Origin of the sequence: Arthrobacter sp. LjRoot78, assembly GCF_964254335.1 — a bacterium.
Taxonomy (GTDB): domain Bacteria; phylum Actinomycetota; class Actinomycetes; order Actinomycetales; family Micrococcaceae; genus Arthrobacter.
Window position 1 is genome coordinate 3,121,191 of the sequence record NZ_CAXUTG020000001.1, and the last position, 112,657, is coordinate 3,233,847.

Sequence of the window (112,657 nt, forward strand, 5' to 3'; positions counted from 1 at the left end):
CCAGCCCGATTTCACGGAACGCCAGTCCGGACTCCAATGGAACCTCAACCCAGCCGAGGTTGCCGGTGTGCGGGCTGACCGTCCGGCCCGGAGCCAGCCCGCCGGGCGGAAGGATGCTGACGCCCAGCCCCGCGGACACCAGCCCGCGGACGGTATGGGAATCCTGGCTTTCGAAGGCCATGCGCGGGCGGAACCCGGCTTCGCGGAACAGCGTGTCCGTCAGCGAGCGCATGCCGTAGCCGTGCCCCATCGCCACGAACGGGTCCTGTCTGATATCCGCGAGCCGGGCGCTCTTCCGGCCGGCCAGAGGGTGTTCATGGTGCACCACCAGCCGCAGCGGCTCCCGGTACAGGGCGGCTGAGCCGACGCCCCGGCCCGCCGCGGCGACGGGTGCCGTCAGGGCAAGATCAGCGGTCCCGGCCGCGAGTTCGGCCAGGCAGCCGTCACGTGCCCCCTGGCTGAAGTCGAAGGCGGTCTGCGGGTGGCGTTGGCGGAAGGCATTGATCAGCAACGGCAACGTCGCCTCGCCGAAGGTGTGCTGGAACGCGACGGCGATCCGGCCTCGCACCACCTCGGATTCGTGCCGCACCAGGTCCAGCCCGGTGCGGAACTCGTTGAGGGCCGCGTCGATGTAGGGCAGCAATGCCTTGGCCGCCGGCGTCAGCCGGACTCCCCTGCCGTCGCGGATCAGCAGTTCAGTGCCCACGACTGCGCTGGCGCGGGCGAGGGCCCGGCTGACGGTGGACTGCGGTATGCCGAGCAGTTCCGCTGTTTCAGTGACGTGCTGCGTCCGCCCCAGTTCGGACAGGACCGGAAGCAACGGCAGCAGCTGCGACAGCTGTTTGTGCTCGATGTCCATCGGGGCCTCCCAAAGATTGATCCGTTTTCAGCATCTATTCTATGTAAATCATGCATTGGAAGCATGCCATCAGCCGATTTAGGCTGGCACTATGCACATGCTGTCAACGCAGGACACGTCACAATCCGGGCCGTGGGCGGGCCACCCGAAAGGCTCGGCAGCCTACCGACGGCTGCTGGCGGCCCTGGCGTTCGCCGGGGTGGCAACTTTCGCACAGCTTTATTCCACCCAGGCTGTGCTGCCGATCATGGCCACGGACCTGCGGATCACGGCGGCCGAAGCGGCGCTCACTATCTCGCTGGCCACGGTGGGGCTCGCCATCACGGTCATCCCGTGGTCATTCCTGGCAGATCGGATCGGCCGCGTCCGGGCTATGACCCTGGGCATTTCGGCCGCGACCGTCCTTGGCCTGCTGGCTCCGCTGGCCGCCACCTTTCCCGTCCTCCTGGGCCTCAGATTGCTCGAGGGCATGGCACTGGGCGGGATACCGGCCATCGCGATTGCCTACCTGAACGAGGAGGTCCACAAGGCGCACGCCGCCCTCGCCGCCGGGACCTACGTCGCAGGAACCACGCTGGGCGGGCTGGCGGGACGGCTCGTTGCAGGTCCCGTGGGAGAGCTCTGGGGTTGGCGGGCGGCAGCATTGGCCGTGTCCGGCCTTGCCGCGGCCGCTGCCGTCCTGTTCCTGGTCCTGGTGCCCAAGGCCCGAGGCTTCACGCCCGCACGTGCCAGCGGGTTCCGCGGGGCGGCGAGGACGCTGGGCGGCCATCTGCGCAATCCCCGCCTGCTGGCCCTGTATGTGCAGGCGTTCCTGCTCATGGGCGGGTTCGTAGCGGTCTATAACTACCTCGGGTTCAGGTTGTCCGGCGACCCGTTCGGGCTGCCGGCCACCGTGATCAGCCTGATTTTCGTGGCGTACCTTTCCGGGACGGTGACGTCGCGGCTGGCCGGCGGGCTCACGCTGAAGTTCGGCCGCCGGACCATCCTGCTGGGCGGCATCCTGCTGATGGCCGCTGGTCTGGCGCTGACACTGACGCAGGTGCTGGTGCTGATCCTCGCCGGCCTGCTGGTGTTTACCGGAGGCTTCTTTGCGGCTCACAGCATCGGGGCAGGCTGGACCGGAGGAATCGCCACAACGGGCCGTGCGCAAGCTTCCTCCCTGTACAACCTGGCCTACTACCTTGGCTCCAGTGCCATCGGGTGGGCCGGCGGCCTGGTTTTCCAGTCGTTTGGCTGGACGGCGCTGGCCCTGACCGTCATCGGGCTGGCGTGCACGACGGCGGTGATCACCGCCGTCGTGCACCCAGCGTCCGGCCCCGGAGAGCAGGGCGCCGTACAGAGGGGCCCCGGGCAGCAGGGCCCCGGGGACGGGAAGCAGGCCGGCTAGCGCGTGCCCTCGATCGCCTGCACGAGGTCTTCGACTATGTCCGCGCCGTCCTCCAGCCCCACAGACAACCGGAGCAGGCTGGCATGGGGCTTCGCGTCGGAGGCAACGGGCCGGTGCGTCAGGCCGGCCGGATGCTGGATGAGGGTGTCGATGCCACCTAGCGACACGGCGTGGGTGATCATCCGGACCCCCGCCGGGATCCTCTCTGCGTGTTCGGCACTGCCCAGTTCAAACGCCAGCAGCGAACCTGGGCCCGACATCTGCGTCCCCACCAGGCCCATCGGGTCGCACTCCGGGAGCCCAGGGTAATAGACCGCCTTCACCAGTCCGTGCCCGGCAAGGGCTGCAGCAACCTTGTGTGCGGTTGCCTGCTGCGCCCGGACGCGTACCGGAAGTGTGGCCAGGCCGCGGTGCAGCAGGTAGGCCGGCCAGGGAGTCAGGATGCCGCCGGTCACCGCACGGACCTGGCGCAGCCTGGTGGTCCACTCCGGCGAAGCCGCCACCACCCCGCCCATGGCATCCCCGTGTCCGCCCAGGAACTTGGTGGCGCTGTGGAGCACCAGGGCGGCGCCGTGAGCCAGCGGCTGCTGGAGGACCGGGCTGGCGAAAGTGTTGTCCACCAGAACCGGGACGCCGTCAGCGTCACGGGCTAGCTGCGCAATGTCCACGAGCTCCAGGCTGGGGTTGGCGGGTGTCTCCACAATCACCAGTCCCGTATCCGGACGCAGTGCCGCGCGCACCCCGTCCGCCGTCGTGAACGTCACTTCGGTGCCGAGGAGGCCCGAAGCGAGGATGTGGTCGCTCCCGCCGTACAGGGGCCGGACCGCCACCACGTGCTTGTTTCCGGCAGCCACCGTTGCGAGGAGGACGGCCGACAGGGCCGCCATTCCGGTGGCGAAGGCCACCGCTTCCGGGGCGCCCTCGAGGAGGGCCACACCCTGCTCAAAGCGGGCTACGGTGGGGTTCCACAGGCGCTGGTAGACGGTGCTCTGGCCTTCCCGGTGCATCCCGCCGGTGGCCATTTGTTCGTACGCCTGCCCTCCGTCGTGGACTGAAGGAAGCGGTGCAGTTGTTGACAGGTCGATCGGCACGGCATGCACGCCTTGTTCGGTCAGGCCGCTCCGGCCTGCATGGACAGCCAGTGAATCGGGAGAAAGCACGGGACTCCTTTTGAATTATTCGCCATTGAATCCGGCAAGTATCTGGCAATAATTCGGAGTTTCACAGGCCAAACGAATGGAACTGTCGGAAACCGGAGTTTATGATGAACTCATAACACTTTGAGGAGGCGCTGTGAGTACCGGTGCGAAGAATATTCGGCTCGGGGCCGGAACCGAGCCGCTGGACGCCATCGACGAGCGGCTGCTGGCGGCCCTCGTGGACGACGCCCGGATCTCAAACAAGCAGCTGGCCGAGCTCGTGGGCATTGCCCCGTCCACGGCGCTCATGCGCACCCGAGCGCTGTCCGAACGCGGCATCATCCAGGGATTCGAAGCGAAACTGAGCCTGTCCGCCATCGGCAGGTCCGTCCAGGCCCTCATCGCTGTGCGGCTCCGCGCCCACGACCGCGAACAAATCGACCGGTTCACGTCAAGGGTGCCCCGGCTTCCGGCCGTGCTGTCCACCTTCCACACCTCGGGTTCGGTGGACTACCTGCTGCACATTGCTGTGGCGACCACTGAAGACCTGCGCGACTGGGTCCTGGACAACCTCGCAACCGATCCCGTGGTGGGCCACACCGAGACCACGCTGGTGTTCGAGCACATCCCGGGCAACCACGGGCCGCTGCCCGACTGAGCCGGCCCAGGTCCCCGGCGCCTGTCTCCGAGCGCCTGTTTTGGGGCCCCAGGTTCCCGGCGCCCGTCTCCGAGCGCCTGTTTTGCCGGCGCCGGCCCTGGCCTCAGTGCCAGATGTAGAGCCCGGAATGCGCGGCGCCCATGATGTCACTTCGCAGGACATCCAGCTGCTCCCGGCGGAGCGCTGCCTCGCGCTCATGGACTGCCCAGTCAGAGAGAATAACCCGCCGGCGTTCGGCCCAGCGGACCAGTGCGGCGCCCAACGCGGCCGCAGCCGACTCGACGACGGTGGGCCGGCGGTATGGGCCGCAGGCAGTTGTACCGGTGGCGGACAATGCGCTCATGGCACGTTCCTTTCAGGACTTGCTGGTTGTTGATTCCGTGAACTACGGCCGCGGCTGCCGGCCGATGCGGGAACGCCGAGGATGGGGAAGGCATTGAGATGAATTTGGACCGGGCGGGCGCCTTCCTGCTCGCCCTCGTTCCTGATGTCCTCCAGCAGGCGGTGGCCGAAGGCTTCCAGGGCGCCGGTGTACCTCGCCAGCTGGTCCGCCGTGAGCCTCGCATTTGCCGTGCTGATCAGGGCGGCGTGAAGCCATTCGGCGTGAAGGCTTTCGCTGCCGTGTGCCATGAAGTCCGCGAGGACGGCCTGCCTGCTGTGTTCAAACTCGCGGGTGACCAGCCGGGAGGCTTCCTCGGTCGCCGGTGACGTCGCCAACTCCGGCGACGTGATCTGGATGGCTCCGCGGGGGCGCTCCCACCAGCGCTCCCGTGCCGTGCCTTTGCCTTCCACTTCACGGACGAAGTCGTGCTTCGCCAGCTGGCGCAGGTGGTAGCTCGTGGACCCGCTGGACTCGTTGAGCAGTTCACCCAGGCTGCAGGCCGTCTGGGCACCGTAGCGGGAGAGCATCTCGAGTATCTGCACGCGCAATGGGTGCGCGAGTGCTTTCAGCGATGCGGTGTCGACGCGGCGAACCGGGAACGGCAGCTCCTGCCCGGCCGGCAGGTCCGGATCCGTTGCGCCTTCAGCGGTGGTGGCTGCAGCTGATGCCGCATCGGGTGAACTCTTCATACCTCAAAACTACGCTTGCAAAGAAAGCTTTGCAAGGGTTTCTTTGCAACGAATCCTTTGCAAGCGTTCCTTTGCAACTATGCCATGCAGCGTCTGCCTGGCCGCGGACGCGTGGCACGGGGCCATTCAGGCCGGCGGGCGGACTGCTGCTGCTCAGGCCGGCTGGCGGACTGCAGCAGCCAGTGTCACGGCAGAGAGGGCGAAGGCCAGGACCGCGCAGAGCACCACGAAGCCGGCCACTGCCGCCTGCAGCCCGTAGGCCGCCGTCGCAAGTCCCAGCCCGATCACCGGGAGGGCGCTGCCGAGGTAGGTGATCACGTAAACGGTGCTGATGATCTGCGCATGGCGGGAGGCCTCCACTTTTCCGGCCACATCATTGAACACGGTCCGGAAGGCCACCCCCTGGCCAACACCCGCGGCGAGGCTCGCAGCAATGAGCAGCCACGGGCTGCTCCACGCGGCGGCAGCGGCAATCAGGAGCACCGACACCGCAAGGACCGCAAGGCCGGCAGGCACCACGTACTTCCCGCGCACGGCCAGGAGCTGGCTCACGGCCGAGGCACCAAGCGTCAACCCGGCAAGCACTCCAATGAGGGGACGCGAATCGGCGCCCACAATCTGGGCAAAGTAGCCCGGAGCCAGCGAAAGGCAAAAGCCGAAAACACTAAAGCTGAGGAAGCCGACGGCGGAGGCCAGCCAGAAGGCCCCCCGGGCTTCGCGCGAAACGGAAGGCCGCCGGGGTGCCAGGACCCTGAGTGGCTGCGGACCAGCAACGGACTTGATCGCCGGACGCGCCTTGAGGAGATAGAGGGGCACCAACATGGCGATGAGGACGAAGGAGTGAAGGTAGTACGGCGTGGACGTCGGTCCCGGCAGCAGCGACAGAATTCCGCCAATGGCCGGTCCGGCGGCAACTCCCCCGGCGGAGGCCAGCAGGGTGAACCGGGAGGCCCAGTCGGGGCGGGATGGCAGCAGTTCGCGCAGCGCCGCGGAACTCGCACCCGTGGCAAGGGCCACGGCGACGCCTTGGAGGGCACGTCCGGCGGACAGCGCGACAAGGCTGTCCGCGTTGGCAAACACCACTCCGCCGGCCAGCCCGATGATCACCGCGAGGAGCAGCGCTGCCCGGCGGCCGATGTGATCGGACCAGTGCCCGGCCAGCATAAGGGTGGACACCAGCGCCAGGACATACGCCGCAAAAGCCACGGTAATTCCAAAGGACCCAAGACCCAGGTTCGCCTGGATCAGCGGGTACAGCGGGGTCGCAAGGTTCGCGCCAACGAGGAGCGTAAAAATCACGACGCCGGCCATCACCAGCCTCGCTGTGGTGGAAGCGTCCCATGCCCGGCTTCCGGCTGTGGCCGGACGCATGCGGAGTTCGCTGAAGACAGTCATGTGCGTGCCCTTGCCTGCAGTGCCGGCGCCGGTCTGCTCCTTGTGGGAACGGCCGCGCGCCGGGCCAAAGAATTGATATCTACAGAATGGGGCACGCATGACCCAGGCAACCAACATTCGTGCCAAGATTGATCAAAATAGTCAATGATGCCTTGTAAACGTGAACCGGAGTGACCATTTGAACAGCCTGGACAACACGGACCTGAAAATCCTGCTGGAACTGATCCGTGATCCCCGGGTCCAGATCGGCGAACTCAGCGAATCCCTGGGCATCGCCCGCAACACGGCGCAGTCGCGGGTCCGCCGGATGCTCCGTTCCGGCCTTCTACACGACGGCGGACGGGAAATTGACCTCGAGGCGGTGGGGTACGACGTCGTCGCCTTCGTGACGATCGAAGTCAGCCACCGGGAACTCGACGGTGTCGTGGGCGCTTTGCGCCTCCTGCCGCAAGTCCTGGAAGTCCACGAGATCTCGGGGCGCGGCGACGTCTGGTGCCGCGTGGTGGCGACAGATACCCACAACCTGCAAACGGCCCTGCGCTCCATCCTCAGGATCAAGGGCGTCATCCGTACGGAAACCGTCCTCGCCCTGCACACCCACATCCCCTACCGGACGGAGCCGCTCATCAGCCGGCTCGCCCAGGGCGGGGCGGAGGCCTCCACACGCAAGTGACTGGGATAATGGCTCGTGACCATCATCGACAACGCTGTGTACGTCAACGGCCGCCGCACCGCAGAGCCGCATAACCTTGAGCAGACCTTTGAGACCCTTGCGGATCACGGCGGCATGGCCTGGATCGGACTCTACCGGCCCACCGAGGCCGAGATGTCCTCCGTGGCACGGGAATTTGGACTCCACCTGCTCGCGGTGGAGGATGCCATCTCGGCCCACCAGCGGCCCAAGCTGGAGCGCTACGACGACGTCCTCTTCACCGTGCTCCGCCCGGCGCGGTACCTCGACGACACCGAAACGGTGGAATTCGGCGAACTCCACGTCTTCACGGGCAAGAACTTCGTGGTCACGGTCCGGCACGCCGAAACGGCCGGAGTGGCTCAGGTACGGCGGCGGCTGGAAGACCGGCCGGATTTGCTGCGGCACGGTCCGGAAGCCGTGCTCTACGCCCTGATGGACCAGGTGGTGGACGACTACGTCCCCGTCGTAGCAGGACTCGAAAACGACATCGACGAAATCGAGGACCAGCTCTTCAGCGGGGACTCCGCCGTCTCCCGCCGCATCTATGAACTCGCCCGGGAAGTCATCCAGTTCCAGCGGGCCATCCATCCGCTCCCGGAAATGATGCAGCTGCTGAAGCGCGGGTTCGACAAATACGACGTGGACACGGACCTGCAGCACCATCTCCGCGACGTTGAAGACCACGTGGAACGGCTCATTTCCCGCGCAGATTCCTTCCGTGACATCCTCCAGAACGCCCTGACCCTGGATGGAACCCTGACCGCCAACAGGCAGAACGAGGCGAGCGCCGAGCAGAACGAACAGGTCAAGAAAATTTCCTCCTGGGCCGCCATCTTCTTCGCCCCGTCCTTCGTGGCAGGGGTTTACGGAATGAATTTCGACCACATGCCAGAACTGCACTGGGCCTTCGGCTACCCCCTGGCGATCGTCATGATGGCGGCAACCGCAGGGCTCATGTACACCATTTTCAAACGGAAGGGCTGGCTCTAGGAGCCGCGGGTATGTCCGATCCAGCAGTTGGAAGCGAGCCGCGGGTGCGCCCCGGCCGCGTCCTCGTTCCGGGCACCGCCAAGCAGTTGGGCGCCGTCGGGCTGTTTGTCCCCGCCCCTGGCCAGCAGCGGACCCTGGAGGTTTCCGGGCACCCGCTGGCCGTAAAAAGCGCTGAGGGTGGCCTGCTGTGGATCGGCTTCCGGCACCTTACCGGCACGCCGGTTGCCGCCGGGGATTTCGCCGCCCTGGCCGCCCGCTACCCGGAATGGGTAATTGACGGCGTCCCGGCGCCGCCCGCCCCCGCCGGGTCGCCGGAGTGGCAGCAGTTCCTGGACGTGGTGGAATTGCTGTTCGACGCGGACGTCACGCTGTTCCTCATCGGTGCGGCGCTGCCGCCGTTCAGCGCCGGGAGCCCCTTGTCCCGGCTCCTCCGCGCCGAGTCGGACGAACAGATGGCGGAAGAATTTACGTCCGGCAGCTAAGGCTAATCCCGCACGGGCTGAACGATGGTCACGGTGCCGGCGCCGCCGTCGACCTCTATCTGCTGTCCGCTGGCGATCCGGCGGGTCGCCACCCCGGTGCCCAGCACTGCCGGGATGCCATACTCCCTGGCCACAATGGAGCCGTGGCTCAGCGGCCCGCCAACGTCCGTGACCACGGCGGAAGCCATGGCAAACAGCGGGGTCCAGGCGGGAGTGGTGATGCGGGCCACCAGAACCTCCCCCGGCTGCATCCGGGAGAAGTCTTCGGGACCGGCCAGCACGCGGGCTGGAGCGCTGACCCGCCCTTGGCTGGCACCCACGCCTCTGATGGTGTTCCCTTCCTGGTCCTGGGACCCTTCCGGCATCATCCCGGCGAGGGACTTCTGGAGCCACCGGATCTCGGGCAGCATCTGCGGCGCTGACGCATTGCGTTGACCCCGCCACCGCATTTTGCGGTCCGCGACTGCCTCCGCGAGGACCGGCCGGTCGGCACCGGTGATTGCCGCCGGGCTGCTGGCAGCGGCAAGGCCGAATTCGACGGCGCTGCTGAGTTCCCCGTGCCGAAGCCAGAACACATCGCCTGGGTCGGCGATGAGTCCGGCGGCTGCCAGCCGCTGCCCCAGTTCCCGCAGCATGCGCCGCATCAGGGGCCAACCGAGTCCGACGTCGGCGAGCGCGTCCTCGCGGATCGGCGCCGCCCCCTGCGCCCACCGGAGCAAACGCACAAAGACGGACCTGCGGGCCGGGTGCAGCCGGGAAAGTATTGTTTCGGTGCTGTCCTCCCGCCGGCCGGCAGCGAGCGCCTGCCGGCGGTGGGGGTCGTTGCCCTGCCCGCGCAGGTAGAACTTCAGTGTGTCCAGCAGGGGGGACGGGTCGTCCGCCGGCACGGGATTGAGGAAGTCGAGGTTGTAAACCGTGTGTCCGAAGTGGTCCAGGTGGAGCTGGAACCGGTGTTCCCACTGCCCCCACAGCCCCGGATCCATCTCCACCGGAGGCGTGCCCGAAACCTGCGCCCGGGCGAGGGATTTGGTCGGCGTCCCCAGGATGGCCGCTGCGAGCCCCGGGACTGTGCGCGCCCAGGCGGCCAGGTCGAAGAGTGCTTTTTCCGCCCGGATGGGTTCGCTGTCGTAGCCGAGCAGGAACGCCGGCGCCGGCGGATCGCCGTCCTGCCGGACAAACTTGTCGTAGAACTTCTGGAAGGCCAGTTCGCTCGACGTCGCGATCGGAATGATGGACTGGACTGCTGTGTAGTACACGGTTCCGGCATCCAGGAGGGCCGACACCCCCTCGAGGAGCTCCTGCCCGGTGAGGTCGGCGACGGGCTTTGCCGACCAGGACTCCACCACACGCACGTAGCGCGGGTGCGAATAGTCACGCCAGCCTTGGATGCCCATGTGGGCTTCGCCCCGGATGAGGGCGCGGACAAGGGCCGGCGTCTTTCCCATCAGCCGCCATAAAGCCGCCGTGCGGTAGTAGTAATAGGCGTAGCCGTTGATGGCGGGAAGGCCCAGATCGCCTGTGCGGAGGCTGCTTTTGCCGAACGCTTCATCCATCAGGGCGTTCAGGGACCGCGAGACCGAGCCGTCGATCAGGTCCGCAAACAGGGGCGAGAGCGGATCGGGCAGCTGCTCCACGATGCTGGCCCGGAAGTACAGCCCCTTGGGGTAGGGCACGCTCCAGTCCCGCGGCGTTTCCCCGGCGGGCTCGGGCAGCGCAGTGATGGGCCGGGACTGCAGGATGAAGAATTCGCCGCGCACCCGGGCCCACTCGATGTCCTGCGGGGAAGCGAAGTGCCGGGCGATGCGGGCCCCGTAGCCCGCCAGGGTGGCCGCCGCGGCATCGTCCAGCACCGGTTGATGCCTGCGGGAAGCCGGTACGGGCTCCTCCCGCGTGCCCCGGCCGGCGTAGACCGTCATGACCTCCTTGTCGGCTGTCCGCCGGGAAACCACCGTCCCTGTCGCGGCGTCGACGACGATGTCATCGGTGGAAACGGCTCCGCTCACCACGGATTCGCCCAGCCCCCAGGCGGCACCGATCACGATCTGGTCGCGGCGTCCGGTGGCGGGGTTGGCGGTGAACATGACGCCCGCGGCGTCCGCGTCCACCATTTGCTGGACCACGACTGCCAACCGGACCTGGTCCGGCCGGATGCCCTCCCGGGAACGGTAGGCCATCGCGCGGGAGGTCCAGAGGGAAGACCAGCAGTGGATGACCGCCTCCATGAGGGCGTCGGCGCCCCGCACGTTGAGATACGTGTCCTGCTGGCCCGCGAAACTGGCCGAGGCGAGGTCTTCGGCCGTGGCGGAAGACCGAACCGCTACCGCAGGTTCCGCACCTTCGCCAAGGGCTGGGCGGGAGTCCGTGCCGGGGCTCAGCTCCGTGCCGGGCCTCAGCTGGTGATAAGCGTCGCGGAGGGCGGCTGCTATCGCGTCCGGCATCCTTCCACCGGCGAACAGCCCTCGGATCTGCGCCGAAGCGTCCTCGTAGTCCTTTGCGCTCGCGGAGGGCGGCAAGGCGGCGTGCTCCTGGATGCGTTCGGCCAGCTCGTTGCTCCGGACGAACAGCTCGTAGGCGGCCGTGTTGAGCAGGAATCCCGGCGGTACGGGAAGGCCCGCCCGAACCAGCTCGCCGAGTCCGGCGCCCTTGCCGCCCGCCGTCGCGACGTCGTTCCTGCCGACCTCCCTGAAATCATCGACGTAGCCCATGACCGCGGCGCCTCCTGTCCGGCGGGGGCCATGCAGCCCCTGGTTCACAACATACTGGCACGTGGAGTGGCGTCAGGCCATGGTTTAACGCCTCCGGGTGGGGAGCTGACCCGAGGCCCTTCCGCTGCCTGGCCCTGGTCCCTACTGTGGGTCCATGGCTGATGCATTTTCCTCCCTCGTGGAGGCATTCAGGAACGTAGGTGTGGCGAGGGCTTACGGCGCTCCGGTGCTGGTCGGCGGTGAGGAACTCGTTCCCGTGGCGCTGGTGTCCTTCGGGTTCGGTGGGGGCAGTGACTCCGGCACCGCTGGCGCAGGCAGTTCCACAGGCGCTGGCGGTGCGGAAGGCGGCGGAGGCGGCGGCTTCGTCCTCCCGCTGGGCGCCTACACGAAGAACGCGCAGGGCACGGTGGTGTTCCGCGCCAACACGCTCGCCGTTCTGCTGGGGCTGGTTCCGGTGGTGTGTGCTGTGGGAATGTCGGTTCGCGGCGTCCTCAAGACGGTCAGCGCAGGCCGGCGGTAGCCTTGATCCAGTCCAGCTCGTACGGAACCGAGGCTGACAGGTTCAGGTAGGCCGGGGACGGCGGCAGTTCGATGGCGTTCGTTACACCCACCAACTTCTGTTCACCGTGGTCGGACCAGATGACGGGACCACCGCTGTCGCCACGGTTGGCTGTGGTGTGCGGCGAAAACGTGCAGAACTGCCAGGGTCCCGCAATGTCCGGGCAAGACTCTGCAGGGACTGCCGTGAGCTGGGTTTCCATAAGCCGGCGCGCCGGGTCGCACGGTTCTGCAGCATTGAACGGGTCCCCGGTGCAGCCGTAGCCGGCCACGGTCACTTCCGCCCCGACGGGAGCCGGCGTGGAGGCGAGTTCAATGGTGGGCTCGGAGACGGCAGACTGCAGGAAGAGCAGGGCAATGTCGTCCTTGATCAGCGCGGGGTTGTAGTGCGGCGAGGCAACGGCACTTGCCACCCCGACGGTGTATGCGGAGCGTTTCTGGCCGAAGTGGAATGTCACGTCGATGGCGGACGGGCTGCGTCCGTTGTTGCTGATGCAGTGCGCCGCCGTGACCACAGTGTCCTTCTTGATCAGGGACCCGGTACAGGAAGCAATTCCTTCCGGGTAGGCCAGCTGGACCTTGACGGCCCACGCATAGGTGTCCGAGTCCGCCCTGCTCCCGTTGTAAACGGCTTGGGCCGGCGTGCCCGTTGCGGCGGTGAGGGCTGCCGCAACAAGAGCCGACAGCAGCCGCGCCACGACGCGCCGGTGCCGCCGTTCGGAAACTGGGTGAGATATTCCGCCGTCGCGGGGCGTGGTCTGCGGTGGGATTCTGTTGCGCATGAGGTTGCTCCTCATCATTGCCTGAAGCTATTCGCGGATGTGGTGAAGGAACCGTGACTAACCCAGGTCCCCGGAGATCACACATCTGCCCCCAGTCGCAGCACCATAACTCTGCTCCTCCCCGCAAGCGGCCGTCAAGCGCGATTGGATGCGGGCGGTCAGGTACCGGGCGGTGACGGCTACGCTGCCCGCACCTCGACTTCCCCGGGCAGTGCCGCGTCGGCACCGAAGACCAGGTAGCGGTTGGCGATCTTTTCACTGAAGAACCGATCATGGCTGACCACCACCACGGCACCGGGAAAATGCATCAGCGCCCGTTCCATGACCTGGGTGCTGGACAGGTCCAGGTGGTTGGTGGGTTCATCCAGCAACAGGACCGACGCGCCGGACAGCAGGCACTGTGCCATCGCGACGCGGGCTTTCTGGCCGCCGGAGAGATTCCCGATTTTCTGCTTGAGATCCGCTTCGGAAAACTGGAACATCGCCAGGAACCGGTTGACAGACTTCCTGGTGGCGCTGAAAGCCAGGCTGTCCGGCAGGGCGTTGACTGCGTGCGAAACGGTGTCGGCGTCGTCGAGCTCTTCAAGCATCCGGTTGTAGGACACGAAACCGGGGCCTTTTGCCCAGGAGACAACGCCGGCGTCTGCTTCTTCCTCGCCCGTCAGCACTTTCAGGAGGGTGGATTTGCCGCTGCCGTTCGCGCCGAGCACGACGATCCGGTTCCCGCGCCTGATTTCGAAGCCAAGGTCGTTGAAGAGTGCTTTGTCTCCGTAGGACTTGGCCAGCCCCTCCACCCGGCAGAGGACGTCCTTGACGTGCAGGCCGCCGTAGATCTCGGTGACGATCTGGTCCACCGGGCGGGGTGTACGTGATTTCTTGATCTTGGCCAGTTGGTTTCCCAACCCGCGGCTGGCGGCCTTGGTGGCCTCGCGGCGGTCGGCGATCCCTTCAGCCTCGAAGGCCAGCAGTTCGGATTCGTGCACAAACTGCTGTTCCAGGGATTTGAGGCGGAATTGCTTCTGCACGATGTATTCGCCGAAGTTGCCCGGGTACTCGTGCAGGTGGAAGTTTTCCACTTCGATGATCCGGGTGACGACGGCGTCGAGGAACTTCCGGTCGTGCGAGACGATGACTGCTGCACCCTTGAAGTCCCGGAACCAGCTTTCAAGCCATTCGACGCCGGCCACATCCAGGAAGTTGGTGGGCTCATCCAGCAGCAGCACATCCGGATCCTCAAGGAGGATCTTTGCCAGCGCGGCCCGGTTGCGCCAGCCGCCGGACAGTTCGTCAATGGCGCACACCCTGTGGGCGTCGCTGAAGCCCAGCGTCGTCAGGACCTTGTCGATCCGCCGGGGGTAGTCCCAGCCGTCGAGGCGGTCCATGTCTTCGAAAAGTTCGGCCTGCCGGGCGATCAGCCGGTCAAGTTCTGCGCCGGCCGGGTCCCCGCCGATGGCCGAATCGATAGACGCCAGTTCAGCTTCCACTGCCTTGATGTCAGAGAACAGCCCATCCAGGACGTCTGTGATGGTTGATTCCCCGTTCAGTTCGGAGAACTGCGAAAAGTAGCCGATCCTTGTTCCCGGATCCACAGTGACGGTTCCGGACTCCGGGGAAATCCGGTCAAGGATCAGTTGGAGCATGGTGGTCTTACCGGAACCGTTCTTGCCGATGAGCCCCACCCTGTCACCCGGTTCGAGGCGGAAGTATGCCTCGCGCAAAATCTGGGTGTTATCGAATCGCACGCTGACGTCATGCAGCCGGACAAGGCTCATTGCTGCTGTCCTCTCGAGGGGTGGTTCGTGGGCGCGTGTTGCCGGACCGGCAATAAGAAAGCTCCCTGATCCGGCGCTGGCGCCGGATCAGGGAGCTTATTCTGTGGAGCTAAGGGGATTCGAACCCCTGACCTCTTCGATGCGAACGAAGCGCTCTACCAACTGAGCTATAGCCCCGGGCCGCTGCCATACCCTCGGAAACTCCGGGAACAGGCAAACCGGTGTCCCTAGGCTACAAACTATCGGCGCGCTTCGCCAGCCAGCTCCCGAATGTCTCACTTCCATAGCGGTGCTCGGGAACCAGGTCCCGGCCACGATGCGCGTGGCCTGGGCATAAGAAAGCCCCGGGCAGCAACCGGCTGCCCGGGGCGAAGAGGCTGGTTAGGCGCGGCGGCGCTGCAGGACGTCGTCCAGGTTGCTCAGGGCGCTCTGAGCCTTGGTCAGGGTCTTGGGAGCGCTTCCGCTGGCCGCCGGGGCGGCGGCCGGGCCCTGCTTGAGGGACGGTTTGCCCACGGCTTTCGGAGCTTCGGGCAGGTCCAGCGGCTCCGGGGCAGCCCGTTCTGCCTTGGCAGCTTCCACGTAGGTGGGCTTGGGAACGTCCACAGGCTCCCATTTGGCGTCCGTGTTGACGGCCGACCCTGGTGCGGCGGCAGTCCTCAGGGCGGTGTCGCCCGAGGCCCTGGCTTCGGCGAGGGCAGCTTCACGCAGTTCCTGGGCCGTCAGCGGCTTAACCTTTGGTTTGTTTCCCGCTTCGGCGTCGAAAAGTGGGCTTTCCGGGGCGTCCACGGCCGGTTCCCGGCTGGGACGCGGTACGGCTACCCGCATCTGCCGCTCCGGGGCAGTCATGGCTGCCGCGTTCATTCTGGCGCGCCGGTCCCGCACCGCCAGCCGCCGGAGCCAGACGACGGACGCTACAGCAGCCAAGAAGGCCCCGACAGGCAACCAGGACGAGCCCATCCCGAACATGAGGAAGATGCCTGCCACGAACCCGGTGAGCAGGGACACGAGCCCCACCAGCGCGAGCGCACATCGTCCGTACCGGATCCTCAGTGCGCCCGGGCGCGCCGTCACCGCACCCGGGCCGGCGGCGGGTGTCCGGGATCCCTGCGCGGATCCGGTGGCCTGCTTGGTTTCCATTGAGTTCTCCTGCTGGGCGGCCATTTTCATGACGTTTCCGGCTTGGGGGTCTGCGGGTTCGGCGAAGTTGATTTCGGACATCAGCTCGGCTGCGGGCTGGAGCTGATGCTGGCGGTTTCTCAGAACATACGGGGCCACCCACACAATCCAGAGCGCGACAGCGACAACAAGGATCACTGAGCTGCTAAGGGGGAAGTCCACATTCAAAACCGTATGAGTAATTGGCCGACAGCTCTGGCATTAGCTCCGGTGTGTCGCAGGGCAGCTGGCAATTCAATGGATTTATGACGGAAAACACAGGAGAACAACCTCGGGGGTGACTCCGGCAGCGGGCCAGCGTGTTGGTCAGGCCGGGCGGCTTCTCAACCACCTGGCCAGCAGCCCTTCGGGAACTTCCTCGGACGTCAGGGCGAACGAGCGGTGGTCCGCCCATTGGCCGTTGATGTGCAGGAACCGAGGCCGGTAGCCTTCGTCCCGGAAACCCAGCTTCTCCACAACCCGGAGGCTGGGCCCGTTTTCAGGCCGGATATTGATTTCCATCCGGTGCAGGCCGAGGCTGCCAAAGCAGTAGTCAGTGGCCATCGCAACAGCCGTGGGAGCAATTCCCCGGCCGGCACAGGACTTGTCCACCCAGTATCCAAGTGTGGCCATCATCGCCGATCCCCAGATGATGGACGACACCGTCAGTTGTCCAACGATGACTGGATCCCGACGGCCCGGAACACGCTCCGTGATCACGAAAGGCAGCGCCGTGGCCTGCGCAGCCTGGGCATTGAGGGACCTGACCATCTGCCGGTAGTCCGGCAGAGCCCCTCCGGGGGCCGGGTTCGAGGCCTCCCAGGGAGCCAGCCATTCAGAATTGCGGGAACGGACCGCCATCCATTCCTTGCGGTCCCGGTACCGGATGGGGCGCAGCACAATGTCGCCGCATTCCAGCGTCGCCGGCCAGATGCTGCCCCGCATGGGACGTTACTTGGCGAGGGAAGAGGTGAATTCCGGCAGCCACTCGCGCAGCCCGGGGCCGAGGTCGTCGCTGTCGCAGGCCAGCTGGACGCAGGCCTTGAGGTAGCTGAGCTTGTCGCCTGTGTCGTAGCGGCGGCCGCGGAACACCACACCGTAGACGCCGTATCCTTCGCCGTCCCCTGCAGCAAGTTCCTGGAGGGCGTCCGTCAGTTGGATTTCCCCGCCCCTGCCCGGTTCGGTGCGTTCGAGGACATCGAAGACCGCGGGGTGGAGGACGTAACGGCCGATGACGGCCAGGTTGGACGGTGCTTCGGCGGCGTCGGGCTTTTCCACGAGCTTCCGGATCCGTACGAAACCGTTCATGTCGGTTTCGTCGATGTCGGCACAACCGTACGCACTGATCTGGGATGGTTCCACTTCAATCAGCGCGACCACCGAGCCGCCGGTCTTGGCCTGGACTTCGATCATCTTGCTGAGCAGTTCGTCCCGCGCATCGATCAGGTCATCGCCCAGAAGCACCGCGAAGGGTTCGTATCCGACATGCTGCTTGGCGCGCAACACTGCGTGGCCGAGGCCCATGGGGTCGCCCTGGCGGACGTAGTGGATATCGCCGAGGTTGCTGGCGGCCTGGATGGCTTCGAGCTTGGTGGTGTCGCCCTTTGCTTCGAGGGTCGCCTCCAGCGACGGGACCCGGTCGAAGTGGTCTTCGAGGGCGCGTTTGTTCCGGCCGGTGATCATCAGGATGTCGGTGAGGCCAACGCTGACGGCCTCTTCGACGACGTACTGGATCGCGGGCTTGTCCACGACCGGCAGCATTTCCTTGGGCATGGCCTTGGTGGCCGGTAGGAACCTGGTGCCGAGTCCCGCAGCAGGAATGACAGCCTTGCGGACGGAAGTATTGGTGGTAGTCACTGGACTAATCTAGCGTCAGGGACCAAACATTGGGTAATTGCACTAACCGCCCGGGATGGCCTTTACCAGGGTCTCCGCAGGCGGGCCTCCTGACATGGAAGGACGGGCGTTGATGCCATCCAAGGACGAGATCCGCTCAGCCCACCGAATCCGGCGCGCAACAGTCCCTCCCGTCGGCCTTGAAGCCGCCGGGGCCGGTATCGCCCGTCACGGACTTCAGTGGGCCACCATGGTTGCCGCCGGTGAACGAAGCACTTTTGCCGTGTATCTGGGCGTGGGATTCGAGCCCCCCACGTTGCCGCTCATTGCCGCGCTTCACGGAACAGGGCACCGCGTTCTGCTGCCGGTCTGCCGCCCGGACCGCTCCCTCTCCTGGGTCTACTGGACCCCGGCGACCGACTTCGTCCGCAGCAGTTACGCCCCCATCGACGAGCCCGTCGGAGAACAGCACGGCATCGAGGCCATGCGCGACGCGGCCGGGATCTTCGTCCCCGCCACAGCAGTGGACCTGTCGGGTAACCGGATCGGACAGGGTGGGGGCTACTACGACAAGTTCCTCGCCGGTCTCGAACATGAGGGCCTGCCGGTGCCCGCGGCTGCGGTGGTCTTTGACGACGAAGTCCTTCCGGCCGGCAGCATCCCCGCCGAATCCTTCGACCGCAAAATCCCGGTGGCAGTCACACCGTCACGCCTCGCGCAGCTGATGTGAAGCCGGCTCGCAGCGGATGATAGAATTGGCACTCAGGCCCTGCGACTGCTAAGGGAAGGAACCTGCCGAGGAACAATCGGCGGTGATTCCTGCCAGGCAGCACGGGACCTGCTCGTTTGTCCCAGAGGAGGATTACCAGTGCCCACGTATGCATACGCCTGCAAGGACTGCAGCCACGCCTTCGAGATTGTGCAGTCGTTTACCGACAGCTCGCTCACCTCCTGCCCCGAATGTGAGGGGACCCTGCGCAAGAAGTTCAACAGCGTCGGCGTCGTCTTCAAGGGTTCCGGCTTCTACCGGACCGACTCACGCGACAGCAAGGGCAGCAGCGTCTCTCCCGCTCCGGCGGCCGTTCCCGCAGCCGCAGCCGCAAGCTGACTTAAACTCGGCGTCCGCTGCCGAATCTCGCGCAAAGCGCGAAGGGTGCCGGTCCGCTACTCATGGTGCGCTGCCGATGTCGGTTTTCCACATACGGCGTCCCCGGGCTGTCGCCGCGACGCGGCGCCTCCGTAGCCTCAAGGCATGCCATCCACCTTCCGCACCAACGGACGTTCATCGCCGCGGCAGAGCTTTCGGTCCGGACAGCCCGGCCGCCAGCGGCCGTCCGGCCTGCGACGCTTTCCGTCATGGTTCAACCGCCATCGCAGGCTGGTCGTCGCGCTTCTGCTGTGCGCCGCTGCCGGCATTTCCGTCCAGCAACTGACACCGGCACCCGCCCACACCGTCACTGCGCTGGCCTCCGCCCGTGACCTTCCCGCTGGAACCGCCCTCTCAAGCAATGAAGTGGTGCTGGTCGAGGTGCCACCAGGGATGATGCCCGCGGGGAGCTACGCTGACACCGCCGCCATTGTGGGCAAGCAGCTGGCTGCACCGCTGCGCAAAGGCCAGCTGATCTCCGATACGCAGTTGCTCGGGCCGGGCCTGCTGGCCGGCACTCCCCCGGGATCGGCCGCCGTGCCCCTGAGAATGGCGGACCCTTCGTCCATCCAGCTCGTGGCACCCGGCCAGCTCGTCAACATCGTCATGACGAACGGCACCGACTACGGCAAAGCAGCCGAATCGCAGGTGCTGGCGGCCTCGGTGCCCGTGCTCTGGACGTCCGGGCAGGGCGGGCAAACCGGACAATGGCTGGGCACCGGCGAAACCGAGGGGCTCATCGTGGTTGCAGCGGATCCGGACCAGGCGCGCCGGCTCGCCGGCTCCTCAACGCAGGGCAAACTCTTCTTCGTCATGGTGGGAGCACCGGGCTAGCTGCGCTCGGACCGGCACGCTCCCCTGCCTACGGGAAGTCACCCCCAGTGCGGCGGTTTCTGTTCCTGCAGCCAGGCATCATGGTCGTAGTCGGAGCCCTGATCGCCCCAGCGCTTCGGGTCATCCTCGGAGGCCTTGTTGGGCAGCACTCCTGAAGGAACGCCGGCGCCGGCCGTCTGCGGGGTCCTGTCGGGCGCTACCCTCTCGGGCGCTATCCTGCCAGGCACCGAATTGTCCGCCTCACGGTGCGTAGCCCCGTGGCTATCCGCTGCGCTGTTGTTCATGTCCATGCCGTTGTCCTTGATACTTTCCACTGCCTTGGTGCGGGTCCTGAAGGACTCCTCCGGCTCGGTGCCGCCCTGTTCCAAGGATACCGAGTGCCGGTCCGGAGCGGCGGATTCGCCGGAAGCGCCCGGCTCTCCGCTGCCACCGTTGCCGGAGTCGCCGCTGCCGGAATCGGCTTCCTCTGCGGCCCCGCTGCGCCGGTCGGCGCTGTTCAGGGTCAGGTTGTCCACGTCGTCCTCGAAGAACGCCTGCGAGGAGGACGTGAAGCCGGTGACAGCCGGCTTCTCCAGCCCCAGGTAACCGCCGATCCGGTCGGCGCAAGCGGACGGGTCCGTAAACACCTCGATGGTCCACAAGGGCATGTAGCGCCAGCCCAGTCGTTCCAGCAGCTGAGGGCGGAGCCTGCTCCGTTCACGGACGCTCATCCGCCGGTACTGCTCGGTTCCGTCGGACTCGATGGCCACCGGCCGGGGGATGTCGGCTTCGTCATGGCCGATGGAATGCACCGGGTCCGCGGCCGCGGCCACGTCAAGCACACCGTCGTATTGGTGCCAGACCCGTGCTCCCCGGGCACGCAGCCTGTCACCCAGGTCTGCCACCAGGGGGTCGGCCCCGAGTGCCTGCTCGCTCGCTGCGGCGCGGGACGCCGGCGTCCCCAGATCAGTGTTGCCGGCTATCTCGCGGTTGAGCAGTTCATAGAAGTCGAGGGCGCCGTGGCTGAGGCGGGTGACGTCCAGGTCCTCCGGCTTGAAGCACGTCAGCACATGCAGGGAGCGCCGGGCACGGGTCATGGCGAGTGCGAATTTCGCCCGGCCGCCCTCGGCGGACAACGGACCGAAATTGTGCAGCGCGCGGCCGTGCGGCGTCCGGCCATAACCCGGCGAGAAGATCACGTGGTCCCGGACCAGGCCCTGGGCCCGTTCCAGGTCCACCACACGGAAGGATTCGGGTCCCGCGCTGAAGAAGCTCGCCAGCAGCGGGTAGTTGGGCAGTTGAAGGCGGATGGCCTCGCCGATCCGGGCGGCATGGCGGAGGCTGGCCGTGACCACTGCGAGGGAGGTCCGCGGGCGCAGGCGTGCATGCTCAAATACGAGGCCCACCACCCGGTTCACCTCGGCCACGGCGGATTCAACGCCTTCCTGGTCGGCGCTCGGAAGTCCGGTGCCATCCGGCAGGTATTCCACGAGCAACGCACGGTCAAGCCCGGTGGCCGTCTGTCCCTCAGGGAGCCGGTGAAGGCGGCCGTCGTAGAAACTCTTGCTCAGCTGCAGCACGAGCTCCTCGTCAACTGCCCTGTAGGCGGAGGTCAGACGCCGGGTCGGCAGCACCGCGGACAAGGCCGTGTAGGCACTCTCGACCGCCTGATGGGCCGTCTCGCCGGCAGCCAGCCGCTCGACGCCCACCGTGAAGGTTCGTGGGCTTGCGATTTTGTCGTCGCCAAAGGCAATGACCTGCCTGGCCCGGGCGATGGCCGGAAGGACAGCCTGGAGGGAGGTCGCTTCGGCATCGAGGATGACCACGGCGTCGAACTTCTGCTGCGCCGGCAGCAGTCCGGTCATGAGGTAGGGGCTCACGGACCACACGGGAACCAGCATGGGAACCAGTGCCGGGGCCTGCGCCGTGAGGGCGGCCAACGTGACCCGGCCGTCCTTCAGGAGGCTCCGGAGCAGGTCCGCCTGCCGCGGGTTCTCGGCAATACCGGCGCGCCACCGCTCTGACAGCGTCCACCGCAGCCGGGCAGCCCCGCTGGCGATATGGGCATTGTCCGCCAAACGGTATTCGGCTTCGAGCTGGCGAAGGGCGTCGCCGTCGGACATCGCCAGGTAGTCGTCGCCGCTGATCATTGCTTCAAGGGCCGACTGCCACCAGGCAAGTTCCAGCTCCGATGCAACGGATTCCGCGGGCACTTCGCGATCTGCCAGGTCTGCGAGCAGTTCCCCGAGCCCGTGCTCGCGCATGTTCTCGATGAGCAGCGTGCGCTCCGGGAGGGTCTTGAGCGTCCGGGTGTCAGCTACAAGCCGCTCCAGGCGTTCCATCAATTCCTCGTACGGAGTGTTCTGGAGGTCCCCGCCTGCTGCCGTATGCTTCACGGCAGCCCCCAGCTGGGCCAGCTCGCGCTCCAGGCTGCGGTACATCACGTTCACTTCGCCAAGGCCGGAAGGCACTGCCGGATGACGCTGGGTGGTGGCGTAGTCCGCCCAAAGCGCCCGCTGCTCCTGGACAAGCACCAAGGAGCTGTGGAGGTCGGCAATGTGCACGCCGGGACGGACATATTCCTTGGCTACGCGGCGGAGGCGCGAACGCTGCATGGACGGCATCTCGATGTTGCGTTCGCGGCGCCACGGGGAGGTGGCGGTCGCGGAGATGAGGTCATGGACCGGCCGGTCGAAGATGTCCGGGGTGAATTTGTCCAGGCTCTCCCTGACCGCCATCAGCAACTCGAGCTGGGCGCCCCATTCGGAGAAGGTCGCACCGAGGCGGATCTGTGCGTGCTCGGCTACTTCGTTCATCCGGTGACGCAGCACGGGGAGGTTCTTCTCAACCGAACGCGCAACTTCCTGCGCTTCCTCGGTTTCCTTGCGGGTCAGGAGCCGCGCGCCGTGCCAGGGGCTGGCAGTTGCGGCCCGGCTGAAACTGCCCAGTTCGGCCGCGCGGTGAAGGCGGCCGGCCAGTTCCTCACGGTCACGAATGTTGTCGAGGACACTTCGCTTGAGGCGCACTGTGGTGGCGGGAGCGGGCTGGATGGACGTCAGCTCAGCAAGCGACTGCATGGCCTGATAGGGCGAGCAGCCCCAGCGCTGCCGGACGTTGTGCAGCGAGTCCACATGGTCCATGAGGGCGTGGCGGTGCTCCGCAAGGGTGGTATGCAGGTTTTCCAGCTGGGGCTGAAGGGACTTTTCGTTCCGCATAATGGACCGCACCAGCTGTCCCTTGAGCTGCAGCGGCGTGACCGTTCCGGACAGCGCAAACAGGATGGACTCCAGGCCCAGCGTCTCAAGCTGGGCCCCGATCTCGCTGAGGCTGGCGCGCCGGTCACCCACCACAAGGACAGTCTTGCCTTCGTCCACCAGGGCACCGATGGTGTTGATGGCGGTCTGGGTCTGGCCCGTTCCCGGCGGGCTGCTGACAAGGAGGGAGTCCCCGGCACGCACGGCGTCCACCACGTACTGCTGGTCCGAGTCGGCGTCGAGAAGCAGCAGTTCCTGGGCCGGGTCCCGCTGGTCGATGTCCTGGAAGCGGTCCTCCGCCAATTCGGGCACGTCCACGGCCTCGCCGGCGGCGGCGCGGGCCAGGGCAGCGACGAGGGCGTTGTTCTGGTTGATCCACGGGTCCTCGAGGTTCCCGGACAGGTCCGCGAACGTTGACACGAGCAGGTTGTGCTCCACCTCGGCCCCGTGGATGGGTTTGATGAGCGTGCCCAGTCGGTCCAGGACCGGCAGGGGGTCGAACCGGGCCGTGCTGTAGGCCATCCGGGTCACAGCGTTTACGTCGAAAACAATGCCGTGGATGGTCTTCAGGTGCCGGATGAGCGCCGGGTTGATCTGCGCCTGCTCGGTCAACTGGAGTTCGTAGTCGTCCTCGCCCGGACGGACGGTCAGCGAAATGGCGGTGAGCATCACCGGGGCGGACACCCGCTGCGGCTTTCCGCCCACAGCCGACGTCCAGGACACCGTGCCGGCCGAAAAATATCCGGCGTCGATGCCACGGTCGTTGCTGAGCTCGAAAATCTTGGAGCGGAGGTTGCGCGATGCCCGGGCAGCCACCACGTACTGGTCATGGTCGCGGATCAGCGTGGACAGGCGCGTACGCCGCCCCGCCATGAGCTGCGCAAGTCCGGACGGATGCGCATGCGTGAGGTCGATGGAGCCTTCCGGGGTCTTGGTGAAACGAAGCATTGTGTCTGCTCCGGTGACCGGCTTAAGCCCGGACAGCCACTTCCTGAGCTCCTCGGAGCCCTCTGGGAGGCCTTGACCAACTGACACTACTGCCTTCTTTTCTGCGCTTGCACGTGACGCCCTGGACCATACCGGCATACTTTCGAGCGTAGCCCGAATCAGGGCCCAGTGAGAGTCCGCAACACTGGAGCGGGCCAAAATTGAGCCGGATTTAGCGAGAATAAAGCAACGTGGCCGGCCTCATCGCTGAGACCGGCCACTCACACTGCTATTCCCACTCGATGGTTCCCGGCGGCTTGCTGGTCACGTCGAGCACTACACGGTTGACGCCTTCCACCTCATTGGTGATGCGGTTTGAGATTTTCGCCAGCAGGTCGTACGGAAGCCGTGACCAGTCGGCAGTCATGGCGTCTTCGGACGACACGGGACGGAGGACGATCGGGTGGCCGTAGGTACGGCCGTCACCCATGACGCCGACGCTGCGGACGTCCGCCAGCAGCACTACCGGCATCTGCCATACCTCGTTGTCCAGGCCGGCTGCGGTCAGCTCGGCGCGGGCGATGGCATCAGCCTTGCGCAGCAGGTCAAGGCGTTCCTTGGTCACTTCGCCGACGATGCGGATGCCGAGTCCCGGGCCGGGGAAAGGCTGGCGGCCGACGATTTCCTGCGGCAGTCCGAGCTGGGCGCCCACGGCGCGGACCTCGTCCTTGAACAGTGCACGCAGCGGCTCAACAAGTTCGAACTGCAGGTCTTCCGGCAGGCCGCCCACGTTGTGGTGGCTCTTGATGTTCGCAGCACCCTCTCCGCCGCCGGATTCGACGACGTCGGGGTACAGGGTGCCCTGGACGAGGAACTTGATCTTTTCGCCGTGCGCAGCGGCTTCGGCGATGATGGCCAGTTCGGCTTCTTCGAAGGCGCGAATGAACTCGCGGCCGATGATCTTGCGCTTGGTCTCCGGATCGCTGACCCCGGCCAGTGCCGCCTGGAACCGCTCCTGCTCGTTCGCAACGTAGAGCTTGACGCCCGTGGCTGCCACGAAGTCGCGCTCAACCTGCTCGGCCTCGCCCTCGCGCAGCAGACCGTGGTCCACGAACACGCAGGTCAGCTGGTCGCCCACGGCACGCTGGACCAGGGCAGCCGCGACAGCCGAATCCACGCCGCCGGAAAGGCCGCAAATGACCCTGGCGTCGCCGATCTGCTTGCGGATGCGGTCCACCTGTTCCTCGAGGATGTTCCCCGTGGTCCAGTTCGGTTCCAGCTTGGCGCCCTTGAACAGGAAGTTCTCGAGCACCTGCTGGCCATATGCCGAGTGCTTCACCTCGGGGTGCCACTGCACGCCGTAGAGGCATTTCTCTTCGTTGGCGAAGGCGGCAACTTCGGCGCCCGCCGTCGTCGCGAGCACTTCGAAGCCCTCAGGCGCCTCGTGCACGGAGTCACCGTGGCTCATCCACGTGTTCTGGTGCTGCGGCATTCCTTCGAGGACCGAGCGGCCCTCACCCAGGATGGTGGTTAGCGTGGAACCGTACTCACGCAGTCCGGTCTTGTCGACCTTTCCGCCCAGGGCGTTGGCCATGGCCTGGAAGCCGTAGCAAATGCCAAAGACGGGGATCCCGGCTTCAAAGAGGTCGGCACCCACACTTGGAGCACCTTCCGCGTAGACGCTGGAAGGGCCGCCCGAAAGGATGATGGCAGCGGGGTTCTTAGCCAGGAGCTGCTCGGTGCCGTACGTGTGCGGAACCACTTCCGAGTACACGTTCGCTTCCCGGACGCGGCGGGCAATCAGCTGCGCGTACTGGGCACCGTAGTCAACAACCAGCACCGGCTTCTGGGAAGTCTGGGATGCAGTGGGAGTAGTCACCGTCCTAGACTACTTGGGCGCTTGCCCGGTCGCACGTTGAGACGGCTGTCCGCGGCGTAAAACCACCCCGGCGTTAGGGATCTCACACCGGCGCGGGTCAGTAGCGCTTGGATGCCTGGGGATTCGCTGCGAGTTCCGCTTCCACCTCTGCGTGGAACTTCTTCTCCACAAAGAAGGACAGGAACGGAACCACACCGCCCAGTGCGAGGATGATCAGTTTCGCGAACGGCCACCGCATCAGCGACCACAGGCGGAAGTTGGACATCAAGTACACGACGTACATCCAGCCGTGCACAATGAGCACCGCCACGGAGAGGTTCACTCCCCCGAGGACGCCCTGCGGCTCGGCATCGGCGAACCCGAAGCCAAACGGCTGGCCCGTCACCGCGTTGGTTCCGCCGGCGAACAGGTACTGGCCGAAGGCGTACCGCGCAACCAGTTCGGCGCAGAGCAGCAGCAGCATCCCGCCCGTCATGTAGGCCAGGACCTTGTAGAACTTGAGCGCGGACCGGATCTGGGCTTCTGTCCCGCCGAACCTGCGCTTCTTCACGGTGCCCGTTTTTGCGGTGCCTGCTCCGCTGGTCTCGGTAGGCTGTGGCTGGATGGCCGGCTTGGGATCGATCATGGCTGTACCTTTTGTTCAGACGGGCTGGAATTTTCTGGTGTGCCGGCGCGGGGCTCCGCCGGCGGGGGCTCGACGTCGGCGTCCGCGTCGTGTTCGTCGTCGAGCTCGTCTTCAAGGTCGCGGCGGTAGTCGTCCTTCACCATGCGCCACCAGATGAACAACGCGAAGCCCGCGAAAACGATCCACTCCACGGAGTAGAACAGGTTGAGCCAGTTCACTTGCTGGGCCGGGGGCTGCGGACCGATACGCAATGGTTTCAGCTCACTGCTGACAGCCGCGGGGCTGACGTCGGAGCCTCCGGTTATCTCGGAAGTAGCTGCCACAAACCCCGGATAGCTGCTGATTTCCCAGGCATTGATCAGTTCCGCTACGGATACTGCCGTGGCGCGTCCGGGTTCGGGGGCGGTGTTCGGCAGCGGAGCTTCGGACGGCAGGAGCCGTCCGGTCAGTTCAATAGTTCCCGACGGCGGCGCGCCGGCTTCATCGGGGTCGGCCACCCATCCGCGGGCCACAGGGATCCACGTTTGGGGCGATGCCCCGGCGCCGTTGAGGACGGGGGCGTCCTGGACCGAAAACGCCGACACCACCCAGTAACCCGTGGCGCCGTCGTAAAGTCGTCCCGGGACCAGCACCTGCTTGTCGGGATCGTAGGCTCCTTTGGCGGTGACCATTTGGTCCGCCACGGAGCCATGGAAAAAGTCACCCGGCTGCAGCACCGCGGTGAGCGGCTTGCTCTCTTCGGTCCCGGTCGAAACGGGAGCTTCCGGCTGGGTTGACCGGCCGAATTGCCACTGGCTTAGCAGCACAAAAACCCCTGAAATGACGATCGCAAACACCAGGCCTGCGATCCAGCGGGGTTTGAGGGCAGTTTTCAACACACATTAACCGTACTTCGTCCTTGTGTAGAACAACGAACCGCAGGTTGCGCGAGCGGACACTTGAGGCCCCTCGGAGCGGGGCCTCAAGTGTACGTTCGCGCAGTTTTGGGCAGCCTGCCCCACTTGCTAGTGGTCGAAGAACACCAGGCTGGAGTTGATGAGTTCGGCGATCACTTCGGGGTCGTAGGCCCGGCGAAGGGATTCCCGGAACGACTCCTTGGACAGCGAGCGGGCCAGCGTGGCAAGTACTTCAAGGTGGTCCGAGAAGGAACTTGCCGGCGTCGCAATCAACAGGATCACCGTTGCCGGCCCGTCGGCGGCCCCGAAGTCCAGGGCCCGTCCGTACTTGGTGATGCCAACGGCAATCGAGGTCCGGGACACGAACTCGCTGCGGGCATGCGGCAGTCCGACTCCGCCGGGCAGGCCCGTTGCCAGCTGGTGCTCCCGGGCATTGACGTGCTTCAGGAAGCCGTCGAGGTCCGAGACGCGCCCGGCCGCGTAGAGCCGTTCGGCAAGCTGGGTCGCTGCATCCGTCTTGTCCTTGGCATCAAGCTCAAGAATCACCATTTCCGGTGTGGTGAGTTCGGCATCGTACCGGTCCAGTGGTTCCGCCAAGAGTTGTCCCTTCAGTGAGGCAGGAGGCGCGGGTCAGGCATCCGCCTTGTGTCAGCGCAGCGGGACGATGTCCTCCACACCCAGGCGCGCGGCGTCGGCAGATTCATCGTCGGGCTGCTCCTGGCTCAGCCGTTCAGCTTCCACCCGGGCAAGGTAATGCTTGATTTCGCTTTCGCGCTGCGCATCGCTCCAGCCAAGAATTTCTCCCATCAGCTTAGCGACTACCGGGACAGCGGACACACCCCGGTCCCAGGACTCGATGGAAATACGCGTCCTGCGTGTCAAAACGTCGTGTACATGACGCGCGCCTTCGTGTGTGGCCGCATAGACTGCCTCGGCCTGCAGGTAGTCGTCGGCGCCCGGCAGCGGTTCAGCCAGGGCCGGGTTCTCCTTGATGAGCGCCAGGACCTCCGTGGCCATCGATCCATAGCGGTTGAGCAGGTGCTCAATCCGGGCAACGTGCACGCCGTACTCTTCGGCCGTCCGGTTCCGGCGGTTCCACGCCGCCTTGAACCCGCTGGCACCCAGCAGCGGAATCGTATCGGTGCAGCTGGGGGCTACACGTTCGTCCATGCTCCTCGTTGCTTCATCGACGGCGTCCTTGGCCATGACGCGGTACGTGGTCCATTTTCCGCCCGCCACCACGACAAGGCCCGGCACCGGGTGGGCCACCACATGCTCGCGGGACAGCTTGGCGGTTGAGTCGTTCTCCCCGGCAAGCAGCGGACGCAGCCCGGCGTAGACGCCTTCCACGTCCTCCCTGGTCAACGGCCGCTTCAGCACCTTGTTGACGTGTTCAAGGATGTAATCGATGTCCTTGCTGGATGCTGCCGGGTGCGCCTTGTCCAGGTGCCAGTCGGTGTCCGTGGTGCCGATGATCCAGTGCCGGCCCCACGGAATGACGAACAACACCGATTTCTCGGTCCGCAGGATCAGCCCGACGGTGGACTGGAACCGGTCGCGCGGGACCACGAGGTGGATGCCCTTGGACGCACGCACCTTCAACTGCCCGCGGTCCGTCACCATGGCCTGGGTTTCATCGGTCCACACGCCGGTGGCGTTGATGACCTGTTTGGCCCGGATACTGAAAGTGGAGCCGTCCTCGCGGTTGACCACCTTGGCGCCCACCACCCGCTCGCCTTCTCGCAGGAAGTCAACCACAGCTGTCTGGTTGACCGCATGGGCGCCGTAGTACGCCGCTGTACGGATGAGGTTGGCCACGTATTTGGCGTCGTCGACCTGGCCGTCGTAGTAGCGGATGGACCCGACGAAGGCGTCGTCCTTCAAGCTGGGCGCAGCACGCAGCGTCCCGCGGCGGCTCAGGTGCTTGTGGAAGGGCACGCCCCGCTGGTGGCCGCTGGAGATGGACATGACGTCGTAGAGGGCAATTCCGGCGCCGACATAGGGCCGCTCCAGGAAAGGCCTGGTCAGGGGGTAGAGGAAAGGAACCGGCCGGGCCAAGTGGGGGGCGATCTCCGACAGCAGCAGGCCGCGTTCATGAAGCGCTTCCTTGACCAGCCCGAAGTCCAGCATCTCGAGGTAGCGCAGGCCACCGTGAATGAGCTTGGAGGAGCGCGAGGACGTGCCCGCCGCCCAGTCGCTGGCCTCCACGATTCCCACGCTCAGGCCGCGGGTCACGGCATCCAGGGCTGCGCCGGTGCCCACGATGCCACCGCCGACGATGAGGATGTCGAGTTCCTTGCCCGGCTCCATTGTTGCCTTGAGCGCCGCCAGCGACGCCTCCCGGGCTGCGGGGCCGAGCGCCCCTTGGGCAAAGGACGAACCTCCGGAAGAACTGTTCATTTCACGCCTCCATCCGCATCAAACCTCGTAGTTCACCAGACTACTTCCTAGGCATGCGGATGGGCAGGCCCCGCTGGGGGCGCTATGGGTACCGGCCCCGGGGCCCCGGGACCGGCACCATAGTGCCGTCAGCAGGATGGTGCGTCAGTTTCCCGAGTAGGGGGATACGACGACGTCGACCCGCTGGAATTCCTTCAGGTCCGAATAGCCGGTGGTGGCCATCGAGCGGCGAAGCGCGCCGATCAGGTTGGACGTGCCGTTGGTGTGGTGGCCGGGACCGAAGAGGACCTCCTCGAGGGGACCGACGGTTCCGACGTTGACCCTGTCGCCGCGCGGGAGCTCCAGGTGGTGGGCCTCCTGGCCCCAGTGCCAGCCCTTGCCCGGCGCCTCTTCGGCGCGGGCAAGCGCACTGCCGAGCATAACGGCGTCAGCACCCATGGCGATGGCCTTGACGATATCGCCGGAGGATCCCATGCCGCCGTCGGCAATGACGTGGACATAACGGCCGCCGGACTCGTCCATGTAGTCACGGCGGGCGGCAGCGACGTCGGAGATGGCGGAGGCCATCGGCGAATGGATGCCCAGCGCCCGGCGGGTGGTGGTGGTGGCACCGCCGCCGAAGCCCACCAGCACACCGGCAGCGCCGGTGCGCATCAGGTGCAGCGCGGGCGTGTAGCCGGCAGCGCCGCCCACGATCACGGGGACGTCGAGCTCGTAAATGAACTGCTTGAGGTTCAGCGGCTCGTGGTCCTTGGAGACGTGCTCGGCGGAAACGGTGGTGCCCCGGATGACGAAAATGTCCACGCCGGCGGCGACGACGGTTTTGTAGTGTTCCTGGGTGCGCTGTGGCGTGAGCGAACCTGCAACGGTCACGCCGGCTGCGCGGATTTCGGCCAGGCGGGAGGTGATCAGCTCCGGCTGGATGGGCGCCTGGTACAGCTCCTGCATCCGTCGGGTGACGGCGGGGCTGTTGGTCTCGTCCTCCAGTGCCCCGATCTGGTCGAGGACGGACTGGGGGTCCTCATACCGGGTCCACAGCCCTTCCAGGTCCAGCACGCCCAGTCCGCCGAGGCGGCCCAGCGCAATGGCGGTCTCGGGCGACATCGCTGAATCCATGGGAGCCGCAATGACGGGCATGTCGAACTTGTAGGCATCTATCTGCCACGCGACCGAGACGTCCTTGGGATCACGCGTCCGACGGTTGGGGACGATCGCGATGTCATCCAGGGAGTAGGCACGACGCCCACGCTTGCCACGGCCAATCTCAATCTCATAAGTCACGTGACCACTTTACTTGACCACGCGGGATACGGCGGGGCGACTCCCGCGACGCCCCCTTGAAACTGATAGTCCACACTTTATTGACCACTTTTGTCAACTGTTTACAAGCTTAGAAAATACGCTTACGTTTACTCTCGGTTACCACCTGATCCATTACGTGACCATCCATCACTCCATCATCCGGGCCACCCTGTGCCCGATCCGAGAAAGAAGATCCCTTGGGAAGATCAGCTAGCGCATCCATCAGGCGCCACCGCATCCTGGCCCTGTCGCTCGCCGCAGCAGTCGGCACCCTGGCCTTCGCCAGTTCACCGGTCTTCGCCACGACCGAAGCCGGGGACGGGTCGGCACCCGCGCCAGCCGCGGTCCAGAGTTCTCCGGTGCAGGACGTGGTTGCCGGCGAGGCCTATACGAAGTTCATCGTGGACTACAAGGAGAGTGCGGCGAATGCCACACCGAACGGCCGCGCCAACGCCTGGGGCAAGGCCGCCAAGTCACAGGGCGTGACAGTGAAGGAAGTCCGCACCCTGGCCACCGGCGGAACGCTGATCGAGGCGGACAAGGCCCTGTCCGGGCAGACCGCCGAGGACTTCATGGCCGAAATTGCCGCGTCGGGCTCAGTCGAATCCGTCGAGCCTGACGCCCGGATGGCCGTGGCGCTCACGCCCAACGATCCGCGGTACGGCGAACAGTGGGACCTCACCGCCACGAACGGTATGCGTATTCCCGGCGCGTGGGACGTTGCAACCGGAACCGGTGTGACGGTGGCCGTAATCGACACCGGCATCACCGCCCACCCCGACCTGGATGCGAATGTGCTCCCCGGTTATGACTTTGTCTCGGACGCCACCGCGGCACGGGACGGGAACGGACGGGACGCCTCCGCCCAGGACCAGGGCGACTGGTACACCGCCGGCGAGTGCGGCCAGACGACGGCCGGCAACAGTTCCTGGCACGGAACGCACGTCGCCGGCACTGTGGCCGCGGTGACGGGCAACGCCACCGGAGTGGCCGGCGTCGCTCCTAACGCCAAAGTGGTGCCGGTCCGCGTGCTGGCAAAGTGCGGCGGTTCCCTCTCTGACATTGCCGATGCAATCATCTGGTCTGCAGGCGGCACCGTCTCGGGCATCCCGGCCAACGCCAACCCTGCCAAGGTCATCAACATGAGCCTGGGCGGTTCCGGCGCTTGCGGCAGCACCTACCAGGCGGCCATCGACTCGGCCGTCTCGCGCGGGGCAACGGTGGTGGTGGCGGCCGGAAACAGCAACCAGGATGCTTCCGGTTTCCGTCCCGCCAACTGCACCAGCGTTGTGAGCGTGGCCGCAAGCAATCCGAGTGGCACCCTCTCCTACTACTCAAACTACGGCGCCTCGGTTGACCTGACAGCGCCGGGCGGCGACGTCAGGGTTACCGGCGGAGGAATCCTGTCCACCATCAACACCGGCACCACCACACCGTCCTCCGCGGGCTACGCCAACTACCAGGGCACGTCCATGGCCGCTCCGCACGTGGCCGGGCTCGCCGCGCTGATGAAATCCAAGACGTCCTCACTCACCCCGGCCCAGGTTGAATCCACCCTCAAGCAGGGAACCCGGGCCATGCCTGGCGGCTGCACCACTGGCTGCGGCGCGGGACTCTCGGACGCGACCAAGACCATGGGCCTGCTGGGCGGGACCACTCCCCCGCCGTCGGGCAACCTCCTGCTGAACCCGGGTTTCGAAGAGGGCGCAGTTTCCTGGACCTCCGACCACGCCGACACGTTTGAGACCGGCACGAATGCCCGGACGGGTTCCCGTTTCGCGGGACTCAACGGCTGGGGCCAGGCAACCTCCTACAAGCTCGACCAGGCATTCGCAGTCCCTTCCACCGTGTCTGCCGCGTCGCTGTCCTTTTACCTGAAAGTACAGTCGGACGAAACCACAGCCAGTTCGGCCTATGACACCCTGAAAGTCCAAGTGATCAGCGGCGGCACCACCACCACACTGGCCACGTACTCCAACCTCAACGAGTCCACCGGCTATGTCCAGAAGCAGCTTGATCTTTCCGCCTACAAGGGGACGAGCGTGACCCTGCGCTTCCTGGGCGTCGAGGATTCATCGCTGTCGACGTATTTCTTCCTTGATGACACGTCGGTGACCACCTCCTAGCCCCCACCCGGGAACCAGTAGTGAGGGAACCGCCGGCCGCGGAATCTTGCGCCGCCGGCGGTTCCTGCGTGAAATACCCCGGACTGGCCGTCTGGTACTGCCGTCAGACGCCGATAACGAACTCCGGGGACAAGTCCCCATCGCGTGGCGTCGGATCGTGGAATAGTTTGAACTGACACATCGCAGGCGGGTATCACCGGCAGGAACAATTGGGGGGAAACTATGGCGCCAGGCCTTTATGGTGCTGACATCGAACAGCTTCGGGCACGGTCAACTCGCCTTCGAGCCGGGACCCGGCACGCGATTCACCCGCCGGGCGCTGGGGCTGGCGGACCTTCCCGACGACCACGACCTGGTCCGGGCCGGTGTCGGCACGGACCACGACCTGGTCCGGGCCGGTGTCGGCACCCTGAACGTCAGGGATACCGCCTCGGTTGATGGTGAGAAGATCAGCCTTCACGGCCCCGCCCGCCACCTCGCCCGGGTCTTCAGCTCCGCAACGCTGTGGTTCGACATCACCAGGGTTGGGCCGGACGCGGTGGCGCCGGCTTACATAGCAGACTCCCCGGTTGGCCGGGTGGCACTCTTCCTGCGTCCCCTGAGTGAGTACGTGTGCCTGCCAATGAATGACGGCGCGGCGGAGCCTGCCATCGCAAACATTAAGGTTCTCGAAAACGGTGTCCTCCAGCTGGCCGCACCGCCGCTCGACGACAGCGGCCAGCTGACGGTGCGGGATCTTGCGGCCGGGGAACAGCCCGGGGCGGCAGTCCGCGCGCTCCTGTCGGTGCCGGCATGACGGGCATGGCCACGGATCCCCGTGCGACGGCCTTCGGCTTAGCCCAGAGCCGGTCCTGGGTTTTCTCCGCCTGGTGGTATCCCGCAGTGCTTGCGATCTCGGGAGCAGTGCACGCGGGACTCGCACTGGTCCTTGGGCAAAGCGCGGAACCGGGACTCTTTATGGCAATCCTCGGTGCAGTCTTCGCGTCCTTGGGTTGGGTCTTCACAGTGTGGCCGCGGTTTACGCGCAAGCCTCCAAAGCCTGCTTCGGACATCCCCCGGGTGGAGCAGGGAATCCGGATCACGCCCGGCATGATACGGACCTTCCTGATCGCCAGCGCATTGGGCATTGCTGCCCTTGTGCTGTTCACTCCCAAGGGCGGCTGGCCGGAGACGATACCCATCCTGGGCATGCTCATGATGCTGCCGCTGGGCGTGGCCGCGGGGCTGGCATATACCGGCCGGCTCATGACGAACAGTGCCGAACTGTACGCCCGGTGGCTGGAACGCCGCTGAGGCCGCCCGGCGCACCGGTCAGATGCCCTCGGCTTCGTCCACGGTGAGCTGGGATTCGAACATCCGGAAATACCGGCCCCGGAGGGCCACGAGCTCGCGGTGCGTACCCTGTTCCACGATCCGGCCGTCCTCCAGCATGTACACGATGTCAGCCTTTTCGATCGTCGCGAGCCGATGGCTGATGGCGATGATGGTGCTGCTCCGGTCGGCGAAGAGCCGGGTGAAGATCCGGTGCTCGGCGAGGGCGTCAATCGCCGACGTCGGCTCGTCCATCACCATGAAGGAAGCGTTCCGGTAAAAGTTCCGGGCCATCGCCAGCCGCTGCCACTGGCCGCCGCTCAAACCGCTTCCCTTGCGGCCCCGCGGGTCCTCCATCCAGTTGCTGACGTGGTTGTCCAGGCCGTTCGGCAGTTTGTTGATGAATTCAAGCGCCTCGGCGTCGGACGCCGCCCGCCGGATCCGGTCTTCGTCCCGCGGCGAATCTATGTCGCCAAAGAGAATGTTCTCTGCTGCCGTGGCGAACTCATACTTGAGGAATTCCTGGCTGAGGACCGCGAGATGGCGGTGCCAGGACTTGACGTCGACGGCGGCGAGGTCGACGCCGTCGAGCAATACCTGGCCGGAATCGGGGTGGTACAGTCCCGCCAGAATCCGGATCAGTGTTGACTTCCCGGCACCGTTCTCCCCCACGATGGCGATGTGCTGGCCCTCGCGGATGGTCATGCTGATGCCGCGTATCACTTCGATGTCGCTGCCTGTGTAGGTGAACCGGATATCCCGTAGCTCCACGGTTTTCGGAGCCTGCAGCAGCGGCGGGGCGTGGTCCGTGTGCACAGGCATTGCCATGAAGAGTTCGTAGTCTTTGAGGTTCGCCAGGTCCTCGTCGATGGAGCTCAACGAGGATACGAGGTTGTTGGCCGTGGACAGCGCCCTGCTGACAATCTGCTGGACGTAAAGGAACTGCCCCACCGGCTGGGCGCGGGCGATGATCTGGCCCACCACCCAGATCAGCGAAACAACCTCGGCGCCGTACTGCAGGGCGTCCGCCGCCAACTGCTTGGGGATATAGCGCTTCTGGAAGTCTAGCCGCCGTTTCTCATCGGCGTCCCGGAGCAGGGAGCGAAGCCCCATGAGGTACCCGACGATTCCGTACAGGCGCATCTCGGCAATGTGCTGCGGACGCAGGAGGTTTGTTTCAATCATCCGGCGTTGCCGCCGGGAGTCCACCTGCGTGTTCCAGTGGGCAATCTGTTCACGGGAGAGTTTGAACTGCAGGTAGACGCTCGGGACGATGGCCACCAGGACAATCACGGCGATCCACCAGCTGACCAGCAGGAGTGCCCCGACGGCCAGGATCACGGAGACCAGCTGCGTGAAGATCGCGGCGATCCGGTCAAGGACCCGGGCATAGGAATCGGAAAACCGCTTGGCGCGGTCGTACAGGTCCACCGTTTCCTTGTCGTCGTACCGCCAGAACTCGAGTGCCAGGAACCGCTCGTACATAAGGTCCCCCACGATGGCACCCACCCTGAAGCTCATGAGCTGCTGGATGTACCGGTCCACGCTGCTGAAGGCACCCCAGAACAGGCCCAGTGCGGCGGTGATGATGACATAGACAATCGCCTGCTGGCCGGCGGCGGCATCGCCGGCGTACGCGGCTGCCAGGGCGGTGGTGGTCAGCGCCGCAAAGTAGGTGGTGACCAGGGGCAGGAGTGCCGAGATGAGCGAGCCCACCACCTTCATCACGACGGCGGCAGGAGAGGCCCGGAAGCTGACCCGCAGCACTTGAGCCACGGCCCGCGCATAGGGCCTGAGGGCCAGCCGCCGCTGGGGTTCCCTTTTCGGGTTTAGTTCGGCGGGGTGGCGTGGTTCGGACATGGCTCCAGCCTAGTGCGGTGGGCTGATTGAGCTGTCCCGCCCGGTGATTGAGCTTGTCGAAATCCGGTTTCTACGAGCTCAACCACCGGTGCGCCCGGGATTAGCGCGAACCGTAGTTGGGCGCTTCCACCGTCATCTGGATGTCGTGCGGGTGCGATTCCTTGAGGCCGGCCGGGGTGATGCGGACGAACTTGCCGCGTGCCTTCAGCTCGGCAACCGTAGGAGCGCCGGTGTAGAACATGGTCTGGCGGAGGCCGCCCACCAGTTGGTAGGCAACGGATGCCAGCGGGCCCCGGTAAGCCACGCGGCCTTCGATGCCTTCCGGGATCAGCTTGTCGTCGCCGGAGACGTCGGCCTGGAAGTAACGGTCCTTGGAGTAGGACGTGTTCTTGCCACGAGTCTGCATGGCCCCGAGGGACCCCATGCCGCGGTAGCTCTTGAACTGCTTGCCGTTCACGAAAATGAGCTCACCCGGCGATTCGTCGCAACCGGCCAGCAGGGAGCCGAGCATCACGGTGTCGGCGCCGGCAACCAGCGCCTTGCCGATGTCGCCCGAGTACTGGAGGCCGCCGTCGGCAATCAGCGGAACGCCGGCCGGGATAGCGGCCTTCGCGGACTCGTAAATGGCGGTGATCTGGGGAACGCCCACGCCGGCCACAACACGCGTGGTGCAGATGGATCCCGGACCCACGCCTACCTTAATGCCGTCTGCACCGGCGTCGATCAGCGCCTGGGCGCCTTCACGGGTGGCGGCCTGGCCGCCGATGATGTCCACGTGGGCGGCAACGGGATCGGACTTCAGGCGGCGGATCATGTCCAGCACACCCTGGGAGTGTCCGTTGGCAGTGTCCACGAACAGTGCGTCCACGCCGGCGTCGATGAGGCTCATGGCGCGTTCCCAGCCGTCGCCGAAGAAGCCGATGGCGGCGCCCACGCGGAGCCGGCCTTCATCGTCCTTGGTGGCCAGCGGGTACTGCTCGGCCTTGGTGAAGTCCTTGGTGGTGATCAGGCCCTTAAGCCGGCCCTGATCGTCAACCAGCGGAAGCTTTTCGATCTTGTTGGTGGCGAGCTTGTGCGAGGCTTCCTCGCGGCTGATGCCGACGTGCCCGGTGACCAGGGGCATCTTGGTCATGACGTCGCTGACGAGGCGGATGGGGAAATCGGCTTCCGGCACAAAGCGGGTGTCGCGGTTGGTCACGATGCCCAGGAGCCGCATGCCCTCGTCCACCACCGGCAGGCCGGAGACGCGGTACTGCGAGCAGATCTCGTCCAGTTCGGCGAGTGTCGCTTCCGGTCCGATGGTCAGCGGGTTGGTGATCATCCCGGATTCGCTGCGCTTCACACGGTCAACCTGGTCGGCCTGGTCCTGGATGGACAGGTTGCGGTGAACCACGCCCAAGCCACCCTGGCGGGCCATGGCGATCGCCATTCGCGACTCGGTGACGGTGTCCATGGCCGCGGAAAGCAGCGGGGTCTGGACGGAGATGCGCTTGGAGATGCGGGACGAGGTGTCCGCTTCCGACGGGATGACGTCGGTGTGCCCGGGAAGGAGCAGGACGTCGTCGTAGGTCAGTCCGATAAAGCCGAACGGGTTGTGTTCGGGCTGGGTCATGAGTGCGCCTCGTACCTTATTTCTGGGGTTCACGGGTAGGGGTTGCAGCTGATGACCAGCCCGTCATTACGGGACTGGCCTGTGCAGATGGTGGTGCGTTCGTGCGGAAGTATTGAATAAATTCTAGAACCTCGGCGGCGATCCCCATATTCCGCGGCGGTAATGTGAGGAACCGCACGCCCGGCTCTCAGCGCGCCCCGGACCTCTGGCGTCAGGTCCAGCCGGTGGCGGCCAGCAACCGCTGCTCGAACATGGGAATCATGCTCTGCACGTATGTCTTGGTGAGGTGGTTGTCATCCTTGTAGACGTATACATTGCCCACCACCGCCGGACAGATTCCGTCCGCGCAGATGAAGTCGCTCAGGTCCATCAGATGGAGCCCGGCCACCTTGCCGCGGTAGGCGTCCAGGGGCGACGAGTCCGCGAGCGATTCACTGAGGGGCGGATTGCACTCCTCCGCGGCGGCGCCCCTCTTCTGCACGCACTCCGGCATGTTGGACCCAAACCGCGGGTTGTCCCGGACCCCCACCACGTCCATTCCGGCGTCAGTGAAAGGTTTGATGCCCTCGAGGTAGCCGGGAACTTCAGTTTCGAACGGCGCCTCTACGTGCGTCAGTGACGCAACGGTGAACACCGCGTCCGGCTTGTGCTCGAGCACATATTCCGCGCTGGCCTTGTTGAACGCATTGCACTCGGCGTCGCGCTCTGGGGATTCAGCACCGAATCGGCAGTTGCCCTTGAGCAGCGTGACCACTTCCCAGCCGTGTTCCTTGGCGATCGGGCCCAGCGCCGCCATGTATTGCTGCGCGTGCGAATCGCCAAGCACCACGATCCGCTTGGTGACAACCTCGGGCTTGCTGTTCTGCAGGCAGCCGGAGAGCAGCGGATCGCTAGGCACATTCCCGTCCGTGCAGAGGCCGTCAATATCCGCCCACTCGTTCTTCATGGCTGCCGGCGCCGGGATGATCTTCGCTTCGGGCGTCGGTTTGCCCATATTTTCGGGGGCCAGGGCGGCCGCACCGGGAGTCAGTTCCCTTGGCTGCGCGGCGGCCGCGGCTTCCTCTGCTGTCAGCTTGGTCTGCCAGAGGGAGACCGGCCCGGCGAGCAGCGCTCCGCACGCCACGATCACGACGGCGTTCCGCCAGATCCGCCGCTGGGGCCAGTGCCATTCGCGCAGGGGCTTTTCCGCAAATCGCGTGGTGAGGACGGCCATCACCACGGAAGCCGCCACAATGGCCAGGCCTTGGACGAGGTTGGGCGAGACAACCCCGGTGCCGGCGAGGGCGAGGACCAGCAGCGGCCAGTGCCAGAGGTACAGCGCGTAGGAGTTGTCGCCCAGCTTCACGAGGGGTTTCCAGGTCAGGAGTCGGTCCGCACCGAAGCGGCTGCCGCTCTGGCCGGCCACGATGATTGCCGCGGCCGCCAGCGTGGGCCACAGCGCCACAAACCCCGGGAAGGACCGGTCCACGGTCAGCAGGAGGCCGCAGGACACCATGGCCGCCACTCCGGCCCACCCCAGGACGACGCGAAGCAGCTTTCCCGGCTTCAGGTAAGGCAGGGCCAGGGCGAGGAGGGAGCCCAGCGCGAACTCCCACAGCCGGGTCCGGGTGTCGAAGTAGGCATAGGCCTGGTTCGTGGCGGTCTGGTCAATGGAATAGGCCAGCGACGCAGCGAAGATTACGCCGAAGGCAAGGGCCAGCAGCAGGCGGTAGCTGACCGCCGGCCGGCGCAGGACGCGGTGCAGTGCGGCTGCTCCGGCAAACACCAGGGGCCACAGGATAAAGACCTGCCCCTGAATGGAGAGTGACCAGAAATGCTGGAGCGGGCTCGCGCCCGAGTGGTCCTGGGCATAGTAGTCAACCGCCGAGTCCGCGAGCAGCCAGTTCTGCCTGTAGAGCAGGGAGGCCCACGCCTGCTCCAGGACGTCCGGCCAGCGGCTTTGGGGAAGGATGGCCCAAGTGCCCGCCAGGACACCGAGGATAACGACGACGGCGGCCGGCAGCAGCCGTTTGAACAGGTGCAGCCAGTGGCTGACCAGTTTGAGAGGGCTGCCGCTTTCCACTTTACGCACGAACGAGAGGGTGAGCAGGAATGCGGAGATCAGCAGGAAGATGTCCACACCGCCGGACACCCGGCCCAGCCAGACGTGGTACGTGACCACCATCAGGACGGCGAGTGCCCGGAGCCCCTGGACTTCTGGGCGGTACCCCTTCCCGGCTGCCTTGTTCGTGCTGTTCGTTTTGCTCGTGGTTTCCGTCCCCATTAGTCCTTCCAGCCCGTTGCCGCCATCAGCCTTTCTCCAAAAGTGGATGACATGCTGGCGACGTACGTACGGGTGAGGTGATTGTTGTCCAAATAGACGAATGTATTTCCGACAACGCCTGGGCAGTAGGTTCCGTCACAGATCAGATCCGTCATGTCAACAAAGGCTAGGCCGCGAATCCTCCCTTCCAAAGCAGCAAAGGGGCTCTCCGCTGCCAACAGGTCGGCCTGCCCGCGCCTGCAATCTGGACTGTCCTTACCCTTGCTCACAATGCAGTCGGCGATATTGAAGTCGAAACGGGGATTGTCGCGGATAGCAACAACATCGATTCCCCGATCCGTCCATGATCTGGCGCTTTCTTCAAGTCCAGGGGTGAGGATTTCGGCCGGGGACGACGGCGCCGCTGCGGTGCCGACGACCATGATGGCGTCTGGCGGGTTCTTGGCAATCTGTTCCCGAACCGCGTCGTTGTACCTCCCGCACTCGGGGTTCGTCTGTTCCAGTTCCGGTGTTGACGGCTGAACCTGGCACCCGCCCTTGAGCATCGCATAGACGGTCCAACCCTTTTGTTGGCCGATCTCTCCTATAGCTGCAAGCCATTGCTGGGCGTGGGAATCACCTAGGACCAACACCGACTTTGCCGATTTTCCGGGTTCCCCACTCTGGCTGCATGTGTCCCTGACCGTATCGTCCTCCGGTTCCAGGTCACCGGTGCAGGGGCCGGACAGCGTGGCCCAGTCCAAAGGCAACTGCTCCGGTGTTGGGAGTATCTCCGCATCCCTGTCGCTCTGGTCAACAAACCCGGGGACCAAGGCCTGCGCGCCGGGATTGTTTCTCTGCGCAGCGGCCTGTGCCGCCTGGGCAGCAAAGTGCTGCTGCATTTGGATTGCCGTCAACGGAAGCGCGACAGTGACGAGACAAGCGCAGACGGCGAGAAGTGCACGACGCCTGTTGACTTCCGGCCACTGCCATTCACGCCAGGGCTTCTCGATGAATTTGGTGGTCAGGAACGCCAGTCCCATCGACAGGACAATAATGATGCTTCCTGAGACAGGACCGGCATGGTCGCGGCCTGTTGCCGCCAGCGCAATGACCAGGATTGGCCAGTGCCACAGGTATAGGGCGTAAGAGTTGTCACCTAGGCGGACTAAAAGGCCGGCACTCAAAATTCGGTCAACACCAAATCGGCTTGCCGTTTGTCCCGCTACGATGACGCACGCCGCAGCGAGCGTGGGCCAGAGGGCTGCCACGCCGGGAAATGCAGCTTGGACATTCAGCAAAATTCCACAAGTCAGCATGGCCACGATGCCCACCCAACCGAGGACTATGCGCACGGCCCTGGGAATGCGTAGACCGGGGAGAATCAAAGCGACCAGTGTGCCAAGGGCAAATTCCCACAACCGCGCGCCAGTGTCGAAATAGGCTTGTGCCTGGTTTGTCAAGGTGAAGAAAATCGAGTACGCCAGCGACACCAGGAAGATGCACGCAAAAATGTAGCAGAGCAATATGCGGTACCTCAGACGGTAGCGCTTGGCCACGACTGCTGCGCCGGCAAAGATCAGTGGCCAGAGAATGAAGATTTGGCCTTGGATGGATAGGGACCAGAAGTGCTGGAATGGGCTGGCCAGGCTATGGTCCATCGCGTAGTAGTCCACTGCACGAGACTGGAGCAAAGCATTTTCATAGTAGAACAGGGACGCCCAGGCTTGGTCCACAATGTCCAGCCAGCGCGTGCGCGGCAGTACCAGGTAGCTCACTGCCAAAGTTGCCGCGATGACAGTGACCGCCGCCGGCAAGAGGCGCCGGAACAGGTGCAGCCAGTGCTTGATAAGTGCCATTGGCCTGCCCTGCTCATATTTGCCCACAAACTGCAGGGTCATCAGAAAAGCAGAGATCAGCAGGAACACGTCAACCCCGCCGGAGACCCGGCCAAACCAGACGTGATAGCTAACCACCATCAGCACAGCCAGCGACCGCAGGCCCTGGATTTCGGGCCTGAACTTTGACTTTCGGCTCGGTCCAGCTCCGGCGCCACTGCGGCGCGGCGAGGCTAGGGCTCTCGCTACAGACATAGAAAAACCCCTCAAGCGGACAACCAAAGCATCCATGTTACCGATTCGTAACTTTCATCGCCAATCGGCGGCGCGGGAGAAGAGAACCCCCCACCTTTCATTAAGGCACTCCAAACTGGGAGTTTCCAGAGGAATGCGCCTTCGGGGGCGGGCCGGGAAACTAGGCTGGTGACGAAGCGGGATGGTGGAACCCGGAAATGCTGAGGAGTGGCCATAGTGATCGTTCAGGTGCGTATCTGCACTCCCCCTGAGCTCTCCGACCTGGTGGTGGAAAGCTGCACCCAGCAGACTGGCGCGGCGGAAGTAGCCGTGCACAAGGGCGCGTCCATCCATCCGCCGGGCGACGTCGTAGTGGTCCATGTGGCCAGGGAAGCAGTAGAAGAGCTGCTGGAAAAGCTGCATGTCCTGAAGATCCAGGAACTTGGCTCTATTGCCATTTCCATGCCGGAGCTCATGCTTTCCCGGCGCGCCGACCGGGCTGAAGCGGCTGCGCCGGGAGACGGGGCGGACGCCATGATCTGGGACGAGGTGACGCGCCAGACGGGCGAGGATTCGCGGCTCACATGGAGCTATTTGGCGTTCCTGGTCCTTGCGACGCAGCTGGCCGCGATCGGGATTGTCACGAATTCCACCATCGCCATCGTTGGGGCCATGGCCGTTGGACCCGAATTCGGACCGCTTGCAGCCCTTGCCGTCGCCATAGCCCAGCGCAAATGGAAACTGGGACGCAGTGCCGCGCTGGCGTTGGGGGTCGGCTTTCCCGTGGCAATGCTCCTGGCGGCGCTGACGGCCTGGCTGTCCGTGCCTCTGGGGCTCTTCCCCGCCGACACCCTCGACACCGGATCCGCCGTCGAGTTCATCTACCACCCCGGGCCTTATTCGCTGATCGTTGCCGTGCTGGCCGGTGCCGCCGGGATGCTCTCCGTCATCAGCCGGCGGTCCGCCGCCCTGATCGGTGTCTTCATTTCCGTGACCACCGTTCCCGCCGCAGGGTTCGTGGCCGTGGCGCTCGTCCTCGGCGAGTACCAAAAAGCGGCGGGGTCCGCCCTGCAGCTGCTGCTCAACCTTGTGGGCATTGTGGTATCGGCGCTTGCCGTGCTCATTTTCTACCGCCTCATCACCAAACGCCTGCCGGACGGAATGGCCCGGAGGCTGAGGCGCCAGGCGCTGCGCGCCCGGAGCTAGCCCCGAGCCAAGGCCAGCGACGGCGCGAAGGCAGGCCCCTAGGCCAACGACGGCGAGGTCAACGAGGTTGCAGCCGGGATCTTTCCCGCCAGATACCGGGCGTCCCGGCATGCACCGATGAGGGTAGCCGATGTCGCGGCATACATGAATTCCTCGCCGAGGAAGAACAGTCCCGGCAGGTCCGTGGCCACGCCGCGGTGCTGCCGGGGCCGGCCGCCGTCGTCGAACACCTGCGGTTCAATCCAGTCGAAGGACTCGCGGTAGCCGGTGCACCAGATCACGTTGGACACCCCATCGAGGGGGCTGCCCGCCACAACAGGCCGCCCATCCTGCACTCCAGTCACCCGGGGCACAATGTCGACGCCCGCGGCAGCAAGGTCCTTGCGTTTCGTCCTGATCAGGGGGTCGGCATGCGCCAGTTTGTGCTGTGCAGCCTTACGACCCAGCGGATTGTCGACGGTGAGCACGTGGACCCCCAGGAACCGCACCACTGGCAGGGCGAAGCGCGCGGCGTTCCTGCCGTGGCGCACGGGCAGCTCTCCGCTCGGCTTTCCTGCGACCACCGTGGGGTGCGTCCTGCTCACTTCCAGGGCAATTTCGGCTCCCGAGTTGCCTAGCCCCACGACGAGGACGCGTCCTTGCCGGAGCTGGCCAGGATTCCGGTATTCGCTGGAGTGCAGCTGGACGATGGACGGATCCAGCCCGGACGCAAAGTCCGGCAGCCTGGGCGCCTGCGTGCTGCCGGTCGCCACAACGACGTTGCCGGCTTCCCAGCGGCGGCCGCCGGAGACCGCGACGAACCGCCCCTGTTCCCGCCATAGCCTCTCGACCCGGATCCCGGTACGCACCGGAAGGTCAAAGGTGGCGGCGTAGCCTTCAAGGTAGTCAGCGAGGTCGTCTTTGCCGGGAAAGGACAACCTGTCTCCCGGAAACGGCATGCCGGGAAGGCCGTCGTACTTGGCCGGCGTGAACAGCCGCAGGGTGTCCCAGCGCTGCCGCCAGGCGTCACCGATTCTCGGATTCGCATCCAGGATGAGGAATGTCCGGTCCTGGCGCTTGAGGTAGTGGCCGATGGCCAGGCCGGACTGGCCCCCTCCGATGACCAGGGTGTCGAGCACTTCGACTGCAGACCCGTCGTCGTTATTGTTGCTCATTGCAGTGCCTCCTGTTCAACCGCTATGGGTTTATTCAATGAACCGTCCCGGTCACTTCGCGGACGCCGTGGCTCCGGACCGCACCGTTCAGCCTGGTAGCGCAGCCACCACACCAGCATCAGCGCGGAGGCCAGCACGTAGAGCGCGTGAAGCAGCCAGATCGGGCCGGCCGGGAGGTGGAAGACGTACACGGAATGGACAGCGTTGGCCACATTGCTCAGGACCAGGCTGCTGAGGCTATAGGACGCCAAATCACGGGTCCGCACTGCCTTGAGAAGCATCGGCAGCAGGCCAAGGGCGAACAGCACGGTCGAGAGTGTGCCGGCCAGGACGGGAAGGTTCATAGTTCGACACTAGGTCCGCGACCTTGCGCTCCGCGTCGGCAGAAATATGTAAGTTTCAGCGAGCAGGCTGGGCAGTTATATGCAGCTCCGGCTTACGCTGTGAGCCCGTGGTCGTAGGCGTACTTTGTGGCGGCCACCCTGGACTGCAGCCCAAGTTTGAGCAATATGTTGCTGACATGCCGGGCCACGGTCTTTTCACTCAGGTAGAGCTCCCCGGCGATCGCCCGGTTGGCCATCCCGGAGGCCACGAGCCGGAGCACTTCGAGTTCACGCGGCGTGAGGGGTCCGGGCTGCGCGTCATGCGCCGGAGTGTCCTGGAGCGACGCTGCCCAGGCAGCGGCGGGGGCGGCGCCGAGGGCAAGGAATTCCGCGTGTGCGGCTTCGAAGTCCATCACCGCCGAATCGTCGTCGCCGGATGCGCGGCAGGCCTGGCCCACAAGGGTGCGGCAGCGCGCAGCTTCGAACGGAACGCCCAGTTCCCGCCAGAGCGTCCACCCCCGTCGCAGGACCGGCTGCGCCAGGGCGGGTTCTCCTTCGGCGAGCAGGACGGCCCCGCCGGCCTGGCAGGAGGCAGCCTGCAGCATCGGCATCCCGCAGTCCTGCGCCACGGAGGCCAGTTCGTCGGCGGCCCGACTCGCAGCGGCTGTGTCCCCCGCGGCCAGTTCTATTTCCACGAGCGCCGGCAGCAAGTGGCGGCGCGTGGCCAGGTCGGCAGCGTCTGCTGCCCTGCGGATGAGGGTCTGCGCGGCGGGGACCTCTCCACGGGCCAGCTTGAGCAGCGCGAGTCCCGGCTGGGGCTCATAGCCGCTGCGCGCCGCCTGCCGGTAGCATTCCTCTGCCGCCGCGAACTCACCCCTCAGCCGTTCCACTTCGCCCTGCTGGTAGTAGCCGCCGTAGAGGGCCTGGTAATCCCCCGCCGCAGACAGCCGCTGCGCGTCCTTGGCGGCGCTGACGGCGTCATCCCAGTCCCCGTGTAGCCGGTACAGGTCGGCGCGGTGGCTCTGGCACTGGCCGCTGAACAGGACCATGTCCGGCCGTCCGCCGCACCACCGGTCCAGTGCGGCCGTCCACTCCAGGGCGCGGCGCAGATCGAAGGCCAGGTGGCAGGTGCCGATGACGGCGCAGTAGATGATCCCGGAGGGGACTGGCGAGAGCTCCCCGGCGGTTACCGCGACCATCACCTCATCAAGGAGCCCGACGCCGGTGCTGATGTCACCGAGCGCCACGCAGGCCTGGCCCGTTCCCAGCAACGAAAGCGAGATGAGGTCCCGGTCCTGGAACTTCTCCCCGATGGCCAGGGCGTCCGTGAACACCCGGCGGGCACCTTCGGGGTTGCTTCCGAACAGCATGCCCAGTGCCGTGGGCATCAGCAGCAGCCCCTCCACTGCGCAGGGTTCGTTCAGCTCAGCCACCAGCCGTCCGGCGCGGGCGAACCATCCCGTACTGCGGGCCGGCTGGCCCGCGTTCATCAGGTGTATGCCGATCCACCCGGCGCAACGGGCCGCGCCCGCCACGTCGCCGACGACGAGGTACTCCTCGTGCGCGCGGGTGAGGGTGTCGATTCCGGCGTCGGTTTTGCCGGTCAGGATTTCCACGGTGGCCAGGCGCTCGAGGTCCGGCGCGGGGAGCCCCCCGCTCTGGTCGGCATCGAGGAAGTGCTCGACGGCGTCGGTCCAGCGATGTTCCTCGAAGGCGGCTCGGCCCCTGTCCAGGCCGGCTTCGGACGTTGCCATGATGCCTCCCCGCACCCTTCCGAGCTCCATCTAAGCGCCACGGTACGCCGGGGGTGCCGGGTGCACAAGCTCCGGCAGCAAGCCCCGGACCGGGGTGAAAAGAGGTGTAAGACAGAATGCAAAGGGGTTCAAACGGGCGCGAAAAAGCCGGCCCGGCGTGAGCGGTTCCTGGGAACCGCCCGGCCGGACCGGCCTTTTTGCTGCGCTAGTAAAGCACAGCACTGCCTGCAAGCTAGTGCTTGTGGCCTGCGTGCTCGTCCTCGTCGGCCGGCTTTTCGACAACGAGGGTCTCGGTGGTGAGAACCAGCGCTGCGATGGAAGCCGCGTTGCGGAGGGCTGCGCGCGTCACCTTGACGGGGTCGATGACGCCGGCAGCGATGAGGTCTTCGTACTCGCCGGTCTTGGCGTTGAAGCCGTGGTGGATGGCGGATTCCGCGACCTTGGCAGCGACGACATAGCCGTCGAAGCCGGCGTTCTGGGCGATCCAGCGCACAGGCTGGACCAGGGCGCGGCGCACGATGCCCACAGCGGCTGCTGCGTCACCTTCGAGCGCGGTGACCGACGGATCCTCGTCCAGTGCCTTCAGGGCGTGGATGAGGGCGGAACCGCCACCGGCTACGATGCCTTCTTCGAGGGCAGCGCGGGTGGAGGACACGGCGTCCTCGATGCGGTGCTTCTTTTCCTTCAGCTCAACCTCGGTGGCTGCGCCAACCTTGATCACGCCGATGCCGCCGGCCAGCTTGGCCAGGCGCTCCTGGAGCTTTTCCTTGTCCCAGTCCGAGTCGGTGCGGGTCAGCTCGGCCCGCAGCTGGGCAACGCGTGCCGCAACGTCCTCGGCCGATCCGGCGCCGTCAACGATGGTGGTGTTGTCCTTGGTGACCGTGATGCGGCGGGCAGTGCCGAGCACCTCGAGGCCAACGGAGTCCAGGCTCAGGCCGAGTTCCGGGGAAACAACCTGTGCGCCGGTGAGCGTCGCGATGTCCTGCAGCATGGCCTTGCGGCGGTCGCCGAAGCCGGGAGCCTTGACGGCAACAACGTTCAGGGTGCCGCGGATGCGGTTGACGATCAGGGTGGAGAGGGCTTCGCCTTCAACGTCCTCGGCAATGATGAACAGCGGCTTGGAGCTCTGCAGCGCCTTTTCCAGCAGCGGCAGGAAGTCCTGCACCGAGGAGATCTTGCCCTGGTTGATCAGGATGAGGGCGTCTTCGAGTACTGCTTCCTGGCGTTCCGCGTCGGTGACGAAGTACGGGGACAGGTAGCCCTTGTCGAACTGCATGCCCTCGGTGAGGACCAGTTCGGTCTGCGTGGTGGAGGACTCCTCGATGGTGATCACACCATCCTTGCCGACCTTGCCGAAAGCCTCGGCCAGGAGCTCGCCGATCTCATCGCTCTGGGCGGAGATGGCTGCGACGTTCGCAACCTGGGTGCCTTCAACGGGACGGGCGTTCTCGAGCAGGCGTGCTGCGACGGCCTCAACCGAGACCTCGATGCCGCGCTTGATCTGGCCCGGAGCGGCGCCGGCTGCAACGTTGCGCAGGCCTTCCTTGACCAGTGCCTGCGCCAGGACGGTGGCGGTGGTGGTGCCGTCGCCGGCGACGTCGTTGGTCTTGGTGGCGACTTCCTTGGCCAGCTGAGCGCCAAGGTTTTCGAACGGGTCATCCAGTTCGACTTCGCGGGCGATGGTCACACCGTCGTTCGTAATGGTGGGAGCGCCCCACTTCTTGTCCAGCACGACGTTGCGGCCGCGCGGGCCAAGCGTCACCTTGACAGTGTTGGCGAGCTTATCGATGCCGGCTTCAAGCGACCGGCGGGCAGCGTCGTTAAACGCAAGCTGCTTTGCCATGGTTGTGTCCTTTCGAGACAGAAACCCCGCGCCGCTGACCAGTCAGAAATGAATCAGACGGATCGGCGGCGCGGGGTCAAAGAGTTACTTTACGACGATCGCCAGAACGTCGCGGGCGGACAGCACGAGGTACTCGGTGCCGCCGGTCTTGACTTCGGTTCCGCCGTACTTGGAGTAAATAACAACATCGCCGACGGCGACGTCGACCGGAACGCGGTTGCCGTTGTCGTCGAAGCGGCCGGGGCCTACTGCAACAACTTCGCCTTCCTGCGGCTTCTCCTGTGCGGAGTCCGGGATAACCAGGCCGGAAGCCGTGGTCTGCTCGGCTTCGAGCGGGCGGACAACAATACGATCCTCAAGAGGCTTAATAGAGACCGACACTCGGACCTCTCCTTTTCGTCAGCAAATTCATGGACTGGAAAACTGTTGCGCCTATGCATGCAAACCGTCGTCGCGGTGCCGGCAGCAGCGTGGCTGGCAGTTCTTCATGTATTAGCACCCTCCTAGGGAGAGTGCTAATGACGACTCTATGTAAGTCGTTAGCACTCGGTCAAGGCGAGTGCCAGAATTTCGTCCGCGGTGAACGCCTAGCGACCCGCCAGGTCCTCAAAGTCGACGTCGTCGCCGTCGTCCGTGTCGTCGTCGTTCGTAACGTTGCGGTTCCGGTACAGCACGACGGCGGCGGCGAGCGCCGTGGCGACCGAGGCGACCAGGAACACGAGGCCTCCTGCGCGGACAGCGGCGTACGACTCGCGGATTTGCCGCGCCTCGTCGGTGTCGTCCTGGATGTTCTTGCCGCCCACGGAGTACACGGTTGCGTTGAAGGAGTCCAGGAAGAAGATGATCACCAGGAGCGCCAGGCAGACGACGGCGATGGCGGCACCGGCGATCAGCGCGGGGCGGGCGTACCTGGCAAGGCCCGTGTGCTGGTGGTGGTCATTGCGTTGATCTTCTACGGGTGGCTGCGGCCCTGCGCTGTCTTCCATGCCTCCAACCCTAGCCGTACAGGGGTGCCGGGCTGCCCGATGAGTCTTCTCGATTAGGCTTGATGACATGGCTGACGCACCGCAGGACCTGATCGCCCCGCTCCTGACCAGCGAAGGCTGGGAGCTGCTGGCGTCGCTGGGGCCGTACCGGGAGGACGATGCGTTCCGGCTCAATGAGTCGCTCCGGAAAGCCGGCCACTCCCCCGCGCTCGTCTCGGCAGTCCTCACCCAGTCCAGGCTGCGGACCAAGGCTGAGGCCAAATTCGGCGAATTCGCCCGGCAGATGATCTTCACCCAGGCGGGCCTTGAACAGGCCACGCGCCTCAATGTCGCCGCCCGGCATGCTGAACGGTTCGCCTCCGCGGGAATCGAGCACGTGGCGGATCTCGGCTGCGGGCTGGGTGCCGATGCCATGGCGCTGGCCTCCATGGACATCCGGGTCACGGCAGTGGAAATGGACGAAACCACTGCCGCCTGCGCCACCATGAACCTGATTCCCTTCCCCCACGCCAGTGTGGTTCACTCCGATGCCACCTCCGTCCCGCTCGACGGCGTGGGCGGCGTCTGGCTGGACCCGGCCCGCCGCACCACCTCCACCTCGGGCACGCGCCGGATCTGGGATCCGGAGGAATTCTCGCCGCCGCTGTCCTTCGTGGAATCCCTCGCCGAATCCGGGCACGCGGTAGGCGTGAAGATGGGGCCCGGCATGCCGCACGAATCCGTCCCTGCCGGTTGCGAGGCACAGTGGGTCTCGGTAGGCGGCGACGTCACCGAAGTGACACTGTGGTTCAATGCGGTCAGCCGCCCCGGCATCCGGCGGGCCGCCCTGCTTCTGGGCCCGCAGGGCGCTGCCGAAATCACCAGCGCGGAAGGGTTCGACGGCGGGCCGGTGGCCCCCGTGGGTCCGGTGGAGGGGTACCTGTACGAGCCCGACGGGGCCGTCATCCGGGCCGGGCTCGTGGCGGATGTCGCGGCGCGGCTGAACGGCCACCTCGTGGACGAACACATTGCCTACATCTGCGCACCGGAGCTCGTGGACACCCCGTTTGCCAGGGCCTACAAGGTCCTGGAGGTGATGCCGTTCAACGTCAAGGCCCTCAAGGCGTGGGTGAAGCAGCACAACATCGGCGTGCTGGACATCAAGAAACGGGGCACGTCGGTCACGCCGGAGGAACTCCGCAAGCAGCTCCTCGCCGGAGGCAAGGGGTCAAAGGGCAAAAAGACAGCCACCCTGGTCCTCACCAGGATCGGCGAGGACCGGGTGGCCATTTCGGTGGAGCCGGTGCAGCCCAGGTAGCCTGCTGCCCGGTTACCGGGCATGCCTGGGCATGGCCTGCTACTGGGCGCGCATGAAGTCTTCGGCCGCGCGGACCTGCTCGTCCGTGGGCCGGACGCCGGTGTACAGCACAAACTGCTCCAGGGCCTGGATGGTGGCCACTTCGGCGCCGGTGATGACCGTCTTCCCGGCAGCCCGGGCAGCCTTGACGAGGGGCGTCTCGGCCGGCAGCGCGACGACGTCGAACACCACCTTCGCGGCATCAACCGCCTCCGGCGGGAAGGACAGCGAGTCGGCGTCGGGACCGCCGGCCATTCCAACGGGTGTCACATTGATGATCATGTCCGCAGTGCTGCCGGCGTCCGCCGCGGGCAGTTCGGCGCTCCACTTGAAGCCGTAGAGGTCCGCGAGCGGCTTTCCTGACGCCGCGTTGCGGGCAACGATGGTGACGTCGCGGAAGCCTGCATCGCGGAGGGCGGCGGCCGTGGCTTTGGCCATGCCGCCGGAGCCCTTGAGCAGCACCGAGTAGTTCGTCGGGACGGCGTTGCGCTGCAGCAGCTGCTCGATCGCCGTGTAGTCCGTGTTGTAGGCCGTGAGCTTGCCGCCGTCGTTCACGATGGTGTTGACCGAATCGATGGCCTTGGCCGAGGGGTCCATCACGTCCACCAGCGCAATGACGTCTTCCTTGTACGGCATGGACACCGCGCAGCCCCGGATGCCAAGTCCACGGACCCCGGCAATCGCCTGGGCAAGGTCCGTGGGCGCGAAGGCCTTGTAGATCCAGTTCAGGCCCAGCTGCTCATACAGATGGTTGTGGAAGCGGGTCCCGTTGTTGCTCGGGCGGGCCGAGAGCGAGATGCACAGGGTCATGTCTTTATTCAGAATTGGCACGGGTCCATTAAACGCCCCCGGAGCCCGGACAGCGCTGTTACGCCACGGAGCGGTGCGTTAGCAGCCGCTTCCGGGCGCAAAAGGTCCAACGGCGGCGGGCAGCTTTCCGGGGGCAGGCGCCCTGCCCGCGAGGACGGCCACCAGGGCGTTGAAGGCTTCCTGGCTGCGGCCGTAGAGGGCCACCTTGGCGGGCGCCGCCGATCCGGCCAGCGGCCACGGCGCATCGAGCGCCACCACGACGTCGCCTTGGGCCGGGGGCCCTTCATAGCCGATCAGCGTCACGAGCGGTCCGGCGCCGAGCGAAATGCCGGCCGCGCGGGCGGCCTCGGCGAAACGCGCGCGGTCCTGTTCATTGCCGCCGGCCACCCGGACGCTGCCGGGCACCATCGGCCCATGGCACGGCCCGGCCAGGACGGTGACTGCTGCTGCGGACACCCGCTGGGAAAGGGCGGAGCCGCTTCCGGGCGCGGCAGCCGGGGACGTAGGGGTGCGGGCGCGCCACATCATCATGGTCACCACCCGCTGGGCTGCCTCGTCGAGGCGGGACGCCGGCAGCGCGCCGGTCTCGACGGCACCCACCACGGCTGCGTGGGCGGCTGCGACGTCTCCGGGCATCAGCAGCAGGTCCGCCCCGGCGGCCAGTGCCAGCGGTGCGGCGGACTCTCCGGGGAACTGCTTGTGCACCGCGCCCATGTTGAGCGCATCCGTCACGGCCACACCCTTGAAACCCATGCCGCGGAGGGCGCCGTAGCTCGCTTTGGACAAGGACGCGGGCACGCCCGGCTCCAGGGCGGGCACGGAGATGTGGCCGGTCATGATCATGGGCAGGCCTGCGTCGATGGCAGCCTGGAACGGTTTCCAGTCCTTCGCCCGGAGTTCCGCCACTGTTGCCTTCTGCACCGGCAGGTTCTCGTGCGAATCGACGGCCACGGAGCCGTGCCCGGGGAAGTGCTTGGCGGAGGGCAGGAGCCCGGCCGCCAGCATTCCCCGGGCAAAACCGACGCCGAGGCTGGCCGCAGCATCAGGGTTGCCGGACATGGCCCTGGCCCCGATGGTCGGGTCCAGCGGGCCGGCCGTGACATCCGTGGCCGGCGCGAAGTCCGCGGTGAAGCCGAGCCCGGCAAGCTCCGCGGCGAGCGCCCTGCCGGCGTCCGTAGCGAGCCCGACGTTTCCGGCGGCGCCGAAGCTCATGGGGGCTGGCCACTCGGTCAAGGGTGCGCGCAGCCGGGCGACCACGCCGCCTTCCTGGTCCACGCCGATCACGGCCGGCCAGGTGCGTCCGTCCGCCTTGGCCGCCTTGTGCAGGAGGCTTATCCCCGAGGCCATCGCGGCGGTGTCCACGGTTCCGTCGGCAGACCGCGGCACGTTGTCACCCATGACGATTGATCCACCCAGGTGCAGCTTTTCCATGGTGGCGGCGTGGGCAGCAAAGTCGGTTCCGGTGAAGAAGGGCATCAGCACCTGCCCGGCTTTCTGTTCGATGCTCATTTTTGCGACGGCGGCGCGGGCAGCGTCGTCGTCCTTCTGCTGCGGTCCCCAACCCAGCTGGCGTTCTCCGGGGGCGGGGGTTGTAGGCCTGGGCGCTGCCGGGCTCCCGGACGCGGGCGCGGAACGCAGGGCACTGCCGGACGCCGGTGCCGGTGCCGTTGGCGATGGCGTTCCGGACTGCGGTCCGGAGGAGGGGGAAGGTGCGCCTGTACAGGCGGCGGTGGCAAGCATTGCCGCCGTCACCGCCAGCGTCGTCGCTGTTTTGTGGAAAGTCCTTGTGTGAAAACTGTCACTGCGTCCTTGAAACCAAGCCATCATCTCGATGCTACCCCTGCACTAGACTTGAACCACCCGTTGCCCGCCCTCTGGCTGCTTCTGCAACGGACGGCGGAACAGTGAAGGGACCACATGAAGATTGATTTCGCTTCATCCAGGCAATCAACTCTTGGTGTGGAATGGGAGCTCGCGCTGGTCAATGCCCAGACCGGCGAACTGGCCTCGGTAGCCAATGAGGTGCTCCGCGGTGTGGCCGCCAACCATCCCGAGCTCAACGAGGACGACGAACACCCGCACATCAAACAGGAACTCCTGCTGAACACGGTGGAGCTCGTCACCGGTATCTGCGAGACGGTGGCGCAGGCCAAGGCGGACCTCAGCAGTTCGCTCGCCGCCGTGCGGGAAGTCACCGATCCCATGGGTGTCGAACTCTTCTGCGCCGGAAGCCATCCTTTCAGCCCTCCGCAGCTGCAGCCGGTCACGGACAAAGCACGGTATGCCAAGCTCATCGACCGCACCCAGTGGTGGGGGCGCCAGATGGTGATCTACGGCGTGCACGTCCACGTGGGCCTGGACAGCCGCGACAAGGTCCTGCCGGTGCTGGACGGACTGCTGAACTACTTCCCCCATTTCCAGGCGCTCTCCGCCTCGAGTCCCTTCTGGGGCGGCGAGGACACCGGCTACGCATCCCACCGCGCGCTCATGTTCCAGCAGCTGCCTACCGCGGGCCTGCCGTTCCAGTTCTCCACGTGGGCAGACTACGAATCCTATGTCCAGGACATGTTCACCACCGGAGTGATCGACACCATCTCGGAGATCCGCTGGGACATCCGCCCGGTCCCCAACCTGGGCACCATCGAGATGCGCATCTGCGACGGCCTGGCCACGCTGGAGGAAGTCGGCGCAATCGCAGCCCTGACCCAGTGCCTGGTGGACGAATTCTCCACCATCCTGGACAACGGCGGCACCATTCCCACCATGCCGCCCTGGCACCTCCAGGAAAACAAGTGGCGTGCGGCCCGGTACGGCCTCGATGCGATCATCATCCTCGACGCCCAGGGCAACGAGCAGCTGGTCACCGAGCACCTGCTCGAAACGCTGAACCGGCTCGCGCCCGTGGCCGCGAAACTCGGCTGCTCGGACGAGCTTGCCGACGTCGAAAAGATCATCAGCCGCGGTGCCGGGTACCAGCGGCAGCGCCGTGTCGCGGCGGAAAACGGCGGCAACCTTCAGGCCGTGGTGCTGGACCTCGTCAAACAGATGCGGAACGGCCCCACCGCCTGAATCCCCCTGAGTTTCCCCTTGAGGGGTTTTAGGCGGGAAGGGATACCGCCGTGACCGGCATGGACGAATCCGGGGCGAAACTGATGCCGCTGGGCTCGATGCCGGCCATGACCAGCTGGGCCCCGAGGGCGGCCACCATGGCCCCGTTATCCGTGCACAGATCCAGCGGCGGGACGGTCAGCCGGATCCCGGCCGCACTGCACCGCTGCTCGGTGAGCTGGCGCAGCCGTGAGTTCGCGGCAACTCCGCCGCCCAGCAGCAGCTCGGTGATGCCGTATTCCCGGCAGGCAAGCACCGCCTTGGACGTGATCACGTCCACCACAGCCTCCTGGAACGCGGCCGCGACGTCCGCGACCGGCACCTCCTCGCCGCGGGCTTCGAACTGCTCCACGCAGCGGGCGACGGCGGTCTTCAGTCCGCTGAACGACCAGTCGTAGCGGTGCGGGCCGGGTTCGTCCGCGGTGCCCATGTATTTGGGCTGCGTCAGCCCGCGCGGGAACCGGATCGCCTTGGCGTTGCCGGTCCGGGCAAGTTTGTCGATGGCCGGTCCGCCCGGGTAGCCGAGGCCCAGAAGCCGGGCCACCTTGTCGTAGGCTTCCCCGGCGGCGTCGTCGATGGTGGAACCCAGCAGCTCGACGTCGTCGGTGATGCTCCTGATCCGGAGGATTTCGGTGTGGCCGCCGGACACCAGGAGGGCGCCCAAATTCTCAGGCAAGATGTTGTCGGGCAGGCTGTTCCCCGCCTGCAAGAGGCCGACGCCGACATGGGCCACCAGGTGGTTGATGGCATACAGCGGCTTGCCGGTGGCCACCGCGAGCGCCTTCGCGGCGCACACGCCCACCATCAGCGCCCCGGCCAGGCCCGGACCGGACGTGACGGCGATAGCGTCGACATCGTCGAGTCTTACTCCGGCCTCCGCGAGGGACGCCTGCAGCGTGGGCACGAAGGCGTCCAGGTGTGCGCGCGACGCGATCTCGGGGATAACCCCGCCGAAGCGGACGTGTTCCTCCATAGAAGAGGACACTGTGTTGCTGAGCAGGGCTGTTCCGCGCACGATTCCCACGCCTGTCTCATCGCAGGAGGATTCGATGCCCAGGACAAGGGGTTGCGTTCGGTTCATGGTGTGTCTGCCTCCGTGGCCGTCAAGTGGTCGGGGGTCGCATTAGTGGCCGCCGGTCCTGCCAGAAGGCCGGAGTCCGGGAGTTGGAGGCGCATGATCAGGGCGTCCACCCCGTCCCGGTAATACCGTGGGCGGACGTGGATCTGTTCGAAGCCGAAGCGGCGGTAAAGCTGCTGGGCCCGGGGGTTGTCCGCCCTGACTTCCAGCAGCACGTCCGCCGCCCGGCGCCGCCGGCTTTCGGCGATGAGCTCGGTCAGCAGGGCCGAGCCGATCCCCCTGCCTTCACACTCCGGCACGACGGCGATGGTCTGCACGTCCGCGATCGGTTCGATGCACATCAGACCGGCGTAGCCCACGATTTCGCCGGCAGCCTCGGCCACTAGGTAGTGGCGGGTTTCGGCCTGTGCCAGTTCGTCATGGAACATCTGGAGCGGCCAGGCGTCCACCGGGAACAGCCTGCATTCGAGGGTGTGCACCGCAGGGATATCCGCACCGCTCATGGCCCGCAATGTCACGCCGTTCGGGACCACTCCGGTGATTCCTGCCGTCCCGTTCACAGCGCACGCTTCCGGGGGCCCGGGACCTGGGCGTCGGACTCGCGGAGGTACAACGGGGTGGAGTCCGGCAGCTGCTCCCCCGCGGCCAGCCGGGCCAGTGCGAACTGGCCCAGGTAAAGGGCATCGGGCTGCTCCGAGCTGAAGTCCGGATCAGCACGGAGGACATCCTCGTAGATGCCTGCGCCGGCTCCATAGGCCGGCAGGTCGGGCAGCCCGGCCGCGAACCCCACGTGCGGGCCGTCAACCAGCAGGGGCAGCTGGCCATCGGCGAGTGAATAGCGGGCCCAGTACACCTCTTTGCGCCGGGCATCCGTTGCCACCAGGAATTCCGGCACCGCGGACGTCGATTCAGCCACTTCCAGCGCCATGGCGTCCAGGCTCATCAGGCCGTACAGGGGTTTGCCCCACACGTAGGACAGGGTCCGTGCGGTGGCAATCCCGGACCGCAGCCCCGTGAACGGCCCCGGGCCGACACCGGCCACAATCGCGTCGATGTCCGCACCCGTCACCCCTGCGTCGGCGAGCATATCGCCGATGCCCGGAGCCAGCACTTCGGCATGGCTGCGGGTGTCCTCGGTGGAGAAGCTCGCCAGCACCCCTTCGGGCGCATCGTCCGAAACCAGGGCGGCACTGGCCACGGCTGACGTGTCGATGGCAAGGATCAGCATCAGTCATTCCCTTTCAAGGCGGCAGGCAGCAGGGGCTGCTCAGCCCAGCGCGGGCCGAAGCCGCGGATCACGATGGTGCGGGGTTCGTCGTCGTCGTCCGTATCGAAGTCCAGCACACCGTCCTCGGAGTCTGGTGAGCTCACCAGCGGCCGGTGCAGTTCGACGTCGAGCAGGCTGTCGCTAAGGTGCTCCACGCGTCCGCGGCCCCACTCCACCACCGTTACGGTGCTGTCCAGCGTGTTTTCGAGGTCGATGTCATCGATTTCGGCGGCGCTTTCGAGCCGGTACGCATCAACGTGCACCAGGTCTGGTCCGCCGGGACGCGGCCCGTCCGCAAGGTTGGGATGGATGCGGACCAGGACGAACGTGGGCGAAATGATGCCGGCCCGGACACCCAGGCCCTCGCCGAGCCCCTGGGTGAAGGTGGTCTTCCCCGCGCCGAGCTCGCCCGTCAGGACCACCAGGTCGCCGGCCTCGAGAACGGCACCTAGGGCGGCAGCCAGGGCATGGGTTTCCTCGGCGGTCTGCACCGAGAGGGACAGCTCCCACTGCGGATCGCTCATCGTGATTCACCCGGCCGGTCTGCCGGATTTTCGTTGACGTACCGCCTCGGGACGCGCGGGCTGATCCGCGTCACGATCTCGTAGTTGATGGTACCGGCGGCGCGGGCCCAGTCGTCCGCCGTCGGGCCGCCGTCGGCGCCGTCGCCGAAGAGGACCGCCTCGGCACCCAGCAGGCTGGGTCCGCCGGATGCCACGCCGCGGGGTCCCAGGTCGATCACCATCTGGTCCATGGCGATCCTGCCCACCACCGGGTAGTTCCGGCCCTCCACCCGGACGGGGCCGCCGGTGGCAACGCGCGGCACGCCGTCGGCGTATCCAAGCGGGATCAGTCCCAGGGTGCTGGTGCCGGAGGTGCGGTAGTTGAGTCCGTAGGAAACACCCTGGCCTGCCGGGACGTCCTTGCAGTGCGACACCTTGGTGCGGACGGTCATGGCCGGGCGCAGCCCCAGTTCGGCCGGCGACTGCCCGTCAAACGGTGAGAGCCCGTAGATACCCAGGCCCACCCGGACCAGGTCGAAGTGTGTGTCGGGGCGGGAAAGCGTGGCCGGCGTGTTGGCCAGGTGGCGGACTTCGGGGTCCACTCCGGCGTCCTCGGCGATGGCCAGGACTTCGCGGAAGGCCTGCAGCTGCTGGTCCGTTTCCGGGCGGTCCGGTTCGTCCGCCACGGCAAGGTGGGAGAAGATACCCACCACACGGAGAAGGCCTTCGTCCTGGTATTCCATCGCTTCGCCCACCAGGCTGTCCCAGGCTTCCAGCGTTGCGCCGTTGCGGCCCAGGCCGGTGTCCACCTTCAGGTGGACCCGTGCCGGCCGTTCCTGCTCGCGGGCCGCCAGGACAATCTTCTCCAGCTCCCAGCCGGAGCAGCCGATGTCGATTCCGGCGGCGACGGCGGCACCGAAGTTGCTGTCCGGCGTATGCAGCCACGCGAGAAGCGGCGCCTCGATGCCGGCGGCGCGCAGGGCAAGCGCCTCAGAGATGTGCGCAACACCGAGCCACTGCGCCCCGGCGTCGAGCGCTGCCCGGGCCACCGGAACGGCACCGTGCCCGTAGGCATCAGCTTTCACCACGGCCATGACCTGCGCCGGTGAGGCAACGGCTGCCAGGTGGCGGACATTGTGCCGGATGGCGTCCAGGTCGATCACTGCTGAACGTTCGCTGGCGGGGCTTTCACTGGCGGAGCCTGGCGCTGAGTCCGGGACGGGCCGGAAGTCGCCGGTTGCTGCTGGGTAGGTCACCCTAGTGATTCTAGTGGCGCCGCGGCGGGTGGCTTAATTTGGCCAGGCGTGCCTCCACTATCGGCTCCATCACCCGGGTATAGGGTCGTGCGGTATGGCACTGCGACTTGTTCAAGTGAATTTCAAGGCCCGGGACGACTCAGCCCTCGGCCGGTTTTGGGCGGAGGCTCTCGGCTGGGGCGTTTCCAGCGAGGGGCCCGGTGTGACCAATGTTGAACCCGTGGGCTTCACCTGGCCGGACGCCGCCGCCGTCTGCGTCGATGTGGTCAGCGTCCCGGACCCCGAGACAGTGAAATACCGCGCGCACCTTGATCTCGCCACCACCTCTGCGGCCCATCACGAGGAGCTGGTCGCGCACTTGTTGGAGCTGGGTGCCACGGCCGCCGACGTGGGCCAGGGCGATGTGCCGTGGACGGTTCTGGCCGACCCGGAGGGCAATGTGTTCTGTGTGCTGGAGCCGCGACCGATCTACCGGGACACCGGGCCCATCGCCACAGTGGTGGTCAACTGCGCGGATCCGCGGGCCTTGGCCCGGTTCTGGAGCGAGGCTACGGACTGGACCCTGCATGAGCTGACCGACGATCATGCGCGGCTGCGTTCGGCCAAGGGTGTCGGGCCGTACCTGGAATTACTTCGCACGTCCGGCGTGGAGACCGTATGGAACCGTGTCCATCTCGACCTGATGCCGTATCCCGGTGACGATCACGCGGCAGAGGTGGCCCGGCTGCGGGCCCTGGGTGCCACTGACGCCGACGTCGGCCAGGGCGATGTGCCCTGGGTGTGCCTCGCCGACCCGGAGGGCAACGAGTTCTGCGTCCTCACCCCGGGCTGAGCCCCGGCTCGCCGCGCGTCCAGGAGACGCGCCCTACGCGTCGGAGAGGTGGGCGATCGTGGCAGTGGCCCGGCGCAATGCCTGCGGGGGAACGTCGCGCACGATTTCCTCCAGGAAGCTGAAGCGCCGCAGCCACTGGCTGCTCTGCCGTTCAGGCCTGGCGTTGGCCCGCTTCCACCAGTCGGCGATGTCGCCCCAGCCGGGCGCTGCCAGGGAACCGCCCACTTCCTGGACCGCCAGGGACGCGCACAGGTTGGCGAACCGGAGCCGGTCAGCGAGCGGCCAGCACGCCAGGCTGCCCACAATGAACGCCGCGCCGAAGCAGTCGCCGGCACCGGTGGGGTCATAGGCGGAGACCGGCAGGGACGGCACCCATTCCTCCTCGCCCGTCTCGGAGTCCACGGCCATGGCACCCTGCGGCCCCAGGGTCACGACGGCCACCGGAACCCGGTCAGCGAGCGCATACAGTGCCGCCCATGGTGTGTCCCGGCCGGTGAAGGCCATGGCCTCGCGCTGGTTGGGCATGAATGCATGGAAATACTTCAGGTTGTCCAGCCGGGCGGACGACCATTTGCCGGTGGCGTCCCAGCCGACGTCGCCGAAAAGTTTGACCCCCGCGCTGTTGGCGGCAATGGCCCACGGGGCCAGTTCCTCGTCCAGGTCAGCGACGGCGGCGAGCGCGGCGGGCGGTGTGCCGATCAGTTCTGATGAGGTGACCGGTGCAGGGTGGCCGTGGGTCACCATGGAGCGGTCGTGCTGAACGCTGAGCGAGACCGTCACGGGTGAGTGCCAGCCGGGGATGCGCTTGGAGAGGGACAGGTCCACGTGCTCCTGGGCGGCCAGGATCTTCCAGTTGTAGTCCCCATAGCCGTCGTCACCGAAGGCGGCCGCCAGTCCGGTGCGCAGGCCCAGGCGCGCGGCGGCGATGGCTTGGTTGGCCACACCGCCGGGGCAGCTGCCCATGCCCTCGCTCCAGATCTCGGTCCCCGGCTCAGGCGCGTGGGGCAGGCCGGTGAAGATGATGTCCTGGAAAACCGTCCCGGTCAGGAGCAGATCGAAGCTCCCGTCCGCGGGCGTGCGGACGGCGGAGAGCGGGTCGAACCGGCGCTCTGGTATCGCGTCCATGTTCGGCAGACTACGCCCTCGCGCCACCCCTGCAAAGTGCCCCGCCGCGGCGCACCGAGAGGCGTGCGCCCGGTGGCCGAATAGACTGCGTGGTATGCGGCTCATGATTGCCGGTGGCGGCGGGTTCCGTGTCCCGCTGGTGTACCGGGCGCTCACCTCCGGCCCCTTCGCAGGGCTGGTGCGCGAGCTTGTGCTCTTCGACGTCGATCCCCTGCGGCTGGCCGCCATCAAGGCGGTCCTGTCATCGATGGGTCCTTCCGGCGGGTCTCCTTCATCCGGCCACCCCGGCCCTGCGGTCAGCACCACCACCTCGCTGGCCGAAGGCCTTGACGGCACCGACATGGTATTCGCTGCCATCCGCCCGGGCGGAACGGCGGGCCGGATAGCCGACGAACGTGTGCCCCTCGGCCTCGGCCTCCTGGGCCAGGAAACCACGGGCGCCGGCGGAATCTCCTACGCGCTGCGATCCATCCCCGGGATGCTGGAACTGGCCCGCGAAATGAAGCGGCGCTGCCCGGAAGCCTGGCTGGTCAACTTCACCAACCCCGCCGGAATGGTCACCCAGGCGCTGGTCCCTGTGCTGGGCAGCAGGGTGATCGGCATCTGCGATTCGGCCGGCGCCCTGGTTCACCGGGCGGCCCGGGCGGCCGGTGCCCCGCTGCCTGAGGGAAAGCTCGACGGAGTGGGCTACTACGGGCTCAACCATCTGGGCTGGCTTTACCGGCTGGAGTCCGGCGGTCAGGATCTGCTGCCCGGACTGCTGGCGGACGCGCAGGCGCTGTCCGGATTCGAGGAGGGCAGGCTCTTTCCACAGCCGTTCCTCCAGTCCCTGGGCTGCCTGCCCAACGAGTACCTGTACTACTACTACGACACGCAGCGGGCCGTCGGTGCCATCCGCACCATGCGGCAGACCCGCGGCGAATCGATCCACGAACAGCAGTCCGGGCTGTACCCCGCGCTGGCCGCCGCCGGGTCCCGGGCCTACGAACTGTGGGACGCGGCCCGGCGCTCGCGCGAGGAAGGCTACCTGGCCGAGGCGCGCGAGGGCGGAGAACAGCGTGACGAGGACGACCTCGCCGGCGGCGGATACGAGCGCGTTGCCCTCGGTGTGATGCGTGCCCTGTCCGGCGGGAAGGGCGGCGGGGCCGCCGAGCTCATCCTGAACACCCCGAACGCCGGTGCGCTTCCCGGGCTGCCGGCGGACGCCGTCGTCGAGGTTCCCTGCGTGGTGACGTCCGACGGCGCGGTGCCGGTGCCGCAGGACCGTCCGGCGGACGCCCAACTGGCTCTCATGCAGCGGGTCAAGGAGGTGGAGCGGCTGACGGTGTCCGCGGCGGTGCGCGGCCGCCGTGACGACGCCGTCCGGGCGTTCGCGCTCCACCCGCTCATCGATTCCGGGGAGCTCGCCGTCGAACTGTTGGACGGGTACGAGGCGGCCTTCCCCGCGCTCCGGCGCCTGTGGCGCGACGGATCCTGACACCGGGAAGCCCTGAAACCGGCGGGTCCTACAGCTTGCGGTACATCACCTTGAGGCCCACGTAGCCCAGCGTCGGGTGGTTGAAAGCCTCCGGGATGGTGGCCAGGACTTCGAACCCCATGCCCTGCCAGGCCGACACCGCGCGGACGTTGCTCTCCACCACGGCGTTGAACTGCATGGCGCGGAAACCGGCCGCGCGGGCCGCGTCCAGGGAGTAAGCGCAGAGCGCCTTGGCCAGCCCCTTGCCGGCGTGGTCCGGGTGGACCATGTAGCCGGCGTTGGCCACGTGGCTGCCTCCCCCGCCCTGGTTGGCGTGCAGCTCACCGGTGCCCAGCACTGCACCGTCCCGGACAGCCACGAACGCCTGGCCCGGAGCGTCCTTGAACCAGCGGGCCCGGGCTTCGTCCTCCGTGGTGCCGCGGTCCCAGGTGAAGGTGTCGCCGGCCCGGATGACGGGTTCCAGGATCGTCCACATGCCGGGCCAGTCGGCCGCGATGGCCGGGCGGATTTCGATACCGGCTGCGGTGCCGGCTGAGTCTGCGGTTGCGTCTGTGGTTGGGCTCACAGCCGCCACGTTAGCAGGAGGGCTGCGGCTGGTGTACAGGAGGGCCGCACGGCATGCGGTCCGCTGTGAAGGCCGGGGCACTTCAGGAGTACTGTTTTATCGGATGCAGTTCCGCCAGCCGAAGGGAGAGCCGTGACTCTGATCCGCCGTGTCGCATTCCTCTCCCTGCACACCTCGCCCATGGAACAGCCCGGTTCCGGTGACGCCGGTGGCATGAACGTGTACGTGCGGGCGCTCGCGTCGGCGCTGGCCGCCAGCGGTGTGGAAGTGGAAATCTTCACGCGGTCCACGTCGTCGGGACAGCCCGCCGTCGAACACCCGGACCCCGGCGTGTGCGTTCACAACGTGATCTCCGGCCCGCCGCGGAAGCTGCTCAAGGAGGAACTTCCGGAGCTGCTTCACAGCATGGTGGAGGAAGTCGAGCGGATCCGGCAGCGCCAGCCGCACGGCCGGTACGACCTCATCCATTCGCACTACTGGGTCTCCGGCGTCGCCGGGCTGGAGCTTTCGCGGCTGTGGGGGGTGCCGCTGGTGCACACCATGCACACGATGGCCAAGGTCAAGAACCTGCTCCTGCACTCCGGCGAGAAACCCGAACCGCGGCGGCGCGAGGACGGCGAACACCGGATTGTCGACGGCGCCACCCGGCTGATCGCCAACACCCCGGCCGAAGCCGCCGAGCTTGTCTCCCATTACAACGCAGACTTCGACCACATCGACGTCGCTCCCCCGGGCGTGGACCTGACAGTGTTCACCCCGGCCTTCCGGACCCGTTCCCGCGCACAGCTCGGTGTGCCCGCCGGCAAATTCCATCTGCTCTTCGCCGGCCGGATCCAGCGGCTCAAAGGCCCGCAGATTCTCGTCAAGGCAGCTGCCTTGCTCCGCTCCCGCCGCCCGGACATCGACCTGCAGGTCACCATTTTGGGCGCCCTCAGCGGGGCCAAGGACTTCGACCTGAAATCGCTGATCAGCGACGCCGGAATGGACGACGTCGTCACGCACCATCCGCCGGTGAACGCACCTGCGCTTGCCAACTGGTTCCGCTCGGCCGACGTCGTGGTGATGCCCTCGTACAGCGAGTCCTTCGGGCTGGTGGCGCTGGAAGCCCAGGCCTGCGGGACACCCGTGGTGGCCACCCGCGTGGGCGGGCTGTCCCGGGCCATCTTCGAGGGACGGACCGGGCTGCTGGTGGACGGCCACAAAGCCGCCGACTGGGCCGATGTGCTGGAGGCGCTCTACGACGACCCCGCCACGCGGGAGGACATGGGCCGCGCGGCAGCCGTGCAGGCCCAGGGCTTCGGCTGGCAGCGAACCGCCGCGATCACGCTGGAAAGCTACCATGCCGCCGTAGACCAGTACATTGATAGTCACAGAATTCCGGCGGGCCACACGCCTTAGCCGGGAGTGCCGGGAGGGACGCCCGAACGGCTTTGCCTGCAGCCACGAACTGAAGGACAACGATGTCTGACAACAACGTCATGAGTGACCTGGAAATCGCCCAGCGCGCCACCATGCGGCCCATCGAGGAAATCGCCGCCGCGGCCGGCATCAGCACCGATGCCCTGGAACTCCACGGCCGGTACAAGGCAAAGATCGATCCGGCGAAGCTACTGATGCCGGGAGGGGCGCCCGACCGGCTGCCGGGCAAGGTGGTGCTGGTTTCGGCGATGTCCCCCACACCTGCGGGCGAGGGAAAGTCCACCACCACCGTGGGCCTGGCGGATTCCCTGGCGCGGGCCGGGAAGAAGGTGATGATCGCGCTGCGTGAGCCGTCCCTGGGGCCCGTACTTGGCATGAAGGGCGGAGCAACCGGCGGCGGCTACTCGCAGGTGCTCCCGATGGAGGAAATCAACCTGCACTTCACCGGGGACTTCCACGCCATCACCTCGGCGAACAACGCGCTCATGGCCCTGGTGGACAACCATATTTTCCAGGGCAACGAGCTCAACATCGATCCCCGCCGGATGACTTTCAAGCGGGTCCTGGACATGAACGACCGCTCGCTCCGCGAGGTAGTGATCGGTTTGGGCGGCCCGTCCCAGGGGACACCACGGCAGGACAGCTTCGACATCACCGCGGCGTCCGAGATCATGGCCGTCTTCTGCCTGGCCACGGACATTGCCGATCTCCGTGCCAGGCTGGGCCGCATCACCTTCGGCTACACCTACGAGCGTGAGCCCGTGACGGTGGCGGACCTCGGCGTCCAGGGTGCCCTGACCTTGCTGCTCAGGGATGCGATCAAACCCAACCTCGTGCAGACCATCGCCGGAACTCCCGCCCTGGTGCACGGCGGCCCGTTTGCCAACATCGCACACGGCTGCAACTCGCTGATCGCCACCCAGACCGCGCGCCGGCTCGCGGACATCGTGGTCACCGAAGCCGGCTTCGGCGCCGACCTGGGGGCTGAAAAGTTCATGGACATCAAGGCGAGGGTGGCAGACGTGGCTCCGTCCGCCGTCGTGCTCGTGGCAACCGTCCGCGCACTGAAGATGCACGGCGGGGTGGCCAAGGACCGGCTGAAGGAGCCCAACGCGGAGGCTCTGGCGGCCGGCACGGCCAACCTCCGGCGGCACATCCGCAACGTCGAGAAGTTCGGAATCACCCCCGTGGTTGCCGTCAACAAGTTCACCACGGATACCCAGGAGGAGCTCGACTGGCTGCTGGAATGGTGCGCCGGCGAAGGTGTGCAGGCTGCAGTGGCGGACGTCTGGGGCCGCGGCGGGGGCGGGGACGGCGGCGACGACCTCGCGGCCAAGGTGCTTGCCGCGCTGGATGCTCCGCACAGTTTCCGGCACCTGTATCCGCTGGAGCTGTCTGTGGAGGACAAGATCCGCACCATCGTGCAGGAAATGTACGGGGCCGACGGCGTGGACTTCTCCGTCCCCGCGCTCAAGCGCCTGGCCGAAATCGAGAAGAACGGCTGGGCGGGCATGCCAGTTTGCATGGCCAAGACACAGTACTCGTTCAGCGACGACGCCACCCGGCTGGGTGCGCCGAAAGGGTTCACAGTCCATGTGCGGGACCTCATTCCCAAGACCGGGGCCGGTTTCATCGTGGCGCTGACGGGCGCGGTGATGACCATGCCCGGCCTGCCGAAGGTCCCGGCAGCCCTGCGGATGGACGTGGACGATACGGGTAAGCCCGTCGGCCTTTTCTAAACCCTCTCTCACTTCCCGGCGCCTTTCCCCAAACCCTCTCTCACTTCCCGGCGCCTTTCCCCAAACCCTCTCTCACTTCCCGGCGCCTTTCCCCAAACCCTCTCTCACTTCCCGCCGCCTTTCCCCAAACCCTCTCTCACTTCCCGGCGCCTTTCCCCAAACCCTCTCTCACTTCCCGGCGCCTTTCCCCAAACCCTCTCTCACTTCCCGGCGCCCGGGGTCCACTTGTGGATATCTTCTGCGGCATTATCGACTTTCGGGACACAATGCCAGCATGAGTAAGCGCAACAATTTGCCTGGGCTGTTGGCAATCGCTCCGTTCACGGTGGACTCGGCGCGGGCCGCTGGAGTATCAGCGGACAGGCTGCGTCGAAAAGACGTGGTCCATGTTGGGCGCGGACTCTACCGCCCCTCGAACTGGAGTTTTGAACTGGAAGCGGCGGCGCGGGCGCTGTCTGCCGCATCACCGGGCGCATGGATCTCCCATGTCACCGCAGCACGGTTGCGGTGCCAGCTGCTGCCGCCTTGGCTGGCCGACTCAACGGAGCTGCATTTGAGCAAGCCTCGGTCCCTGCCCTCCGTGCGCCGCAAGGGCGTAGTCGGCCATACGGTCTTGGCCCGGGACGATGAGATCGAGTCGATCGACGGCATCAGCATCAGCACCCGGTCGCGGACCTGGCTCGATCTGGCGCGGCAACTGTCAGTAAATGAACTGGTGTGCATGGGCGACCAGCTGGTCCGCATCCCGCGGGAGCCCTTCGAGAGTCGGACCCAGCCCTATGACACCCTGGACGGACTCCGTGCTCTGGTAGGCCGCCACCCAAACCTGCAGGGTGTCGTGCGTGCCCGCGAAGCGTTGGATCTCATGCGGGTCGGCGCCGACTCTGCCCCCGAATCCCTGCTCCGGCTGGCCATGGCCGATGCCGGTCTTCCCGAACCGGATCTGCAGTTGTCATTGCGTGATGCTGACGCCGTGTCCCCAAGCGCCGATCTCGGCTATCGGTGCCGGCGGGTCGCCATCCAGTACGACGGCGAACATCACCTTCTTGACGCCCAGTCCTTTAGTGACCGGCGGCGAAACAAGGCCTTCGAATCGGCCGGTTGGACTGTCCTGATATTCGACAAGGATGATCTTGCAGACGGCTTCCAGGGCGCCATCGGGAAGATTAAGCGGACGCTGCGCACCGCGTGGCTGGATCACCCCCAGGCAGCCGGTTTCGCCGACGTCGGGTGAGAGAGCGTCGCGCCCAAACCCACCGAAAGTGAGAGAGGGTCGGTTCTAAACACGCAGGGAGTGAGAGAGCGTTCCATCCTTCGACGGGGCCGCCTTACCCGCACGGCCGCCGCGCTTGAGCGAAACGATCATGACCACCACACTCAGGACCACCAAAGCAGCAACATATGCCGCGGTGCCCGGGTCCTCGGCGAGGAGCCGCGGAATGGACCTTCCCGGCACGGCAACGGCAAAGACGAACGCCACTGCAATGCCGATGTAGCTCCCGATCATGTTGCCCAAGTGCGATGGGATGTTGCGGCGGATGGCGCTGACGAGGCCAAGGGACACCGTCACGATGGTGAACGCCGACAGCCCGTGCAGCCAGGTGAAATGTCCGGCAGTCACAATCCAGAAACTACTGACGCAGACGTAGTACATGGCGGCCACCCACAGGTAGCCCATGGTGCGGTGGATGCGGTCACGGCGGCTTCGGAAGATTTGAAAGGGGCCGATGACGAGGACGAACAGCGCGGCAATGACATGGCTGACAAGCAGTACATTCCAGTGCTCCATGGCTTTAGGATAGAGCCACTATCCAATACGTGTACATCAGGATAGTTGGTGCCGGGTCTGCTATCCAATGGCTTCCGGCCCTCGCAGGAAGGATGTCCGGAATGCAGCTGAAGGAATTGAGCGAGCAGTCGGGAGTCTCGGCCGCAAGCATCAAGTACTACTTGCGCGAGGGCCTCCTGCCGCCCGGAGCGGCCGTCCACGCAACGCGCGCTCAATATTCAGCGAGGCACGTCGAGCGCCTCGATTTGATCCAGGCGCTCCGCCGGATAGTCGGACTGAACATCGAACAGATTCGCGGCATCCTCAGAATGGCCGACGACGGCGCCTCGCGCCTTGAGCTCTTGGCGGCGGTTCAGCGCGTGGTGCTTGAGTTGGACTCCTACGCCACGGTTAGTGGCGAGGCCGGCTGACGCCGTCGTGCGTCTCAGGGGCTGGCCCGATTCCCCAAGTGACGCCCGGAACGCACTAAATGCCCATCTGGAGCTGATGGAGAGCCTCAACATCCGGGTGCCCGGCGAGCTCCTGGACACTTACAGCAAGGCTATGGACGACGTCGCCGGGGTCGACATTGCGGCCACGGCGGCCCCGGACAGCATCGATGAGCTTATTCTCACGGCCGCCGTCGGCATGCACATGCACAGCCAGCTATTGCTAAGGCTCCTGGCCCTTGCCCAGGCCAGCCACGCGATCCGACGGTACGAACAGGACGCTTAAAGCACGGCGCTCCCCCACCAAAAGTGAGAGAGCGCCGCGCCAAAACCCACCATAAGTGAGAGAGCGTCGCAGGCGGGAGGAACGTGGTTAGCGCTCGAGGTCTCCGCGGATGAAGGCCTCGACCTTTTCACGGGCGATGTCGTCGTTGAACTGCTCCGGCGGGGACTTCATGAAGTAGCTGGACGCGGAGAGCAGCGGGCCGCCGATGCCGCGGTCCAGGCCGATCTTGGCCGCACGGATGGCGTCGATGATCACGCCGGCGGAGTTGGGTGAGTCCCAGACCTCCAGCTTGTATTCCAGCGACACCGGGGCGTCGCCGAAGTTGCGGCCTTCGAGGCGGACGAAAGCCCACTTGCGGTCATCGAGCCACTGGACGTAGTCGGACGGGCCGATGTGCACGTCCTTGGCAGCCAGTTCGGCTTCGACGTTGGAGGTGACGGCCTGGGTCTTGGAAATCTTCTTGGACTCGAGGCGGTCGCGCTCCAGCATGTTCTTGAAGTCCATGTTGCCGCCGACGTTGAGCTGGTAGGTGCGGTCCAGCGTGACGCCGCGGTCTTCGAACAGCTTGGCCATGACGCGGTGCGTGATAGTGGCACCGATCTGGCTCTTGATGTCGTCACCCACGATCGGAACACCGGCGGCGGTGAACTTGTCGGCCCACTCCTTGGTGCCGGCCAGGAACACCGGCAGGGCGTTGACGAAAGCCACGCCCGCATCGATTGCGGCCTGGGCGTAGAACTCGGCGGCTTCCTGCGAACCAACGGGCAGGTAGCAGACCATCACGTCGACCTTGGCGTCCTTGAGGGCCTGGACAACGTCGACCGGCTCTGCTGGGGACTGCTCGATGGTCTCGAGGTAGTACTTGCCGAGGCCGTCCAGGGTGTGGCCGCGCTGGACCGTTACACCGGTGGGGGGAACGTCGGCGATCTTGATGGTGTTGTTTTCGCTGGCCAGGATGGCGTCGGCGAGGTCGACGCCCACCTTCTTGCCGTCCACATCGAAGGCTGCAACGAATTCAACGTCATTGACGTGGTACTTGCCGAACTCCACGTGCATCAGACCGGGGATCGTGGCCTGGGGGTCGGCATCCCGGTAGTAATGGACACCCTGGACCAGGGAAGCAGCGCAGTTACCTACGCCAACAATGGCGACACGAATCGGATTTGAAGACACGGAACTCCTTTGAGAACAAACTTCAGTGCCCGGCGCGGCTGCACTCTGATGTGCGACGGCGGCTGATGGGCACGGCGCCATTGGGCGCCCTTGCATTGTAGCCAACGCCGCCGGGGCCGGAGTTGTTCCCGGCCGGCCCCGGCGGCTCTGTTACGCGAGCCTTTGTTATTCGCGGCTGTGTTAGGCGCGGCTCAGTTAGGCGGGCGCTACTTCTGGGCCCAGAGGTTGATGTCGGACTCGACGGCGAACTCGTCGATCGCTTTCAGCTCCTCCTGGGAGAACGCCAGGTTGTTGATGGCGGACAGCGTGTCTTCCAGCTGCTTGACGCTGGATGCGCCCACCAGCGCGGACGTTACAGGCGACCCCTTGGGCTGGTCGCGGAGGATCCAGGCGATGGCCATCTGAGCCAGCGACTGCCCGCGGCCGGCGGCAATCTTGTTAAGCCCGCGGACCCTGTCCAGCTTGTCCTCGGTGAGGGCCGACTCAGACAGGAACCGTTCCTTGGCGGCACGCGAATCGGCCGGGATGCCGTTCAGGTAGCGGTCCGTCAGCATGCCCTGGGCGAGGGGGGAGAACGCAATGGAACCTGCGCCCACCTGGTCCAGCGCCTCGTACAGGTTGGGGGCGCCGTTCTCGGTCCAGCGGTTCAGCATGGAGTAGCTGGGCTGGTGGATGAGCAGCGGGGTGCCGAGCTCCTTCAGGATCCGGGCGGCCTCGAGGGTCTGCTCGGGGGTGTACGAGGAGATGCCCGCGTACAGGGCCTTGCCGGAGCGTACGGCGTAGTCCAGCGCCCCCATGGTTTCCTCCATGGGGGTTTCCGGATCGGGGCGGTGGCTGTAGAAGATGTCCACGTAGTCCAGGCCCATGCGCTGCAGCGACTGGTCCAGGCTGGAGATCAGGTATTTGCGGGATCCCCACTCGCCGTACGGGCCCGGCCACATGTAGTAGCCGGCCTTGGTGGAGATGACCAGCTCGTCGCGGTACGGCTTGAAGTCGTCCTGCAGGTGGCGACCGAAATTGGTTTCCGCCGAGCCGTCCGGCGGGCCGTAGTTGTTGGCCAGGTCAAAGTGGTTGACGCCGAGGTCGAAGGCGCGGCGGAGGATAGCGCGCTGCTCATCGAAGCGTTTGTCGTCGCCGAAGTTGTGCCAAAGGCCAAGGGAAATGGCCGGAAGTTTGAGGCCGCTGCGTCCCACGCGGCGGTAGGGCATGGATTCATAGCGGTTGTCCGCTGCAGAATAAGTCATACCTGCAATCCTGCCAGCTGTGATGCACGCTACAGCCAACAAGTCCGTTGTTACGCCGCGGGCTGACAGAAACAGCCCGCGGCGCAGCAACCAGCAACCGAAGCCTGTTAGCCCTTAAGGATGGCCGCACTCCACGGCGCCAGCACCAGCGAGCCGCCATCCAAAGCCGGAGCCTCATCGGTGGCGAGCAGCACTGAGCCCGCAGCGTCCCCGAGCTTGACTCCCTGCTCCGAGAAATTCAGTGCAACCTGGACGTCTCCGCGCCGGAACCGCAGCCAGCGCTCGTCCTCGCTGTAGTCCACCTCGGTGTCCGTGAACCCCAGCCCGGCGAGCTCGGGCGTCGAACGGCGCAGCGCGGTCAGCGCACGGTAGAGCTCCAGCAGGCGGGCATGGTCGCCCTCGGCGGCCTCGGCCCAGTTCAGTTTCGACCGGTTGAAGGTCTCCGGATCCTGGGGATCAGGCACGACGGCGGGATCCCACCCCATGCGCTCGAACTCCTTGATGCGTCCTTCCGCCGTCGCCTTACCCAGCTCCGGCTCCGGGTGGGAGGTGAAGAACTGCCAGGGCGTGGTGGCACCGTATTCCTCCCCCATGAAGAGCATGGGAGTGAACGGTGACGTCAGCGTGAGGACAGCCGCCAGTGCCAGCTGGCCGTAGGACAGCGACTGGGAGAGCCTGTCGCCGGTGGCGCGGTTGCCGATCTGGTCGTGGTTCTGGCTGCACACCACCAGGGCCGCCGGGTGCACCAGCCCGGTGTTGATGGGCCGCCCGTGGTGCCGGCCGCGGAAGCTGGAGTAGCTGCCGTCGTGGAAGAAGCCGTCGCGCAGGACCTTGGCCAGGGCGCCCAGTGAGTCGAAGTCGCTGTAATACCCTTCGGTCTCGCCGCTGATGTTCACGTGGACGGCATGGTGGAAGTCGTCGCTCCACTGCCCCTCCAGCCCGTAGCCGTTGACATCGCGGGGGTACAGCAGGCGGGGGTTGTTGAGGTCCGACTCCGCGATCATGGTGATCGGCCGGCCCGTTTCCGCGGCCACCGCGTCGCCCAGGGCGCCGAATTCCTCGAGGAGGTGGACCGCGCGCTCATCCTTGAAGGCGTGCACGGCGTCGATCCGCAGCCCGTCAACGTGGTAGTCCCGGAGCCACATTGCCGCGTTGTCCAGAATGTACCGGCGGACCTCGTCGGATCCGTTCCCGTCCAGGTTGACCGAGTCACCCCAGGTGTTGCCTTCCCCCGACTTCAGGTAGGGCCCGAACTTGGGCAGATAGTTTCCGCTGGGACCAAGGTGGTTGTACACCACGTCCTGGATGACGCCCAGGCCCGCGCCGTGGGCGGCGTCCACGAAGCGCTGGTACGAAGCCGGGCCGCCGTAGCCCTCATGGACGGTGTACCAGAGGACTCCGTCGTAGCCCCAGTTGTGGGTGCCGTTGAAGCCGTTGACCGGCAGGAGCTCCACGAAGTCGACGCCGAGGTCCGTGAGGTAGCCGAGTTTTCCGGCTGCAGCCTCCAGCGTTCCTTCGGGCGTGAAGGTGCCGATGTGCAGTTCGTAGATGACGGCACCCTGGAGCTCCCGCCCTGCCCAGTCCCCGTCCGCCCACTCATGGGCGGACGGGTCGAAGGTACGGGACAGGGAGTGGACGCCTTCAGGCTGGCGGCGGGACCGGGGGTCCGGCACCGGGGTGGTGTCCGTCCCCGGCAGGTAACCGTAGAACACGTCAGTGTCAGCCGGGGCGTCCGGGGCCGTCCACCAGCCCCCGTCGCGCTGGCTCATGGGGTACTCCGTGCCGTCAGCCAGCAAGGTGATGGCGGTGACATCGGGGGCCCAGATGTCGAAGCGTCCGCTTCCGCTCGCGGGCAGCGTCATCAGTGGTTCTCCGATCCGTGGGTGGCAGGAGCAGCTGCAGGAACGAGCAGTGCAACGGGGTAGCCGGCCAGGATGTCCGCAACGCGGACCGGCCCGGGTCCGAAGCTGCTGCCCGTCAGTTCGTCTGTCACGGCTGCCGGGAGCTCCACCGACGTGTCTTGCCAGCCGCCGGACTGTTCCAGCCTGCGCGCCAGCCTGGTGACCAGCGTCAGGGCGCCGGCAGACTCACCGGCGCCGCGGCTGAATGCCACCACGTGCTCCGCGGCCGGCCCGGAAGCGGTGATTGCCGTATAGCCCGTGAAGAGCTCAGGCCGGTCCCGCCGCAGCCTGAGCGCCCGTGAGGTCACCATCAGCTTGGCGGAGTCGTCCCGGTACGACGCCGGACGCTCGCCGGCGTCGAGCGCGTTCAGCGCCCGCTGCCGCGCGGCAAAGTCGACGGTACGGCGGTTGTCCGGATCAGTGAGCGAGCGGTCCCAGAACTCGGTGCCCTGGTACACGTCGGGGACGCCGGGCATGGTCAGCTGCACCAGTTTCGCGGACAGCGCGTTCGCGGCGCCGTACGGTTCCAGGAGAGCCACGAAGGCCTTCAGTTCCGCACGCACTTCCGGGTTGTCGAACGCGGCGTCGACGGCGGCAGCCAGCTTCTGCTCAAACGCCTCGTTCGGGTCCAGCCAGTCGGTGGAATTGCCGGCCTCGCGGGCGGCCTTGGTGGCGTATTGCTGCAGGCGTTCCCGGGAGGCGGGCCACGCCCCGGCGATGGCCTGCCAAAGCAGGCTGGCCAACGGCCCGTCAGGCAACGGGGCCAGTTCCTGCAGCTTGGCCAGAATCTGCTCCCATTCGGTCGCGAACTCGGAGATCACGGAAATTCGTGCCCGGGTGTCCTCGCTGCGCTTGGTGTCGTGGGTGCTGAGCGTGGTCATGGACAGCGGTAGTTCGGCTTCGCGCCGCGCCATCCGGTGGTGGAATTCCGCCGGGTCAATGGCGAACTCGGTGGGATCGGCACCCACCTCGGTCAGGGTGCCCAGCCGGGTGTAGCGGAAGAACGCGGTGTCCTCCACGCCCTTGGCCATCACCATGCCGGAGGTCTGCTGGAAGCGCTGCGCCAGCGCCGAACCGGCATCCAGCAGCAGCGGCTGCAGCAGGTCCACCGCAGGTGCGAGGTCGGGCCGGTTACGCGTAGCCAGGCTGCAGGCTTCCTTGAGGACTTCCTCGCCGTACGGGAGGTACGTCCGGTACACGGGGAAGGCGGCGATGATCTCGGAGATCGCATCAGAGGCCTGCTCACCATCCAACACCGTTCCGGCCGGAAGAAGCCGCGCCAGCCGAAGGACCTCCGAGTGCAGGATGCCGTCGGTGATCCGGCGCTTGGTACCGCGGATCATCTCCTCGTAGTCCGCCGGTTCTCCGCCGCGGAGCCTGCCGTCGAGCCGGTCAAGGGGCGCCTGCGCCGAAGGGTCCACGAAGAGCCGGTCCACGTCCGCCAAGGCGTCGTAGCCAGTGGTGCCTTCGCACTCAAAGGAAGCCGGCAGCTCCTCCCCTGGTTCCAGGATCTTCTCGATCAGCAGGTACCTGCCGCCGGTCGCTTCGCGGAGCCGCCGCAGGTAGCCCTCCGGGTCGGCCAGCCCGTCCGGGTGGTCGATCCGGACCCCGTCCGCCAGCCCTTCGCGGAACCAACGGACCACTTCGGCATGGGCTTCGTCGAACACCCGGGGGACTTCCACCCGGATGCCGGCCAGCGTGTTGACGGCGAAGAAGCGGCGGTAGTTGAGCTCGTTGTCCGCGCGGCGCCAGCCCACCAGTTCGTAGTTCTGGCGGGCGTGGACGTCGCGGGGGTCGTCCCCTTCGGTGTAGCTGCCGTCCGCCAGCGGGAACCGGTGGTCGTAGTAGCGGAGCTCGCCGTCGCGGACTTCCAGCTTGTCCAGTTCGTCGTCGCTCCCCAGCACAGGGAGCCGGATGCGTCCGCCGGCAAAGTCCCAGTCGACGTCGAACGCTTCCGCATAACGGGACTTCCGTCCTTCCTTGAGGAGGGACCACCACCAGGGGTTCTGGTAAGGCGACGCCACCCCCACGTGGTTGGGCACAATGTCCACGAGTACGCCCATGCCGGCGGCCCGGGCAGCCCGGGACACCGCGTCGAGACCTTCGGGCCCGCCACGGTCTGGGTCCACCGTGGACGGGTCCGTGACGTCGTACCCGTGGTCCGACCCCTTCTCAGCCGTCAGGATCGGCGACAGGTAGATCCAGTCCACGCCCAGCGACTTCAGGTAGGGGACCTGGGCCGCAGCGTCCTGGAGGGTAAAGGAGGGTCGGATCTGGAGCCGGTAGGTGGAGACCGGTGTCTTCATGAATCCTTGCCTTTCGCCTTTATCCTCCTGGTCTGCGAGGGTTCGGGGAGGGCCGGTGTGGTCAGCGCCGCAGTGTCGCTGGTGGTGGTCTGGGACAGAGCCGCGAGCGATGCCGCCACCGAGTGGTCCGGCTCTGTTTCCGGAACGCTGTGGGCGCGGAGTACCACGAGTGACTTGGCGGCAACGGGCAGTGCGTCTCCGGCTTCAACCGGTTCGGTGTCGGCGTTGTGTCCCGCGGTGTCGATGATGATGTCCCAGGCGGGAGCGTATTCGTCGGACGGCAGCGTGAACTTCACTTCGTCGTCGTGCGCGTTGAAGTAGAGCACGAAGTTGACGTCGGTGATGCGGCGGCCGCGTTCGTCCCGGCCGCGGATTCCGTCGCCGTTGAGGAACATGCCCACCGAGCGGCCGAAGCCGCTGTCCCAGTCCTCGGGCTTCATGGTGGAGCCGTCAACGTCCAGCCATTCAATGTCCGGAAGCCGTTCGCCCTCGCCGCGGAGGACCGGCCTGCCGTCGAAGAAGCGGCTGCGCCGGAAGGTGGGGTGCTTGTGCCGGAGGGCGTTCACGGCAGCCGTGAACTCCACCAGCGGCTGGTCCACGTTATCCCAGTTGATCCAGGTCAGTTCGGAGTCCTGGCAGTAGCCGTTGTTGTTGCCTTGCTGGGTGCGGCCCAGTTCGTCGCCGTGCAGGATCATCGGCACACCCTGCGAGAGCAGCAGCGACGCGATGAAGTTGCGCTGCTGCCGGGCGCGGAGGCCCAGGACCTTGGGATCGTCGGTGGGGCCCTCGGCCCCGCAGTTCCACGAGCGGTTGTGCGATTCGCCGTCGTTGTTGTCTTCCCCGTTGGCATCATTGTGCTTCTCGTTGTAGGACACCAGGTCCTGCAGGGTGAAACCGTCATGGGCGGTGACGAAGTTGATCGAGGCGACCGGACGGCGGCCGGAGTGCTCGTAGAGATCGGCGGAGCCGGTGATCCTGGAGGCGAATTCGCCGAGCGTTGCCGGCTCTCCGCGCCAGAAGTCGCGGACGGTGTCGCGGTACTTGCCGTTCCATTCCGTCCACTGCGGCGGGAAGTTGCCCACCTGGTAGCCGCCGGGGCCAACGTCCCACGGCTCGGCGATCAGCTTGACCTGGGACACTACCGGGTCCTGCTGGATGAGTTCGAAGAAGGTGGACAGCTTGTCCACGTCATAGAATTCGCGCGCCAGGGTGGAGGCGAGGTCGAATCGGAAGCCGTCCACGTGCATTTCCGTGACCCAGTAACGCAGGGAATCCATCAGGAGCTGCAAGGAGTGCGGGTGGCGGACGTTGAGCGAGTTGCCGGTGCCCGTGTAGTCCATGTAGTGCTTCTCGTCGCCGTCCATGAGCCGGTAGTAGGCGGCGTTGTCGATGCCCTTGAAGGACAGGGTGGGGCCCAGGTGGTTGCCTTCGGCGGTGTGGTTGTACACGACGTCGAGGATCACTTCGATGCCGGCCTGGTGCAGCGAGCGGACCATGGCCTTGAAGTCCTGCACCTGCTGGCCGGTGTCACCGGTGGAGCTGTAGCTGTTGTGCGGGGCGAAGAAGCCGATGGTGTTGTAGCCCCAGTAGTTGTTGAGGCCCTTGTCTTCCAGGATGCCGTCGTTGACGAACTGGTGCACCGGCATCAGCTCGATCGCCGTGACGCCCAGCTTCTGCAGGTGGGAGATGACGGAGGGGTGGGCAACGCCGGCGTACGTGCCGCGCTGGTCCTCCGGAACCTCGGGGTGCAGCTGCGTCAGGCCCTTGACGTGTGCCTCGTAGATCACGGACTTGTGATACGGGACGCGGGGCAGGTGGTCGCCGTCCCAGTCGAAGAACGGGTTGATCACCACACCCATCATCATGTGCGGCGCGGAGTCGGCATCGTTGCGGGAATCGGGATCGCCCATGTTGTAGGAGAACAGCGCCGGGTCCCAGTCGATCTTGCCGTGCACAGCCTTCGCATACGGGTCCATCAGCAGTTTGTTCGGGTTGAACCGGTTCCCGGAGTCGGGATCGTACGGCCCGTGGACGCGGTACCCGTATTTCTGTCCCGGCTGGATGTGGGGCAGGTAGCAGTGCCAGACGTAGCCGTCTACTTCGAGGACCTCGATCCGGGTCTCCGCACCTTCGTCATCGAAGAGGCACAGTTCCACCTTCTCGGCCCTTTCGCTGAACAGCGCAAAGTTCGTGCCAGTGCCGTTAAAGGTGGCTCCCAGCGGGTATGCCGATCCGGGCCAGACTTCCATGTGTACTCCTCGTGCGAACGAACAAATCTTTAGACAGACTACTAGTAAGTAGGATTACTATTATGGTTCCTGCGCTTTGCGCCCTATGGTTACAGCGTCCTCATCACCTCCGGCACGTAGTCAGCGATGGCACCGGCGGTCACGGGACCGCCAGCAGAGGCTAGGGTGCCGGCGCGGCCGTGCACGCTCGCCGCCATGGCGCCGATGGCCGCCCAGCGCTGTTCCGCGGAGATCCCGCACGCGTCAAATTTGTCCTCGTCGTCCGAATGCTGGGCGAGCAGGGAGCCGAGGATCCCGGCCAGCACATCGCCGCTTCCGGCGGTGGCCATCCACGGCGAGGCTTCCGCCTGGCTGAAAACCGGGCCCGACGGCGGGGCCACCAGTGTGGTGGCGCCCTTCAGCAGGACGGTGGCTCCGGTTCGTTCGGACGCCTGCCGCACGGCCTCGAGCGTGGCGCCGTCAACGCCCTGCCGCCCCAGGTCGATCCCGTAGCGCTGTAGGAGCCGGGCCAGCTCGCCGCCGTGCGGTGTCAGCACCACCTGCGGTGGCAGGACGTCGGGCAGGGCCGGCAGCGCACCGGCGTCGGCAGCCACGGGCAGTCCGGTCTCCACGGCGTCGCGCGCACGGCGCAGCTGGTCGTCGTCTCCGTCGGCGATCCCCGGGCCAACCAGCCATGCCTGGACGTGGGCGTCAGCAACGGCGTCCGGCCCGCACACCACCTCCGGGCATGCCTGCCGGACGAGCCGGGTTGCCTCGGGCGGGCCGAGGTACCGGACCATGCCGGCCCCGGCCGCGAGGGCGCCCCGGCAGGCGAGCACGGCGGCCCCCGGGTATTGCTGTGAGCCGGCAACGATCCCCAGGACACCGCGGGTGTACTTGTGGGAGCGGCGCGCCGGCGGGGGCAGCAGGCGGGCAAGGTCGGCGGATTCCAGGCGACGCAGCACCGGCAGCGGCAGTTCGGTTTCGATGCCGATGGGGATGACCAGCACGCGTCCGGCATGGTCGGCGCCGGGATCGGCAAGCAGGCCCGCCTTCGCGCCGCCGAAAGTCACGGTGATATCCGCCGGAAGAACCGGGTCATAGGACTCGCCGGTGTCCGCGTTCACGCCGCTGGGAATGTCGCAGGCCACCACAAATCCGTGGGCCCCGCCGTTCAGCTTCTCGACCAAGGACGCCGTGGCGCCGCGAAGGCCTCCTTGGGCGCCGGTCCCCAGCACCGCATCAATCACGACGTCGGCTCCGCCAGCCGCCGCTGCCAGCTCGCCCGCGTTGTGGTCGGTGAGGATCAGGGTACGGCCGCCGGCGCGTTCAAAGGCGGCCAGGCCGTCAGGATGGGCGTCACCGGCCGTGAGCACCGCCGTCATACGCATTCCGCGGGCAGCCAGGAAAGCGGCGGCGAATAGCCCGTCTCCCCCGTTGTTGCCCTTGCCGGCCAGGACTGCAACGCTGGCGCCGTAGGGCCGGATCCCCCGCGAGACAAGCTCACGGACCACTGCATTGGCGAGCCCATAGGCTGCGCGTTGCATAAGAACAGCGCCCGTGCCGGATCTCAGGCTTGCCTGAAAGAACCGCTTTTCGGCCTCCCGTATTTGGGTTCCGGTATAGGCGCTGATCATGTTCAGTCCAATCGGTGCAGGGTCCGCGGCAGGGCTGCAGGTGAAAGTCCGCGTCAGCCTTCCGCGAGGACGGTCGCCGTGGCGATTCCGCCGTCGTGGCTCATCGAAAGGTGCCAGCGCTTGACGCCCTTCGACTCGGCAACGGCCAGCACAGTGCCTTTGACCTGGATGGTGGGCCCGTTCTGGTCAAGGCCGATCCAGCAGTCCTGCCAGTTCATGCCCGCCGGGGCACCCAATACCTTGGCCACGGCTTCCTTGGCCGCAAAGCGCGCGGCCAAGGAGCGGGTGTTCAGCTCCCGCTCGGCCGGAACGAACAGCCTGTCACGGAGCCCGGGGGTCCGTTCCAGCTGCCGGCCGAACCGTTCAATGTCTACGACGTCTACTCCAATGCCAACAATCATGCGGCTTATTCTACGGTTACGCTCTTGGCCAGGTTGCGTGGCTGGTCCACGTCGTATCCCTTGGCTGTGGCGAGTTCGAGGGCGAAGATCTGGAGTGGAACGGCTGCCAGGAGCGGCGCGAGGAGCGTGGGCGTCTCCGGGATGTAGAAGACGTGCTCGGCGTAGGCCTTGACCGCTTCGTCGCCTTCCTCGGCGATGACGATGGTTTTCGCACCGCGGGCCCGGACCTCCTGGATGTTGGAGACCACCTTGGCGTGCAGCGAGTTCCGGCCGCGCGGGGACGGAACCACCACGAATACCGGCTGGCCCTCCTCGATCAGCGCGATCGGGCCGTGCTTCAGTTCGCCGGCGGCAAAGCCCTCGGCGTGGATGTACGCAAGTTCCTTGAGCTTGAGCGCGCCTTCCATGGCCACCGGGAACCCGACGTGGCGGCCCAGGAACAGCACCGACTTGACCCCGGACATGGACCGGGCCAGCTCCTTGATCTCGTCCGCGTGGTCCAGGACCTGCTGGATCTTCGCCGGGACCTTGCCCAGGTCGGCCAGGATGTCCTTGATCTCGCCCTGGAACTTGTTGCCGCGCAGCTGTGCCAAATACAGGCCGAGCAGGTAGGCGGCGGTGATCTGCGCCAGGAAGGCCTTGGTGGACGCGACGGCGATTTCCGGCCCGGCGTGCGTGTACAGCACGGCGTCCGATTCGCGCGGAATGGTGGAGCCGTTGGTGTTGCAGATGGAGAGGGTCTTGGCGCCCTGTTCCTTGGCGTAGCGGACGGCCATCAGGGTATCCATGGTCTCGCCGGACTGCGAGATGGACACAATCAGCGTGTTCTCGTCCACGATCGGATCGCGGTAGCGGAACTCGTGGGAGAGCTCCACCTCGGTCGGGATGCGGCACCAGTGTTCGATGGCATACTTGGCCACCTGGCCGGAGTATGCGGAGGTGCCGCAGGCGAGCACGATGATCTTGTTGATCTTCTTCAGGTGCTCCGGGTCGATGCGCATTTCATCGAGGGTCAGCTTGCCGTCAAGGTCCGAGCGGCCCAGCAGGGTGTTGGCCACGGCGTCGGGCTGGTCGTGGATTTCCTTCTCCATGAAGGACGGGTAGCCGCCCTTCTCGGCCGAGGCCGGGTCCCAGTCAACGTGGTATTCCTTGCCGTGGGCCGGGGCGCCGAAGAAGTCTGTGATCTCCACGGTGTCCGCGGTGATGGTCACGATCTGGTCCTGGCCCAGCTCCACGGCCCGGCGGGTGTAATCGATGAAGCCGGAGACGTCGGAGCCGAGGAAGTTCTCGCCCTCGCCCAGGCCCACCACGAGCGGCGAGTTGCGCCGGGCGGCGACAACGACGTCGGGCTGGTCCGCGTGCACGGCCAGGAGCGTGAACGCGCCTTCGAGGCGCTGGCAGGCAAGCTGCATGGCCTTGGTCAGCCCGCCCTTGGAGGCGTCGCCGTTCAGCTGGTTCCGGAAGATATCGCCCAGCAGCGCCGCGGCCACCTCGGTGTCCGTCTCGGACGCGAACACCGTGCCCTTTTCAAGGAGCTCCAGCTTGAGCTCGGCGTAGTTTTCAATGATGCCGTTGTGAATCAGGGCCAGCTTGCCGCCGTCGGACAAGTGCGGGTGCGCATTCTGGTCCGTGGGCCCGCCGTGCGTGGCCCAGCGGGTGTGCCCGATTCCGGTGACGGAATCCGGCAGCGGATTCGCTTCCAGTTCCGCGAGCAGGTTGCTCAGCTTTCCGGACTTCTTGCGGGACGAAATTGTCCCGTCCGACACCACGGCAACGCCCGCCGAGTCATATCCCCGGTACTCCAGACGGCGGAGTCCCTCAAGGACAACGTCCAACGCGCCGTGGCCAACATTTACCCGGCCTGACGAATGGCCTACGTATCCTACGATTCCACACATAGACCCAAGCTTATATGGAGTAGGGGTCCGCTGAGGTCTGGCTCGGCCCCGGCGGCACTGTTCCCGGGCTCCGTTACAGCGGATGCGACGCCCTCCATTTCGCTCTCAGCGTCGCGGAGGGCAGAATCTCTAGGGTGACTTTGCAACGCAATGAAGCGAATGGAGAGGGCGTCTCCCCGTTCGTGGAGCTGGACAGGCAGACCTGGTCCCGGCTCGCAGCCCAGATGGAACAACCTCTGAACGAAGAGGACGTGGTCCGTCTCAGAGGGCTCGGTGATCCGCTGGACATGAAGGAAGTCCGCGAAGTCTATTTGCCGCTGTCCCGGCTGCTTCACCTCTATGTGGAGGCCGCGGGCCAACTGCACGCCGCCACCACCACCTTCCTCGGCGAACAGACGCAGCGCACGCCCTTTGTGATCGGCGTGGCCGGTTCGGTGGCCGTGGGCAAGTCCACCATTGCGCGCGTGCTCCGTGAAATGCTTCGCCGCTGGCCCGGGACGCCGAATGTGGAGCTCATCACCACTGACGGTTTCCTGTATCCCCTGGCCGAGCTCAAGCGCCGGCACCTCCTGGAGCGGAAGGGCTTTCCGGAGTCGTACGACCGCCGCGCACTCCTCCGCTTTGTCAGTGAGATCAAGGGCGGCGCCGAAGAGGTCAGGGCTCCCTGGTACTCCCACGTCACGTACGACATCGTTCCCGGCAAGGAAGTGGTGGTCCGCCGGCCGGACGTGCTGATCGTGGAGGGCCTGAACGTCCTGGCCCCCGCCCGTCCCCGCCACGACGGCAAGCAGGGGCTGGCGCTGAGCGACTTCTTCGACTTCTCCATCTATGTGGACGCGAAGACCTCCTACATCGAGGAATGGTACGTGGACCGGTTCCGCAAGCTGCGCACCACCGCCTTCGCCCAGCCGGAGTCCTACTTCCACCGCTATGCCACGCTGTCCGACGAGGAAGCCGAGACTACCGCCCGCGACATCTGGAAGCGCATCAACGAGCCCAACCTCGAGGAAAACGTCCTTCCCACGCGGGGCCGGGCGCAGCTGGTGCTCACCAAGGAAGCGGACCACTCCATCCGCCGCATGCTGCTGCGGAAGGTCTAGCACAGGTGTGCCACAACTGCGCCGCGGCTCTTGGGGCTGCCGAATCGGTTCCTGTTTCCACGGCGCCGAGCCGGCGGGCGGTCGCAAGGCTTCTGGTCGCCGGCGCCGGGCTGACCGCGTTGGCAGCCTGCACGCCCGACGGCGGAACCCGGCCGCCGTCGTCTTCCTCCCCGTCCGCAACGTCCGCCTCCGCCTCGCAGGCGGCAACCCCGCCGTCCGCCGGGTCCCCGTCGGCAGGGCCGGAGACGAGCGCTGCCGCCACCGAACCGGGAACGGTAGTTGCCCCGGCTCCCAGCGCCGCGCCGACGCCCACGTCGCCCGCGGCCGGACTGGCCCAGCAGCACTCGCTGACGGATCCCGCCAGCCCATGGCTGGTGGTCAACAAGCACCGGCCGCTCTCCCCCGCCGACTACATCCCGGCGGATCTGGTCCAGCCGAACATCGCGCTGGCTGTTTCGGGCGAGTCGGCGCAGTTGAACAGCACGACGGCCGCCGCCGCTGAGCAAATGTTCGCTGCGGCGGCGGGAGACGGCGTCACCATAACGCTGGCCAGCGGCTACCGGTCCTACGGCACGCAGGTGGCAACCTACAACGGCTATGTGGCGTCTCGGGGTCAGGCCGAAGCCGACACGGCTTCGGCCAGGCCCGGGTTCTCGGAGCACCAGACAGGCTGGGCCTTCGACATCGGCGACGGCGGCGGGGCGTGCAGCTTCCAGCCCTGCTTCGCCGAGCAGCCGGCCGCTGTGTGGGCCAAAGCCAACGCCCACCGCTTCGGCTTCGTGGTGCGGTACCCCTGGATGTTCCACCAGATCACGGGGTACTACTACGAGTCCTGGCACCTGCGGTATGTCGGCGTGGAGGCGGCAACGGACATGGCTGCCAAGGGCATCGCGACGCTGGAGGAGTACTTCGGGCTGGAAGCGGCACCGGCGTATTTGTAGCTTGCCGCTCGTTTGTGAGCCGCGACACGTCCCGTGAAATTACCTTCTTGTCACACCGCGTTCACAACGCCGCGCTAGCTTTGGTCCTATGTTGACCGGATTCAAGAATTTCATCATGAAGGGCAACGTCGTAGACCTTGCCGTCGCGGTGGTCATGGGTGCCGCCTTCAGCGCCGTCGTGACCTCAATCGTTGAAGGCCTGCTGACTCCGCTGATCGGCCGCCTGTTCAGTGCCAAGGGCATTGAAGAGATGCAGTGGGAGGGGTTCATGTATGGCTCCGTCATCTCTTCCATCATTTCGTTCCTGCTCATCGCCTCAGCCATTTACTTCGTGGTGATCATGCCGATGAACCACATGATCGAACACCGCAACCGCCGGCTCGGTATTGGTACCGAGGTCAAGGAAGAGGCCGCTGAGGACCCCCAGATCGCACTCCTCACCGAAATCCGTGATTCCCTCCGGAGCGGCAGCACCCGGGCCTAGCATCCGTGACATAACAAAAGTGGTCCGCTTCCGGCTGGAGGCGGACCACTTTTTTGTTTCTCGGGGTCTGAGTTAGGCGGCCGGCGCCACTGCCAGGCGCTCTTCCACCACGGCGGCAAGGTGCTTGCAGATGCGCTCGGCGGTGGGCATGTCGGCAGCTTCAACCATGACGCGCACCAGGGCTTCGGTTCCCGACGGCCGGAGGAGCACGCGGCCGGTCTCGCCGAGTTCCGCGGAAGCTTCAGCGACGGCGGCCAGGACACCCTCATCGGTGCCGGCGCGGGCCTTGTCCACGTTCTTGACGTTGATCATCAGCTGCGGAAGCTTGGTCATCGCCGTGGCGAGTTCCTTCAGTGGCTTGCCCGTGAGCGCCACCTGGGCTGCCAGCTGCAGGCCGGTGAGTAGGCCGTCGCCCGTGGTGGCGTGATCGGCGAAGATCACGTGGCCGGACTGCTCGCCGCCGAGGTTGTAGCCGCCGTCGCGCATTTCCTCGAGAACGTAGCGGTCCCCCACTGCGGTCTCGCGGATGCTGATGCCTGCGTTGCGGAGGGCGATCTTCAGGCCGAGGTTGCTCATGACGGTGGCCACCAGGACGTTGTCCTTGAGCTTGCCGGATTCCTTCAGCGCGAGGGCGAGGATAGCCATGATCTGGTCACCGTCCACCTCGTTGCCTTCATGGTCGATGGCAAGGCACCTGTCGGCGTCGCCGTCGTGGGCGATGCCCAGGTCGGCACCGTGTTCCACCACTGCCTTCTTTAGGGCACCGAGGTGGGTTGAGCCCACGCCGTCGTTGATGTTCAGGCCGTCCGGCTCGGCGCCGATGACCACGATCTCGGCGCCAGCGTCGTTGAAGAGCTGCGGTGAACAGCCACTGGCCGCGCCGTGGGCACAGTCGAGGACCACCTTCAGCCCATCGAGGCGGTGCGGCAGGGTGCCGAGGAGGTGGACGATGTAGCGGTCCTCGGCGTCAGAGAAGGTCTGGATGCGGCCTACGTCGCTGCCTGTGGGCCTGACAGGATCTTTGCCCATCTGCGCCTCGATGGCATCTTCCACCTCGTCAGGCAGCTTCTGGCCGCCCCGTGCGAAGAATTTGATGCCGTTGTCCGGCGCCGGGTTGTGGGAGGCGGAGATCATGACGCCGAAGTCGGCGTTGAGGTCAGCCACCAGATAGGCGGCGGCTGGGGTGGGGAGGACGCCGGCGTCGTAGACGTCGATGCCGGAACTGGAGAGTCCCGCCGAGACGGCCGCCGAGATGAACTCGCCGCTGGCACGCGGATCGCGAGCCACGACGGCGCGCGGCCGGGCGCCGTTGGCTGTGCGGTCGTGGCCGAGTACGACGGCGGCCGCTTGCGCCAGCTGCATCGCCAGCTCTGCTGTGAGCAGGCCGTTAGCCAGGCCCCGGACACCATCTGTTCCAAATAATCTAGACATCGGGTCAAGTTTAGACGATGGTCCGGCCGGGGCTGTCTTTGGCTGGTTCCACGGCGATGGTTGCCTCGCCGTGTCGCCCGCCTTCCTGACCTAAGCCGCCACGGCGTTTAACGGCGAAAGCCCGCCCCGCCGAGTGGCGGGACGGGCTTCCGATAAGCGGGTTTAGCGCTTGGAGTACTGCTGAGCCTTACGGGCCTTCTTGAGACCAGCCTTCTTGCGCTCGATGACGCGGGCGTCACGACGCAGGTAGCCGGCCTTCTTCAGGGTGGCGCGGTTGTTCTCGGTGTCGATCTCGTTCAGTGAACGGGCGATGCCGAGGCGCAGTGCACCGGCCTGGCCGGAGATGCCGCCACCGTGGATGCGGGCAATGACGTCGTAGGCGCCATCAAGATCGAGGATCTTGAAGGGCTCGTTGACGTCCTGCTGGTGCAGCTTGTTCGGGAAGTAGTTCGCCAGCTCGCGGCCGTTGATGGTCCACTTGCCGGAGCCGGGGACGATGCGGACGCGGGCGACGGCTTCCTTGCGGCGGCCAACAGCTGCGCCGGCAACGGTCAGTGCCGGGCGTTCCTTCTTCGGCGCTTCTGCTTCTGCAGGACCGCTTTCCGAGGTGTAGCTGGTCAGGTTTTCCTCAGCCGGAACGGCCTCGGTGGTCAGTTCTTCGTTCTGAGCCACGATTCTCCTTGTATAGATAAGTTGTTGGTGGCCAGGACTACTGGGCGACCTGGGAAATTTCGAAAGTCTTGGGCTGCTGGGCGGCGTGCGGGTGCTCTGCACCGCGGTAGACCTTCAGCTTGCCCAGCTGCTGTGCAGCAAGGGAGTTCTTCGGGAGCATGCCCTTGATGGCCTTCTCCACGGCGCGGACCGGGTTGGATTCCAGCAGCTCCGCGTAGTTGACGGAAGTCAGGCCACCCGGGTAGCCGGAGTGGCGGTAAGCGCGCTTCTGCTCGAGCTTGGCGCCGGTGAGGGCAACCTTCTCGGCGTTGATGATGATGACGAAGTCGCCCATGTCCATGTGGGGAGCAAAGGTGGCCTTGTGCTTGCCGCGCAGCAGGATTGCGGTCTGGCTGGCGAGACGACCAAGGACAACGTCGGTGGCGTCAATGACGTGCCACTGGCGGTTGATATCGCCGGGCTTCGGGGTGTACGTACGCACGGTGTTTGCCTCGTTCTTGTTCTGGCGTTCTTGTTTAGGTGTCACGTAAGCGTGTGCACCTACTATCTATGCGCTACCGGAACAGAGGTGAGGGCTCCAAGAATCCAGTGGTCCAGAAGTCTCGAATGTGCCCGAGGAGTAGTTATCCTGCAACCGGATTCTCAGCGGGCACGCATCATCGAGAAAGGACACGCACAACGACTATCAAGAATAGCGGGTACAGAGGCCACTGGTCAAAATAGGCTCTAGCTAGCCAGCCTGCGCCGGTCCTGATGTTCGGGTCCGGCACCGTGGACCATGAACAACTCCGAGCTTAGGTGCCCTGTTGACTGAAATGCCCCCGGCCGCCCTGTTGGTAATCTCCTGCGCCCTCCTGGGCCTCGCCGTGGCACCTCTTGCACTGACGGTCGCGCGCCGATTGCTGCCCGGCGTCGAGTTAGGGCACGTCCGCTGGCACGGTGCGGCCGGTGCAATTGCTACTGGGGTGCTGTTCGGAGCCATGGCCTGGCGGTTCGGCTGGTCCTGGGCGCTGCCGGCCTTCCTCTTCCTCTGCGCAGCTGGCCTTGTGCTCTCCCGGATCGACCTTCAGCACAAGCTATTGCCCAACCGGATCGTTGTTCCCACGCTCGGAATAGGACTCGCGCTGCTGCTTCTGGACGCCGGCATGAACCAGCGATGGGGAAATCTGCTCGTAGCAGCCATCGGATGCGCCGTAACTTTCGTGCTTTACCTGATTTTGGCCCTCATTTCCCCCCGCGGAATGGGTATGGGCGACGTAAAGCTCTCAGCACCACTTGGTTTGTACTTGGGCTATCTCTCGATAGGCCACCTGATACTAGGTATAGCCCTGGGTTTTATTGTGGGCGCTGTTACCAGTGTTCTCCTTGTTACAGCCGGATTTGCGGGGCGGAAGAGCGCTGTGCCATTCGGTCCTTCCATGTTCGCCGGATGCCTTCTGGCAGTGCTGTGGGGCGCCGAGATGGGGCGGATTCTCCTGCCCGCAACTGTCTCCCGCTAACCGTTTCCGAGTACACCAAGTAGTCGCCTACTTGGGTGGCCGGTAGAAAGCGGTGTAACAGCAAGTAGACGTTCGATTCTGGTGTCTAAAAGACGAGTACATCCACTCATTGTGGGGCTATTTGTGACTCCTGTATTCCTTTGTGTATCGAAGTTCCAGCAACGCCAACTTGGGGGGAGCAGGAATTTCGAAACCAATTCAGCACTCACAAAAGGAACAAGAAAATGAACTCTGCACTGGTCTCCCTCGTCGCTTTTGTCGCCGGCGTAAAGAACCGCCTCACGGGTGAAGAGAAGGGCGCAACGGCCGTTGAGTACGGCCTGATGGTTGCCCTCATCGTCATCGCCGCCATTGTCGGTATTACGGCTGTCGGTGGTGGGCTCCAGACACTCTTCGCGGACATCGCTACCCGCCTTTAGGCATCCGATCAATCAAGCGCCGAACTGATGGCGGCTTCCAGGCCATCTGGAAGCCGCCATTGGATTTTCGAGACATGAGGATCGGAAAATGCATAAAAGAAATGAAAAGGGTGCAGCCGCCGTCGAATTCGCTCTCATACTTCCGGTGCTGCTGCTCATATTGATTGGCGTTATCGAGTTTTCATTGGCTTTCAATGCTCAACTCTCGCTCAATCAGGCGGCGCGGGAAGGTGCCCGCTATATGGCTATTCACAACAATACCGGAGCTGCCGCGACGGCTGCTAGCAATGCTGCCGGTCGTCTCGCGCCGGCCACGGTGACCACAACTTTCGCCGTAACCGGCGGCGGTACTACCTGCGCAGCGGGAAAGCAGGTAACTGCGACAACCAGTTACACCCTCACTACGGTCACCGGCTTCCTTGACGCCTTCACTGGAACCATAGTCCTCACCGGAAAAGGAACAATGCAATGCGGTGGTTAGTCGATGACAACGAGAAGCAGCGCGGCGCCACGGCCGTCCTGGTGGCCGTCCTGATGGTTCCCCTGCTCGGATTTGGAGCAATCGCCGTGGACGTCGCCGCAATGTACGCGGAGAAATCCGTAGTGCAGAACGGCGCAGATGCTTCAGCCCTTGCGGTGGCGCAGACGTGCGCCAAGAGCACTGCTAACCCGGGCTGCGCTACGGGTTCCTCGCTCTCTGGTCCTCTTGCCAACGCCAATGCCAAGGACAGCCTCACCAATGTGGCATCAACAGTGGTCGATAAGAGCGCCGGAAAGGTCACCGTCACCACAAACGCCCAGGACTCCTCCGGAGTTCATTTCTCTACTTTCTTTGCGCGGATCTTCGGCATTGACACGACAAATATTGGGGCGGTTGCCGAAGCGAAATGGGGCGGCGCGCAGGCTGGTGATGTCTTCCCCATTGCGTTCTCGGAATGCGAAGTCGATCTCAGTACTGCGGGGGACGGGTCGACGCAATTTCTTCTCTCGCACGGAACTGGGGCAGGCAAGAAAGATACCTGCCACAGCACAGCGTCCGGCCTTGAAATCCCTGGTGGCTTCGGGTGGCTGGTCACTGGCGGATCGTGCACGGTCAACGTTGATCTTGCCTCACCATGGGTGGCCAGCAACACAGGTACTAATCCCGAAACCGGCTGCAACGCAATCCTCCAGGGCTGGAAGGACAGGCTCATTGCCGGACAAAAAGTCGTGGCTCTGCTTCCCGTGTTCGACAGTACCCGCGGAACCGGAGCCGGCGCCGAGTTCCATCTGAAGGCATTTGCGGCCATCGATCTAATGGGCTGGGACTTGGCCAACCAAGACCCTTTCCATTACATGCCTACTACAGCCCAAGCGTTCAAGGACGCCGGTGGCTGGAAGAACAGCGATCTGGGCATCGTCGGAAAATTCGTCCGCTACGTAGCACTGGACGAAGCATTCGAGGTTGGCGGACCCACCACCTACGGCGGAACCGTCGTAGAGCTCACGAAATAAGAATCAAAGGAGAATCCCGTGAAAACCAGGCTGCTGGGGGGCCTAGCAGCATTGCTCTTGGCAATTGTCGGATCTGTACTGATGTTCAATTACGCACAGGCAGCCGACAGCCGAGCTCAGCAAGGCTTAGAGCCCGTTGAAGTTCTTGTTGTTCAGAAAGCCGTTACCGCGGGCACCCCGGTGTCCAAGCTTTCCGAATCCGTTAAACTGACGTCCCTTCCGGGGACTGCTGTTCCCGCCGATGCAGTGAAGTCTCTGAGCGATTTCTCCGACAGGGTCACAGCCGTGGACCTACAGCCAGGCGAACAACTCCTGAAGGCCCGTCTGGTTGATCCCAACGCCTTGGCAGCACCTGGCACTGTTCCGGTCCCGGCCGGCATGGAAGAAATCTCCGTGCTGCTGGAACCGCAGCGCGTGATCGGTGGCCGATTGGCGGCAGGCGACACTGTCGGCGTTTACATCTCGTACAAGATGGACGACAAAGCTGGCGCCGACGCACCGGTCAATAACGACATCAAGGGCTTCAAAGAGTTTACCGGAAAGGCTTTCCACAAGGTGCTCGTCACCAGCGTTCAGCAGGCTCCTCCGGAGACTTCCAAGGATGGAGCCTCCGCTGACGGCCCCGCGCTGCCCTCCGGTTCTGTGTACGTGACGCTCGCCCGGGAAGACGTTGACGCCGCTGAAATCGTCTTCGGTGCCGAGTTCGGAAAGATCTGGCTCTCCAAGGAGACCGACGAGTCGAAGGATTCCAAGCCCGGCTTGGTGACTCTGGGGAAGGTCGCACAATGAGCCGCTTCGTGGTCATCACAGCTGCACAGGATTTTCAGCGCAAAATACAGTCGGCGGTGCGCGGCGCACTCCACGGCACCGTGCAGATTCTTCCACCGTCCGTGATGCTCGGCGGCCCCCAAGAACTATTCGGCCGGCTCACCGGCGAACCTCCGGAGGTCCTAGTCCTTGGTCCGGGACTACCAGGAGACGAGGCCCTCAAGCTCGCCACGGTGTTCGACCTGCAGTATCCCGAAATAAGCCTGGTGCTCGTGGAGGATATGGCTTCAGAGCAAGTCATCAACGCGATGCGGGCCGGGATACGGGACATAGTCAGTCCGAATGCCGATATTCCCGAATTGCGAATCTTGCTGGAGCGATCGTGCCTAGCTTCGGCAGGACGCCGCAGGGGATTGGTATCAGCCGCGGGTCCGGAACGACCCGCAGGGAGGGTCATCGCCGTCATGTCGCCAAAAGGTGGCGTTGGCAAGACCACCGTCGCCACCAACCTGGCGATCGGGCTTGGCAAGATTGCTCCGATGGGAGTCGTGATCGTTGATCTTGACGTTCAATTCGGCGACGTCGCAACCGGGCTCCAACTGGAGCCCGAGCACACTTTGCGAGACGCTGTTGGGGGTGCAGCCTTCCAGGACTCGATGGTTCTCAAGGCTTTCCTCACCGTTCATCCCAGCGGGATCTATGCCCTATGTGCACCAAATACGCCCGGCGAGGCCGACCATATTAGCGGCGAAGCCGTCAGCCATCTTCTGAACCAGATGGCTGCCGAATTCCAGTATGTCGTGGTGGATACAACCCCGGGTCTGGGCGAGCACGTGCTCGCAACCCTTGAGCAGGCAACGGACGCCGTGTGGGTCTGCGGTATGGACATTCCCAGCATCCGTGGATTGCACACGAGCTTCGAAGTGCTGCGGGAGCTCCAGCTGCTACCGCAGGGCCGGCACGTAGTGCTCAACTTCGCTGACAGGCGGAGTGGTCTTACTGTCCAGGATGTCGAGGCGACTATTGGGGTCCCCGTTGACACTGTGGTTCCACGCTCACGGGCAGTCCCGTTTTCGACCAACAAGGGTGTGCCCTTGCTGCAGGACTCGTCACATGACGGTGCTGCTCGCGCCTTCGCCAAACTGGTGGAGCGCTTCGACCCCAAGAGGGCCACACAACCACAGAAGAAAGTACACCGTCGGATGGTGATCTCATGAGCCTCGCAGATCGACTGGAAGCCGCCCGAGGCGGCATTGCTACCACCAGCATTTCAAGCCCGCCCCCATACGAAGCCCAATCACCACCGTCCGCTAACGCTGGGAACGGTGGATCAGCCCCGGTCGATGCCCTTGCCGGTCTAAAACAACGCGCTGGGAAAGCCCTTTTTGAGAGGCTTGGCGCGCGGCTAACCGACTCATCGCTGACTGACGAAGAGTTGCGCAAAATTGCCCGCGATGAGTTAAGCCTGGTCATCGACGAGGAGCAGGTGCCTCTCAGTCCGGAAGAACGGCGTCGCCTCATCCGCGACGTGGGAGACGACGTGCTGGGCTATGGGCCGTTGCAACGGTATCTCGAGGACCCGTCTGTCACAGAAATAATGGTGAATCGTCCGGATCAGGTCTACGTGGAACGCGACGGGCGCCTAATCTTAACGGATGGCCGATTCAGTTCTGAGGAGCACCTACGCAAGGTCATCGAGCGGATCGTCGCAAAGGTGGGACGCCGGATCGACGAATCTTCACCTTTGGTGGACGCCCGCCTAGAGGACGGATCCCGTGTCAACGCGATCATTCCCCCGCTGGCCGTCAATGGGTCCTCGCTAACGATTCGAAAATTCAGCAAGATCCCACTGACTGTCCAGAACCTGATCGACTTCGGAACGCTGACACCGGAAATGGCTGAGCTCCTGGACGCCTGTGTCCGAGCCAAACTCAACATCATCGTGTCCGGCGGAACAGGCACGGGAAAGACGACGCTCCTCAACGTGCTGTCGTCCTTCATCCCTTCCGATGACCGCATCGTCACAATTGAGGACGCTGTTGAGCTCCAGCTGCAGCAGAGCCATGTGGTGCGGTTGGAAAGCCGCCCGGCCAATATCGAAGGCAAGGGCGCCGTCACTATTCGGGATTTGGTTCGGAACTCCCTACGCATGCGGCCGGACCGGATTGTTGTAGGTGAGGTTCGTGGTGGTGAGAGTCTGGACATGCTCCAGGCGATGAACACAGGTCACGACGGCTCGATCTCAACTGTGCACGCCAACTCACCACGCGACGCCGTTGCCCGCTTGGAGACGCTGGTACTGATGGCTGGCATGGATCTTCCACTGCGCGCCATCCGAGAGCAAGTATCTTCGGCCGTAAACCTCATCGTTCATCTCTCCAGGTTGCGTGACGGTACTCGGCGTGTAACGCACATCACTGAGGTACAAGGCATGGAAGGCGAAATCGTCACACTTCAGGACGCCTTCGTCTTCGACTATGCTGCCGGAGTCGATGCCAATGGCAGGTTTCTCGGCAAGCCTATTTCAACAGGGATTCGGCCCCGCTTTGTTGACCACTTTGCAGATCTGGGAATTGCTATTTCCCCAGCTGTCTTTGGTGGCCGGCCCATGCCGGTTGGAAGGCGATGATTGCAATGACACCTGCCATATTCGCTGTCGGCATGGTGCTCCTGGTCGGAGCAGTATTCGTTATTGTATTCGTGGTTTTCCGCCCTTCACACGGCTATGTTGCGCTCAGCCGCAGACGGCCGTTCGGTGGTGCCGAACGCTCCGCCTTGACAAAATTCACTGACTCAACCGTGGGTGCAGTGGAACGGGTCCTCTCCGGGGGCAACAAGCCCCCGGGTGAGCGGGCCACACTGGATCAGGCTGGCCTCAAGATAGCCCGCACAGACTTCATCGTGTTGGTGGGTGCCACTGCTGTGGTGGCCGGCTTCGTGGGCCTCATCCTCCAAGGACCCGTGTTCGCAGTGCTCTTCGCCGGCCTTACTCCGATCTTGGCTGCGATGTATTTGTCATTCCTGACGCAGCGCCGACGCGCCCGCTTTGAGGCGCAACTCGGTGACACCTTGACCATGGTGTCCGGTGGTCTTCGGGCTGGTCATAGCGTTCTTCGTGCAATCGATGCAGTGGCGCAGGAAGCCAGCGAACCCACAGCCACGGAGTTCTCCCGGGTGGTCAATGAAACGAGGCTGGGCCGCGACCTGCAGGACTCATTGAACGACGTATCACTGCGAATGAAGAGCGAGGACTTCAACTGGATGGCCCAGGCCATCGAAATCAACCGGGAGGTCGGCGGAGACCTCGCTGAAGTGTTTGACCAAGTCGGCGAGACAATCCGTGAGCGCTCCCAGATCAAGGGAACGGTAAAGGCACTAAGTGCAGAAGGAAAGCTTTCCGCAATCATCCTCATGGCACTACCGGTACTTCTGTTCATCCTGATCGGGTTGGCAAATCCCAAATACAGCGGCCAGCTAACCGGGCATCCGATCGGCTGGATGCTTCTAGGCATTGCCGTGGTGATGATGACAATCGGCGGTCTGTGGATCCGCAAGATCAGCGATCTGAAATTCTAAGGGGATTACAAAATGCAACCTATAGCTTGGGGGATCATCGCCCTCACCGTTATACCTGCCTCGTACCTCGCCTGGACACTGATTGTGGCGGACCGCAAATCCCGACTCGTCATTCAGGGCAACCTCAGCAAGGGCCTTGAAACCAGCGGGGCAGCAACCGCACCCCAAAACATGGATTTGGAGCGCATCGCTCGAAGGCTCACACCGACCGGATACGAAGCCAAGCTCGACAGGCTGCTCGCCCTTGCAGGCCGACCCTCGTCCATGCCTCTCCCACGGCTACTGGTCGCCAAGCCGGCCCTGGCCCTCGTTGTGGCGGTCCTCATGATGTTAATGCTCAGCCGCAATGGCAGTGCACAGATGATTCTCCTGGCGGTCTTCGCGACGGGACTAGCGTATTTCGTCCCCGACCTTCTCATCTACAGCCGCGGGCAGGAACGCCAGAAGAAGATTCAACTTGAACTGCCTAATACTCTCGATCAGATGTTGATCGCGGTCGAGGCCGGCCTCGGCTTCGAGTCCGCAATGGCCCGCGCGGGCCAGAATGGCAAAGGCCCACTCGCCGAAGAACTCATCCGGACGCTGCAGGACATGCAAGTTGGCCGCTCGCGCAGGGATTCCTATCTCGCCCTGGCCGAGCGCAGCAATGTGCAGGACCTGAGAACCTTCGTCCGGGCAGTGGTACAGGCGGACGCCTACGGCATTGCCATTGCGAAGGTCCTCAAGGCCCAGGCGAAAGAGATGAGGGTCAAACGACGTCAACGCGCCGAGCAGAAGGCCATGAAACTTCCAGTGCTCGTACTGTTCCCGCTACTGCTCTTCATCTTTCCCGTTATCTTCATCGTGATTCTGGGGCCCGCCGTCATCAACATCATCGAGGCGTTCTCGTAGATCGGCTGGACCCCAGGGTCCCAATAGCTGGGGTGTTGGCGCCCCGAGCCGCCCGACCGAGTCGCGGGATCTCAGGTCGGGAGAAGGCCCTGAGCGCGTGTGAGTGCTCGTTCAGGGCCTTCATGGGGAGAGAGCCATCGTTTCCCAATATGGGAATTCACTCACTTGCCAGCTCTACGTCCAAATACCGGACCCCCTCGGCACCCAGAACCGAGGGGGTCCTCTTGCGTGTCGGCCGCACGACTAACCGCAGCGAATCCGCATGAAAGACGCAGACGGAGGGCAGAGTACGCGCAGGACGGGCAGGCTTGGCGCAGGATGCTCAAAGATCCCTTCGTGAGCTGGAAAGTGGTTGCTATTTTTTTGGCAGAGCTGGTGCAGGACCAGCCACCCAAACTCGCTCAGGAGTCCACATGCTTTCTCTTCACACCAACCTCATGATTCGCCTCCGCAGCGACGAAAAGGGTGCAACTGCCGTTGAATACGGCATCATGGTTGCCCTCATCGCCGTTGTCATCATCGTGGCCGTCGGGCTCCTCGGCGGGACGCTGACCACTATGTTCGAACAGGTCAAGTGCCAGGTTGGTGGCGGCGCATGGACGGCAGTCGCCCAGACGGACACCACGTCCGCCGGTGGAACCTGCGCCATGCCGTAACCACTCCCCACCCCGACGCGCCCCCGGCACGTCACCAACGAGTGGCGGCGGCACCCAAGCCGCCGCCACTTTGGCTGTCACCACCCCCCCGTCGGCCTGAACTGAAAGGCGCCACCATGTCCAGGGCATCCGAGCGCGGAGCCGTTGCGGTCGAGTTTGCGATCCTGGCGCCCGTCCTCGTCATGCTGCTCCTGGGCATCATGGAGTTCAGCCGGGCTTACAACGCCCAGGCCTCACTCTCCGCCGCAGCCCGAGAGGGGGTCCGTGTCATGGCCATCACTGGCAAACAGGACATCGCCAAAAACGCAGCCAGGACAACGGCAGTGTCCCTTAGCCCAGCGTTGAAGGACACAGATATCACCTTCGGGACGCCATGTCCGGCCATCGCCGCCGCGGGTTCAAGCCCGCAGATCACCATCACCATCACTTACAATCTCAAAACGATGACTGGCATCGCCGGCCCGTTCGCCATGACCGGTAAAGGGGCCATGTTATGCGGCGGCTAGGTCACCCCGGGCATAAATACGACGGCGAGCGCGGCGCCGTGAGCGTGATCGTTGCCGTCATGCTTGTGGTGCTGTTGGGCTTTGGCGCCATAGCCGTAGACGTCGGCATGCTCTACGCCGAACGAACCCAGCTCCGGAACGGAGCAGACGCCGCGGCGCTGGCCATTGCCCAAAAGTGCGCCAAGAGTGCCCCCAGCTCGAGCGATGCAAACTGTTCTCCCACCTCCACGCTGGCCGCAAGCCTGGCCAACTCGAACGCCAATGACTCCCGCAGCAACATCAAATCCGTCATTCTTGATACGGCCCATCGCAAAGTCACCGTGACAGCGGGCGCCCAGGAAGCAGGCCATTCCCCCAACGAAGTCTCGCTCTTCTTTGCCCGCGTACTAGGCATGGACTCGGCAGAAGTCAACGCCCCGTCGACGGTCAACTGGGGCAGCCCGGAGAAGGGGCCCACAGCGTTTCCGATCACCGTTTCTATCTGTCAGGTTCGAGACAAGACGGACATCATGCAGTTGCTTCGCCTGCACGGGACCGGGGCAAACCCCAGCTGCTTTTACGGACCGTCCGGTGCCGCCGTCGAGGGCGGGTTCGGCGGCCTCAAACAGGATGCCGGCCAGTGCGGAGCCATTATTGATATCGCCAAGAGCATGGCCAACGGTGATACCGGCAACAACCCCCCGCCCAACTGTGAGGCAACACTGAACTCCTGGGCCGCAGACATGAACGCGGGCAAAGACGTCATCATCCTTCTGCCCATTTTCAATAAAGTTACCGGTACCGGAAACAACGCCGTCTTCGGACTCACCACCTTCGCCGCCTTCAAGGTTGCCGGGTGGAAGGTTGGAAATACAGGCCTTCCCTACACCTTCCGAAACAGGACACCCGATGTCCCGGCCGCGCTCGAATGCAAGGAACCATGCCGCGGAATCATCGGAACATTCGTCAAGTATGTTTCCTTGGCCAACGGCTACACGCTCGGCCCTGTCAACCCCGACGGCGCGACCGTCGTTGTCCTCGGAAGCTAAACCATGCAACACCCTAATTTTTTGGATAACCACAGGAGCAGTCAGTGAAGTCACGTTTGTTGGCAGGAGTGGTGGCAGTCCTCCTGGCCATCGTCGGGGCAGTCCTCGTCGTCACGTACGCCCAGGGTGCTGACCAGCGCGCCGTCAAGGACCTGGACCCGGTGGGCGTACTCGTGGTCACCAAGGCCATCCCCGCCGGCGCAACCGTGGACACAGTGAAAGCCTCCGTGGCCCTCGAGCAGGTGCCGGGCACCGCCGTCGCAAAATCCGCGCTGGAAACCCTGGACGATTCCGACGGAAAGGTAGCCGCCGCTGACCTCGTCCCGGGCGAACAGCTGCTAGAGGAGAAGCTCGTCGACCCCGAAGACCTCCAGACCTCCGGTTCGGTCAAGGTGCCGGCCGGTCTCCAGGAAGTCTCCTTCCAGCTGGAGCCGCAGCGTGTGGTGGGCGGGCGCCTCCAGCCCGGCGACCACGTGGGCATCTTCATCTCCATGAAAACGGGCGGCATCGAGTCGAAAGCGGACAAAGAGACCACCCAGCTTTCCATCCACAAAGTCCTGGTCACCGCCGTCCAGCGCGCGCCCGAGGGAGCAGCCGCAAACCCGGCACCGTCGGCGAGCGCCGGTGCCGAACCCGACCCTCGCGACGTGAACCTTCCCACCGGCTCGCTGATGATCACCGTGGCCGTCAACGACATCAACGCGGGCAAGATCGTTTTCGCCTCCGAGTTCGGCGATTCCATCTGGCTCAGCCGCGAGCCGCTCGACGCCGAGGACAACGGCCCGCGCATCATGATCCGGCCGGACGTCTACAAATGAGCCGCTTCACACTCATCACGCCGGACGCCGACTTCGACGGCCGCCTCCGCCGGGCCGTTGCCGGCGGTCTCCAGGGCGGCGTGCAGACCTTCTTCACTAGCCTGCTGCCCGCCGATCCCAACGACCTGTTTGCAGCCCTCAACCAGGAACTGCCCGAGGTGCTCATCCTGGGACCCGACGTCCCTGTGGATGAAGCCCTCCGGTTTGCCACGGTGATGAACGTCCGGTTCCCGGAACTCAGCGTCATCCTCGCCGCCGAACCGGACCCGGACTTCATCCTGCAGGCAATGCGCGCGGGCATCAGGGACATCCTCTCCCCCGGCTCCGATCCCGCCCAGATCCGGGTCCTGCTGGAACGCGCCAACCAATCGTTCGCCAGCAGGTACCGTGTTCAGGCCGTCCCGCCAATGACGGAATCCAACAAGGGCCTTGTCATCGGCGTCTTCTCCCCCAAGGGCGGGGTGGGCAAAACCACCATCGCCACCAACATCGCCATCGGCCTGGGCAAGATCGCCCCGATGAGTGTGGTGATCGTGGACCTGGACCTGCAGTTCGGCGACGTCGCCTCCGGGCTCTACCTCGACCCGCAGCACACGGTCACGGACGCGGTATCCCCCGCGGCGAGCCAGGACTCACTGGTCCTGAAGGCCTTCCTGACGGTCCACCCCGGCGGCATCTACGCCGTGTGCGCTCCGCCAACCCCCGTCGACGCGGACGAGATCACCCCGGACCAGGTGAGCCGGCTGCTGGAACAGCTGTCCGAGCAGTTCCAGTACGTAGTGGTGGACACAGCCCCGGGCCTTCCCGAAATCGGGCTGGCCGCCATGGAGCAGTGCACGGATGTGGTGTGGGTGAGCGGGATGGACATTCCCAGCGTCCGCGGCCTGCGTTCGGGCCTGGATGTGCTGCGCCAGCTGGAGATCCTCCCTGAGACCCGGCACGTGGTGCTGAACATGGCCGATTCCAAGCTGGGCCTGACCGTCCAGGACCTCGAATCGACCATCGGCGCGCCCGTCGACGTCAGCATTCCGCGCTCCCGCGCCGTCGCTTTGTCCACCAATCGCGGCATCCCCGTCCTCCAGGAATCAGCCAAGGACCCGGCAACCAAGAGCCTGAACCAGCTCGTCGACCGCTTCAACCCCGCCTGGCGGGCCAAATCCCAACGCAAACTGCACCGAAGGGTAGTGGTCTAGATGAAACTTTCAGAACGCATCAGTGCGGTACAAGCGAAGTCGCAGGCGCCGTCACTCACCCAGGCCGCTTCCGCGGCATCGCCATCCTCCCGCACCGCCACCGCAATGCTGGAGCGGGAACGCCCGGAACTGCCGGCCCCGCCACCGGAACCGTGGGCTCCGGTGAGGACGGACAAGCGGACGACGACGGCGGCACCGGCTGCCGCCGTCGTCGTACCTTCCGCCGGGACGGACCATGCGGAAGAGGCGAAACCGAAAGCCCAGCAGCCCGTGGATGCCTTCGCCGCGCTGAAGGAGAGGGCTGCCACGGCGCTGTTCGAGCGCATGGGTGCCCGCTTCAACGACTCGGCCATCACCGAACTGGAGCTCCGGACGTCTGCGCGTGAGGAACTCACCCGCATCATCGACGCCGAACAGGTGCCGCTCTCCTCCGAGGAACGGACGCGCCTGGTCCAGGACGTTGCCGACGACGTGCTGGGCTACGGCCCCCTCCAGCGGCTGCTGGACGACCCCGCCGTCACTGAAATCATGGTCAACCGGATGGACCAGATCTATGTGGAACGCAAGGGTCACCTCACGCTGGCCGATTCCCGCTTCAGCTCGGAAGAACACCTGCGGAAGGTGATCGAGCGCATCGTGTCCAAGGTGGGCCGCCGCATTGACGAGTCCTCACCCCTGGTGGATGCCCGGCTGGAGGACGGCTCCCGCGTCAACGCGGTGATCCCGCCGCTGGCCGTGGGCGGATCGTCGCTGACCATCCGAAAGTTCAGCAAGGTGCCTCTCACCGTCCGGAACCTGATCGACTACGGAACCTTGACGCCGGAAATGGCGGAGCTCCTCAATGCCTGCGTCAAGGCCAAGCTCAACATCATCGTCTCGGGCGGAACGGGCACCGGGAAAACCACGCTGTTGAACGTGCTCTCCTCGTTCCTGCCCTCGGACGAACGGATCGTCACCATCGAGGACGCCGTGGAGCTGCAGATCCAGCAGGAACATGTGGTCCGGTTGGAAAGCCGTCCGCCCAACACCGAGGGCAAGGGCGAAGTGACCATCCGCGAACTGCTGAGGAACTCGCTCCGTATGCGCCCGGACCGCATCGTGGTGGGTGAGGTCCGCGGCGGCGAGTCGCTGGACATGCTCCAGGCCATGAACACCGGCCACGACGGTTCGCTGTCCACCGTGCACTCCAATTCCCCGCGTGACGCCGTGGCGCGTCTGGAAACCCTGGTGCTGATGGCAGGCATGGACCTGCCGCTGCGGGCCATCCGGGAACAGATAGCCTCGGCCGTGAACCTGATCGTCCAGATTTCACGTCTGCGGGACGGCAGCCGCCGCATCACCCATGTGACCGAGGTGCAGGGCATGGAAGGCGACATCGTGACCCTGCAAGACGCCTTCGTTTTCGACTACTCGGCCGGCGTCGACGCCCAGGGCCGCTTCCTCGGACGGCCGGTTGCTACGGGCATCCGCCCGCGCTTCATCGACCGCTTCGAGGACCTCGGAATCCATGTCTCGCCCGCCGTTTTCGCCACGCCCGCGGGTCCCGGAACTGGCGGGCCAGCCGGGCAGAGCGGGCCCGCCGGCCCTGGCCGGCACGGCGGCCACGCGGCCCACTCCGGCCACGGAATGGCCTAGGGGGGCGCCGTGCTGATGACCCTTGGAGCCGCGCTCCTGTTCCTCGCACCGCTGCTGCTGGGTGTGGCAATACTGATACCCGGTGCTCCGGAGATCGCGCTCAGCCGGCGCCGGCCGTTCGCCTTTGATCCGCCCTCGCGGCTGACACGCCTGGCAAACATCACCGTCGGCGCCCTGGACCGGTTCCTGGCCTCCCGGAATGTCCGCCTCTACAACCGGGAGGCACTGGAAACGGCCGGGGTCCGGCTCAGCCAGGCCGAATTCATTGTCCTGGTGATCGCCGGTGCAATCGTGGGCGCCCTGGTGGGCCTGGTGATCGGCGTGCCCGCATTGTCCGTCCTGCTGATCATCCTCGCCCCCTTCGTGGGGCACTTGGTGCTCGGCTTCCTGGCCGGAAAGCGGCGGACGAAGTTCGACCAGCAGCTCGGCGACACCCTCCAGCTCCTCGCCGGCGGGCTGCGGGCCGGCCACAGCATCCTCCGCGCCATCGATGCCGCAGCTGCCGAGTCCCAAAGCCCCACCTCGGAAGAGATGCGCAGGGTTATCACCGAGACCAGCCTGGGCCGCGATCTGCTGGCCTCCCTGACGGACACCTCGGAACGCATGAAGAACGAGGACTTCGTTTGGATCGCGCAGGCCATCCAGATCAACCGCGAAGTGGGCGGTAACCTGGCCGAGGTCCTGGATCAGGTCAATGAAACGATCCGGGAAAGGTCCGAGATCAAGGGCCATATCAAAGCCCTCGCCGCGGAGGGCAAGTTCTCCGCCTACATCCTGATTGCCATGCCCATCGGCATCGTGCTGATGCTGATGGCGGTGAACCCCGGCTACATGGATGCGATGTTCACCCATCCGCTGGGCTGGGCAATGATCGCCGGGTCCGTGGTTCTCATGACCATCGGCAGCCTGTGGATGCGCAAAATCATCGATCTGAAATTCTGAGGTGCACATGAATCCCGTGGTGTTCTCCTCGCTCCTCCTGGTCTGCCTCCCCGTCGGCTACTTGACGTGGTCCGTCCTGTCCGTGGACCGCAAGTCCCGGACCGCAACAGTAGCTATCCTCAACCGCGGCAGGAGGGCTGCCACCGTCCCGGAAAAGACCCAGGGCCGCCTGCTCGACAGGATCGGCTATGGCCTGACACCCGCCGCCTATGTCCGCAAGCTCGACCGGCTGCTCTCCCTTGCCGGCCGGCCCGCTGCCTGGCCTCTGGGGCGCATCCTCGCAGCAAAGCCCGTCCTCGGACTCGTGGGGGCCTCCCTCTTCATCCTCATCAGCATGAGCAGTCCCAAACCGATGATCAAACTCGTTGGCCTGTTTCTCCTCTTCCTGGGCTACTTCATCCCGGACCTGCTCCTCTACAGCAAGGGCATGGAGCGCCAGAAGGCCATGCAGCTGGAACTCGCCAACACCCTGGACCAGATGCTGATTTCCGTGGAAGCCGGCCTCGGCTTCGAGGGCGCCATGGCCCGGGCAGGAGAAAACGGCAAGGGACCGCTGGCCGAGGAAATCATCCGCACGCTGCAGGACATGCAGGTGGGACGCAGCCGGCGGGAGTCCTACATTGCCCTGGCTGAGCGGACCAACATCCCCGAGTTGCGCAGCTTCGTCCAGGCGATCGTCCAGGCTGACACCTACGGCATCGCCATCAGCCGGGTCCTGCGGATTCAGGCGAAGGTCATGCGGGTGAAGCGACGGCAACGCGCCGAGGAAAAAGCGATGAAACTGCCGGTGATGATCCTGTTCCCGCTGCTGTTCTTCATCTTTCCGGTCCTGTTCATCGCAATTCTGGGCCCCGCCGTCATCAACACCGTTGTCACATTCAGTGGTCAATAAGGTGCCCAAAGTGGCACCAGTCACCGCTTGTTACCCCAAGAGACTCAAGGTTTGCACAATATCTGCCTAGGTCGAGCGAATTGACAGATTCAGGAAGTAGCGTTGTCATATGTCCATTTCAGGCAGCTGTACCGAAGACGAAGGTGCGGACCACATCTGCACCCTTCACTCGGCCGCGGCTGCCCCGGGCACTGACGCCAGCCTGGCTTTTGAGGAAATCCCGCTCGTGGACCTCCTGGTGCTGCAGGACCTCGAAAGCCAGCTGGCCCAGCCTGCCGTGGCAAGGAAGTTTGCCCTGGACTACATCGAGATCTGGGACCAGCGCTATCTGAACCTGACGAACGCGATCTCCGGCCAGGACCGCACCAATGCCCTCGACGCCGCGATCAGCCTAAAGATCGGCTCCGCGATGGTGGGAGGCCTTCGCCTGGCCCGCCTGGCGGAGGACGTCGAAGCCATCATCCGCTCAGGGTGCTGGGACAAGGGCAAGTCAATGCTGGCCCTCATCGCAGACCTTGGCCACGAAACCGTTGCCCAGCTTCGCCAAAGCTACCTCCCGGCAGGCCACTCGGCCGAGTAGCTGCCGGGCCGCTGGTAGTTGCCAGTCCCCCGGCAGGCTGCCTGGCTAGAGCTTGCCGGCTCCCAGCCGGTACCCCACGCCCCGCACGGTCTGCAGCAATTGCGGGGTATGGGCGTCCTCGTGGAGTTTCTTCCGGAGGTTCCCGATGTGGACTTCCACGGCACGCTCGTCAGCTTCGCTGATGTACGTGTCGTCCTGGTAGTAGTCCCCGCGGACCACCTTCACCAGATCGGCCCGCGTGCACACACCGCCGCCGGCCCGCAGGAGTTCCTCCAGGAGGACAAATTCGCTGCGCGTCAGCTCCAGTTCCTTGCCGGCCAGTTCGGCAGACCGTGTCCGGGGGCTGAGCCTGAGGTCCCGGTGCTCCAGGACATCCTTGGATCCGGTTCCGTGCACTGTGCCGGGTTGGGCATGCGGTGCCGGTTTCGCCGGCGCCGCCTGCGGTTGTGCGTCCTGTCGTAGACCGTCCTGCCGTTGTGCGTCGCCGTACCGCGGCCGCCGCATCATGGCCGCCACCCTCGCTCGGAGCTCCAACGGACGGAATGGCTTGGTGATGTAGTCATCCGCGCCCGAGTGCAGTCCGGTCAACATGTCGGGCTCTTCGCTCCGGCCGGTCAGCATCACCACGTAGGCATCACTGAACTGCCGGATACGTCGCAGCACTTCATAGCCGTCGATGTCTGGCAGCCCCACATCCAACGTGACAATATTCGCCTTTTGATGTCGAACCAATTCCACGCCTTCGCGGCCGTCCGAGGCTGTGTGCACCTCAAACCCCGCTTGAAGGAAGACCGATTCCAACAAGTTACGTATGTCCTTGTCGTCCTCGACAACCACAGCTACTCCCAGATCGCTCATGGTCAACCCCATAAATCCCCAGACCCCATGCAGGCACCTGCCCATCGCAAATGCCTGTTACACCCCCCCAAGGGACTACGCTACAAGAAATCTTGCTTATTGGCGGTTCTTTTTCCGTGGCAGAAGTATGAATGTCAATTAGCATGACTTCACAGTAAACAATGACGTCCAAGAAAGGGCCGGGCCCATGATCGCCACCACTCGTCACCTGCATTCGCCGTGCCACGGTGGATGGTCCGGCGGAGGTTTGCTCAGGGCGGGGACCAGGGCGCACCTGCGTGGCTGAGACATCGCTGGCTCCCAGCGCCGACCGCTTCTTCCGTGCCCTGGGGCCTGGTACCCAGGTGATCCTGTGTCAGTTACCGCTTTCCTTTGTGGTCTTTGCCGTGGCTATTGCGGCCTACTTTGCCTGGCCCGGCGTATTCGGCAACGGAGTCTTCCTGATGTCCTTGGGGATGCACGCCCTCCTTTTCCTGGCGTGCGTCCTGCTGCCTTGGGAAAAGTTCGGTCCGTACGTTCCGCTCTTCATTCCCATGTTTGATTTCATCGCCATCTGGCTGACTCGCATCGGTGTGCCGCCAGGCGTTCCGGGCCTCGGTGTCCTGGCGATTTTCCCGGTGATCTGGGTGTCCGCCTCTTCGCTGCCTGCCCGTAGCAGCCTTTTCCTGAGCTTCTGCGGCCCCCTGTTGATCTCCCTGCCTCCCCTGTTCTCCCGGCTTCCGGGCGTTTCAGTAGCCGATGTGACATCCGCCCTGCTATTGCCGCTCATGATGCTCACGGTGTCCATTGCCATCCGTTTCGCCAGCGTGAACCTGAGGCTCCAGCAGCGCGTTTTGGAGGCCACGGACCGTGAAATGCGCGCGCTCTTTGAAGAGAGCAAAGAGCGCGAAAAGCTGCTGGACACAATCCTGGAAACGGTCGACGTCGGCATAGTTGCCGTGAATGCCAACGGTGACCGCCTGCTGACAAATGTCCGGCAATCCCAGCTGGAAGCCGCGGCGTCCCCGGAAGGTCTTCCGGGTGCATTAGCGGCGTCAAGAATTGAGGAGGAACTGACACTCTTCAGCCAGGACGGAAAATCACCATTAGCCCCGGATAAACGTCCCGTTTACCGGGCTACCCAGGGTGAGTCTTTTGCTGATTACCTGGTCTGGTTCGGCGAGGGCCCGCAGCGCCGGGCCATTTCGACGGCGGCCAGGTCGCTCCGGAATGACGACGGCGAATTCAACGGCGCCGTGGTGGTGTTCAATGACGTGACCGGCCTCGTGGAGGCGATGGCGGCGAAGGATGACTTCCTGTCCAACGTGACCCATGAACTGCGCACTCCGCTGAATTCCGTGATCGGGAACCTTGATCTGGTGCTCGACGGCGAACACGGGCTCCCGCCCCTGGCCGCTCAACGGCTGCAGGTGGCGCAGCGCAATACGGAACGGCTCCTCACCCTCGTGTCGGATTTGCTGCTGTCGGCCTCAGCGTCGCTGCCGGTGCATCCGCGAAGGACCGATTTGTCCGGGCTGGTGGATTTCTGCGTTGGCTCGGCGCAGGAACATGCCGCTGCCGCAAAGGTGTCACTGCTCGCCGACGTGCCGGTGCCTTTGTGGGCGCAGGTGGACCCGCTCCGGCTCGGCCAGGTCCTGGACAACCTCCTGTCCAACGCCATCAAATACTCCCCCGACGGCGGGACGGTCCGGGTCACGGCCCGGGCAGAAGCCGAGCAGGTGTACCTGCGCGTGGACGACACCGGGATGGGCATGACTTCGGCCGATGCGGCGCAGGTGTTCAACAGGTTCTTCCGCAGCCGCGAAGTCCTGCAGTCCGGCATTCCCGGCGTCGGACTGGGGCTATCCATCACGAAGGCCATCGTGGAGCTGCACCGCGGCTCGATTACGTGCACCAGCCGGCCGGGCGAGGGAAGCAGTTTCACTGTTGTCCTGCCGGCGGAAGATCCTTCCCCTGCCTACTAGCGGCCGGGCTACTTCCGGAGCGCCCTGGTCAGTTCGGCCCGGGCCAGCAGTTCGCTGTCCGAGGGATAGGCGACTTCCTCGAGCACCAGGGGGTGCGGGGCGGAAAGCACGGACTTCGCATCGCGTTTCTGCTCAAGCAGCCGCTCATAAAGCCACCCCGGTTTCTCCGCACCTGAACCGACGTACAGGGCCGACCCCACCAGCGCCCGCACCATGTTGTGGCAGAACGCATCAGCCTGCACGGTGGCGACTATGACGCCGTCGCTCCCCCGCGCGAATTCAAACCGCTGCAGTTCACGGATGGTGGTGGATCCTTCCCGGGGCTTGCAGTAGGAACGGAAGTTCTGCAGCCCGAGGAGCTTGGACGCGCCCTCGTTCAACAGCGACACGTCGAGTTGCTCCTTGTGCCAGAGGGTGGAGTACCTGCCCAGCGGGTCCCACAGCGCCGGGCCGTCGGCGATGCGGTAGCTGTACCGGCGCCACAGCGCCGAGAACCGTGCGTCGAACCCCTCGGGAGCCAGGGTGACGCTGTGCACCTCGATGGCGCCGGTGAGGTCGCCAAGGCCCCTGCTCAGTGCCCCGCGAAGGCGCCGCAGGAGGGCGACGGCGGGATCCAGCTCAACGCCGCGGTTCAGGCCCTGCCACTCATCTTCGGTGAGGTCCAGGTGGACCACCTGGCCGCGGGCGTGCACACCGGCGTCGGTGCGGCCGGCCACTGTCACCCGCACCTTGCGCCGGACCAGGAGGGCCAGGGCATCCTCCAACACCCCCTGGACGGTCAGCAGGCCGGGCTGCACTGCCCACCCGCTGAAGGGGCCGCCGTCGTACGCCAAATCCAAACGGATACGCAAAAACCCGCCGCCCCCCAAAACGGGGGCAGCGGGTTTCTGGTGGTTCATAGACATAAGTCTACTGCGGCGTCAGAGCCTGATTACTCAGCTTCGACTGCCTGCGCAGCGTCGCCACCGGCAGGTGCGAAGCCTGCTGCTGCGGCGGACTCGGCAGAGTCGAACCATACTTCAGCGGTGGTGGCGTCGTACCAGCGTGAGCCGGGAACGTGGAACTTCATGGAGTCCTCGTTGCCCTTGACGGGGAAGCCCTCGGGAGCTTCGTTGTCAGCCGTGGCGGGGTGCGAGCCGGCGTACTTGGCTTCAGCAGCTTCGGTCTCAACAGCTTCGGCAGCCGGAGCAGCCTCTTCAGTCTCAACAGCCGGAGCAGCCTTGTCTGCATCGCGCTTGGCAGCAGCAGTAGCTTCAGCCACTACAGCCTGCTTTGCGGAAACCGGCTCGAGAACCAGTTCGATGACAGCCATGGGAGCGTTGTCGCCCTTGCGGTTGCCGATCTTGGTGATGCGGGTGTAGCCGCCATCGCGGTTCTCCACTGCCTGTGCAATGTCGGTGAACAGCTCGTGGACGACGCCCTTGTTGCTGATCAGGCCGAGTACACGACGGCGGGAAGCGAGGTCGCCGCGCTTGGCGAAAGTCACCAGGCGCTCTGCGTACGGCTTCAGGCGCTTGGCCTTGGTCACCGTGGTGGTGATCCGCTTGTGCTCGAACAGTGCTGCTGCCAGGTTCGCGAGCATAAGACGCTCGTGAGCCGGGCCGCCTCCGAGGCGCGGACCCTTAGTGGGGGTAGGCATAATTGTTTCTCCTCATATGGAAGCCGGTGGGCTGCGCACAACGTGGTGCATTCAGCCAGCCGGCCAAGATCTGCTTGTTAGAGCTCGTCGTCGCTGAAAGCGGCGTCGTCCTCTTCGATGGCTGCGGCGCGAGCTGCCAGGTCGAAACCGGGAGGCGAGTCCTTGAGGGACAGGCCCAGTTCAACCAGCTTGGCCTTGACCTCGTCGATGGACTTCGCACCGAAGTTACGGATGTCCATCAGGTCGGCCTCGGAGCGGGCAACGAGTTCACCCACGGTGTGGATGCCCTCACGCTTGAGGCAGTTGTAGGAACGGACGGTGAGGTCCAGATCCTCGATCGGCAGGGCCATGTCGGCTGCCAGGGCAGCGTCAGTCGGCGACGGGCCAATCTCGATACCTTCAGCTGCGGTGTTCAGCTCGCGGGCCAGACCGAACAGTTCCACCAAGGTGGTGCCTGCGGAAGCAACGGCATCGCGCGGGGCGATGGCCTGCTTGGTCTCGACGTCGACAATCAGCTTGTCGAAGTCAGTGCGCTGCTCAACACGGGTGGCTTCCACGCGGAAAGTAACCTTCAGCACCGGCGAGTAGATCGAGTCGACCGGGATGCGGCCGATCTCGGAGTCGCCGGACTTGTTCTGAGCTGCCGAAACGTAGCCGCGGCCGCGCTCGATGGTCAGTTCGAGTTCGAACTTGCCCTTCGAGTTCAGCGTGGCAATGTGCAGATCCGGGTTGTGGAATTCGACGCCGGCCGGCGGAGCGATGTCCGCGGCGGTGACGACTCCCGGGCCCTGCTTGCGCAGGTAAGCAACAACCGGCTCGTCGTGCTCGGAGGAAACCGACAGGTTCTTGATGTTCAGGATGATCTCGGTGACATCTTCCTTGACACCCGGAACCGTGGTGAACTCGTGCAGCACGCCATCGATCCGGATGCTGGTTACAGCAGCGCCCGGGATGGAGGAGAGCAGGGTACGGCGGAGGGAGTTTCCGAGAGTGTATCCAAAGCCCGGCTCCAGCGGTTCAATGATGAAACGGGAGCGGTTTTCGGAGACGACCTCTTCAGAGAGGGTGGGGCGCTGTGCAATGAGCACTTAGGTTTCCTTTCGGCGAGCATCCGCTATATGACGCAACACAGGTGGTGGAAATTCGGTCTGAAGACTTAACGCGGCTGGGCCTGCCCGGACCCGTGAAGGTCCGGGCAAGCTCCAACTGCTGAATACGTCTTAGACGCGGCGGCGCTTCGGCGGGCGGCAGCCGTTGTGCGCGGCGGGGGTGACGTCCTGAATGGAGCCAACCTCCAGGCCGGCGGCCTGCAGCGAGCGGATTGCGGTTTCGCGGCCCGAACCCGGTCCCTTGACGAACACGTCAACCTTCTTCAGGCCGTGCTCCTGGGCGCGCTTTGCAGCAGCTTCGGCAGCCATCTGGGCAGCGAACGGGGTGGACTTACGTGAGCCCTTGAAGCCAACCTCACCGGCGGAAGCCCAGGAGATGACAGCACCGTTCGGATCCGTGATGGAAACGATGGTGTTGTTAAAGGTGCTCTTGATGTGCGCCTGGCCCAGCGCGATATTCTTCTTGTCCTTCTTACGCGGCTTGCGAACCGCGCCACGAGTCTTCGGGGGCATTATTTCTCCTACAGAAAGTTTATTGGGGAAGACGCGTTAATCCCTCAGGGATTAACGAGCCTTCTTCTTGCCGGCGACGGTACGCTTCGGACCCTTGCGGGTACGTGCGTTGGTCTTCGTACGCTGTCCGCGTACGGGCAGGCCCTTGCGGTGACGCAGGCCTTCGTAGCTGCCGATCTCAACCTTGCGGCGGATATCAGCGGCCACTTCGCGGCGAAGGTCACCCTCAACCTTGTAGTTGCCTTCAATGTAGTCACGCAGCTCAACCAGCTGTGCGTCGGTCAGGTCCTTGACCCGAACGTCAGCGCTGATGCCGGTAGCAGCCAGGGTTTCGTGTGCACGGGTCTTGCCCACGCCGTAGATGTAAGTAAGCGCAATTTCCAGCCGCTTTTCGCGGGGAATGTCTACGCCAGCGAGACGAGCCATAGTGGCGGTACTCCTTGTATAAACCGGAGGTCGTAGGCAGTACACCCGCACTTTCAGTGCGGCCCCAGCCTCCGACCGGGGGTTAGCTGTCCGGGCTCTTTCGAGCTTATGTCCCAGTTCAGCTTGTGCTGCCTTTATTTACTTGCGTGGGTTAGCAACCCAGGATTTCCTGTGAAGGAAATTAGCCCTGGCGCTGCTTGTGGCGCGGGTTCTCGCAGATCACCATGACCCGGCCATTACGGCGGATCACTTTGCACTTTTCGCAGATCTGCTTGACGCTCGGCTTGACCTTCATGGCGTTCCTTTGCGTGTTGCAGTTGGTCTACTGGCCCGGCCTTCGGCTAATGCTCTGGCCGCCCAGTGTTTACTTGTAGCGGTAGACGATACGACCACGTGTCAGGTCGTACGGGCTCAGCTCCACCACTACCCGGTCCTCAGGGAGAATCCTGATGTAGTGCTGGCGCATTTTTCCAGAGATGTGCGCCAGAACGATGTGCTTGTTGGTGAGCTCAACGCGAAACATCGCGTTAGGCAGCGCCTCAGTCACAACGCCCTCGATCTCAATGACCCCGTCCTTCTTGGCCATACCCTCCGCTAACTGTTGTTGTCACAGCCTTCCGGTTGGCACCGGACATGACTGCGAACGTTTTTGATTGATTGGCTTCTGCCTTCCGACCGCAAAAGGGCACAAACAGGGCAGACAACCAACAGACAACACTACGCCATCTTGGCAGGAATGTTAAATCGGACCATGGTAGCGCACTACCGGGCCGTACGCAGCAAATTCCCCCGCCGGGGTTGTGACGCTTTCAGCCCGGGATACCCCATCCAGGATGGCTTCGGTCACGACGTCGGCTGCCGCGCTCTGGAGCGTGATGAGGCTGAACGTCCGGGCAGCGTCGGTGCTGCGGTCAAGTTCGACGGCGCCCGTCGCCAGCGCGAACACGGTGTCGCCGTCCGCGAGGGTATGGGACGGATTCAGCGCCCGGGCCAGTCCGGCGTGGCAGGCGGAGGCGGTCCGCTTGCACTCGGCCTTGTTCAGCACGGCATTCGTAGCGACGACGACGAGTGTTGTGTTGAGGGGCTGAGCTTCGGCACCGGGGTGATTGAGCTTTTCGAAATCGCCAGCCGCCGAACGAACACCTACGGGCAACCCCACGGCATTGACCACGGCGATCGCGCCGATAACAACCCCGTTGTCCAAGGTGACGGACGCTGTGCCCACTCCCCCTTTGTATTTCCCCCGCCCGAGGACGGCTCCGGTGCCGGCCCCCACGTTGCCGCGTTCGACGTCGTGACCGTCCTTTTGGGCGGCAGCGGCGGCAGTTGCCGCATAGCCCATCTCCTCGTCAGGGCGGGCGGTGAAGTCACCGCCGCGGCCGAGGTCGAAGATGGCGGCGGCCGGAACGATCGGCACGAGTCCGCCCGGCACCGGCAAGCCGCGGCCGTCTTCCTCGCACCAGCGCTTGGCACCGTGCGCGGCCACCAGCCCGTAGGCGCTGCCGCCGGTGAGCACCACGGCGTCCACGCGCTGCGAGAGTGTTGTGGGGTCCAGGGAATCCGTCTCATGGGTGCCCGGGCCTCCGCCACGGACGTCAACGGAACCCACGGTGCCGGGCGGCGGCAGCACCACGGTCACCCCGGTGAGCCAGCCGCCGTCGGACGCGCCGCCGTCGGCCGCCTCTAATGACGTGATCTTCTGCGTGTGGCCGACCCGGATTCCGGGGACATCGGTAATTACTCCCATGGGTCCATTGTGCGCCTGCGCGGAAGCGAGTGTCCGCTCCCAAAAGTTCGGCGACCCGCGGGAGCAACTCCGGCCTCCAAAACAAACGTTATGCAATACTGCCAGCAACACGGCGTTAACGGGCAAGGAAGCCTTGACTAACAATCCTCTGACGAGGGCTAGTGCGGGATTCTGCCCACCAACCATGTGGTGAAGTGAAGCTACCCCCCACACCCATTGGCCTGCCATCCGCGGGCCCGGATCCGTTAGAGACCGAATGACACGACAACTGACTGACCGGCCCGCCGCCGTCGCGGAAGCCGGTCCGGCCCTGCGGCGCCGGCCGAAATGGTCCGGCAGGACCCGCCGGGACTTCTTCGTTTTCCTGGCCCTCGCACTGCCCAACCTTGTGCTGATCGGGGTCTTCACGTACCTCCCGCTCATCAACAACATCTATTACTCCACGCTGGACTGGACGCTGGGATCGGCGTCGGCCACCGTGGTGGGGCTGGACAATTACGTCACCTTCTTTACCAGTGCCGATGCCGCCAAGGTGCTCGGGACCACCGCTGTCTTCACCCTCGTCACCGTGGGGGGCTCGATGGTGCTGGGGCTGCTGATCGCGTTGGCTCTGAACTCCAAGGTCCGCGGCACCACCTTTGCCCGCTCCGCAGTATTTGCCCCCTATGTGCTCAGCGGCGTGGGCGTGGGCCTGGTGTGGTTGTTCATCTTCGACCCCGGGTACGGCGTCCTCGCCTGGGTGCTCCGGGGACTGGGCCAGCAAAGCCCGCAATGGATCAACGATCCGCAGCTGTCGCTGGTCATGGTGATCATCGTGTACGTCTGGAAGAACCTGGGGTACTGCGCAGTGGTGTACCTCGCCGGGCTCCAGTCGTTGCCGCAGGACGTGATGGAGGCCGCTTCCCTGGACGGCGCCAACGGGTTCCGGCGTTTCCTGAGCATGTCCGTCCCGCTGCTCTCCCCCACCACGTTCTTCCTGCTGATCACCACCATGCTCAGCTCGCTGCAGGCGTTCGACCTGATCAGGATCATGACGCCCCTGGGCAACGGCACCAGCACGCTGATCTACGAGGCCTACCTCCAGGCGTTCGGCGCGTTCAACCGGGCCGGGTATTCGGCCTCCATCTCGGTGGTGCTCTTCGCCATCCTGCTGATCATCACTGTGCTGCAGCTGCGGTTCGTCGAACGGAAGGTGCACTACTCATGAGCACGCACCGGCCATTCTCCCGCGCCAACATTGTCCAAACGATTGCCGGCGGGTACATTCCGCTGATCCTGGCCACCCTGGTGGTGTTCCTGCCGCTGCTCTGGATGATCCTGAGTTCGTTCAAGCAGCCCGGCGAGATCATCACCATGGACCTGAAGATCCTCCCGGAAAGCGTGAACCTGGAGAACTACAGCATCGCCATGACAACGGTGCCGTTCGCGCAGTTCTTCCTGAACAGCACCATCGTCACGCTGGTGGGCGCCACCATCAAGGTGCTGCTGGCCATCCTCACGGCCTACGCCCTGGTGTTCGTCCGCTTCCCGTTCAAGAACGCCATCTTCGTGCTCATCCTCGTGGCCCTGATGGTCCCGCCGCAGGTGTCAATCCTGCCGAACTACATCCTCATCGCCGGGATGGGTGGAAAGAACACCCTCTGGGGCATCATCCTGCCCGGCCTGGGAACCGCCTTCGGCACCTTCCTGCTGCGGCAGCACTTCATGACGCTGCCGGCCTCCATCCTGGAATCCGCGGAAATCGACGGCGCCGGCCACTGGCGGCGGCTCTGGCGGATCGTGGTCCCGGTGTCCGTCCCCTCAATCGCCACGGTTGCCCTGGTCACCGTCGTCAGCGAGTGGAACGACTACATCT

Annotated in this window: 105 protein-coding genes and 1 tRNA gene (2 of these 106 only partly in view); 47 read left to right on the forward strand and 59 right to left on the reverse strand. The window is 65.1% G+C overall.

Annotated features, from left to right (window positions below):
• Window positions 1-859, reverse strand: partial view of a LysR family transcriptional regulator gene (locus ACSQ1X_RS14470; protein ID WP_436058157.1) — the 5' portion only. 125 nt of this gene lie to the left of the window's left edge; the window shows 859 of its 984 coding nt (coding positions 1-859); its start codon is at window positions 857-859; its stop codon lies beyond the left edge, outside the window.
• Between the two features lie 97 nt (window positions 860-956).
• On the opposite strand from ACSQ1X_RS14470, the gene ACSQ1X_RS14475 reads away from it, so the two are divergent.
• Window positions 957-2,246: an MFS transporter gene (locus ACSQ1X_RS14475; RefSeq protein ID WP_436059342.1), complete on the forward strand. Its 1,290-nt coding sequence runs from the start codon at window positions 957-959 to the stop codon at window positions 2,244-2,246.
• On the opposite strand, the gene ACSQ1X_RS14480 is transcribed toward ACSQ1X_RS14475, so the two are convergent.
• Entirely contained in the window at window positions 2,243-3,406 is a 1,164-nt protein-coding gene (locus tag ACSQ1X_RS14480) for a trans-sulfuration enzyme family protein (RefSeq protein ID WP_436058158.1), read from the reverse strand. The genes ACSQ1X_RS14475 and ACSQ1X_RS14480 overlap by 4 nt on opposite strands.
• 133 nt (window positions 3,407-3,539) lie before the next feature.
• Here ACSQ1X_RS14480 and ACSQ1X_RS14485 point away from each other — a divergent pair, with 133 nt between their 5' ends.
• On the forward strand, window positions 3,540-4,043 hold the full coding sequence (locus ACSQ1X_RS14485; protein ID WP_055796818.1) for an Lrp/AsnC family transcriptional regulator: 504 nt from the start codon (window positions 3,540-3,542) through the stop codon (window positions 4,041-4,043).
• A gap of 103 nt (window positions 4,044-4,146) precedes the next feature.
• On the opposite strand, the gene ACSQ1X_RS14490 is transcribed toward ACSQ1X_RS14485, so the two are convergent.
• The 3 genes from ACSQ1X_RS14490 to ACSQ1X_RS14500 form a co-directional block, all read right to left on the reverse strand.
• Window positions 4,147-4,386: a 2-nitropropane dioxygenase gene (locus ACSQ1X_RS14490; RefSeq protein ID WP_436058159.1), complete on the reverse strand. Its 240-nt coding sequence runs from the start codon at window positions 4,384-4,386 to the stop codon at window positions 4,147-4,149.
• A complete protein-coding gene (locus ACSQ1X_RS14495; RefSeq protein WP_436058160.1) occupies window positions 4,383-5,114 on the reverse strand; it encodes an ArsR/SmtB family transcription factor in 732 nt (243 codons plus the stop codon). Before ACSQ1X_RS14495 ends, ACSQ1X_RS14490 begins: the two co-directional genes overlap by 4 nt.
• 153 nt (window positions 5,115-5,267) lie before the next feature.
• On the reverse strand, window positions 5,268-6,509 hold the full coding sequence (locus ACSQ1X_RS14500; RefSeq protein ID WP_436058161.1) for an MFS transporter: 1,242 nt from the start codon (window positions 6,507-6,509) through the stop codon (window positions 5,268-5,270).
• 178 nt (window positions 6,510-6,687) lie between these two features.
• Between ACSQ1X_RS14500 and ACSQ1X_RS14505 the strand changes: the two genes are divergently transcribed.
• From ACSQ1X_RS14505 to zapE, 3 genes are read left to right on the forward strand one after another with little or no spacing between them, the layout of a single operon-like run.
• Window positions 6,688-7,182, forward strand: coding sequence for an Lrp/AsnC family transcriptional regulator (locus tag ACSQ1X_RS14505; protein ID WP_436059343.1), 495 nt, complete (start codon window positions 6,688-6,690; stop codon window positions 7,180-7,182).
• Between the two features lie 15 nt (window positions 7,183-7,197).
• Complete coding sequence (gene corA / locus ACSQ1X_RS14510; RefSeq protein WP_436058162.1) at window positions 7,198-8,193, forward strand: magnesium/cobalt transporter CorA; 996 nt, start codon at window positions 7,198-7,200, stop codon at window positions 8,191-8,193.
• Between the two features lie 11 nt (window positions 8,194-8,204).
• Window positions 8,205-8,675, forward strand: a complete 471-nt coding sequence (gene zapE / locus ACSQ1X_RS14515; RefSeq protein WP_436058163.1) for an AFG1/ZapE family ATPase — start codon at window positions 8,205-8,207, stop codon at window positions 8,673-8,675.
• A 2-nt stretch (window positions 8,676-8,677) separates the two neighbouring features.
• On the opposite strand, the gene ACSQ1X_RS14520 is transcribed toward zapE, so the two are convergent.
• Entirely contained in the window at window positions 8,678-11,380 is a 2,703-nt protein-coding gene (locus tag ACSQ1X_RS14520) for a PEP/pyruvate-binding domain-containing protein (RefSeq protein WP_436058164.1), read from the reverse strand.
• A gap of 154 nt (window positions 11,381-11,534) precedes the next feature.
• Here ACSQ1X_RS14520 and ACSQ1X_RS14525 point away from each other — a divergent pair, with 154 nt between their 5' ends.
• Window positions 11,535-11,900, forward strand: coding sequence for a hypothetical protein (locus ACSQ1X_RS14525; RefSeq protein ID WP_436058165.1), 366 nt, complete (start codon window positions 11,535-11,537; stop codon window positions 11,898-11,900).
• On the opposite strand, the gene ACSQ1X_RS14530 is transcribed toward ACSQ1X_RS14525, so the two are convergent.
• The 6 genes from ACSQ1X_RS14530 to galU all read right to left on the reverse strand — a co-directional run bounded on the left by ACSQ1X_RS14530 (window position 11,881) and on the right by galU (window position 17,504).
• Window positions 11,881-12,720 carry a S1 family peptidase gene (locus ACSQ1X_RS14530; protein ID WP_436058166.1) on the reverse strand — a complete coding sequence of 280 codons (840 nt, stop codon included), beginning with the start codon at window positions 12,718-12,720 and terminating at the stop codon, window positions 11,881-11,883. The genes ACSQ1X_RS14525 and ACSQ1X_RS14530 overlap by 20 nt on opposite strands.
• Window positions 12,721-12,899: 179 nt before the next feature.
• Window positions 12,900-14,492 (reverse strand): ABC-F family ATP-binding cassette domain-containing protein, encoded by a 1,593-nt coding sequence (locus ACSQ1X_RS14535; protein WP_436058167.1) that lies wholly within the window; start codon window positions 14,490-14,492, stop codon window positions 12,900-12,902.
• Between the two features lie 104 nt (window positions 14,493-14,596).
• Window positions 14,597-14,669: transfer RNA gene (locus ACSQ1X_RS14540), tRNA-Ala, on the reverse strand.
• A 204-nt stretch (window positions 14,670-14,873) separates the two neighbouring features.
• Entirely contained in the window at window positions 14,874-15,830 is a 957-nt protein-coding gene (locus ACSQ1X_RS14545) for a hypothetical protein (protein WP_436058168.1), read from the reverse strand.
• 144 nt (window positions 15,831-15,974) lie between these two features.
• Window positions 15,975-16,592, reverse strand: a complete 618-nt coding sequence (locus ACSQ1X_RS14550) for a GNAT family N-acetyltransferase (RefSeq protein WP_055796909.1) — start codon at window positions 16,590-16,592, stop codon at window positions 15,975-15,977.
• A gap of 6 nt (window positions 16,593-16,598) precedes the next feature.
• Window positions 16,599-17,504: a UTP--glucose-1-phosphate uridylyltransferase GalU gene (galU, locus tag ACSQ1X_RS14555; RefSeq protein ID WP_436058169.1), complete on the reverse strand. Its 906-nt coding sequence runs from the start codon at window positions 17,502-17,504 to the stop codon at window positions 16,599-16,601.
• A 112-nt stretch (window positions 17,505-17,616) separates the two neighbouring features.
• Here galU and ACSQ1X_RS14560 point away from each other — a divergent pair, with 112 nt between their 5' ends.
• From ACSQ1X_RS14560 to cpaB (ACSQ1X_RS14570), 3 genes are all read left to right on the forward strand, one after another.
• On the forward strand, window positions 17,617-18,213 hold the full coding sequence (locus ACSQ1X_RS14560) for a 5-formyltetrahydrofolate cyclo-ligase (protein WP_436058170.1): 597 nt from the start codon (window positions 17,617-17,619) through the stop codon (window positions 18,211-18,213).
• Between the two features lie 138 nt (window positions 18,214-18,351).
• Window positions 18,352-18,591, forward strand: coding sequence for an FmdB family zinc ribbon protein (locus ACSQ1X_RS14565; protein WP_055796912.1), 240 nt, complete (start codon window positions 18,352-18,354; stop codon window positions 18,589-18,591).
• A 144-nt stretch (window positions 18,592-18,735) separates the two neighbouring features.
• Entirely contained in the window at window positions 18,736-19,464 is a 729-nt protein-coding gene (cpaB, locus tag ACSQ1X_RS14570) for a Flp pilus assembly protein CpaB (RefSeq protein ID WP_436058171.1), read from the forward strand.
• A 38-nt stretch (window positions 19,465-19,502) separates the two neighbouring features.
• On the opposite strand, the gene ACSQ1X_RS14575 is transcribed toward cpaB (ACSQ1X_RS14570), so the two are convergent.
• The 7 genes from ACSQ1X_RS14575 to ACSQ1X_RS14605 form a co-directional block, all read right to left on the reverse strand.
• The gene (locus ACSQ1X_RS14575; protein ID WP_436058172.1) at window positions 19,503-23,783 is read right to left on the reverse strand and encodes an AAA family ATPase; all 4,281 of its coding nucleotides are present in this window, start codon (window positions 23,781-23,783) and stop codon (window positions 19,503-19,505) included.
• A gap of 130 nt (window positions 23,784-23,913) precedes the next feature.
• Complete coding sequence (gene guaA / locus ACSQ1X_RS14580; RefSeq protein ID WP_436058173.1) at window positions 23,914-25,503, reverse strand: glutamine-hydrolyzing GMP synthase; 1,590 nt, start codon at window positions 25,501-25,503, stop codon at window positions 23,914-23,916.
• A 97-nt stretch (window positions 25,504-25,600) separates the two neighbouring features.
• A complete protein-coding gene (locus ACSQ1X_RS14585) occupies window positions 25,601-26,128 on the reverse strand; it encodes a DUF3817 domain-containing protein (protein WP_055796919.1) in 528 nt (175 codons plus the stop codon).
• Window positions 26,125-27,006, reverse strand: a complete 882-nt coding sequence (locus ACSQ1X_RS14590) for an SURF1 family protein (protein ID WP_436058174.1) — start codon at window positions 27,004-27,006, stop codon at window positions 26,125-26,127. The genes ACSQ1X_RS14585 and ACSQ1X_RS14590 overlap by 4 nt, the downstream gene beginning before the upstream one ends.
• Before the next feature lie 126 nt (window positions 27,007-27,132).
• Window positions 27,133-27,621, reverse strand: coding sequence for a PTS sugar transporter subunit IIA (locus ACSQ1X_RS14595; RefSeq protein WP_055796925.1), 489 nt, complete (start codon window positions 27,619-27,621; stop codon window positions 27,133-27,135).
• Window positions 27,622-27,672: 51 nt separating this feature from the next.
• Window positions 27,673-29,424, reverse strand: a complete 1,752-nt coding sequence (locus ACSQ1X_RS14600; protein ID WP_436058175.1) for a glycerol-3-phosphate dehydrogenase/oxidase — start codon at window positions 29,422-29,424, stop codon at window positions 27,673-27,675.
• A gap of 144 nt (window positions 29,425-29,568) precedes the next feature.
• The gene (locus tag ACSQ1X_RS14605) at window positions 29,569-30,705 is read right to left on the reverse strand and encodes a GuaB3 family IMP dehydrogenase-related protein (protein WP_055796931.1); all 1,137 of its coding nucleotides are present in this window, start codon (window positions 30,703-30,705) and stop codon (window positions 29,569-29,571) included.
• A gap of 218 nt (window positions 30,706-30,923) precedes the next feature.
• Between ACSQ1X_RS14605 and ACSQ1X_RS14610 the strand changes: the two genes are divergently transcribed.
• From ACSQ1X_RS14610 to ACSQ1X_RS14620, 3 genes are all read left to right on the forward strand, one after another.
• Window positions 30,924-32,852, forward strand: coding sequence for a S8 family serine peptidase (locus tag ACSQ1X_RS14610; RefSeq protein ID WP_436058176.1), 1,929 nt, complete (start codon window positions 30,924-30,926; stop codon window positions 32,850-32,852).
• A gap of 238 nt (window positions 32,853-33,090) precedes the next feature.
• Window positions 33,091-33,648: a hypothetical protein gene (locus tag ACSQ1X_RS14615; RefSeq protein WP_436058177.1), complete on the forward strand. Its 558-nt coding sequence runs from the start codon at window positions 33,091-33,093 to the stop codon at window positions 33,646-33,648.
• A gap of 5 nt (window positions 33,649-33,653) precedes the next feature.
• Window positions 33,654-34,145, forward strand: coding sequence for a hypothetical protein (locus ACSQ1X_RS14620; protein WP_436058178.1), 492 nt, complete (start codon window positions 33,654-33,656; stop codon window positions 34,143-34,145).
• A gap of 18 nt (window positions 34,146-34,163) precedes the next feature.
• On the opposite strand, the gene ACSQ1X_RS14625 is transcribed toward ACSQ1X_RS14620, so the two are convergent.
• From ACSQ1X_RS14625 to ACSQ1X_RS14640, 4 genes are all read right to left on the reverse strand, one after another.
• Window positions 34,164-36,023, reverse strand: coding sequence for an ABC transporter ATP-binding protein (locus ACSQ1X_RS14625; RefSeq protein ID WP_028269501.1), 1,860 nt, complete (start codon window positions 36,021-36,023; stop codon window positions 34,164-34,166).
• Between the two features lie 100 nt (window positions 36,024-36,123).
• Window positions 36,124-37,635, reverse strand: a complete 1,512-nt coding sequence (gene guaB, locus ACSQ1X_RS14630) for an IMP dehydrogenase (RefSeq protein ID WP_436058179.1) — start codon at window positions 37,633-37,635, stop codon at window positions 36,124-36,126.
• A gap of 211 nt (window positions 37,636-37,846) precedes the next feature.
• Window positions 37,847-39,898, reverse strand: a complete 2,052-nt coding sequence (locus ACSQ1X_RS14635) for an acyltransferase family protein (RefSeq protein ID WP_436058180.1) — start codon at window positions 39,896-39,898, stop codon at window positions 37,847-37,849.
• Complete coding sequence (locus ACSQ1X_RS14640; protein WP_436059344.1) at window positions 39,898-41,970, reverse strand: acyltransferase family protein; 2,073 nt, start codon at window positions 41,968-41,970, stop codon at window positions 39,898-39,900. Before ACSQ1X_RS14640 ends, ACSQ1X_RS14635 begins: the two co-directional genes overlap by 1 nt.
• A 216-nt stretch (window positions 41,971-42,186) precedes the next feature.
• Here ACSQ1X_RS14640 and ACSQ1X_RS14645 point away from each other — a divergent pair, with 216 nt between their 5' ends.
• A complete protein-coding gene (locus ACSQ1X_RS14645) occupies window positions 42,187-43,155 on the forward strand; it encodes a DUF389 domain-containing protein (RefSeq protein WP_436058181.1) in 969 nt (322 codons plus the stop codon).
• A gap of 38 nt (window positions 43,156-43,193) precedes the next feature.
• Here ACSQ1X_RS14645 and ACSQ1X_RS14650 read toward each other — a convergent pair whose 3' ends face one another.
• The 6 genes from ACSQ1X_RS14650 to ACSQ1X_RS14675 form a co-directional block, all read right to left on the reverse strand.
• Complete coding sequence (locus tag ACSQ1X_RS14650; RefSeq protein WP_436058182.1) at window positions 43,194-44,309, reverse strand: flavin-containing monooxygenase; 1,116 nt, start codon at window positions 44,307-44,309, stop codon at window positions 43,194-43,196.
• A complete protein-coding gene (locus ACSQ1X_RS14655) occupies window positions 44,306-44,653 on the reverse strand; it encodes a hypothetical protein (protein ID WP_436058183.1) in 348 nt (115 codons plus the stop codon). The genes ACSQ1X_RS14650 and ACSQ1X_RS14655 overlap by 4 nt, the downstream gene beginning before the upstream one ends.
• Window positions 44,654-44,745: 92 nt before the next feature.
• Entirely contained in the window at window positions 44,746-46,386 is a 1,641-nt protein-coding gene (locus ACSQ1X_RS14660) for a LuxR C-terminal-related transcriptional regulator (RefSeq protein ID WP_436058184.1), read from the reverse strand.
• 232 nt (window positions 46,387-46,618) lie between these two features.
• The gene (gene groL / locus ACSQ1X_RS14665; RefSeq protein ID WP_028269509.1) at window positions 46,619-48,229 is read right to left on the reverse strand and encodes a chaperonin GroEL; all 1,611 of its coding nucleotides are present in this window, start codon (window positions 48,227-48,229) and stop codon (window positions 46,619-46,621) included.
• Between the two features lie 84 nt (window positions 48,230-48,313).
• Window positions 48,314-48,610, reverse strand: a complete 297-nt coding sequence (groES, locus tag ACSQ1X_RS14670; protein ID WP_028275747.1) for a co-chaperone GroES — start codon at window positions 48,608-48,610, stop codon at window positions 48,314-48,316.
• Between the two features lie 206 nt (window positions 48,611-48,816).
• Entirely contained in the window at window positions 48,817-49,215 is a 399-nt protein-coding gene (locus ACSQ1X_RS14675) for a hypothetical protein (protein WP_436058185.1), read from the reverse strand.
• 67 nt (window positions 49,216-49,282) lie between these two features.
• Between ACSQ1X_RS14675 and ACSQ1X_RS14680 the strand changes: the two genes are divergently transcribed.
• Window positions 49,283-50,512 carry a THUMP-like domain-containing protein gene (locus tag ACSQ1X_RS14680; protein WP_436058186.1) on the forward strand — a complete coding sequence of 410 codons (1,230 nt, stop codon included), beginning with the start codon at window positions 49,283-49,285 and terminating at the stop codon, window positions 50,510-50,512.
• Window positions 50,513-50,551: 39 nt separating this feature from the next.
• Here the strand turns inward: ACSQ1X_RS14680 and ACSQ1X_RS14685 are convergent, their stop codons facing one another.
• Together ACSQ1X_RS14685 and ACSQ1X_RS14690 are read right to left on the reverse strand one after the other, a co-directional pair.
• Window positions 50,552-51,382, reverse strand: a complete 831-nt coding sequence (locus ACSQ1X_RS14685) for a shikimate 5-dehydrogenase (protein ID WP_436058187.1) — start codon at window positions 51,380-51,382, stop codon at window positions 50,552-50,554.
• 57 nt (window positions 51,383-51,439) lie between these two features.
• Complete coding sequence (locus ACSQ1X_RS14690) at window positions 51,440-52,870, reverse strand: glycoside hydrolase family 3 N-terminal domain-containing protein (RefSeq protein ID WP_436058188.1); 1,431 nt, start codon at window positions 52,868-52,870, stop codon at window positions 51,440-51,442.
• On the opposite strand from ACSQ1X_RS14690, the gene ACSQ1X_RS14695 reads away from it, so the two are divergent.
• Both ACSQ1X_RS14695 and ACSQ1X_RS14700 read left to right on the forward strand, forming a co-directional pair.
• Window positions 52,863-53,153, forward strand: coding sequence for a hypothetical protein (locus ACSQ1X_RS14695; protein ID WP_436058189.1), 291 nt, complete (start codon window positions 52,863-52,865; stop codon window positions 53,151-53,153). The two genes, ACSQ1X_RS14690 and ACSQ1X_RS14695, sit on opposite strands and share 8 nt — an antisense overlap.
• A gap of 125 nt (window positions 53,154-53,278) precedes the next feature.
• Complete coding sequence (locus ACSQ1X_RS14700; RefSeq protein ID WP_436058190.1) at window positions 53,279-54,430, forward strand: glutamate--cysteine ligase; 1,152 nt, start codon at window positions 53,279-53,281, stop codon at window positions 54,428-54,430.
• Window positions 54,431-54,458: 28 nt separating this feature from the next.
• On the opposite strand, the gene tsaD is transcribed toward ACSQ1X_RS14700, so the two are convergent.
• The 5 genes from tsaD to alr are packed head-to-tail and all read right to left on the reverse strand — an operon-like array spanning window position 54,459 to window position 58,573.
• Window positions 54,459-55,550 (reverse strand): tRNA (adenosine(37)-N6)-threonylcarbamoyltransferase complex transferase subunit TsaD, encoded by a 1,092-nt coding sequence (tsaD, locus tag ACSQ1X_RS14705; RefSeq protein ID WP_436058191.1) that lies wholly within the window; start codon window positions 55,548-55,550, stop codon window positions 54,459-54,461.
• Window positions 55,547-56,050 (reverse strand): ribosomal protein S18-alanine N-acetyltransferase, encoded by a 504-nt coding sequence (gene rimI / locus ACSQ1X_RS14710; protein ID WP_436058192.1) that lies wholly within the window; start codon window positions 56,048-56,050, stop codon window positions 55,547-55,549. The genes tsaD and rimI overlap by 4 nt, the downstream gene beginning before the upstream one ends.
• A gap of 53 nt (window positions 56,051-56,103) precedes the next feature.
• The gene (gene tsaB / locus ACSQ1X_RS14715; protein WP_436058193.1) at window positions 56,104-56,775 is read right to left on the reverse strand and encodes a tRNA (adenosine(37)-N6)-threonylcarbamoyltransferase complex dimerization subunit type 1 TsaB; all 672 of its coding nucleotides are present in this window, start codon (window positions 56,773-56,775) and stop codon (window positions 56,104-56,106) included.
• Entirely contained in the window at window positions 56,775-57,338 is a 564-nt protein-coding gene (gene tsaE, locus ACSQ1X_RS14720; protein WP_436058194.1) for a tRNA (adenosine(37)-N6)-threonylcarbamoyltransferase complex ATPase subunit type 1 TsaE, read from the reverse strand. The genes tsaB and tsaE overlap by 1 nt, the downstream gene beginning before the upstream one ends.
• Entirely contained in the window at window positions 57,335-58,573 is a 1,239-nt protein-coding gene (gene alr, locus ACSQ1X_RS14725) for an alanine racemase (protein ID WP_436058195.1), read from the reverse strand. Before alr ends, tsaE begins: the two co-directional genes overlap by 4 nt.
• Before the next feature lie 94 nt (window positions 58,574-58,667).
• Between alr and ACSQ1X_RS14730 the strand changes: the two genes are divergently transcribed.
• Complete coding sequence (locus ACSQ1X_RS14730; protein WP_436058196.1) at window positions 58,668-59,405, forward strand: VOC family protein; 738 nt, start codon at window positions 58,668-58,670, stop codon at window positions 59,403-59,405.
• 33 nt (window positions 59,406-59,438) lie between these two features.
• Here the strand turns inward: ACSQ1X_RS14730 and ACSQ1X_RS14735 are convergent, their stop codons facing one another.
• Window positions 59,439-60,530: a PfkB family carbohydrate kinase gene (locus ACSQ1X_RS14735; RefSeq protein WP_436058197.1), complete on the reverse strand. Its 1,092-nt coding sequence runs from the start codon at window positions 60,528-60,530 to the stop codon at window positions 59,439-59,441.
• Between the two features lie 94 nt (window positions 60,531-60,624).
• Between ACSQ1X_RS14735 and ACSQ1X_RS14740 the strand changes: the two genes are divergently transcribed.
• The gene (locus ACSQ1X_RS14740; RefSeq protein ID WP_436058198.1) at window positions 60,625-62,007 is read left to right on the forward strand and encodes a 6-phospho-beta-glucosidase; all 1,383 of its coding nucleotides are present in this window, start codon (window positions 60,625-60,627) and stop codon (window positions 62,005-62,007) included.
• A gap of 28 nt (window positions 62,008-62,035) precedes the next feature.
• Here ACSQ1X_RS14740 and ACSQ1X_RS14745 read toward each other — a convergent pair whose 3' ends face one another.
• Entirely contained in the window at window positions 62,036-62,572 is a 537-nt protein-coding gene (locus ACSQ1X_RS14745; RefSeq protein ID WP_436058199.1) for an N-acetyltransferase family protein, read from the reverse strand.
• A gap of 132 nt (window positions 62,573-62,704) precedes the next feature.
• Between ACSQ1X_RS14745 and mshA the strand changes: the two genes are divergently transcribed.
• The 3 genes from mshA to ACSQ1X_RS14760 all read left to right on the forward strand — a co-directional run bounded on the left by mshA (window position 62,705) and on the right by ACSQ1X_RS14760 (window position 66,964).
• Window positions 62,705-63,970 (forward strand): D-inositol-3-phosphate glycosyltransferase, encoded by a 1,266-nt coding sequence (gene mshA, locus ACSQ1X_RS14750; protein WP_436058200.1) that lies wholly within the window; start codon window positions 62,705-62,707, stop codon window positions 63,968-63,970.
• 62 nt (window positions 63,971-64,032) lie between these two features.
• Entirely contained in the window at window positions 64,033-65,730 is a 1,698-nt protein-coding gene (locus ACSQ1X_RS14755) for a formate--tetrahydrofolate ligase (protein WP_436058201.1), read from the forward strand.
• 274 nt (window positions 65,731-66,004) lie between these two features.
• The gene (locus ACSQ1X_RS14760; protein ID WP_436058202.1) at window positions 66,005-66,964 is read left to right on the forward strand and encodes a DUF559 domain-containing protein; all 960 of its coding nucleotides are present in this window, start codon (window positions 66,005-66,007) and stop codon (window positions 66,962-66,964) included.
• Window positions 66,965-67,009: 45 nt separating this feature from the next.
• Here the strand turns inward: ACSQ1X_RS14760 and ACSQ1X_RS14765 are convergent, their stop codons facing one another.
• Window positions 67,010-67,519 (reverse strand): DUF2306 domain-containing protein, encoded by a 510-nt coding sequence (locus tag ACSQ1X_RS14765; RefSeq protein WP_436058203.1) that lies wholly within the window; start codon window positions 67,517-67,519, stop codon window positions 67,010-67,012.
• 101 nt (window positions 67,520-67,620) lie between these two features.
• On the opposite strand from ACSQ1X_RS14765, the gene ACSQ1X_RS14770 reads away from it, so the two are divergent.
• Entirely contained in the window at window positions 67,621-67,929 is a 309-nt protein-coding gene (locus ACSQ1X_RS14770; protein WP_436058204.1) for a MerR family transcriptional regulator, read from the forward strand.
• A gap of 76 nt (window positions 67,930-68,005) precedes the next feature.
• Window positions 68,006-68,233, forward strand: coding sequence for a hypothetical protein (locus ACSQ1X_RS14775; RefSeq protein ID WP_436058205.1), 228 nt, complete (start codon window positions 68,006-68,008; stop codon window positions 68,231-68,233).
• A gap of 87 nt (window positions 68,234-68,320) precedes the next feature.
• Here the strand turns inward: ACSQ1X_RS14775 and ACSQ1X_RS14780 are convergent, their stop codons facing one another.
• From ACSQ1X_RS14780 to glmS, 8 genes are all read right to left on the reverse strand, one after another.
• Window positions 68,321-69,406: an inositol-3-phosphate synthase gene (locus ACSQ1X_RS14780; RefSeq protein WP_436058206.1), complete on the reverse strand. Its 1,086-nt coding sequence runs from the start codon at window positions 69,404-69,406 to the stop codon at window positions 68,321-68,323.
• A gap of 206 nt (window positions 69,407-69,612) precedes the next feature.
• Window positions 69,613-70,650: an L-glyceraldehyde 3-phosphate reductase gene (mgrA, locus tag ACSQ1X_RS14785; RefSeq protein WP_436058207.1), complete on the reverse strand. Its 1,038-nt coding sequence runs from the start codon at window positions 70,648-70,650 to the stop codon at window positions 69,613-69,615.
• A gap of 107 nt (window positions 70,651-70,757) precedes the next feature.
• The gene (gene treZ, locus ACSQ1X_RS14790) at window positions 70,758-72,512 is read right to left on the reverse strand and encodes a malto-oligosyltrehalose trehalohydrolase (RefSeq protein WP_436058208.1); all 1,755 of its coding nucleotides are present in this window, start codon (window positions 72,510-72,512) and stop codon (window positions 70,758-70,760) included.
• A complete protein-coding gene (treY, locus tag ACSQ1X_RS14795) occupies window positions 72,512-74,857 on the reverse strand; it encodes a malto-oligosyltrehalose synthase (protein ID WP_436058209.1) in 2,346 nt (781 codons plus the stop codon). The genes treZ and treY overlap by 1 nt, the downstream gene beginning before the upstream one ends.
• Window positions 74,854-77,106: a glycogen debranching protein GlgX gene (gene glgX, locus ACSQ1X_RS14800; RefSeq protein ID WP_436058210.1), complete on the reverse strand. Its 2,253-nt coding sequence runs from the start codon at window positions 77,104-77,106 to the stop codon at window positions 74,854-74,856. Before glgX ends, treY begins: the two co-directional genes overlap by 4 nt.
• Before the next feature lie 89 nt (window positions 77,107-77,195).
• The gene (locus ACSQ1X_RS14805; RefSeq protein WP_436058211.1) at window positions 77,196-78,722 is read right to left on the reverse strand and encodes an NAD(P)H-hydrate dehydratase; all 1,527 of its coding nucleotides are present in this window, start codon (window positions 78,720-78,722) and stop codon (window positions 77,196-77,198) included.
• Window positions 78,723-78,775: 53 nt separating this feature from the next.
• A complete protein-coding gene (locus ACSQ1X_RS14810) occupies window positions 78,776-79,123 on the reverse strand; it encodes a holo-ACP synthase (RefSeq protein ID WP_011692749.1) in 348 nt (115 codons plus the stop codon).
• Between the two features lie 5 nt (window positions 79,124-79,128).
• Window positions 79,129-81,021: a glutamine--fructose-6-phosphate transaminase (isomerizing) gene (gene glmS, locus ACSQ1X_RS14815; RefSeq protein WP_436058212.1), complete on the reverse strand. Its 1,893-nt coding sequence runs from the start codon at window positions 81,019-81,021 to the stop codon at window positions 79,129-79,131.
• 134 nt (window positions 81,022-81,155) lie between these two features.
• Between glmS and coaA the strand changes: the two genes are divergently transcribed.
• The 3 genes from coaA (at window position 81,156) to mscL (ending at window position 83,546) form a co-directional block, all read left to right on the forward strand.
• Window positions 81,156-82,121, forward strand: a complete 966-nt coding sequence (gene coaA, locus ACSQ1X_RS14820; RefSeq protein WP_082506671.1) for a type I pantothenate kinase — start codon at window positions 81,156-81,158, stop codon at window positions 82,119-82,121.
• Between the two features lie 5 nt (window positions 82,122-82,126).
• Complete coding sequence (locus ACSQ1X_RS14825) at window positions 82,127-83,062, forward strand: M15 family metallopeptidase (RefSeq protein WP_436058213.1); 936 nt, start codon at window positions 82,127-82,129, stop codon at window positions 83,060-83,062.
• Between the two features lie 88 nt (window positions 83,063-83,150).
• Complete coding sequence (mscL, locus tag ACSQ1X_RS14830; RefSeq protein ID WP_436058214.1) at window positions 83,151-83,546, forward strand: large conductance mechanosensitive channel protein MscL; 396 nt, start codon at window positions 83,151-83,153, stop codon at window positions 83,544-83,546.
• Window positions 83,547-83,618: 72 nt separating this feature from the next.
• Here the strand turns inward: mscL and glmM are convergent, their stop codons facing one another.
• The 3 genes from glmM to rplM all read right to left on the reverse strand — a co-directional run bounded on the left by glmM (window position 83,619) and on the right by rplM (window position 86,130).
• Window positions 83,619-84,977, reverse strand: coding sequence for a phosphoglucosamine mutase (gene glmM / locus ACSQ1X_RS14835; RefSeq protein WP_436058215.1), 1,359 nt, complete (start codon window positions 84,975-84,977; stop codon window positions 83,619-83,621).
• Between the two features lie 162 nt (window positions 84,978-85,139).
• Window positions 85,140-85,649, reverse strand: a complete 510-nt coding sequence (rpsI, locus tag ACSQ1X_RS14840; RefSeq protein WP_436058216.1) for a 30S ribosomal protein S9 — start codon at window positions 85,647-85,649, stop codon at window positions 85,140-85,142.
• A 37-nt stretch (window positions 85,650-85,686) separates the two neighbouring features.
• Entirely contained in the window at window positions 85,687-86,130 is a 444-nt protein-coding gene (gene rplM / locus ACSQ1X_RS14845) for a 50S ribosomal protein L13 (RefSeq protein ID WP_011692756.1), read from the reverse strand.
• Window positions 86,131-86,464: 334 nt separating this feature from the next.
• Here rplM and ACSQ1X_RS14850 point away from each other — a divergent pair, with 334 nt between their 5' ends.
• From ACSQ1X_RS14850 to ACSQ1X_RS14935, 18 genes are all read left to right on the forward strand, one after another.
• On the forward strand, window positions 86,465-87,148 hold the full coding sequence (locus tag ACSQ1X_RS14850) for a prepilin peptidase (protein WP_436059345.1): 684 nt from the start codon (window positions 86,465-86,467) through the stop codon (window positions 87,146-87,148).
• A 224-nt stretch (window positions 87,149-87,372) separates the two neighbouring features.
• Complete coding sequence (locus tag ACSQ1X_RS14855) at window positions 87,373-87,567, forward strand: Flp family type IVb pilin (protein ID WP_436058217.1); 195 nt, start codon at window positions 87,373-87,375, stop codon at window positions 87,565-87,567.
• Window positions 87,568-87,655: 88 nt separating this feature from the next.
• Window positions 87,656-88,048, forward strand: coding sequence for a TadE/TadG family type IV pilus assembly protein (locus tag ACSQ1X_RS14860; protein WP_436058218.1), 393 nt, complete (start codon window positions 87,656-87,658; stop codon window positions 88,046-88,048).
• A complete protein-coding gene (locus ACSQ1X_RS14865; protein WP_436058219.1) occupies window positions 88,036-89,061 on the forward strand; it encodes a pilus assembly protein TadG-related protein in 1,026 nt (341 codons plus the stop codon). Before ACSQ1X_RS14860 ends, ACSQ1X_RS14865 begins: the two co-directional genes overlap by 13 nt.
• Window positions 89,062-89,079: 18 nt before the next feature.
• Complete coding sequence (cpaB, locus tag ACSQ1X_RS14870; RefSeq protein WP_436058220.1) at window positions 89,080-89,850, forward strand: Flp pilus assembly protein CpaB; 771 nt, start codon at window positions 89,080-89,082, stop codon at window positions 89,848-89,850.
• Window positions 89,847-91,046 (forward strand): AAA family ATPase, encoded by a 1,200-nt coding sequence (locus ACSQ1X_RS14875; RefSeq protein WP_436058221.1) that lies wholly within the window; start codon window positions 89,847-89,849, stop codon window positions 91,044-91,046. Before cpaB (ACSQ1X_RS14870) ends, ACSQ1X_RS14875 begins: the two co-directional genes overlap by 4 nt.
• Window positions 91,043-92,458, forward strand: coding sequence for a CpaF family protein (locus ACSQ1X_RS14880; RefSeq protein WP_436058222.1), 1,416 nt, complete (start codon window positions 91,043-91,045; stop codon window positions 92,456-92,458). The genes ACSQ1X_RS14875 and ACSQ1X_RS14880 overlap by 4 nt, the downstream gene beginning before the upstream one ends.
• Before the next feature lie 32 nt (window positions 92,459-92,490).
• Window positions 92,491-93,405: a type II secretion system F family protein gene (locus ACSQ1X_RS14885; protein ID WP_436058223.1), complete on the forward strand. Its 915-nt coding sequence runs from the start codon at window positions 92,491-92,493 to the stop codon at window positions 93,403-93,405.
• Between the two features lie 12 nt (window positions 93,406-93,417).
• Complete coding sequence (locus ACSQ1X_RS14890; protein ID WP_436058224.1) at window positions 93,418-94,296, forward strand: type II secretion system F family protein; 879 nt, start codon at window positions 93,418-93,420, stop codon at window positions 94,294-94,296.
• 413 nt (window positions 94,297-94,709) lie between these two features.
• Complete coding sequence (locus ACSQ1X_RS14895) at window positions 94,710-94,952, forward strand: Flp family type IVb pilin (protein ID WP_436058225.1); 243 nt, start codon at window positions 94,710-94,712, stop codon at window positions 94,950-94,952.
• 116 nt (window positions 94,953-95,068) lie between these two features.
• Window positions 95,069-95,458 carry a TadE/TadG family type IV pilus assembly protein gene (locus tag ACSQ1X_RS14900; RefSeq protein WP_436058226.1) on the forward strand — a complete coding sequence of 130 codons (390 nt, stop codon included), beginning with the start codon at window positions 95,069-95,071 and terminating at the stop codon, window positions 95,456-95,458.
• Window positions 95,446-96,486, forward strand: coding sequence for a pilus assembly protein TadG-related protein (locus tag ACSQ1X_RS14905; RefSeq protein ID WP_436058227.1), 1,041 nt, complete (start codon window positions 95,446-95,448; stop codon window positions 96,484-96,486). The genes ACSQ1X_RS14900 and ACSQ1X_RS14905 overlap by 13 nt, the downstream gene beginning before the upstream one ends.
• Window positions 96,487-96,530: 44 nt before the next feature.
• Window positions 96,531-97,304 carry a Flp pilus assembly protein CpaB gene (cpaB, locus tag ACSQ1X_RS14910; protein WP_436058228.1) on the forward strand — a complete coding sequence of 258 codons (774 nt, stop codon included), beginning with the start codon at window positions 96,531-96,533 and terminating at the stop codon, window positions 97,302-97,304.
• On the forward strand, window positions 97,301-98,497 hold the full coding sequence (locus ACSQ1X_RS14915; RefSeq protein ID WP_436058229.1) for an AAA family ATPase: 1,197 nt from the start codon (window positions 97,301-97,303) through the stop codon (window positions 98,495-98,497). Before cpaB (ACSQ1X_RS14910) ends, ACSQ1X_RS14915 begins: the two co-directional genes overlap by 4 nt.
• A complete protein-coding gene (locus tag ACSQ1X_RS14920; protein ID WP_436058230.1) occupies window positions 98,498-100,132 on the forward strand; it encodes a CpaF family protein in 1,635 nt (544 codons plus the stop codon).
• Between the two features lie 9 nt (window positions 100,133-100,141).
• Window positions 100,142-101,074 carry a type II secretion system F family protein gene (locus ACSQ1X_RS14925; RefSeq protein WP_055797100.1) on the forward strand — a complete coding sequence of 311 codons (933 nt, stop codon included), beginning with the start codon at window positions 100,142-100,144 and terminating at the stop codon, window positions 101,072-101,074.
• Window positions 101,075-101,081: 7 nt separating this feature from the next.
• A complete protein-coding gene (locus tag ACSQ1X_RS14930; protein ID WP_436059346.1) occupies window positions 101,082-101,966 on the forward strand; it encodes a type II secretion system F family protein in 885 nt (294 codons plus the stop codon).
• 109 nt (window positions 101,967-102,075) lie between these two features.
• Complete coding sequence (locus ACSQ1X_RS14935) at window positions 102,076-102,546, forward strand: Hpt domain-containing protein (protein WP_436058231.1); 471 nt, start codon at window positions 102,076-102,078, stop codon at window positions 102,544-102,546.
• A gap of 45 nt (window positions 102,547-102,591) precedes the next feature.
• Here ACSQ1X_RS14935 and ACSQ1X_RS14940 read toward each other — a convergent pair whose 3' ends face one another.
• On the reverse strand, window positions 102,592-103,404 hold the full coding sequence (locus ACSQ1X_RS14940) for a response regulator transcription factor (RefSeq protein ID WP_436058232.1): 813 nt from the start codon (window positions 103,402-103,404) through the stop codon (window positions 102,592-102,594).
• Window positions 103,405-103,682: 278 nt separating this feature from the next.
• On the opposite strand from ACSQ1X_RS14940, the gene ACSQ1X_RS14945 reads away from it, so the two are divergent.
• Window positions 103,683-105,368, forward strand: a complete 1,686-nt coding sequence (locus ACSQ1X_RS14945) for a sensor histidine kinase (RefSeq protein WP_436058233.1) — start codon at window positions 103,683-103,685, stop codon at window positions 105,366-105,368.
• A gap of 8 nt (window positions 105,369-105,376) precedes the next feature.
• On the opposite strand, the gene truA is transcribed toward ACSQ1X_RS14945, so the two are convergent.
• The 8 genes from truA to ACSQ1X_RS14985 form a co-directional block, all read right to left on the reverse strand.
• Window positions 105,377-106,267: a tRNA pseudouridine(38-40) synthase TruA gene (gene truA, locus ACSQ1X_RS14950; protein ID WP_436058234.1), complete on the reverse strand. Its 891-nt coding sequence runs from the start codon at window positions 106,265-106,267 to the stop codon at window positions 105,377-105,379.
• A gap of 32 nt (window positions 106,268-106,299) precedes the next feature.
• The gene (gene rplQ / locus ACSQ1X_RS14955; protein ID WP_436058235.1) at window positions 106,300-107,007 is read right to left on the reverse strand and encodes a 50S ribosomal protein L17, sunset domain variant; all 708 of its coding nucleotides are present in this window, start codon (window positions 107,005-107,007) and stop codon (window positions 106,300-106,302) included.
• A 77-nt stretch (window positions 107,008-107,084) separates the two neighbouring features.
• Entirely contained in the window at window positions 107,085-108,095 is a 1,011-nt protein-coding gene (locus ACSQ1X_RS14960) for a DNA-directed RNA polymerase subunit alpha (RefSeq protein WP_011692778.1), read from the reverse strand.
• Between the two features lie 132 nt (window positions 108,096-108,227).
• A complete protein-coding gene (gene rpsK / locus ACSQ1X_RS14965) occupies window positions 108,228-108,629 on the reverse strand; it encodes a 30S ribosomal protein S11 (RefSeq protein WP_011692779.1) in 402 nt (133 codons plus the stop codon).
• Between the two features lie 51 nt (window positions 108,630-108,680).
• Window positions 108,681-109,055 carry a 30S ribosomal protein S13 gene (gene rpsM, locus ACSQ1X_RS14970; RefSeq protein ID WP_003803743.1) on the reverse strand — a complete coding sequence of 125 codons (375 nt, stop codon included), beginning with the start codon at window positions 109,053-109,055 and terminating at the stop codon, window positions 108,681-108,683.
• Between the two features lie 181 nt (window positions 109,056-109,236).
• Complete coding sequence (gene rpmJ / locus ACSQ1X_RS14975; RefSeq protein WP_009358722.1) at window positions 109,237-109,350, reverse strand: 50S ribosomal protein L36; 114 nt, start codon at window positions 109,348-109,350, stop codon at window positions 109,237-109,239.
• Window positions 109,351-109,419: 69 nt separating this feature from the next.
• The gene (gene infA / locus ACSQ1X_RS14980) at window positions 109,420-109,641 is read right to left on the reverse strand and encodes a translation initiation factor IF-1 (protein WP_009358723.1); all 222 of its coding nucleotides are present in this window, start codon (window positions 109,639-109,641) and stop codon (window positions 109,420-109,422) included.
• A 153-nt stretch (window positions 109,642-109,794) separates the two neighbouring features.
• On the reverse strand, window positions 109,795-110,802 hold the full coding sequence (locus tag ACSQ1X_RS14985; protein ID WP_436058236.1) for a P1 family peptidase: 1,008 nt from the start codon (window positions 110,800-110,802) through the stop codon (window positions 109,795-109,797).
• A 256-nt stretch (window positions 110,803-111,058) separates the two neighbouring features.
• Between ACSQ1X_RS14985 and ACSQ1X_RS14990 the strand changes: the two genes are divergently transcribed.
• Entirely contained in the window at window positions 111,059-112,009 is a 951-nt protein-coding gene (locus ACSQ1X_RS14990; RefSeq protein WP_436058237.1) for a carbohydrate ABC transporter permease, read from the forward strand.
• Window positions 112,006-112,657, forward strand: partial view of a carbohydrate ABC transporter permease gene (locus ACSQ1X_RS14995; protein ID WP_436058238.1) — the 5' portion only. Its footprint extends 203 nt past the window's final position; 652 of the gene's 855 nt are visible here — the first part of the coding sequence; it begins with the start codon at window positions 112,006-112,008; its stop codon lies beyond the right edge, outside the window. Before ACSQ1X_RS14990 ends, ACSQ1X_RS14995 begins: the two co-directional genes overlap by 4 nt.

Excerpts from the sequence above, each read along its gene's own strand:
- ACSQ1X_RS14475 (WP_436059342.1), top strand. The coding sequence starts at position 957 with ATGCTGTCAACGCAGGACACGTCACAATCCGGGCCGTGGGCGGGCCAC.
- ACSQ1X_RS14490 (WP_436058159.1), bottom strand. The coding sequence starts at position 4,386 with ATGAGCGCATTGTCCGCCACCGGTACAACTGCCTGCGGCCCATACCGC.
- ACSQ1X_RS14495 (WP_436058160.1), bottom strand. The coding sequence starts at position 5,114 with ATGAAGAGTTCACCCGATGCGGCATCAGCTGCAGCCACCACCGCTGAA.
- ACSQ1X_RS14500 (WP_436058161.1), bottom strand. The coding sequence starts at position 6,509 with ATGACTGTCTTCAGCGAACTCCGCATGCGTCCGGCCACAGCCGGAAGC.
- zapE (WP_436058163.1), top strand. The coding sequence starts at position 8,205 with ATGTCCGATCCAGCAGTTGGAAGCGAGCCGCGGGTGCGCCCCGGCCGC.
- ACSQ1X_RS14520 (WP_436058164.1), bottom strand. The coding sequence starts at position 11,380 with ATGGGCTACGTCGATGATTTCAGGGAGGTCGGCAGGAACGACGTCGCG.
- ACSQ1X_RS14525 (WP_436058165.1), top strand. The coding sequence starts at position 11,535 with ATGGCTGATGCATTTTCCTCCCTCGTGGAGGCATTCAGGAACGTAGGT.
- ACSQ1X_RS14530 (WP_436058166.1), bottom strand. The coding sequence starts at position 12,720 with ATGCGCAACAGAATCCCACCGCAGACCACGCCCCGCGACGGCGGAATA.
- ACSQ1X_RS14535 (WP_436058167.1), bottom strand. The coding sequence starts at position 14,492 with ATGAGCCTTGTCCGGCTGCATGACGTCAGCGTGCGATTCGATAACACC.
- ACSQ1X_RS14550 (WP_055796909.1), bottom strand. The coding sequence starts at position 16,592 with ATGCGGGGCAGCATCTGGCCGGCGACGCTGGAATGCGGCGACATTGTG.
- ACSQ1X_RS14560 (WP_436058170.1), top strand. The coding sequence starts at position 17,617 with ATGCCATCCAAGGACGAGATCCGCTCAGCCCACCGAATCCGGCGCGCA.
- cpaB (WP_436058171.1), top strand. The coding sequence starts at position 18,736 with ATGCCATCCACCTTCCGCACCAACGGACGTTCATCGCCGCGGCAGAGC.
- ACSQ1X_RS14575 (WP_436058172.1), bottom strand. The coding sequence starts at position 23,783 with ATGCCGGTATGGTCCAGGGCGTCACGTGCAAGCGCAGAAAAGAAGGCA.
- ACSQ1X_RS14585 (WP_055796919.1), bottom strand. The coding sequence starts at position 26,128 with ATGATCGATCCCAAGCCGGCCATCCAGCCACAGCCTACCGAGACCAGC.
- ACSQ1X_RS14600 (WP_436058175.1), bottom strand. The coding sequence starts at position 29,424 with ATGAACAGTTCTTCCGGAGGTTCGTCCTTTGCCCAAGGGGCGCTCGGC.
- ACSQ1X_RS14615 (WP_436058177.1), top strand. The coding sequence starts at position 33,091 with ATGGTGCTGACATCGAACAGCTTCGGGCACGGTCAACTCGCCTTCGAG.
- ACSQ1X_RS14620 (WP_436058178.1), top strand. The coding sequence starts at position 33,654 with ATGGCCACGGATCCCCGTGCGACGGCCTTCGGCTTAGCCCAGAGCCGG.
- ACSQ1X_RS14625 (WP_028269501.1), bottom strand. The coding sequence starts at position 36,023 with ATGTCCGAACCACGCCACCCCGCCGAACTAAACCCGAAAAGGGAACCC.
- guaB (WP_436058179.1), bottom strand. The coding sequence starts at position 37,635 with ATGACCCAGCCCGAACACAACCCGTTCGGCTTTATCGGACTGACCTAC.
- ACSQ1X_RS14635 (WP_436058180.1), bottom strand. The coding sequence starts at position 39,898 with ATGGGGACGGAAACCACGAGCAAAACGAACAGCACGAACAAGGCAGCC.
- ACSQ1X_RS14640 (WP_436059344.1), bottom strand. The coding sequence starts at position 41,970 with ATGTCTGTAGCGAGAGCCCTAGCCTCGCCGCGCCGCAGTGGCGCCGGA.
- ACSQ1X_RS14650 (WP_436058182.1), bottom strand. The coding sequence starts at position 44,309 with ATGAGCAACAATAACGACGACGGGTCTGCAGTCGAAGTGCTCGACACC.
- ACSQ1X_RS14655 (WP_436058183.1), bottom strand. The coding sequence starts at position 44,653 with ATGAACCTTCCCGTCCTGGCCGGCACACTCTCGACCGTGCTGTTCGCC.
- ACSQ1X_RS14660 (WP_436058184.1), bottom strand. The coding sequence starts at position 46,386 with ATGGCAACGTCCGAAGCCGGCCTGGACAGGGGCCGAGCCGCCTTCGAG.
- groL (WP_028269509.1), bottom strand. The coding sequence starts at position 48,229 with ATGGCAAAGCAGCTTGCGTTTAACGACGCTGCCCGCCGGTCGCTTGAA.
- ACSQ1X_RS14675 (WP_436058185.1), bottom strand. The coding sequence starts at position 49,215 with ATGGAAGACAGCGCAGGGCCGCAGCCACCCGTAGAAGATCAACGCAAT.
- ACSQ1X_RS14680 (WP_436058186.1), top strand. The coding sequence starts at position 49,283 with ATGGCTGACGCACCGCAGGACCTGATCGCCCCGCTCCTGACCAGCGAA.
- ACSQ1X_RS14695 (WP_436058189.1), top strand. The coding sequence starts at position 52,863 with ATGCTCATTTTTGCGACGGCGGCGCGGGCAGCGTCGTCGTCCTTCTGC.
- ACSQ1X_RS14690 (WP_436058188.1), bottom strand. The coding sequence starts at position 52,870 with ATGAGCATCGAACAGAAAGCCGGGCAGGTGCTGATGCCCTTCTTCACC.
- ACSQ1X_RS14700 (WP_436058190.1), top strand. The coding sequence starts at position 53,279 with ATGAAGATTGATTTCGCTTCATCCAGGCAATCAACTCTTGGTGTGGAA.
- tsaD (WP_436058191.1), bottom strand. The coding sequence starts at position 55,550 with ATGAACCGAACGCAACCCCTTGTCCTGGGCATCGAATCCTCCTGCGAT.
- rimI (WP_436058192.1), bottom strand. The coding sequence starts at position 56,050 with ATGAGCGGTGCGGATATCCCTGCGGTGCACACCCTCGAATGCAGGCTG.
- tsaB (WP_436058193.1), bottom strand. The coding sequence starts at position 56,775 with ATGCTGATCCTTGCCATCGACACGTCAGCCGTGGCCAGTGCCGCCCTG.
- tsaE (WP_436058194.1), bottom strand. The coding sequence starts at position 57,338 with ATGAGCGATCCGCAGTGGGAGCTGTCCCTCTCGGTGCAGACCGCCGAG.
- ACSQ1X_RS14730 (WP_436058196.1), top strand. The coding sequence starts at position 58,668 with ATGGCACTGCGACTTGTTCAAGTGAATTTCAAGGCCCGGGACGACTCA.
- ACSQ1X_RS14735 (WP_436058197.1), bottom strand. The coding sequence starts at position 60,530 with ATGGACGCGATACCAGAGCGCCGGTTCGACCCGCTCTCCGCCGTCCGC.
- ACSQ1X_RS14740 (WP_436058198.1), top strand. The coding sequence starts at position 60,625 with ATGCGGCTCATGATTGCCGGTGGCGGCGGGTTCCGTGTCCCGCTGGTG.
- ACSQ1X_RS14755 (WP_436058201.1), top strand. The coding sequence starts at position 64,033 with ATGTCTGACAACAACGTCATGAGTGACCTGGAAATCGCCCAGCGCGCC.
- ACSQ1X_RS14760 (WP_436058202.1), top strand. The coding sequence starts at position 66,005 with ATGAGTAAGCGCAACAATTTGCCTGGGCTGTTGGCAATCGCTCCGTTC.
- ACSQ1X_RS14765 (WP_436058203.1), bottom strand. The coding sequence starts at position 67,519 with ATGGAGCACTGGAATGTACTGCTTGTCAGCCATGTCATTGCCGCGCTG.
- ACSQ1X_RS14770 (WP_436058204.1), top strand. The coding sequence starts at position 67,621 with ATGCAGCTGAAGGAATTGAGCGAGCAGTCGGGAGTCTCGGCCGCAAGC.
- ACSQ1X_RS14775 (WP_436058205.1), top strand. The coding sequence starts at position 68,006 with ATGGAGAGCCTCAACATCCGGGTGCCCGGCGAGCTCCTGGACACTTAC.
- mgrA (WP_436058207.1), bottom strand. The coding sequence starts at position 70,650 with ATGACTTATTCTGCAGCGGACAACCGCTATGAATCCATGCCCTACCGC.
- treZ (WP_436058208.1), bottom strand. The coding sequence starts at position 72,512 with ATGACGCTGCCCGCGAGCGGAAGCGGACGCTTCGACATCTGGGCCCCC.
- treY (WP_436058209.1), bottom strand. The coding sequence starts at position 74,857 with ATGAAGACACCGGTCTCCACCTACCGGCTCCAGATCCGACCCTCCTTT.
- glgX (WP_436058210.1), bottom strand. The coding sequence starts at position 77,106 with ATGGAAGTCTGGCCCGGATCGGCATACCCGCTGGGAGCCACCTTTAAC.
- ACSQ1X_RS14805 (WP_436058211.1), bottom strand. The coding sequence starts at position 78,722 with ATGATCAGCGCCTATACCGGAACCCAAATACGGGAGGCCGAAAAGCGG.
- ACSQ1X_RS14810 (WP_011692749.1), bottom strand. The coding sequence starts at position 79,123 with ATGATTGTTGGCATTGGAGTAGACGTCGTAGACATTGAACGGTTCGGC.
- glmS (WP_436058212.1), bottom strand. The coding sequence starts at position 81,021 with ATGTGTGGAATCGTAGGATACGTAGGCCATTCGTCAGGCCGGGTAAAT.
- mscL (WP_436058214.1), top strand. The coding sequence starts at position 83,151 with ATGTTGACCGGATTCAAGAATTTCATCATGAAGGGCAACGTCGTAGAC.
- glmM (WP_436058215.1), bottom strand. The coding sequence starts at position 84,977 with ATGTCTAGATTATTTGGAACAGATGGTGTCCGGGGCCTGGCTAACGGC.
- ACSQ1X_RS14850 (WP_436059345.1), top strand. The coding sequence starts at position 86,465 with ATGCCCCCGGCCGCCCTGTTGGTAATCTCCTGCGCCCTCCTGGGCCTC.
- ACSQ1X_RS14855 (WP_436058217.1), top strand. The coding sequence starts at position 87,373 with ATGAACTCTGCACTGGTCTCCCTCGTCGCTTTTGTCGCCGGCGTAAAG.
- ACSQ1X_RS14860 (WP_436058218.1), top strand. The coding sequence starts at position 87,656 with ATGCATAAAAGAAATGAAAAGGGTGCAGCCGCCGTCGAATTCGCTCTC.
- ACSQ1X_RS14865 (WP_436058219.1), top strand. The coding sequence starts at position 88,036 with ATGCGGTGGTTAGTCGATGACAACGAGAAGCAGCGCGGCGCCACGGCC.
- ACSQ1X_RS14875 (WP_436058221.1), top strand. The coding sequence starts at position 89,847 with ATGAGCCGCTTCGTGGTCATCACAGCTGCACAGGATTTTCAGCGCAAA.
- ACSQ1X_RS14880 (WP_436058222.1), top strand. The coding sequence starts at position 91,043 with ATGAGCCTCGCAGATCGACTGGAAGCCGCCCGAGGCGGCATTGCTACC.
- ACSQ1X_RS14885 (WP_436058223.1), top strand. The coding sequence starts at position 92,491 with ATGGTGCTCCTGGTCGGAGCAGTATTCGTTATTGTATTCGTGGTTTTC.
- ACSQ1X_RS14890 (WP_436058224.1), top strand. The coding sequence starts at position 93,418 with ATGCAACCTATAGCTTGGGGGATCATCGCCCTCACCGTTATACCTGCC.
- ACSQ1X_RS14895 (WP_436058225.1), top strand. The coding sequence starts at position 94,710 with ATGCTTTCTCTTCACACCAACCTCATGATTCGCCTCCGCAGCGACGAA.
- ACSQ1X_RS14900 (WP_436058226.1), top strand. The coding sequence starts at position 95,069 with ATGTCCAGGGCATCCGAGCGCGGAGCCGTTGCGGTCGAGTTTGCGATC.
- ACSQ1X_RS14905 (WP_436058227.1), top strand. The coding sequence starts at position 95,446 with ATGCGGCGGCTAGGTCACCCCGGGCATAAATACGACGGCGAGCGCGGC.
- ACSQ1X_RS14915 (WP_436058229.1), top strand. The coding sequence starts at position 97,301 with ATGAGCCGCTTCACACTCATCACGCCGGACGCCGACTTCGACGGCCGC.
- ACSQ1X_RS14920 (WP_436058230.1), top strand. The coding sequence starts at position 98,498 with ATGAAACTTTCAGAACGCATCAGTGCGGTACAAGCGAAGTCGCAGGCG.
- ACSQ1X_RS14930 (WP_436059346.1), top strand. The coding sequence starts at position 101,082 with ATGAATCCCGTGGTGTTCTCCTCGCTCCTCCTGGTCTGCCTCCCCGTC.
- ACSQ1X_RS14935 (WP_436058231.1), top strand. The coding sequence starts at position 102,076 with ATGTCCATTTCAGGCAGCTGTACCGAAGACGAAGGTGCGGACCACATC.
- ACSQ1X_RS14940 (WP_436058232.1), bottom strand. The coding sequence starts at position 103,404 with ATGAGCGATCTGGGAGTAGCTGTGGTTGTCGAGGACGACAAGGACATA.
- truA (WP_436058234.1), bottom strand. The coding sequence starts at position 106,267 with ATGAACCACCAGAAACCCGCTGCCCCCGTTTTGGGGGGCGGCGGGTTT.
- rplQ (WP_436058235.1), bottom strand. The coding sequence starts at position 107,007 with ATGCCTACCCCCACTAAGGGTCCGCGCCTCGGAGGCGGCCCGGCTCAC.
- rpsK (WP_011692779.1), bottom strand. The coding sequence starts at position 108,629 with ATGCCCCCGAAGACTCGTGGCGCGGTTCGCAAGCCGCGTAAGAAGGAC.
- rpsM (WP_003803743.1), bottom strand. The coding sequence starts at position 109,055 with ATGGCTCGTCTCGCTGGCGTAGACATTCCCCGCGAAAAGCGGCTGGAA.
- rpmJ (WP_009358722.1), bottom strand. The coding sequence starts at position 109,350 with ATGAAGGTCAAGCCGAGCGTCAAGCAGATCTGCGAAAAGTGCAAAGTG.
- infA (WP_009358723.1), bottom strand. The coding sequence starts at position 109,641 with ATGGCCAAGAAGGACGGGGTCATTGAGATCGAGGGCGTTGTGACTGAG.
- ACSQ1X_RS14985 (WP_436058236.1), bottom strand. The coding sequence starts at position 110,802 with ATGGGAGTAATTACCGATGTCCCCGGAATCCGGGTCGGCCACACGCAG.
- ACSQ1X_RS14990 (WP_436058237.1), top strand. The coding sequence starts at position 111,059 with ATGACACGACAACTGACTGACCGGCCCGCCGCCGTCGCGGAAGCCGGT.